Source organism: Cellulosimicrobium sp. TH-20 (assembly GCF_002105775.1).
Taxonomy (GTDB): Bacteria; Actinomycetota; Actinomycetes; order Actinomycetales; family Cellulomonadaceae; genus Cellulosimicrobium; species Cellulosimicrobium funkei.
This window is the reverse complement of sequence record NZ_CP020857.1, coordinates 3,262,030-3,377,372: the sequence shown is the minus strand read 5'-3', so window position 1 is coordinate 3,377,372 and position 115,343 is coordinate 3,262,030. Positions and strand designations below refer to the sequence as shown.

Annotated in this window: 102 protein-coding genes and 1 pseudogene (2 of these 103 only partly in view); 69 read left to right on the top strand and 34 right to left on the bottom strand. The window is 75.2% G+C overall.

What is annotated here, in order from left to right:
* Positions 1-685 carry the 3' portion of a tyrosine recombinase XerC gene (locus B8281_RS15015; protein WP_085388801.1) on the top strand. The gene continues 212 nt to the left of window position 1, outside the view, so 685 of the gene's 897 nt are visible here — the last part of the coding sequence; its start codon lies beyond the left edge, outside the window; the stop codon is at positions 683-685.
* A 61-nt stretch (positions 686-746) separates the two neighbouring features.
* On the opposite strand, the gene B8281_RS15010 is transcribed toward B8281_RS15015, so the two are convergent.
* A complete protein-coding gene (locus tag B8281_RS15010; RefSeq protein WP_232322584.1) occupies positions 747-1,436 on the bottom strand; it encodes a murein hydrolase activator EnvC in 690 nt (229 codons plus the stop codon).
* Positions 1,437-1,867: 431 nt separating this feature from the next.
* Here B8281_RS15010 and rpsB point away from each other — a divergent pair, with 431 nt between their 5' ends.
* From rpsB to B8281_RS14950, 12 genes are all read left to right on the top strand, one after another.
* Positions 1,868-2,851 (top strand): 30S ribosomal protein S2, encoded by a 984-nt coding sequence (gene rpsB, locus B8281_RS15005; protein ID WP_034652460.1) that lies wholly within the window; start codon positions 1,868-1,870, stop codon positions 2,849-2,851.
* 133 nt (positions 2,852-2,984) lie between these two features.
* Complete coding sequence (gene tsf / locus B8281_RS15000) at positions 2,985-3,824, top strand: translation elongation factor Ts (protein ID WP_034652463.1); 840 nt, start codon at positions 2,985-2,987, stop codon at positions 3,822-3,824.
* Positions 3,825-3,987: 163 nt separating this feature from the next.
* Entirely contained in the window at positions 3,988-4,743 is a 756-nt protein-coding gene (pyrH, locus tag B8281_RS14995) for a UMP kinase (RefSeq protein WP_031315725.1), read from the top strand.
* A 75-nt stretch (positions 4,744-4,818) separates the two neighbouring features.
* Positions 4,819-5,376, top strand: a complete 558-nt coding sequence (frr, locus tag B8281_RS14990) for a ribosome recycling factor (protein WP_021482015.1) — start codon at positions 4,819-4,821, stop codon at positions 5,374-5,376.
* A gap of 32 nt (positions 5,377-5,408) precedes the next feature.
* Positions 5,409-6,266 carry a phosphatidate cytidylyltransferase gene (locus B8281_RS14985; protein ID WP_085388122.1) on the top strand — a complete coding sequence of 286 codons (858 nt, stop codon included), beginning with the start codon at positions 5,409-5,411 and terminating at the stop codon, positions 6,264-6,266.
* Between the two features lie 113 nt (positions 6,267-6,379).
* Positions 6,380-7,471 (top strand): 23S rRNA (adenine(2503)-C(2))-methyltransferase RlmN, encoded by a 1,092-nt coding sequence (gene rlmN, locus B8281_RS14980; protein WP_218004301.1) that lies wholly within the window; start codon positions 6,380-6,382, stop codon positions 7,469-7,471.
* Positions 7,468-8,019: a DivIVA domain-containing protein gene (locus B8281_RS14975; RefSeq protein ID WP_021482018.1), complete on the top strand. Its 552-nt coding sequence runs from the start codon at positions 7,468-7,470 to the stop codon at positions 8,017-8,019. The genes rlmN and B8281_RS14975 overlap by 4 nt, the downstream gene beginning before the upstream one ends.
* 14 nt (positions 8,020-8,033) lie before the next feature.
* A complete protein-coding gene (locus B8281_RS14970; protein WP_198163075.1) occupies positions 8,034-8,801 on the top strand; it encodes a bifunctional 2-polyprenyl-6-hydroxyphenol methylase/3-demethylubiquinol 3-O-methyltransferase UbiG in 768 nt (255 codons plus the stop codon).
* A 58-nt stretch (positions 8,802-8,859) separates the two neighbouring features.
* Positions 8,860-10,059 carry a 1-deoxy-D-xylulose-5-phosphate reductoisomerase gene (dxr, locus tag B8281_RS14965; protein WP_085388121.1) on the top strand — a complete coding sequence of 400 codons (1,200 nt, stop codon included), beginning with the start codon at positions 8,860-8,862 and terminating at the stop codon, positions 10,057-10,059.
* Positions 10,060-10,117: 58 nt separating this feature from the next.
* Positions 10,118-11,428 (top strand): RIP metalloprotease, encoded by a 1,311-nt coding sequence (locus tag B8281_RS14960; RefSeq protein WP_085388120.1) that lies wholly within the window; start codon positions 10,118-10,120, stop codon positions 11,426-11,428.
* A 165-nt stretch (positions 11,429-11,593) separates the two neighbouring features.
* Positions 11,594-12,733, top strand: coding sequence for a flavodoxin-dependent (E)-4-hydroxy-3-methylbut-2-enyl-diphosphate synthase (ispG, locus tag B8281_RS14955; RefSeq protein ID WP_021482273.1), 1,140 nt, complete (start codon positions 11,594-11,596; stop codon positions 12,731-12,733).
* A gap of 7 nt (positions 12,734-12,740) precedes the next feature.
* Positions 12,741-13,706 (top strand): DUF4081 domain-containing GNAT family N-acetyltransferase, encoded by a 966-nt coding sequence (locus B8281_RS14950; protein WP_085388119.1) that lies wholly within the window; start codon positions 12,741-12,743, stop codon positions 13,704-13,706.
* 39 nt (positions 13,707-13,745) lie between these two features.
* Here B8281_RS14950 and B8281_RS14945 read toward each other — a convergent pair whose 3' ends face one another.
* Positions 13,746-14,669, bottom strand: a complete 924-nt coding sequence (locus tag B8281_RS14945; RefSeq protein WP_085388118.1) for an Fpg/Nei family DNA glycosylase — start codon at positions 14,667-14,669, stop codon at positions 13,746-13,748.
* Positions 14,670-14,702: 33 nt separating this feature from the next.
* Between B8281_RS14945 and B8281_RS14940 the strand changes: the two genes are divergently transcribed.
* Complete coding sequence (locus B8281_RS14940) at positions 14,703-16,586, top strand: proline--tRNA ligase (RefSeq protein ID WP_051876593.1); 1,884 nt, start codon at positions 14,703-14,705, stop codon at positions 16,584-16,586.
* A gap of 168 nt (positions 16,587-16,754) precedes the next feature.
* On the opposite strand, the gene B8281_RS14935 is transcribed toward B8281_RS14940, so the two are convergent.
* Positions 16,755-17,903: a DUF4439 domain-containing protein gene (locus B8281_RS14935; protein WP_085388117.1), complete on the bottom strand. Its 1,149-nt coding sequence runs from the start codon at positions 17,901-17,903 to the stop codon at positions 16,755-16,757.
* 147 nt (positions 17,904-18,050) lie between these two features.
* On the opposite strand from B8281_RS14935, the gene rimP reads away from it, so the two are divergent.
* The 9 genes from rimP to B8281_RS14890 all read left to right on the top strand — a co-directional run bounded on the left by rimP (position 18,051) and on the right by B8281_RS14890 (position 28,180).
* On the top strand, positions 18,051-18,656 hold the full coding sequence (gene rimP, locus B8281_RS14930; RefSeq protein WP_085388116.1) for a ribosome maturation factor RimP: 606 nt from the start codon (positions 18,051-18,053) through the stop codon (positions 18,654-18,656).
* A gap of 2 nt (positions 18,657-18,658) precedes the next feature.
* Positions 18,659-19,720 carry a transcription termination factor NusA gene (nusA, locus tag B8281_RS14925; protein WP_021482697.1) on the top strand — a complete coding sequence of 354 codons (1,062 nt, stop codon included), beginning with the start codon at positions 18,659-18,661 and terminating at the stop codon, positions 19,718-19,720.
* Positions 19,721-19,744: 24 nt separating this feature from the next.
* Positions 19,745-20,125 carry a YlxR family protein gene (locus tag B8281_RS14920; RefSeq protein ID WP_085388115.1) on the top strand — a complete coding sequence of 127 codons (381 nt, stop codon included), beginning with the start codon at positions 19,745-19,747 and terminating at the stop codon, positions 20,123-20,125.
* A 157-nt stretch (positions 20,126-20,282) separates the two neighbouring features.
* Positions 20,283-23,141, top strand: coding sequence for a translation initiation factor IF-2 (gene infB, locus B8281_RS14915; RefSeq protein ID WP_085388114.1), 2,859 nt, complete (start codon positions 20,283-20,285; stop codon positions 23,139-23,141).
* 187 nt (positions 23,142-23,328) lie between these two features.
* Positions 23,329-23,781, top strand: coding sequence for a 30S ribosome-binding factor RbfA (gene rbfA, locus B8281_RS14910; protein WP_043659091.1), 453 nt, complete (start codon positions 23,329-23,331; stop codon positions 23,779-23,781).
* Positions 23,782-23,785: 4 nt separating this feature from the next.
* Positions 23,786-24,766, top strand: a complete 981-nt coding sequence (gene truB / locus B8281_RS14905; RefSeq protein ID WP_085388113.1) for a tRNA pseudouridine(55) synthase TruB — start codon at positions 23,786-23,788, stop codon at positions 24,764-24,766.
* Positions 24,767-24,915: 149 nt separating this feature from the next.
* The gene (locus B8281_RS14900; protein WP_085388112.1) at positions 24,916-25,950 is read left to right on the top strand and encodes a bifunctional riboflavin kinase/FAD synthetase; all 1,035 of its coding nucleotides are present in this window, start codon (positions 24,916-24,918) and stop codon (positions 25,948-25,950) included.
* Between the two features lie 2 nt (positions 25,951-25,952).
* Positions 25,953-26,645, top strand: a complete 693-nt coding sequence (locus B8281_RS14895; RefSeq protein WP_085388111.1) for an ABC transporter ATP-binding protein — start codon at positions 25,953-25,955, stop codon at positions 26,643-26,645.
* A gap of 2 nt (positions 26,646-26,647) precedes the next feature.
* The gene (locus B8281_RS14890; protein WP_085388110.1) at positions 26,648-28,180 is read left to right on the top strand and encodes a DUF6297 family protein; all 1,533 of its coding nucleotides are present in this window, start codon (positions 26,648-26,650) and stop codon (positions 28,178-28,180) included.
* A 24-nt stretch (positions 28,181-28,204) separates the two neighbouring features.
* On the opposite strand, the gene B8281_RS14885 is transcribed toward B8281_RS14890, so the two are convergent.
* A complete protein-coding gene (locus tag B8281_RS14885; protein WP_085388109.1) occupies positions 28,205-28,957 on the bottom strand; it encodes an ABC transporter ATP-binding protein in 753 nt (250 codons plus the stop codon).
* A 40-nt stretch (positions 28,958-28,997) separates the two neighbouring features.
* Positions 28,998-30,149 carry an ABC transporter permease gene (locus B8281_RS14880; RefSeq protein WP_085388108.1) on the bottom strand — a complete coding sequence of 384 codons (1,152 nt, stop codon included), beginning with the start codon at positions 30,147-30,149 and terminating at the stop codon, positions 28,998-29,000.
* Positions 30,150-30,383: 234 nt separating this feature from the next.
* On the opposite strand from B8281_RS14880, the gene B8281_RS14875 reads away from it, so the two are divergent.
* From B8281_RS14875 to B8281_RS14840, 8 genes are all read left to right on the top strand, one after another.
* Positions 30,384-31,871, top strand: coding sequence for a sensor histidine kinase (locus B8281_RS14875; RefSeq protein ID WP_232322582.1), 1,488 nt, complete (start codon positions 30,384-30,386; stop codon positions 31,869-31,871).
* Complete coding sequence (locus tag B8281_RS14870) at positions 31,868-32,506, top strand: response regulator (RefSeq protein ID WP_085388107.1); 639 nt, start codon at positions 31,868-31,870, stop codon at positions 32,504-32,506. The genes B8281_RS14875 and B8281_RS14870 overlap by 4 nt, the downstream gene beginning before the upstream one ends.
* A gap of 307 nt (positions 32,507-32,813) precedes the next feature.
* Complete coding sequence (locus B8281_RS14865; RefSeq protein WP_085388106.1) at positions 32,814-34,760, top strand: heme peroxidase family protein; 1,947 nt, start codon at positions 32,814-32,816, stop codon at positions 34,758-34,760.
* A 151-nt stretch (positions 34,761-34,911) separates the two neighbouring features.
* The gene (rpsO, locus tag B8281_RS14860) at positions 34,912-35,181 is read left to right on the top strand and encodes a 30S ribosomal protein S15 (RefSeq protein WP_021479897.1); all 270 of its coding nucleotides are present in this window, start codon (positions 34,912-34,914) and stop codon (positions 35,179-35,181) included.
* Positions 35,182-35,492: 311 nt separating this feature from the next.
* Positions 35,493-37,718, top strand: a complete 2,226-nt coding sequence (locus B8281_RS14855; RefSeq protein ID WP_021479898.1) for a polyribonucleotide nucleotidyltransferase — start codon at positions 35,493-35,495, stop codon at positions 37,716-37,718.
* A 1-nt stretch (position 37,719) separates the two neighbouring features.
* Positions 37,720-39,051 (top strand): pitrilysin family protein, encoded by a 1,332-nt coding sequence (locus B8281_RS14850; RefSeq protein WP_043658077.1) that lies wholly within the window; start codon positions 37,720-37,722, stop codon positions 39,049-39,051.
* A 237-nt stretch (positions 39,052-39,288) separates the two neighbouring features.
* Positions 39,289-40,011, top strand: a complete 723-nt coding sequence (dapB, locus tag B8281_RS14845) for a 4-hydroxy-tetrahydrodipicolinate reductase (protein WP_051028440.1) — start codon at positions 39,289-39,291, stop codon at positions 40,009-40,011.
* 92 nt (positions 40,012-40,103) lie between these two features.
* Positions 40,104-40,544, top strand: coding sequence for a hypothetical protein (locus B8281_RS14840; RefSeq protein ID WP_085388797.1), 441 nt, complete (start codon positions 40,104-40,106; stop codon positions 40,542-40,544).
* Positions 40,545-40,563: 19 nt separating this feature from the next.
* On the opposite strand, the gene B8281_RS14835 is transcribed toward B8281_RS14840, so the two are convergent.
* From B8281_RS14835 to B8281_RS14810, 6 genes are all read right to left on the bottom strand, one after another.
* A complete protein-coding gene (locus B8281_RS14835) occupies positions 40,564-41,022 on the bottom strand; it encodes a hypothetical protein (protein ID WP_085388105.1) in 459 nt (152 codons plus the stop codon).
* A gap of 79 nt (positions 41,023-41,101) precedes the next feature.
* A complete protein-coding gene (locus B8281_RS14830; protein ID WP_043658083.1) occupies positions 41,102-41,611 on the bottom strand; it encodes a GNAT family N-acetyltransferase in 510 nt (169 codons plus the stop codon).
* A 40-nt stretch (positions 41,612-41,651) separates the two neighbouring features.
* Positions 41,652-41,972 carry an AzlD domain-containing protein gene (locus B8281_RS14825; protein WP_043658086.1) on the bottom strand — a complete coding sequence of 107 codons (321 nt, stop codon included), beginning with the start codon at positions 41,970-41,972 and terminating at the stop codon, positions 41,652-41,654.
* Positions 41,969-42,838: an AzlC family ABC transporter permease gene (locus tag B8281_RS14820; protein WP_085388104.1), complete on the bottom strand. Its 870-nt coding sequence runs from the start codon at positions 42,836-42,838 to the stop codon at positions 41,969-41,971. The genes B8281_RS14825 and B8281_RS14820 overlap by 4 nt, the downstream gene beginning before the upstream one ends.
* The gene (locus B8281_RS14815; protein WP_051028262.1) at positions 42,835-43,458 is read right to left on the bottom strand and encodes a TIGR00645 family protein; all 624 of its coding nucleotides are present in this window, start codon (positions 43,456-43,458) and stop codon (positions 42,835-42,837) included. The genes B8281_RS14820 and B8281_RS14815 overlap by 4 nt, the downstream gene beginning before the upstream one ends.
* Before the next feature lie 263 nt (positions 43,459-43,721).
* Entirely contained in the window at positions 43,722-45,206 is a 1,485-nt protein-coding gene (locus tag B8281_RS14810; RefSeq protein WP_085388103.1) for an NAD-dependent succinate-semialdehyde dehydrogenase, read from the bottom strand.
* Between the two features lie 137 nt (positions 45,207-45,343).
* On the opposite strand from B8281_RS14810, the gene dapA reads away from it, so the two are divergent.
* The 3 genes from dapA to B8281_RS14795 all read left to right on the top strand — a co-directional run bounded on the left by dapA (position 45,344) and on the right by B8281_RS14795 (position 48,977).
* A complete protein-coding gene (gene dapA, locus B8281_RS14805) occupies positions 45,344-46,288 on the top strand; it encodes a 4-hydroxy-tetrahydrodipicolinate synthase (RefSeq protein ID WP_021482387.1) in 945 nt (314 codons plus the stop codon).
* A gap of 50 nt (positions 46,289-46,338) precedes the next feature.
* On the top strand, positions 46,339-48,024 hold the full coding sequence (locus tag B8281_RS14800; RefSeq protein ID WP_034655491.1) for a ribonuclease J: 1,686 nt from the start codon (positions 46,339-46,341) through the stop codon (positions 48,022-48,024).
* Between the two features lie 83 nt (positions 48,025-48,107).
* The gene (locus B8281_RS14795) at positions 48,108-48,977 is read left to right on the top strand and encodes a DUF4328 domain-containing protein (protein WP_051876936.1); all 870 of its coding nucleotides are present in this window, start codon (positions 48,108-48,110) and stop codon (positions 48,975-48,977) included.
* A gap of 49 nt (positions 48,978-49,026) precedes the next feature.
* Here B8281_RS14795 and B8281_RS14790 read toward each other — a convergent pair whose 3' ends face one another.
* On the bottom strand, positions 49,027-49,617 hold the full coding sequence (locus tag B8281_RS14790) for a TetR/AcrR family transcriptional regulator (RefSeq protein WP_085388102.1): 591 nt from the start codon (positions 49,615-49,617) through the stop codon (positions 49,027-49,029).
* 65 nt (positions 49,618-49,682) lie between these two features.
* On the opposite strand from B8281_RS14790, the gene B8281_RS14785 reads away from it, so the two are divergent.
* Both B8281_RS14785 and B8281_RS14780 read left to right on the top strand, forming a co-directional pair.
* Positions 49,683-50,129, top strand: a complete 447-nt coding sequence (locus B8281_RS14785) for a hypothetical protein (protein WP_332306522.1) — start codon at positions 49,683-49,685, stop codon at positions 50,127-50,129.
* A 46-nt stretch (positions 50,130-50,175) separates the two neighbouring features.
* Positions 50,176-50,541, top strand: coding sequence for an Imm51 family immunity protein (locus B8281_RS14780; RefSeq protein ID WP_061267556.1), 366 nt, complete (start codon positions 50,176-50,178; stop codon positions 50,539-50,541).
* A gap of 80 nt (positions 50,542-50,621) precedes the next feature.
* Here the strand turns inward: B8281_RS14780 and B8281_RS14775 are convergent, their stop codons facing one another.
* On the bottom strand, positions 50,622-51,527 hold the full coding sequence (locus tag B8281_RS14775) for an MBL fold metallo-hydrolase (RefSeq protein ID WP_085388101.1): 906 nt from the start codon (positions 51,525-51,527) through the stop codon (positions 50,622-50,624).
* 121 nt (positions 51,528-51,648) lie between these two features.
* Here B8281_RS14775 and B8281_RS14770 point away from each other — a divergent pair, with 121 nt between their 5' ends.
* The 4 genes from B8281_RS14770 (at position 51,649) to B8281_RS14755 (ending at position 56,441) form a co-directional block, all read left to right on the top strand.
* Positions 51,649-54,483: a DNA translocase FtsK gene (locus B8281_RS14770; protein ID WP_232322581.1), complete on the top strand. Its 2,835-nt coding sequence runs from the start codon at positions 51,649-51,651 to the stop codon at positions 54,481-54,483.
* Between the two features lie 63 nt (positions 54,484-54,546).
* The gene (pgsA, locus tag B8281_RS14765) at positions 54,547-55,176 is read left to right on the top strand and encodes a CDP-diacylglycerol--glycerol-3-phosphate 3-phosphatidyltransferase (RefSeq protein WP_021483781.1); all 630 of its coding nucleotides are present in this window, start codon (positions 54,547-54,549) and stop codon (positions 55,174-55,176) included.
* Positions 55,173-55,709 carry a CinA family protein gene (locus B8281_RS14760; RefSeq protein ID WP_369824900.1) on the top strand — a complete coding sequence of 179 codons (537 nt, stop codon included), beginning with the start codon at positions 55,173-55,175 and terminating at the stop codon, positions 55,707-55,709. Before pgsA ends, B8281_RS14760 begins: the two co-directional genes overlap by 4 nt.
* A 390-nt stretch (positions 55,710-56,099) precedes the next feature.
* Complete coding sequence (locus tag B8281_RS14755) at positions 56,100-56,441, top strand: helix-turn-helix domain-containing protein (RefSeq protein ID WP_021483863.1); 342 nt, start codon at positions 56,100-56,102, stop codon at positions 56,439-56,441.
* Between the two features lie 51 nt (positions 56,442-56,492).
* On the opposite strand, the gene B8281_RS14750 is transcribed toward B8281_RS14755, so the two are convergent.
* Both B8281_RS14750 and B8281_RS14745 read right to left on the bottom strand, forming a co-directional pair.
* Entirely contained in the window at positions 56,493-57,332 is an 840-nt protein-coding gene (locus B8281_RS14750; RefSeq protein WP_061267560.1) for a DNA-formamidopyrimidine glycosylase family protein, read from the bottom strand.
* Between the two features lie 44 nt (positions 57,333-57,376).
* Complete coding sequence (locus B8281_RS14745) at positions 57,377-62,350, bottom strand: DEAD/DEAH box helicase (RefSeq protein ID WP_085388099.1); 4,974 nt, start codon at positions 62,348-62,350, stop codon at positions 57,377-57,379.
* Between the two features lie 192 nt (positions 62,351-62,542).
* Between B8281_RS14745 and B8281_RS14740 the strand changes: the two genes are divergently transcribed.
* From B8281_RS14740 to B8281_RS14720, 5 genes are all read left to right on the top strand, one after another.
* On the top strand, positions 62,543-62,776 hold the full coding sequence (locus tag B8281_RS14740) for a DUF3046 domain-containing protein (protein WP_085388098.1): 234 nt from the start codon (positions 62,543-62,545) through the stop codon (positions 62,774-62,776).
* A gap of 117 nt (positions 62,777-62,893) precedes the next feature.
* Positions 62,894-65,080, top strand: a complete 2,187-nt coding sequence (locus B8281_RS14735) for an alkaline phosphatase family protein (protein ID WP_085388097.1) — start codon at positions 62,894-62,896, stop codon at positions 65,078-65,080.
* Positions 65,077-65,877 (top strand): MBL fold metallo-hydrolase, encoded by an 801-nt coding sequence (locus tag B8281_RS14730; protein WP_085388096.1) that lies wholly within the window; start codon positions 65,077-65,079, stop codon positions 65,875-65,877. The genes B8281_RS14735 and B8281_RS14730 overlap by 4 nt, the downstream gene beginning before the upstream one ends.
* A gap of 209 nt (positions 65,878-66,086) precedes the next feature.
* Entirely contained in the window at positions 66,087-67,199 is a 1,113-nt protein-coding gene (gene recA, locus B8281_RS14725) for a recombinase RecA (protein WP_034655657.1), read from the top strand.
* Positions 67,200-67,315: 116 nt separating this feature from the next.
* A complete protein-coding gene (locus tag B8281_RS14720) occupies positions 67,316-67,807 on the top strand; it encodes a regulatory protein RecX (RefSeq protein WP_228485303.1) in 492 nt (163 codons plus the stop codon).
* Positions 67,808-67,895: 88 nt separating this feature from the next.
* Here B8281_RS14720 and B8281_RS14715 read toward each other — a convergent pair whose 3' ends face one another.
* The 4 genes from B8281_RS14715 to B8281_RS14700 form a co-directional block, all read right to left on the bottom strand.
* Positions 67,896-68,801: an amino acid ABC transporter permease gene (locus B8281_RS14715; protein WP_021482421.1), complete on the bottom strand. Its 906-nt coding sequence runs from the start codon at positions 68,799-68,801 to the stop codon at positions 67,896-67,898.
* A complete protein-coding gene (locus B8281_RS14710) occupies positions 68,798-69,487 on the bottom strand; it encodes an amino acid ABC transporter permease (protein ID WP_021482422.1) in 690 nt (229 codons plus the stop codon). The genes B8281_RS14715 and B8281_RS14710 overlap by 4 nt, the downstream gene beginning before the upstream one ends.
* A gap of 96 nt (positions 69,488-69,583) precedes the next feature.
* Complete coding sequence (locus B8281_RS14705; RefSeq protein WP_021482423.1) at positions 69,584-70,459, bottom strand: glutamate ABC transporter substrate-binding protein; 876 nt, start codon at positions 70,457-70,459, stop codon at positions 69,584-69,586.
* Between the two features lie 119 nt (positions 70,460-70,578).
* Positions 70,579-71,397 carry an amino acid ABC transporter ATP-binding protein gene (locus tag B8281_RS14700; protein ID WP_034655661.1) on the bottom strand — a complete coding sequence of 273 codons (819 nt, stop codon included), beginning with the start codon at positions 71,395-71,397 and terminating at the stop codon, positions 70,579-70,581.
* A 102-nt stretch (positions 71,398-71,499) separates the two neighbouring features.
* Between B8281_RS14700 and miaB the strand changes: the two genes are divergently transcribed.
* The gene (gene miaB, locus B8281_RS14695) at positions 71,500-73,179 is read left to right on the top strand and encodes a tRNA (N6-isopentenyl adenosine(37)-C2)-methylthiotransferase MiaB (RefSeq protein ID WP_085388094.1); all 1,680 of its coding nucleotides are present in this window, start codon (positions 71,500-71,502) and stop codon (positions 73,177-73,179) included.
* A gap of 51 nt (positions 73,180-73,230) precedes the next feature.
* On the opposite strand, the gene B8281_RS14690 is transcribed toward miaB, so the two are convergent.
* Positions 73,231-73,743: a YbjN domain-containing protein gene (locus tag B8281_RS14690; RefSeq protein ID WP_021483660.1), complete on the bottom strand. Its 513-nt coding sequence runs from the start codon at positions 73,741-73,743 to the stop codon at positions 73,231-73,233.
* Positions 73,740-74,339 (bottom strand): YbjN domain-containing protein, encoded by a 600-nt coding sequence (locus B8281_RS14685; protein ID WP_081599986.1) that lies wholly within the window; start codon positions 74,337-74,339, stop codon positions 73,740-73,742. Before B8281_RS14685 ends, B8281_RS14690 begins: the two co-directional genes overlap by 4 nt.
* 98 nt (positions 74,340-74,437) lie before the next feature.
* Here B8281_RS14685 and B8281_RS14680 point away from each other — a divergent pair, with 98 nt between their 5' ends.
* A complete protein-coding gene (locus B8281_RS14680) occupies positions 74,438-75,157 on the top strand; it encodes a hypothetical protein (protein WP_085388093.1) in 720 nt (239 codons plus the stop codon).
* Here the strand turns inward: B8281_RS14680 and B8281_RS14675 are convergent.
* Genes B8281_RS14675 through B8281_RS14665 form a run of 3 tightly spaced genes read right to left on the bottom strand, consistent with a single transcriptional unit; the run spans position 75,147 to position 79,620 of the window.
* Positions 75,147-77,144: a hypothetical protein gene (locus tag B8281_RS14675; protein ID WP_043654548.1), complete on the bottom strand. Its 1,998-nt coding sequence runs from the start codon at positions 77,142-77,144 to the stop codon at positions 75,147-75,149. The two genes, B8281_RS14680 and B8281_RS14675, sit on opposite strands and share 11 nt — an antisense overlap.
* Positions 77,141-79,126, bottom strand: a complete 1,986-nt coding sequence (locus B8281_RS14670) for an HSP90 family protein (protein ID WP_085388092.1) — start codon at positions 79,124-79,126, stop codon at positions 77,141-77,143. Before B8281_RS14670 ends, B8281_RS14675 begins: the two co-directional genes overlap by 4 nt.
* Positions 79,123-79,620 carry a YbjN domain-containing protein gene (locus tag B8281_RS14665; RefSeq protein ID WP_021483506.1) on the bottom strand — a complete coding sequence of 166 codons (498 nt, stop codon included), beginning with the start codon at positions 79,618-79,620 and terminating at the stop codon, positions 79,123-79,125. The genes B8281_RS14670 and B8281_RS14665 overlap by 4 nt, the downstream gene beginning before the upstream one ends.
* Before the next feature lie 154 nt (positions 79,621-79,774).
* Between B8281_RS14665 and miaA the strand changes: the two genes are divergently transcribed.
* On the top strand, positions 79,775-80,830 hold the full coding sequence (gene miaA, locus B8281_RS14660; protein ID WP_085388091.1) for a tRNA (adenosine(37)-N6)-dimethylallyltransferase MiaA: 1,056 nt from the start codon (positions 79,775-79,777) through the stop codon (positions 80,828-80,830).
* A pseudogene (dapF, locus tag B8281_RS14655) lies at positions 80,827-81,728 on the top strand (diaminopimelate epimerase); the annotation flags it as partial. The gene miaA and the pseudogene dapF, both read left to right, overlap by 4 nt.
* Positions 81,729-81,862: 134 nt before the next feature.
* Here the strand turns inward: dapF and B8281_RS14650 are convergent.
* Positions 81,863-82,552, bottom strand: a complete 690-nt coding sequence (locus B8281_RS14650; RefSeq protein WP_076406521.1) for a class I SAM-dependent methyltransferase — start codon at positions 82,550-82,552, stop codon at positions 81,863-81,865.
* 160 nt (positions 82,553-82,712) lie between these two features.
* Between B8281_RS14650 and hflX the strand changes: the two genes are divergently transcribed.
* The 3 genes from hflX (at position 82,713) to B8281_RS14635 (ending at position 87,589) form a co-directional block, all read left to right on the top strand.
* On the top strand, positions 82,713-84,269 hold the full coding sequence (hflX, locus tag B8281_RS14645; protein WP_085388090.1) for a GTPase HflX: 1,557 nt from the start codon (positions 82,713-82,715) through the stop codon (positions 84,267-84,269).
* Between the two features lie 189 nt (positions 84,270-84,458).
* Positions 84,459-86,552, top strand: a complete 2,094-nt coding sequence (locus B8281_RS14640) for an ATP-dependent DNA helicase (protein ID WP_369824975.1) — start codon at positions 84,459-84,461, stop codon at positions 86,550-86,552.
* Between the two features lie 29 nt (positions 86,553-86,581).
* The gene (locus tag B8281_RS14635) at positions 86,582-87,589 is read left to right on the top strand and encodes an L-lactate dehydrogenase (RefSeq protein ID WP_043654543.1); all 1,008 of its coding nucleotides are present in this window, start codon (positions 86,582-86,584) and stop codon (positions 87,587-87,589) included.
* A 113-nt stretch (positions 87,590-87,702) separates the two neighbouring features.
* On the opposite strand, the gene lexA is transcribed toward B8281_RS14635, so the two are convergent.
* A complete protein-coding gene (gene lexA / locus B8281_RS14630; protein WP_031315073.1) occupies positions 87,703-88,437 on the bottom strand; it encodes a transcriptional repressor LexA in 735 nt (244 codons plus the stop codon).
* A gap of 336 nt (positions 88,438-88,773) precedes the next feature.
* On the opposite strand from lexA, the gene B8281_RS14625 reads away from it, so the two are divergent.
* Complete coding sequence (locus B8281_RS14625) at positions 88,774-89,148, top strand: LysM peptidoglycan-binding domain-containing protein (RefSeq protein ID WP_051028136.1); 375 nt, start codon at positions 88,774-88,776, stop codon at positions 89,146-89,148.
* 369 nt (positions 89,149-89,517) lie between these two features.
* Positions 89,518-90,048, top strand: a complete 531-nt coding sequence (gene nrdR / locus B8281_RS14620; protein WP_043654539.1) for a transcriptional regulator NrdR — start codon at positions 89,518-89,520, stop codon at positions 90,046-90,048.
* 82 nt (positions 90,049-90,130) lie between these two features.
* On the opposite strand, the gene B8281_RS14615 is transcribed toward nrdR, so the two are convergent.
* Positions 90,131-91,228 (bottom strand): aldo/keto reductase, encoded by a 1,098-nt coding sequence (locus tag B8281_RS14615; RefSeq protein ID WP_085388089.1) that lies wholly within the window; start codon positions 91,226-91,228, stop codon positions 90,131-90,133.
* 210 nt (positions 91,229-91,438) lie between these two features.
* Here B8281_RS14615 and B8281_RS14610 point away from each other — a divergent pair, with 210 nt between their 5' ends.
* On the top strand, positions 91,439-91,633 hold the full coding sequence (locus tag B8281_RS14610; protein ID WP_031316400.1) for a DUF5302 domain-containing protein: 195 nt from the start codon (positions 91,439-91,441) through the stop codon (positions 91,631-91,633).
* A 61-nt stretch (positions 91,634-91,694) separates the two neighbouring features.
* Here the strand turns inward: B8281_RS14610 and B8281_RS14605 are convergent, their stop codons facing one another.
* From B8281_RS14605 to B8281_RS14595, 3 genes are all read right to left on the bottom strand, one after another.
* Positions 91,695-92,114, bottom strand: coding sequence for a pyridoxamine 5'-phosphate oxidase family protein (locus B8281_RS14605; protein WP_034655066.1), 420 nt, complete (start codon positions 92,112-92,114; stop codon positions 91,695-91,697).
* Positions 92,115-92,233: 119 nt separating this feature from the next.
* On the bottom strand, positions 92,234-93,433 hold the full coding sequence (serA, locus tag B8281_RS14600) for a phosphoglycerate dehydrogenase (RefSeq protein ID WP_043654536.1): 1,200 nt from the start codon (positions 93,431-93,433) through the stop codon (positions 92,234-92,236).
* An 88-nt stretch (positions 93,434-93,521) separates the two neighbouring features.
* Positions 93,522-95,762: an AAA family ATPase gene (locus B8281_RS14595; protein ID WP_085388088.1), complete on the bottom strand. Its 2,241-nt coding sequence runs from the start codon at positions 95,760-95,762 to the stop codon at positions 93,522-93,524.
* 167 nt (positions 95,763-95,929) lie between these two features.
* On the opposite strand from B8281_RS14595, the gene B8281_RS14590 reads away from it, so the two are divergent.
* The 5 genes from B8281_RS14590 (at position 95,930) to B8281_RS14570 (ending at position 100,907) form a co-directional block, all read left to right on the top strand.
* Complete coding sequence (locus tag B8281_RS14590; protein ID WP_369824899.1) at positions 95,930-97,258, top strand: PP2C family protein-serine/threonine phosphatase; 1,329 nt, start codon at positions 95,930-95,932, stop codon at positions 97,256-97,258.
* The gene (locus tag B8281_RS14585; protein ID WP_085388793.1) at positions 97,255-98,925 is read left to right on the top strand and encodes an ATP-binding protein; all 1,671 of its coding nucleotides are present in this window, start codon (positions 97,255-97,257) and stop codon (positions 98,923-98,925) included. The genes B8281_RS14590 and B8281_RS14585 overlap by 4 nt, the downstream gene beginning before the upstream one ends.
* Positions 98,922-99,362 carry a response regulator gene (locus B8281_RS14580; protein ID WP_021482350.1) on the top strand — a complete coding sequence of 147 codons (441 nt, stop codon included), beginning with the start codon at positions 98,922-98,924 and terminating at the stop codon, positions 99,360-99,362. The genes B8281_RS14585 and B8281_RS14580 overlap by 4 nt, the downstream gene beginning before the upstream one ends.
* Before the next feature lie 111 nt (positions 99,363-99,473).
* Entirely contained in the window at positions 99,474-100,400 is a 927-nt protein-coding gene (locus tag B8281_RS14575; protein WP_034655073.1) for a proteasome assembly chaperone family protein, read from the top strand.
* 303 nt (positions 100,401-100,703) lie between these two features.
* Positions 100,704-100,907 carry a cold-shock protein gene (locus tag B8281_RS14570; RefSeq protein WP_034655075.1) on the top strand — a complete coding sequence of 68 codons (204 nt, stop codon included), beginning with the start codon at positions 100,704-100,706 and terminating at the stop codon, positions 100,905-100,907.
* An 87-nt stretch (positions 100,908-100,994) separates the two neighbouring features.
* Here B8281_RS14570 and B8281_RS14565 read toward each other — a convergent pair whose 3' ends face one another.
* Positions 100,995-102,035 carry a spermidine synthase gene (locus B8281_RS14565; protein WP_157446643.1) on the bottom strand — a complete coding sequence of 347 codons (1,041 nt, stop codon included), beginning with the start codon at positions 102,033-102,035 and terminating at the stop codon, positions 100,995-100,997.
* An 81-nt stretch (positions 102,036-102,116) separates the two neighbouring features.
* Between B8281_RS14565 and B8281_RS14560 the strand changes: the two genes are divergently transcribed.
* The 3 genes from B8281_RS14560 to B8281_RS14550 are packed head-to-tail and all read left to right on the top strand — an operon-like array spanning position 102,117 to position 104,289.
* Positions 102,117-102,560, top strand: a complete 444-nt coding sequence (locus B8281_RS14560) for an SAV_6107 family HEPN domain-containing protein (RefSeq protein WP_034655077.1) — start codon at positions 102,117-102,119, stop codon at positions 102,558-102,560.
* Positions 102,561-102,599: 39 nt separating this feature from the next.
* Positions 102,600-103,856, top strand: coding sequence for a DNA polymerase IV (locus B8281_RS14555; protein ID WP_021482845.1), 1,257 nt, complete (start codon positions 102,600-102,602; stop codon positions 103,854-103,856).
* Positions 103,857-103,893: 37 nt separating this feature from the next.
* Positions 103,894-104,289, top strand: coding sequence for a DUF3040 domain-containing protein (locus B8281_RS14550; RefSeq protein ID WP_031316425.1), 396 nt, complete (start codon positions 103,894-103,896; stop codon positions 104,287-104,289).
* Here the strand turns inward: B8281_RS14550 and B8281_RS14545 are convergent.
* Genes B8281_RS14545 through B8281_RS14535 form a run of 3 tightly spaced genes read right to left on the bottom strand, consistent with a single transcriptional unit; the run spans position 104,237 to position 108,883 of the window.
* Positions 104,237-106,537: a DUF3488 and transglutaminase-like domain-containing protein gene (locus tag B8281_RS14545; protein ID WP_085388087.1), complete on the bottom strand. Its 2,301-nt coding sequence runs from the start codon at positions 106,535-106,537 to the stop codon at positions 104,237-104,239. The two genes, B8281_RS14550 and B8281_RS14545, sit on opposite strands and share 53 nt — an antisense overlap.
* On the bottom strand, positions 106,534-107,874 hold the full coding sequence (locus tag B8281_RS14540; protein ID WP_085388086.1) for a DUF58 domain-containing protein: 1,341 nt from the start codon (positions 107,872-107,874) through the stop codon (positions 106,534-106,536). Before B8281_RS14540 ends, B8281_RS14545 begins: the two co-directional genes overlap by 4 nt.
* A gap of 1 nt (position 107,875) precedes the next feature.
* Positions 107,876-108,883: a MoxR family ATPase gene (locus B8281_RS14535; protein WP_034655085.1), complete on the bottom strand. Its 1,008-nt coding sequence runs from the start codon at positions 108,881-108,883 to the stop codon at positions 107,876-107,878.
* 446 nt (positions 108,884-109,329) lie between these two features.
* On the opposite strand from B8281_RS14535, the gene mraZ reads away from it, so the two are divergent.
* The 6 genes from mraZ to murF form a co-directional block, all read left to right on the top strand.
* Entirely contained in the window at positions 109,330-109,764 is a 435-nt protein-coding gene (gene mraZ, locus B8281_RS14530) for a division/cell wall cluster transcriptional repressor MraZ (protein ID WP_031316739.1), read from the top strand.
* Between the two features lie 168 nt (positions 109,765-109,932).
* Positions 109,933-110,994: a 16S rRNA (cytosine(1402)-N(4))-methyltransferase RsmH gene (rsmH, locus tag B8281_RS14525; RefSeq protein WP_076406540.1), complete on the top strand. Its 1,062-nt coding sequence runs from the start codon at positions 109,933-109,935 to the stop codon at positions 110,992-110,994.
* Complete coding sequence (locus tag B8281_RS14520) at positions 110,991-111,440, top strand: hypothetical protein (protein ID WP_061267582.1); 450 nt, start codon at positions 110,991-110,993, stop codon at positions 111,438-111,440. Before rsmH ends, B8281_RS14520 begins: the two co-directional genes overlap by 4 nt.
* Positions 111,441-111,589: 149 nt before the next feature.
* A complete protein-coding gene (locus B8281_RS14515; protein ID WP_157446642.1) occupies positions 111,590-113,533 on the top strand; it encodes a penicillin-binding protein 2 in 1,944 nt (647 codons plus the stop codon).
* Positions 113,534-113,648: 115 nt separating this feature from the next.
* Complete coding sequence (locus B8281_RS14510; protein WP_051028430.1) at positions 113,649-115,304, top strand: UDP-N-acetylmuramoyl-L-alanyl-D-glutamate--2,6-diaminopimelate ligase; 1,656 nt, start codon at positions 113,649-113,651, stop codon at positions 115,302-115,304.
* Positions 115,301-115,343, top strand: partial view of a UDP-N-acetylmuramoyl-tripeptide--D-alanyl-D-alanine ligase gene (murF, locus tag B8281_RS14505; RefSeq protein ID WP_085388084.1) — the 5' end (the start) only. 1,406 nt of this gene lie beyond the right edge of the window; only the first 43 of its 1,449 coding nucleotides appear in the window; it begins with the start codon at positions 115,301-115,303; its stop codon lies off the right edge, out of view. The genes B8281_RS14510 and murF overlap by 4 nt, the downstream gene beginning before the upstream one ends.

Below are 115,343 nucleotides of genomic sequence, written 5' to 3'. Positions count from 1 at the left end.
CCGACGCGGCGCGGCGGCGCGCGCGTTCTTCGACTGGGCGCGGCGCACGGGGCGCGTCGACTCCGACCCGGCGGCGCGGCTCGCGAGCCCGCGCGTGCCCCGCACCCTGCCGACCGTCCTCGCGGTCGACGCGGCGGCGCGCCTGCTCGACGACGCGCGCGAGGCCGCCGTCGAGGGTGAGCCGGCCCGGTTGCGCGAGTGGGCCGCCGTCGAGCTCCTCTACGGGGCAGGGATCCGAGTCGGCGAGCTCGCGGGGGTCGACGTCGACGACGTGGACCTCGCGCAGCGCGTGGTGCGCGTGCTCGGGAAGGGCGACAAGGAGCGCGTCGTGCCGTTCGGCGTGCCGGCGGCGCGGGCGGTGACCCGCTGGCTCGACGTGGGCCGGCCCGCCCTCGTCACCGCGCGCTCGGGCCCCGCGCTCCTGCTGGGCGACCGCGGGGGACGCTGGGGGCAGCGGCAGGTCCGCGAGGCGGTGCACCGCCTCGCCGCGGCGGCGGGCGTCGACGACGTCGCCCCTCACAACCTGCGGCACAGCGCCGCGACGCACCTCCTCGCCGGGGGCTCGGACCTGCGCAGCGTGCAGGAGATCCTCGGGCACTCCTCGCTCGCGACGACGCAGCGCTACACGCACGTGACCGCGGAGCGGCTGCGCACCTCGTTCGAGCAGGCGTTCCCGCGCGCCTGACGCTGGCCGTGGTCCGCCGTGGTCCGCCGTGGTCCGCCGTGACCCGCCGCGGCCCGCGCGGTCAGCCCTCCCCGAGGGGAAGCAGCACGATCGGCGGCCGGTCGCCGAGGAGAGCCAGCGGGTCGAGGTAGCGCTCGCCGCGTCGCACGCCCCAGTGCACGCACGTGGCGGCGCAGTGGCTTCCCGCGGCGCTCTCCGCGGCCTGCACCGTGCCGAGCACGGACCCGGACGTCACGCGCTCGCCGCGCCCGACCGACGCCGTCACGGGCTCGAGGGAGGTGCGCAGCCCGTCGTCGTGCAGGACGACGACCACGTCGCGCCCCGCGACGGGCCCGGTGAACGACACCACGCCGGGGGCGGGGGAGCGGACGGTCTCCGCAGGGGCGGCCGCGAGGTCGACGCCGCGGTGCCCCGGGAGCCAGTCGTGCTCGGGCGGGTCGAACGGCGCGAGCACGCCCAGGTCGGCGACGTCCCGGTCGAGCGGGGGAACCCACCCGCTCGATGCGGCTCCCTGCCCGGGCCCGGGAGCCGACGCCGCTCCTGCCACGGGTGCGGCGAGGACCACGAGCGCGCCGAGCACGAGGGCGGCGCCGCGGACCCGGGCACGACGCGTGGTCGTGCCGCCGGACGGCCCGACGGCCGGATGCTCGGGCAGGTGGTCGGTCGTGCGGCCGGACGGCCCGTCGGCGAGACGGACCGCACGGCGGGCGGGCGGGTGAGCGGACGGGAGACGAGCGCGGTCGAGGGTCACGGGGTCAGGGTGCCGGAGTCACGTCGACGGGCGCGGACGCGGCGGGCTCGGCTGTGGACGAGCGGCCCGCACGACGGCGCGCGACGGCGGCTGTGGTCGGCCCTGCCGTCGGGTAGACTTGCCGCTGCGACCGGCGCGTTCGCCGTGCCCGGCCCGAGGGACCACCTCGGCCGAGGACGGAGCCGGTCGACTTCGCGCGTCACGTCCTCGCCCTCGTCTCCCGGTCCGTCCGGGTCGGGGTGGGGCCGCGTCCGGCGTCGGTCCTGCTCGCACCGTCCACGGTGCGTCGCAGGCGTCGGCACGGGTGGCGCCAGGGGTGCGACCACCAGGGTCGTCACCGACAACCGCACCGCGGCCCGTCCCACGGGAGGGGCCGCCAGAAGCGTGCGCGCACCGGGTGGATCCCGGGCCGCACGGCGAAAGGACGTGTCATGGCCGTCGTGACCATGCGCCAGCTCCTCGAGAGCGGTGTCCACTTCGGGCACCAGACCCGCCGTTGGAACCCGAAGATGAAGCGCTTCATCTTCACCGAGCGCAACGGCATCTACATCGTCGACCTCCAGCAGTCGCTGTCGTACATCGACCGCGCGTACGAGTTCGTCAAGGAGACCGTCGCGCACGGCGGCTCCATCCTCTTCGTCGGCACCAAGAAGCAGGCCCAGGAGCCCGTGGCCGAGCAGGCCGCGCGCGTCGGGATGCCCTACGTGAACCACCGCTGGCTCGGCGGCATGCTCACCAACTTCACCACGGTGCACAAGCGTCTCCAGCGACTCAAGGAGCTCGAGGAGATCGACTTCGACGACGTCGCCGGCTCGGCGCTCACGAAGAAGGAGCTCCTCGTCCTGCGTCGCGAGAAGGACAAGCTCGCCCGCACGCTCGGCGGCATCCGCGACATGGCGAAGGTCCCCTCCGCCGTGTGGATCGTCGACACGAACAAGGAGCACCTCGCGGTCGACGAGGCGCGCAAGCTCCACATCCCGATCGTCGCGATCCTCGACACGAACTGCGACCCCGACGTCGTGGACTACAAGATCCCGGGCAACGACGACGCGATCCGCTCCGTGACGCTGCTCACGCGGGTCATCGCGGACGCCGTCGCCGAGGGTCTGCTCCAGCGTCACTCGGGCCGTTCGGGCGCCGAGGCCGAGGCGGGCGCCTCCGCCGAGCCGCTGGCCGAGTGGGAGCGCGAGCTCCTCGCCGGCGCCGAGCAGCAGCTCGAGGCGGACGAGAAGGCCGCCGAGGCGAACGTCGAGGCCGCCGCGGCCGAGGGCGTGGCCGAGGCTGCCGCCGAGGTCGCCGCCGAGGAGCCGGGTGACGCCACCGCCGAGGTCGTCGAGGAGGCCGCCGCCGAGGCTGCCGTCGTCGCGGACGCCGAGGCCGTGGTCGCCGACGCCGAGGCCGACGAGACCAAGTGACGTCCCGGGGTGCGCGACGGGCGACCGTCGCGCACCCCGTGCCGTACCACCGGCGTACCGGGCACCCACGCGGTGCCGCCAGCACGTCGCTTGTGACGAAGTACCCGTGACGAACCACGAGTGAGGAACCACCATGGCGAACTACACCGCCGCTGACATCAAGGCCCTGCGCGAGCGCACCGGCGCCGGCATGCTCGACGTCAAGAAGGCTCTCGACGAGGCGGGCGGCGACGCGGACAAGGCGCTCGAGATCATCCGTGTGAAGGGTCTGAAGGGCGTCGCCAAGCGCGAGGGCCGCTCGACCTCCGAGGGCCTCGTCGCCGTCGACATCCGCGACACCGAGGGTGGCCAGGTCGCGACGCTCATCGAGCTCAACTCCGAGACGGACTTCGTCGCGAAGAACGACACGTTCATCTCCCTCGCGGACCGCGTGCTCAAGGCCGCGGCCGAGGCCGGCGCGCGCGACGCGGACGCGGCGCTCGCCGCGGACGCGGACGGCGAGACCGTCCAGCAGGTCATCGACAACCAGGCCGCGACGCTCGGCGAGAAGATCGTCCTGCGCCGCGTGACCCGCGTCGCGGGCGAGCGCGTCACCGCGTACCTGCACCGCACCGCGCGCGACCTGCCGCCGTCGATCGGCGTCGTCGTCGCCACGGACGCCGCGGGCGAGGCCGTCGCGAAGGACGTCGCGCAGCACGTCGCCGCGATGTCCCCGACGTACCTCTCGCGCGACGAGGTCCCGGCCGAGACGGTCGAGAACGAGCGCCGCATCGCCGAGGAGACCTCGCGCAACGAGGGCAAGCCCGAGGCCGCGCTGCCGAAGATCGTCGAGGGTCGCCTCAACGGCTTCTTCAAGGACGTCGTCCTCGTCGACCAGCCGCTCGCGAAGGACCCGAAGAAGACGGTCGGCCAGGTCGTCTCCGAGGCCGGCGGCACCATCACGGAGTTCGTGCGCTACCGCGTCGGCGCCTGACGCCCCCGTCGGCCCGGCCCCGTCGTCTCGTGGACGGCGGGTCCGGGCCGACCGCGCACCCGGGCCCGGCCCGGGCGCGCGACGACCGCCGACGTGCCGCACCATCAGGTGGACGACGGCGGAGCAGGACCACCCCGCCCCACCGGGCCAGGACGAAGGACAGGTGTCGACAGTGACGGCAGGCGAGCAGACCGAGCCCCGGACGGGGACCGAGCACCGGCGGGTGCTCCTCAAGCTGTCGGGCGAGACGTTCGGCGGCGGGCAGATCGGCCTCGCGCCCGACGTCGTCCAGCGCGTCGCCCAGGAGATCGCGGCCGCGGTCGAGCAGGGCGTCCAGGTCGCCATCGTGGTCGGTGGCGGCAACTTCTTCCGCGGGGCGGAGCTCTCCCAGCGCGGGCTCGACCGCGCGCGTGCCGACTACATGGGCATGCTGGGCACGGTCATGAACTGCCTCGCGCTCCAGGACTTCCTCGAGCAGGCGGGGGTGAAGACGCGCGTGCAGACCGCCATCGCGATGGGCCAGGTCGCCGAGCCGTACATCCCGCTGCGCGCGATCCGGCACCTCGAGAAGGGCCGCGTCGTCATCTTCGGCGCCGGCGCCGGGATGCCGTACTTCTCGACCGACACGGTCTCCGTGCAGCGCGCCCTCGAGACGCATTGCCAGGAGGTCCTCATGGGCAAGAACGGCGTGGACGGCGTCTACACGGCGGACCCGCGCACGGACCCCTCGGCCACCAAGCTCGACCACCTGACGTACACCGACGCGCTCGTCAACGACCTCGGGGTCATGGACGCGACGGCGCTGAGCCTGTGCCGGGACAACGACGTGCGCATGCGGGTGTTCGGCATGAGCGAGCCGGGGAACGTCACGCGCGCCCTGGTCGGCGAGAATATTGGCACACTGGTCACGACCGACTGACACCGGTGCGACCAGGCCGGTGACCCCGGCCACGACCGCACGGACCGACCCACGACGAACGACGAAGGAGCACTGGTGATCGACGAGACCCTCCTCGAGGCCGAGGAGAAGATGGACAAGGCCGTCGAGGTGGCCAAGGAGGACTTCGCCGCGATCCGCACGGGCCGTGCGAACGCCGCGATGTTCAACAAGATCACGGTCGACTACTACGGCGCCCCGACCCCGCTGCAGCAGCTCGCGTCGTTCACGGTGACCGAGGCGCGCACGATCCTCGTCTCGCCGTTCGACAAGAGCTCGATGACCGCGGTCGAGAAGGCGCTGCGCGACTCCGACCTCGGGGTGAACCCCTCGAACGACGGCAACGTCGTCCGGGTCGTGCTGCCCGCCCTCACGGAGGAGCGCCGTCGTGACTTCGTGAAGCTCGCGAAGTCGAAGGCGGAGGACTCGCGCGTCGCGATCCGCAACGTCCGCCGTCGGGCGAAGGAGGAGCTGGACCGCATCGCGCGCGACGGCGAGGCGGGCGAGGACGAGGTCGCGCGCGCCGAGAAGGAGCTCGAGGTCCTCACGAAGGCGCACGTCGACCAGGTCGACGCGCTGCTCGCGGGCAAGGAGAGCGAGCTGCTCGAGGTCTGAGCACCTCGTCCGGCGAGCTCCTCCACGCACCGATGACCGACACCTCCTCGACGTCCGCAGGCGAAGGCACGACCACGGCGCGCGCACCCAAGGCGGGCCGCAACCTCCCCGTGGCGATCGCGGTGGGCCTCGGCCTGCTCGCGCTCGTCGCGGTCAGCCTCGCCTTCCGGCCCGAGCTCTTCGTGCTGCTCGCGACCGTTGCGGTGGGCGCGGCCCTGTGGGAGCTCGCCCAGGCGTTCCGGCGCCGCGACCTGCACCTCCCGCTGCTCCCGCTCCTCGTGGGCACGGTCGGCATCCTCGTCTCCTCGTACTACTCGGGGCCCGAGGCGCTGCTGGTCTCCTTCATGCTCACCGTGGCGGGGGCGGTGGTCTGGCGCGTGATCGACGGGTCGGGCACGGCCGCCGTGCGCGACGCCGCCGCAGCGACCTTCGCGGCGGCGTACCTGCCGTTCATGGCGGGCTTCGTCATGCTCATGCTCGCCGCACCGGACGGGCGCGTGCGGGTCCTGCTCTTCATCCTGCTGGCGGTGGCGAACGACGTCGGCGGGTACGTCGCGGGCGTCCTGTTCGGACGGCACCCGCTCGCCCCGTCCGTCAGCCCCAAGAAGTCGTGGGAGGGGCTCGCCGGGTCGTTCGTGCTGGCGACCGCCGTCGGGGTCGTCGGCGCGGTGGTGGGGCTCGGCGCGAGCCCGCTGCTCGGCGTCGCGCTGGGCGTCCTGGCGCCGCTCACGGCGACGATCGGCGACCTCGCCGAGTCCATGATCAAGCGGGACCTAGAATTGAAGGACATGGGGTCGCTCCTGCCCGGCCACGGAGGCATCCTCGACCGGCTCGACTCCATGCTCCTCACCGCCCCGTTCGTGTACGTGCTGCTCGCCCTGGCCGCCTGACGGCCCGGCTCACGGCGCGGCGCACCCGTCCGCACCGCCCCCCACGCTTGGACCTCCTCATGACCGTCCGTTCCGTCCGCCCGTCCGCGGAGTCGAAGCCGCTGCCGCTCGTCATGTCGGCCCCGCGCCGCGGCAAGCCGCCGCGCCACTTCGCCGACCTCGCGCCCGAGGAGGTGCGGGACGTCGTCGTCGAGCTCGGCGAGAAGCCGTTCCGCGCCAAGCAGCTCGCGACGCACTACTACGCGCACCTCACGCGCGACCCCGAGGCGATGACGGACCTGCCGAAGGCGACCCGGGACGTGCTCGCCGAGGCGCTCTTCCCGCCGCTGCTCACGGCGGCGCGGCGCATGGAGGCCGACGGCGGCACGACCGTGAAGACGCTGTGGCACCTCTTCGACGGCGCGAAGGTCGAGTCGGTCCTCATGCGCTACCCGCAGCGCTCGACCCTGTGCGTGTCGAGCCAGGCGGGCTGCGGCATGGCGTGCCCGTTCTGCGCGACGGGGCAGCTCGGCCTGACGCGCAACCTCTCGGTCGCGGAGATCGTCGAGCAGGTGCGCTCCGCGGCCCGGTCGCTCGCGGACGGCGAGATCCCGGGCGGCCCGGCGCGCCTCAACAACCTCGTGTTCATGGGCATGGGCGAGCCGCTCGCGAACTACAAGGCCGTCATGGGCACGGTGCGCCGTCTGGTCGCCCCCGCGCCCGACGGGCTCGGGATGTCCGCCCGCAACATCACGGTGTCGACGGTCGGGCTCGTGCCCGCGATGCGCAAGCTCGCCGACGAGGGGATCCCGGTGACCCTCGCGCTGTCGCTGCACGCCCCGGACGACGACCTGCGCAGCGAGCTCGTGCCGATCAACACCCGGTGGAGCGTCGACGAGACGCTCGACGCGGCCCGGCACTACTTCGAGGTCACGGGCCGCCGCGTGAGCATCGAGTACGCGCTCATCAAGGACATGAACGACCACGCGTGGCGTGCCGATCTCCTGGGCGAGAAGCTCAACGCGCGCGGCCGCGGCTGGGTCCACGTCAACCCGATCCCGCTCAACCCGACGCCCGGATCGATCTGGACGGCCAGCGACCCTGCCGTCGAGGCGGAGTTCGTGGCACGATTGCGCGGTCACGGGATCCCGACGACGATCCGTGACACCCGCGGCAGCGACATCGACGGCGCCTGCGGGCAGCTCGCTGCAGAGGAGGACGAGTGAGTTCGCTGTTCACCACGGTGTCGAAGACCCGGAACGGGTACGACCCCGAGGAGGTCGACGACTTCTTCGAGCACGCTCGTGACGTCTACGAGGGCCGGGTGTCGGAGCGGCTCACGAGCACCGAGATCCAGGCGTCGGTCTTCGACCTGGTCCGTGGCGGCTACGACACGCACGAGGTCGACGCCGCCCTCGACCGGCTCGAGGGCGCGTTCATCGCGCGCCAGCGGGCCGAGTACGTCGCGGCGCACGGGCAGCAGGCGTGGATGAACGCGCTCGCCGAGCGCGCGCGGACGCTCTACGGGCGCCTCGGTCGCCCCGACGGCGAGAAGTTCGCGCTCGCGGAGCGCGGCAAGCCGGCCTACGACATCGACGACGTCGACGACCTGTGCGACCGGCTCGTCGCCTACTTCGACCGCCAGGTCCCGATCACGGCGGCCGAGATCCGGTCCGCGACGTTCGGCCGGGCGCGCGGGCGCGACGGCTACGCGGAGGGTCCGGTCGACGCGTTCTTCGCGCGCGCCATCGAGGTGCTGCTCGGCGTCGAGTGACGACGCCCCACCGCGTGAGCCTCGATCCCCGGGCGACGTCGATCCGTCCGCTGCGCCGCGCGGTCGCGTCGCTCGCGGCGTTCAACGCCCGCCACCCCTGGAACCACAACGAGCACTTCCACGGCTGGGTCGTGCGGCGCGTGCCGCACGACGCCCGCGTCGTGCTGGACGTCGGCTGCGGCGCCGGCGTGCTCCTGGGCCGGCTGCGGGCCCGGGTCGCCGAGGTGCACGGGATCGACGCCGACGCGGGCATGGTCGCCCAGGCCCGGGCACGGCACGCTGCGGACCCCGCCGTGACGGTGTGCCGGCTCCGGTTCGACGACGTCCGCTCGCCCGACGACGTCCGCTCGCCCGACGACGTCCGCTCGCCGGGCGGGACGCCCGGGCCGGGGGCCGGTTCCCTGTGGCACCGCGGGTACGACGCGGTGACGATGGTCGCGGTGCTGCACCACCTCGAGCTCGACGAGGCGCTCCGGCACGCGCGGGGCCTCCTCGCACCGGGCGGCCGTCTGCTGGTCGTGGGGCTCGCCCGGGTCGCCACGCCCCGGGACCTCGCCGTCGACGTCGCGTCCGCGCTGCTCAACCCGCTCGTGGGCCTCGTGAAGCACCCCCGCCGCGCCCGGCCCGAGGACTCTGGCCCCGACGCCCCGGGCATGCCCGTCCGGGACCCGCGGCACACCGTGGACGAGGTCGCCCGCGCGGCCCGGGCGCTGCTGCCGGGAGCGCGCGTGCGCCGTCGGCTGTTCTTCCGGTACACGCTCGAGTGGACGGCACCGCGCTGACCGGACGACGACCCGGTGCGGTGCCACGCACCGCCCGCGGCCTGGAAGGATGGGAACCATGCCCGACGGACCTGCACCCACCCCGCGCACCGTGACGATCCTCGGCTCGACCGGGTCGATCGGCACGCAGGCGATCGACGTCGTCCGGTCCCACCCCGACCGGTTCCGGGTCGAGGCGCTCTCGGCGGGCGGGGGTGACGTGGACCTGCTGGCGCGCCAGGCCGCCGACCTGGGCGTGCGCGCGGTCGGCGTGGCGGACGCGACCCGTGCGGCGGCCCTGGCCGAGGCGCTGTCGGCGGCCTGCGCCGGTCGCGAGGAGGTCCCCGAGGTGCTCGCCGGACCCGATGCCGCGGCCGAGCTCGCGGCGCGGGGGAGCGACGCCGTCCTCAACGGGGTCACGGGGTCGGTGGGCCTCGGCCCGACGCTCGCCGCGCTGCGCGCCGGGTCGACGCTCGCCCTCGCGAACAAGGAGTCGCTCGTCGCCGGGGGAGCGCTCGTCCGCGCGGCCCAGCAGCGCCCGGACCAGATCGTCCCGGTGGACTCCGAGCACTCGGCCATCGCCCAGTGCCTGCGGTCGGGGACGCGACCGGAGGTGCGCCGGCTGATCCTCACCGCCTCGGGCGGCCCGTTCCGCGGCTGGGAGGCCGACGCGGTCAAGGCCGCGACCGTCGACCAGGCGCTCGCGCACCCCACCTGGGCCATGGGTCCGGTCGTCACCGTGAACTCCGCGAGCCTCATGAACAAGGGCCTCGAGCTCATCGAGGCGCACCTGCTCTTCGACGTCCCGGCCGACGACATCACGGTCGTCGTGCACCCGCAGTCCGTCGTGCACTCCATGGTCGAGTTCGTCGACGGCTCGACGATCGCGCAGGCGTCGCCGCCGGACATGCGCCTGCCCATCGCGCTCGGGCTGTCGTGGCCCGACCGGCTCGACCCCGTGACGCCGCCGTGCGACTGGTCCGCCGCGACGTCGTGGACGTTCGAGCCGCTCGACGACGCGGCGTTCCCCGCGGTGAACCTCGCGCGTGCGGCCGTGGCGGCGAGCGCCACGCACCCGGCGGTGTACAACGCGGCGAACGAGGAGGCCGTCGCGGCGTTCCTCAGCGGACGCGCAGGTTTCGGTGACATCGTGGCGACGGTCGAGCGCGTGCTCGCGGCGCACGACGGAACCCCCGCGGACGCGCTGACGTTGGAGCACGTGGCGGAGGCGGAGACCTGGGCGCGCGCGCGAGCCCACGAGCTGCTGGACCGCCGGTGACGAGCAACCGTCGGGGCGGGACGACCGCCCTGGACGTCGAGAGGGAGTAGAGGGAACGATGGCCACGCTGATCGGCATCCTGGTGATCGTGGTCGGGATCGTCGTCTCGATCGCGCTGCACGAGGTCGGGCACATGGTGCCCGCGAAGAAGTTCGGCGTCCGCGTGAGCCAGTACATGGTCGGCTTCGGCCCGACCCTGTGGTCGCGCACGAAAGGCGAGACCGAGTACGGCCTCAAGGCGATCCCGCTCGGCGGCTACGTGCGCCTCGTGGGCATGTACCCGCCCGCACCCGCGGGCGCCCGCCCCCGCGGCAGCGGGTTCTTCGCCCAGGTCGTGGCCGACGCGCGGGACGCCAGCACGGAGGAGATCCGGCCGGGCGAGGAGCACCGCGCGTTCTACAACCTCTCCGCGCCCAAGAAGGTCGTCGTCATGCTCGGCGGCCCCTTCATGAACCTCCTCATCGCGTTCGTCCTCATGGCGATCGTGTGCGTCGGCATCGGCCTGCCCGCGGTCACCACCACGGTCGGCTCGGTGAACGCGTGCGTCCCGTCCGCCGTGACGGACGAGGAGCAGGAGTGCGCCTCCGACGCCGACCCCTCGCCGGCCGCCGCCGCGGGGCTCCGGCCGGGCGACACGATCGTGGCGTTCGACGGCGAGGACGTCACCTCGTGGGACCAGCTCTCCGGCATGATCCGCGGCGCCGCCGGCCAGGCCACGCCGGTCGTCGTCGAGCGCGACGGCGAGCAGGTCGACCTCACCATCACGCCGGTCGAGGTCGAGCGCCAGGTCGTGGCCGAGGACGGGACGCCCGTCGTCGACGACGACGGCGAGCCCGTCACGAAGCCCGCCGGGTTCGTCGGGTTCGCGCCGACCGTCGAGCGCACGCCCGCCGGGATCGGCGTGGCCGCGGAGGCGACGTGGCAGCAGGTGAGCGGCACGGCGGGCATCATCGTCACCCTGCCGGTCAAGGTCTACGAGGCCGCCCAGGCCGCGTTCACCGACGCGCCCCGCGGGCAGGACTCCGTGATGAGCGTCGTCGGGGTCGGCCGGGTCGCGGTGGACGTCGCGGGCGCGGAGAGCCCGGTGCTCGACCGCGTGGTGACCATGCTCCTGCTGCTCGCCGCGCTGAACGTCGCGCTGTTCGTCTTCAACCTCATCCCGCTCCTGCCGCTCGACGGCGGGCACGTGGTCAACGCGCTCTACGAGGGAGCCAAGCGCACCGTCGCGCGCGTCCGCGGTCGCCCGCGCCCGGGACCGGCCGACCTGGCGCGCATGATGCCGGTCGCGTACGTGATGTTCGTGGTCCTCGTCGGCGTCGGCGTCCTGCTGATCCTCGCCGACATCATCGACCCCGTCCGCCTCACGTAGCCCGGCGCGTCGCCCGAGGCCTCTGCTCCACCGGGAGGCGTGCGTGGAGGTGCCGCGAAGATGTGCGGGACCGCGCGGAAAGGTGACGTCCCGGACACCCGGCGGTGCCCCGTTCGACGCTCGCCGGGGGATACTAGGGGCGTGAGCGTACCCATCAGTCTCGGAATGCCTGCCGCGCCGCCGCCGGTCCTCGCGCCGCGCCGCAAGAGCCGCAAGATCAAGGTCGGCAAGGTGGACGTCGGCGGCGACGCGCCGATCAGCGTCCAGTCCATGACGACGACGCCGACGACGGACATCAACGCCACCCTCCAGCAGATCGCGGAGCTCACGGCGTCGGGCTGCGACATCGTGCGCGTCGCGGTGCCGAGCGCGGACGACGCGCTCGCGCTGCCGGCGATCGCGAAGAAGTCGCAGATCCCGGTGATCGCGGACATCCACTTCCAGCCCAAGTACGTGTTCGCCGCGATCGACGCGGGGTGCGCCGCGGTGCGCGTGAACCCGGGCAACATCCGCAAGTTCGACGACCAGGTCAAGGAGATCGCGAAGGCGGCGTCCGACGCGGGCGTGTCCCTGCGCATCGGCGTGAACGCCGGCTCCCTCGACCCCCGCCTGCTCGCGAAGTACGGCAAGGCGACGCCCGAGGCGCTGGTCGAGTCGGCCGTGTGGGAGGCGTCGCTGTTCGAGGAGCACGGCTTTCACGACTTCAAGATCTCCGTGAAGCACAACGACCCGGTCGTCATGGTGCGCGCGTACGAGCTGCTCGCCGAGGCGGGCGACTGGCCGCTGCACCTCGGCGTGACCGAGGCCGGCCCCGCGTTCCAGGGCACGATCAAGTCGGCGACCGCGTTCGGCGCGCTGCTGAGCAAGGGCATCGGCGACACGATCCGCGTCTCGCTGTCCGCGCCCCCGGTCGAGGAGGTCAAGGTCGGCAACCAGATCCTCCAGGCGCTCAACCTGCGCCCCCGCAAGCTCGAGATCGTCTCCTGCCCGTCGTGCGGCCGCGCCCAGGTGGACGTGTACACGCTCGCGGAGAAGGTCACGGCCGGGCTCGAGGGCATGGAGGTGCCCCTGCGCGTCGCCGTCATGGGCTGCGTCGTCAACGGCCCGGGCGAGGCGCGCGAGGCGGACCTCGGCGTCGCGTCGGGCAACGGCAAGGGGCAGATCTTCGTCAAGGGCGAGGTCGTCAAGACGGTCCCCGAGTCGCTCATCGTCGAGACCCTCATCGAGGAGGCGCTGCGCATCGCGGAGACCATGACGCCGGAGAACGACGCGCAGGCCGGCCCGCCGGTCGTCACGGTCGGCTGACGCCCTCGTGAGCCGCTGGCGCCCGTCCGTCCCGGCACTGCGGCCACGGGCGCGCGCCGGGTCGGGCGACGACGCGGCCGAGCGGGCCCGCGTGCTCTCCGACGCGGACGTCCCCGAGGCGCTCGCGGTGTGCGCGGGCGACCCGGTCGCGTCGACGCTCGCGGCGGCGCGGCTCGCCGTCGCGCAGCACGCCGGCCTGCACGCCGCGGGCGGCCAGGCGTGGGGCTTCCCCGCCGTCGGTCCGCTCGAGGCGGTGTGCTGGGCCGGGGCGAACCTCGTGCCGGTCGTCCCGGCGTCGCTCGACCCCGACCGCGCCCGCACGGCGGTCGCCGCGTTCGCCGCGCTCGCGCGGCACGCGGGGCGGCGGTCGTCGTCGGTCGTGGGCGAGCGCGACGCCGTCCTGGCGCTGTGGGACCTGCTCGCCCCGCACTGGCCGGCGCCGCGCGAGATCCGGGCGAACCAGCCGTCGCTCGCGATCGACCGCGACCCGGACGTCGAGCCCGACCCGCACGTGCGCCGCTCCGTCCCGGCGGAGGTCCCCGTGGTGCTGCCCGCGTGCGTGCGCATGTTCACCGAGGAGGTCGGCTACTCGCCGGTCGAGGGCGGGGGCCGCGCGTACGAGGAGCGCGTCCGCTCGCTCGTGCTCGCGGGCCGGTCCTTCGTCCGCATGGCCGCGGAGCCCGGCCGCTCGCCGCACGTGGTCTTCAAGGCGGAGCTCGGCGCGGTGACGCCGCGCGTCGCGCAGGTGCAGGGCGTGTGGGTCGACCCGCGGTACCGCGGGCAGGGGATCGCCGCTCCGGGGATGGCCGCCGTCGTGCGTCTCGCGCGCGAGCCCGGGCCCGCGGACGCGGCGCGCGGTGCGGCGCCTCCCGTGGTCTCGCTGTACGTCAACGACTACAACGCGGCCGCGCTCGCGACGTACCGCCGGGTCGGGTTCGAGCAGGTCGGGACCTACGCGACCGTGCTGTTCTGACAGCGCCGCCCCGCAGGGCGCGCCCCGCCCGGCGGGTCCTCACTTGAGCAGGCGCGACATCCGCCGGTCGGCGAGGACCTGGCCCCCGGTCTGGCACGTCGGGCAGTACTGGAGGCTGCGGTCGGCGAAGCTGACCTCGCGCACGGTGTCGCCGCACACGGGACAGGGCAGACCCGTGCGCCCGTGCACGCGCATCCCCGCGCGCTTCGCGTCCTTGAGCTCGGCGGCCGGCTTGCCCGACGCCGCCGCCACGGCCTCGGCGAGCACCTCGCCCACGGCGGCGTGCACGCGCGCGACCTCGTCGGGCGTGAACGAGCGCGTGAGCTTGAACGGGCTCGTGCGCGCCGCGTGCAGGATGTCGTCGGAGTAGGCGTTCCCGATCCCGGCGATCGACGACTGGTCGCGCAGCAGCCCCTTCACCTGCTGGTTGCGCGCCGCCATGAGCGCCCCGAGCGCCTCGGGCGTGAAGGCCGGGTCGAGCGGCTCCACGCCCAGCGTCTCGATCGCCCGGACCTCCTCCGGGTGCCGCACGACGTGCACCGCGAGCCGCTTGCGCGTCCCGGCCTCCGTGAGGTCGAACCCGGAGCCGTCGTCGAACCGCACGCGCAGCGCGAGCACCGCGGCCTTCCCGCCACCGCTGCCGCCGAGGCGCGGGCGGACGGGCGTCGTCGGCGCCTTCTCGGACCAGCGCAGCCACCCGCCCCGGGCGAGGTGGAACACGAGGTGGACCTCGGCGTCGGGCCCGGGCGCACCGGTCCCGTCGCCGGTCTCGGCGAGCACGAGGTCGAGCCACTTGCCGTGCCGTCGGGCGCCCGTGACGACCCGTCCCACCAGGGCCGAGACGGGCGGGTCGAACGTCTTGAGCGCGGCGATCTGCGCGACGTCCGCGGCCACGACGGTGCGACCGGTCGCGCGGTCGTCGAGGAACCGGGCGAGGGCCTCGACCTCGGGCAGCTCGGGCATGGGGACATCCTCCCCGCCGGTAGGGTGGGGCGCATGTCTTCCGTCACGTCCGGCGCGCCCGCCGCGGCCTCCACCCGCGTCCGGGGCGCCGACCTCCTGCGCCTGTCCACCCTGTTCGTCCGGACGCTGCGCGAGGACCCGGCCGACGCCGAGGTCGCGAGCCACCGGCTCCTCGTGCGGGCGGGCTACATCCGTCGCGCCGCCCCCGGCATCTACACCTGGCTCCCGCTCGGCCTGCGCGTGCTGCGCAAGGTCGAGGACGTGGTCCGCGAGGAGATGGCGGCCGCGGGCGCGCAGGAGGTGCACTTCCCGGCGCTGCTGCCCAAGGAGCCGTACGAGGCGACGGGCCGCTGGACGGAGTACGGGCCGAACATCTTCCGTCTCAAGGACCGCAAGGACGGGGACTACCTCCTCGCGCCCACCCACGAGGAGATGTTCACGCTCCTCGTCAAGGACCTGTACTCGTCGTACAAGGACCTGCCGCTGACGATCTACCAGATCCAGACGAAGTACCGCGACGAGGCGCGTCCGCGCGCGGGCCTCATCCGCGGGCGCGAGTTCGTCATGAAAGACGCGTACTCGTTCGACACGACGGACGAGGGCCTCGAGCGCTCGTACGAGGCGCAGCGCGCGGCCTACCGGCGCATCTTCGACCGGCTCGGGCTCGAGTACGTCATCGTCGCCGCCACGTCCGGCGCCATGGGCGGGTCGCGCTCCGAGGAGTTCCTCACCCCGACGGCGATCGGCGAGGACACGTTCGTGCGCTCGCCCGGGGGCTACGCCGCGAACGTCGAGGCTGTCGTCACGCCGGTGCCCGAGGCGGTCGACTACGCCGACGCCCCGGCCGCGCACGTCGAGGACACGCCCGACACCCCCACCATCGCCTCGCTGGTCGAGCTCGCGAACGCGCGCTACCCCCGCGAGGACCGCGCGTGGACGGCGGCCGACACGCTGAAGAACGTCGTGCTCGCCCTGACGCACCCGGACGGCCGCCGCGAGGTCGTCGTCGTCGGGCTGCCGGGCGACCGCGAGGTCGACCTCAAGCGCGTGGGCGCGGCGTTCGAGCCCGCCGAGGTCGAGCCGGCCACGGACGCCGACTTCGCCGCCCACCCCGAGCTCGTCAAGGGCTACATCGGCCCGCAGGTGCTCGGCCCGAACGCGCGCCGCGAGGCACCCGCGGACGGCGACGCGTCCGACGCGTCGGCGGGGGAGACCCCCGAGCGGCACTCGGTGCGCTACTTGCTCGACCCGCGCGTCGTCGCCGGCACGCGCTGGATCACCGGCGCGAACGCGCCCGGCCGCCACGTGTTCGACCTCGTCGCCGAGCGCGACTTCGCCGCCGACGGCACGGTCGAGGCCGCGGAGGTGCGCGCGGGCGACCTCGCGCCCGACGGCTCGGGCCCGCTCGAGCTCGCGCGCGGCATCGAGATCGGCCACATCTTCGCGCTCGGCCGCAAGTACGCCCAGGCCCTCGGCCTCACGGTGCTCGACGAGAACGGCAAGCAGGTCGTCGTGACGATGGGCTCCTACGGGATCGGCGTCACGCGCGTCCTCGCGGCGCTCGCGGAGGCGAACCACGACGACGCCGGGCTCGCGTGGCCCGCGCACGTCGCGCCCGCGCAGGTGCACGTCGTCGCCACGGGCAAGGACGCGAGCGTGTTCGAGGAGGCCGAGCGCCTCGCGACCGAGCTCGCCGGCCGGGGCGTCGAGGTGATCTACGACGACCGGCCCAAGGTCTCGCCCGGCGTGAAGTTCAAGGACGCCGAGCTCCTCGGCGTGCCGCTCCTGCTCGTCGTGGGCCGCGGCCTGGCCGACGGCGTCGTCGAGGTCCGCCCGCGCGCGGGCGAGGCGGCGCAGGTCGCCGTCGAGGACGCCGTCGAGCACGTCGCGGGCCGGGTCGCCGAGCTCCTCGGCTGACCGTCCGCGCAGCCTCGGGGCGCCCCGGTCCGGACCTCCGGGCCGGGGCGCTCTGCTGCGCTCACGGCCGTGCGGTGTGGCGCTCCGGTGCGCGCTGCGCGGGGTCGTCGGTGCACCAGGGCGCCCGCGGGAGCCGGCGTCGCGCCCGTGCGTGCGAGCCGGGCGCGCTCAGCCTGCCGTCTGCTCCGGCAGGCCCGGGAACGCGACGGGCGCCTCGCCCCACGCGACGGCGCTCGCCCACGCGTCCGCGAGGAGCGCGACGGCCTCGGTCCGGGACGTCGGGGCCGCCGCGGCGACGAGGCTCGCGTACGTCTGCGCGAGCCCCGACTCGACCTGGCGCGCGAGCGCGGCCGTGTCCGTGCCGTCGGGCAGCGCGTAGGCGACGCGACGCGGGTCCTGCGGCGTCCCGTCGGTGCCCGCGGCGAGGGCCCAGCCTTGCGCGCGGGCGCGGTGCTGTGCGGCGCGCGCGACCGCGGCGGTGCGCACGTCGCCCTCCGACTGCGCGGCGCGCACCTCGTAGCCGTACCCGGCCGCGTCCTCCGCCTCGACGAGCGTCGCGAGGTCCGCGGCGCCGACCCCGCCGGGCGCCTCGTCGACGGGCGGCGGATCGGCGAGGCCTGCCGCGGCCGTCGAGCCCGTGGCCGCGGCGAGCCGCTGAGCCGAGACGTGCTCCGAGGCGGCGACCGACGCGAGGAGCCGCGCGAGCCGGGCGTCCGGCGAGGCGTCGGCCGCCGCGCCCGTGCGCCCGGCCGCGCCCACGAGCGCGGTGACGACGTCGTCCGTCGTCGCGGTGCCGGGGGCGGGCGTGCCCGCCGCGTCGGTGCTCGCCTCCGTGCTCGTCCCCGTGGTCCCGGGGTCCGACGTCGTCCCGTCCGTGCCGGGGGCGGCGGTGCCGGTCCCGGGGGCGTCGGTCCCCGCGGTGCCGGTCCCGGCGTCGTCCGCGACGTCGCCCTCGGGCTCCGTGGGGTCCTCGAGGCCCGAGTCGTAGACCCCGCCGAGCGCGTCGACGTGCTGCTCGGCGAACGCGGCGGCCTCGCCGAGCACCGCGAGCGCGGCCGGGTCGGTCACGCGCGGCGTGACGTCCGCCACCAGCGCGGCGACCGCGAGCGCGTCGTCGACGGCCCCGGAGCGGAGCACCTCGACCGTGTCGGGGGAGGGCTCCGTGGGCGGCGGCGTGTCCAGCCGGACGCCGCACCCGGCCGCCAGGACGCCCGTCGCGAGCACCGTGACGACCGCGAGCAGACGGCCGGCACGGGCCGCGGGACGGGTCCGCCGGGCTCGGGGGGCGGCGTCGGCCGCGGTCGCGTGGGGAGTCATCGGGGGCGATGATGTCACGTCCGGGGCCCGCGAGTCGTTAGGCTGGTCCCCGTTCCGACGTCCCGTGAGCGGGGGTCGGGGCACCCGAGACAACAACACACCGGTCGTCTGGCGTACCCGGCGTGGGACACGGACAGGAGCTGAGTCATGGCAGGGCAGGCGGGCGGTCAGTCCGGCAGAGGGTCCGGAGGCGACGCGGCGGCGCACGCGCTCCGGGAGAGCGTCCGCGAGGCGGTCGAGCCCGCGGTCCGCGACGCCGGGCTCCACCTCGAGGACGTCACGGTGTCGCGCGCGGGTGCCCGTTCGGTGGTGCGCGTCGTGCTGGACCTCCCCGACGACGTCGAGGGCAGCCTCGACCTGGACGCGGTGGCCGAGGCCACGCGCCCGATCTCCGCGGCGCTGGACACGGTGGACCCGCTCCACGGCGCGTACACGCTCGAGGTCTCCACGCCGGGCACGGACCGTCCGCTCACCGAGCCGCGCCACTTCCGGCGCGCCCGCGGCCGTCTCGTGCGGCTCGTCCTGACCGACGGCGGCACGCTCGAGGGCCGGCTGCGCTCCGGTTCCGAGGTCGAGACCGGGCTGGTCCTCGACGTCCCCGGCGCGCGCGGCGCGGTGACCGAGCGCGTGGTGCCGCTCGCCGACGTCGTGCGCGGCGAGGTGCAGGTCGAGCTCAAGCGCGCCCTCGAGGCGGACCTGCCCGAGCTCGACGGCTCCGCCGACGAGACGACCGACCACGACGAGGAGGCCTGACGATGGACGTGGACATGAGCGCGCTGCGCCTGCTGGAGCGCGAGCGGGACATCAGCCTCGACGTGCTCGTCGCGGCGATCGAGCAGGCCCTGCTCTCGGCGTACCACCGCACCCCCGACGCGTACACCCGTGCGCGCGTCGAGCTCGACCGCAAGACGGGCCACGTGACGGTGTGGGCGCGCGAGGAGCTGCCGGCTCCCGAGACCGACGACGAGGACGCCCCGCGCGGCCCCGTCGAGTACGGTCCCGAGTTCGACCACACGCCCGCCGACTTCGGGCGCATCGCGACCTCGACCGCACGCCAGGTCATCGTCCAGCGCCTGCGCGACGCGGAGGACGACCAGATCCTCGGCACGTTCCGCGGGAAGGAGGGCGAGGTCCTCGCGGGCGTCATCCAGCAGGGCCGCGACCCGCGCGTCGTGCTCGTGGACGTGGGCGGCACGGAGGCCGTGCTCCCGCCGCACGAGCAGGTCCCCACGGAGGAGTACGTGCACGGCGAGCGCCTGCGCGCCTACGTGCTCGAGGTCGCCCGGGGAATGAAGGGCGCGCAGATCACGTTGAGCCGCACGCACCCGAACCTCGTCCGCAAGCTCTTCGAGCTCGAGGTCCCCGAGGTCGCCGACGGCTCGGTGGAGATCACCGCCATCGCGCGCGAGGCGGGGCACCGCACCAAGGTCGCCGTCCGCTCGCGCGTCCCGGGGCTCGGAGCCAAGGGCGCGTGCATCGGGCCCATGGGCTCGCGCGTGCGCGCGGTCATGGCGGAGCTCCACGGCGAGAAGATCGACATCGTCGACCACAGCGACGACCCGGCCCAGTTCGTGGCCAACGCGCTGTCCCCGGCGCGTGTGTCGTCGGTCACGGTGGTCGACGAGGTGGCGCGCGCCGCGCGCGTCGTCGTCCCGGACTTCCAGCTCTCCCTCGCGATCGGCAAGGAGGGGCAGAACGCCCGCCTGGCCGCGAAGCTCACGGGGTGGCGCATCGACATCCGCTCGGACGAGGGCGGCGCCCCGGCCGAGGGGTCGGACGGTGCCGCTCCCGCAGGTCCTCGCGCTGCCGACCGGTAGCCGCGGAGCGTGGGACGGTCACGGATGACGGACCGGCGCGGTAGACTGTCATCGACCGGGCCGCGAGCCCGCACCTCGACCATGCCCCCGGACTCCACGACCCTTCCCGTTCCGACGGGATCGGGTCCGGTCCGCACGTGCGTCGGGTGCAGGCAGCGCGACCTGCGGTCAGCTCTTCTCCGTCTGGTCCTCGACCGGTCCGGCGCGGGCACCGACGAGCCACGGCTCGTGGTGGACGCCGGGCGGTCGCTGCCGGGTCGCGGTGCGTGGCTCCACGCGTCGACCCGGTGCCTCGAGACGGCGGAACGCCGGCGGGCCGTCCCGCGGGCCCTGCGTGTCGCCGGGCCCCTCGACCTCGCCGCGGTCCGCGCCGTGATCGAGGCCCGTCCGGGAGAGCACCTCTGAGCCATGCGTCACGGCCCCGTCCGTACGGGGCCGCCAGCACGACACGTCGACAAGGAAGCGGGTTAGAAGCCGATGGGCACCCGATGAGTACCCAGCGATGAGCACCCAGCACTAACGACGGTCCTCCCTGTCCGGGGCGGGCCGAGACAGGAGAGTTGTGGCAAAGGTCCGCGTCTACGAGCTCGCGAAGGAGCTCGGGGTGGAAAGCAAGACCATCATGACCAAGCTGACGGAGCTCGGTGAGTTCGTCCGCTCGGCATCCTCGACCATCGAGCCACCGGTGGTCCGCAAGCTGCGCGACGCCTTCCCCGCCGGGGGTGGCGGCGCGAGCAAGCCCGCGGCACCCGCCGCGCGTCCGGCCGCGCCGAAGCCGGCCCCGAAGCCGGAGGTCAAGGCCGAGCCGGCCGCGCCGGCTCCGCAGGCCCCGCAGGCCGCGGCCCCCGCCGAGCCGGCCGCGCCGGCCCCGAAGGCTCCGGCACCCGCCGCGCCCGCGGCGCCGGCCCCGAAGGCTCCGGCACCTCAGGCTCCCGCGGCGCAGCGTCCGACGCCCGCGCCCGCGCAGAAGCCCACCGCCTCGCCCAAGCCGGGCGGCGGCACGAACGCGCCCGCCCCGCGCCCCGGTGGCTCGGGCGGACGTCCCGGCGCACCGCGTCCGGGGAACAACCCGTTCGCGACCAGCCAGGGCATGCCCCGGCAGGGTGGCCCGCGTCCGGGCGCCCCGCGCCCGGGCAACAACCCGTTCGCCCCGAGCCAGGGCATGCCCCGGCCCGGGTCGCGCCCCGAGCGCACCGAGGGTGCGGCGGCGGCATCCGGCGAGCGCTCGGGCGGTCCTCGCCCGGGCGGCCCGCGTCCGGCGCCGCGTCCCGGCGGCCCGCGCCCCAACCCGGGCATGATGCCCGGCCGCACCTCGATCGGCCGTCCCGGTGAGCGTCCTGCTCCCGGTGGTCGTCCCGGTGGCGGTGGCGGCGGTCGTGGCGGCGGCTTCGGCGGTCGTCCCGGTGGTGGCGGCGCTCCCGGCGGTGGCGGCGGCTTCGCCGGCCGTCCCGGTGGCGGTGGCCGCGGTGGCGCCGGTCGTGGCTCGACGCAGGGCGCCTTCGGGCGCGCCGGCGGTCGTCCGGTCCGTGGGCGGAAGTCGAAGCGCGCGAAGCGCCAGGAGTTCGAGCAGATGCAGGCGCCGTCGCTCGGCGGCGTGCAGGTTCCCCGCGGGAACGGCTCGACCGTCGTGCGGCTGCGTCACGGCTCGTCGCTCAACGACTTCGCCGACAAGATCGACGCGAACCCCGCGAGCCTCGTGACCGTGCTGTTCCACCTCGGTGAGATGGCCACGGCGACGCAGTCGCTCGACGAGGACACGTTCGGTGCCCTCGCGTCCGAGCTCGGCTACGTCATCGAGATGGTCTCGGCCGAGGAGGAGGACCGCGAGCTGCTCGGGTCGTTCGACATCGACCTGGACGCGGAGCTCGAGGCCGAGGGCGACGACGAGCTCGCCGCCCGCCCGCCGGTCGTCACCGTCATGGGTCACGTCGACCACGGAAAGACCAAGCTCCTCGACGCCATCCGCCAGACGGACGTCGTCGCGGGCGAGGCCGGCGGCATCACCCAGCACATCGGTGCGTACCAGGTGCGCCACGAGCACGAGGGCGTCGACCGCGCCATCACCTTCATCGACACCCCGGGTCACGAGGCGTTCACCGCCATGCGTGCCCGTGGTGCCCAGGTGACGGACATCGCGATCCTCGTCGTGGCCGCGGACGACGGCGTGATGCCGCAGACCATCGAGGCGCTCAACCACGCCCAGGCGGCGAACGTGCCGATCGTGGTCGCGGTGAACAAGGTGGACAAGGAGTCGGCGAACCCGGCCAAGATCCGCCAGCAGCTCACCGAGTACAACCTGGTGGCCGAGGAGTACGGCGGCGACACGATGTTCGTCGACGTGTCCGCGAAGCAGAACATGGGCATCGACGACCTCCTCGAGGCCGTCCTGCTCACGGCCGACGCCTCGCTCGACCTGCGTGCGAACCCCGACAAGGACGCGCGCGGCGTCGCCATCGAGGCGAACCTGGACAAGGGCCGCGGCGCCGTCGCGACCGTCCTCGTCCAGTCCGGCACGCTGCACGTCGGTGACGCGATCGTCGCCGGCACGGCCCACGGCCGTGTCCGGGCGATGTTCGACGAGCACGGCAACGCCGTGACCGAGGCGGGCCCCGCCCGTCCGGTCCTCGTGCTGGGTCTCGCGTCCGTGCCGAGCGCGGGCGACACGTTCCTCGTGGCGCCCGACGAGCGCACGGCCCGCCAGATCGCCGAGAAGCGCGAGGCTGCCGAGCGCGCCGCCCTCCTGGCCAAGCGCCGCAAGCGCATCAGCCTCGAGGACTTCACGCAGGCTCTCCAGCAGGGCAAGGTCGAGACCCTCAACCTCGTCCTCAAGGGCGACGTGTCCGGTGCCGTCGAGGCCCTCGAGGACGCGCTGCTCAAGATCGACGTGGGCGACGAGGTCGAGCTGCGCGTCATCCACCGCGGTGTCGGTGCGATCACGCAGAACGACGTCAACCTCGCGACGGTCGACAACGCGATCATCATCGGCTTCAACGTGAAGTACGGCGAGCGCGTCGAGGACCTGGCCGAGCGCGAGGGCGTCGACGTCCGCTTCTACTCGATCATCTACCAGGCGATCGAGGACGTGGAGGCCGCGCTCAAGGGCATGCTCAAGCCGGAGTACGAGGAGGCCCAGCTGGGCACGGCGGAGATCCGCGAGATCTTCCGCTCCTCCAAGTTCGGCAACATCGCCGGCTCGATCGTCCGGTCGGGCGAGATCCGCCGCAACGCCAAGGCGCGCGTCCTGCGCGACGGCAAGGTCGTGGGGGACAACCTCACGGTCGAGTCGCTCAAGCGGTTCAAGGACGACGCCACCGAGGTCCGCGAGGGCTTCGAGTGCGGTATCGGTCTGGGCTCGTTCAACGACCTCCAGGTCGGCGACACCATCGAGACGTTCGAGATGCGCGAGAAGCCGCGCTCCTGACGCTCGTCACGCCCGGGGGCGGTCACGGTCATCGTGGCCGCCCCCGGGCGTTCGTCACCCCGCGGTCGTCATCACCCGCAGTCGTCAGTCAGCACCCCACCGCGGTCACCCACCCGGCCGGTGGGCGCCGTTCGACGTACGGTCGTCGGGACCGTCGCCGGAAGGCTCGGCACGAAAGGAAGAAGACATGGTCGACCACCCCCGGGCGAGGAAGCTCGCCGACCGCATCAAGGAGATCGTCGCGCAGATGCTCGACACGCGGATCAAGGACCCGCGCCTCGGGTTCGTCACGGTCACGGACGTCCGTGTCACCGGTGACCTGCAGAACGCCTCGGTGTTCTACACCGTCTACGGGACGGACGAGGAGCGGGCCGGGACGGCCGCCGCGCTGGAGAGCGCGAAGGGCCTCATCCGGTCGGAGGTCGGCAAGCAGACCGGCATCCGCCTCACTCCGGCGATCGAGTTCCACCTCGACGCGGTGCCCGAGACGGCGGCGCACCTCGACGCCGCGCTCGTGGAGGCCCGCCGGCGCGACGCCGAGCTCGCCGCCCTGCGCGAGGGCAAGCCGTTCGCCGGGGACGCCGACCCGTACCGCACGTCGGAGGACGCGGACGCCGTCGCCGACGACGACCGGGCCTGACCGCGTGGGCGCACGCCCGTCCGCGACCGACCGTCGGGAGCGACGCCCCGTCGCTCCCGACGGTCTCGTCGTCGTCGACAAGCCCGCCGGCTGGACGAGCCACGACGTCGTCGGCCGTGGCCGACGCCTCGCCGGCACGCGCAAGGTCGGCCACGCGGGCACGCTCGACCCCATGGCCACGGGCGTGCTCGTGCTCGGCGTCGGGCGCGCGACGAAGCTGCTGACGTACGTCGTCGGCGCCGACAAGGACTACGACGCGACGATCCGCCTCGGTGCGGCGACCACGACCGACGACGCGGAGGGCGAGGTGCTCTCGCGGGCGGACGCGTCCGCCGTCGTGCGGGCCGACCTCGAGGCGGGGATCGCCGGCCTCACCGGCGAGATCCTCCAGGTGCCGAGCACGGTGAGCGCGATCAAGGTCGACGGGCAGCGCGCGTACGCGCGGGCCCGCGCGGGCGAGGAGGTCGCGCTGGCGGCGCGGCCCGTCGTCGTCTCGCGCTTCGACGTGCTCGCGGTGCGGCCCGTGGCGCCGGGGGAGCAGGGCGTCCCCGACGACGCGCCGCCCGCGCTCGACGTCGACGTCACCGTGACCGTGTCGTCGGGGACGTACGTGCGCGCGCTCGCGCGCGACCTCGGGTCGGCGCTCGGCGTCGGCGGCCACCTCACGGCGCTGCGGCGCACGCGGGTGGGCGGGTACGGGCTCGACGTCGCCTCGACGCTCGAGGAGCTCGAGGCCCAGGCGGACCGCGACGGCGTGCTCGCGACCCTGCCGCTCGCGCAGGCGGCCCGTGCGACGTTCCCCGTGCGCGAGCTGACCCCGGAGCAGGCGACCGCGCTGTCGTACGGGCAGTGGGTCGACGCGACCGGGACGCCCGGCACGACGGCGGCGATGTCCCCGACGGGCGAGCTCGTGGCGCTCGTGGAGGACACCCGCCGCGGCGGCAAGGACCTCGCCCGGCCGGTCCTCGTGCTCGCTCCCGCCTGACGCGTCCGGTTCGGCGTCGTGCCCGGGGCGTGGCAGTCTTGTCCAGCGCGGTCCCGGTGCCTCCCCGTCCGGTCCGCCGCCCCCCGTCGGCACGGGCGGCCGCCCCGGGCGGCACCCGCGGCCTTCCTGCTCACCTGAGGAGTTCTCGCGTGCACCTGTGGACGGACCTGAGCCAGGTTCCCCCGGGTTTCGGCCCGTCGGTCGTGACGATCGGCAACTTCGACGGCGTCCACCGCGGGCACGCCCAGGTGCTCGGGCGCATCGTCGACCTGGCGCGCGAGCGCGACGCGCGCGCCGTGGCCGTGACGTTCCACCCGCACCCGTCGGCCGTGCACCGCCCCCAGAGCGCGCCCGAGCTCATCACGGGCATCGCGGACCGGGTCGAGCTGCTCGCCGCGACGGGCCTGGACGCGGTCCTGCTCGTGGAGTACACGCTCGAGTTCGCGCGGCAGACGCCGGAGGAGTTCGTGCGCACCTACCTCGTCGACGGCCTGCACGCGGGCGCGGTCGTCGTCGGGCACGACGTCCGCTTCGGCCGCGACAACGCAGGCACCATGGAGACGATGGTCGCGCTCGGCGCGCGGTACGGCTTCGACGTGGTGGCGATCGACGACGTCGGCCAGCACCAGGGCGTGCCGGTCACCGACGAGGAGACGCCGGGCGACTCGCAGGTGCGCTGGTCCTCGACGGGCGTGCGCGCGCTGCTCGCGGCGGGCGACGTGCGCGAGGCGGCCCGCATCCTCGGCCGGTCCCACCGCGTGCGCGGCACCGTCGTGCACGGCGACGCGCGGGGGCGTGAGCTCGGCTTCCCGACGGCCAACCTCGGCTCGATCAGCGGCATGGTCCCGGCCGACGGCGTCTACGCGGGCTGGCTCGAGCGACCGCAGCTCGCGGGCGCCGATCCCCGCCACGCGGACGTGCGCCTGCCGGCGGCGATCTCGATCGGCACCAACCCGACGTTCGACGGCGTCGAGCGCCGGGTCGAGGCGTACGTCCTGGACCGCGCGGACCTCGACCTGTACGACGAGGACGTGGTCCTCGAGCTCGTCGAGCGGCTGCGCCCGACGCTGCGCTTCGACGGCATCGAGCCGCTCGTGGCGCAGATGCACGACGACGTCGCGCGCGCCCGGGAGATCCTCGCCGCCCCGGGCGGGGAGCCGGCCGCGACGACGCCGGGCGCCTGACCGTGGCCGCCCCGGCACCCGTGCTCGAGGCGCGCGCGCTGCGCGTCGGCTACGCGGACGTCGCGGTGTGCGCGCCCGTCGACCTCGCCGTGGTGCCGGGCGAGCTGGTCGTGGTGATCGGCGCCAACGGGAGCGGCAAGTCGACGCTCCTGCGCACGCTGCTCGGTCTCCAGGCGCCGCTCGGCGGTGCGGTGCGCGCGTTCGGGCGCGACGTGGACGAGCGCGAGCGCGACTTCCGGGCGCGCGTCGCGGGCGTGCTCGACGACGACGCGTTCTTCCCGGCGCTCACGGTCCGCGAGCACCTCGTCCTCGTCGCGCGAGGGCACGGCGTGCCGGGGGCCGGGGCCGTCGTGGACGAGCTGCTCGACCGGTTCGGGATCGCGGAGCAGGGTCGGTCGCTCCCGTCGGCGCTCTCCTCCGGCCAGCGGCGACGCTTCCTGCTCGCCTCGGGCTTCGTGCGGCCCCGTGAGCTGCTCGTCCTCGACGAGCCCGAGCAGCGGCTCGACCCGGGGATGCGGGAGCGCCTCGCGGCGCTGCTCGTCGAGGACGCGCGCAGCGGCGTGGCCGTGGTCCTCGCCACGCACGACCCCGAGCTCGTCGAACGCACGGGCGCGCGCGGCCTGCTGGTCGACGACGACCGGTGCGCCCCGCTCGCCCCGGCCGACGTCCACGCGGCGCTCCTGGCGGTGCGCTGACCGTGCCGCACGGAGCGAGCGCGCTGCGCTCCGACCCGGACGAGCTGCTGACCGGTCGCGAGCTGCGCCGTCTCACCGCCCGTGCCGCGGCCGCGCGGGCCGACGCCGGGCCGGGCGAGATCGTCGTCGACGTCGCCTACGCCGTGGTGTCCGTCGCGCTCGCGACGGGCTGGGTCGTCGGGCTCGCGTCGATGCTGCGCTCGACGCTCGCGACCGCCGCACCGGCGGGCGGGCCGCCCGTGCTGGGGCCGGGGGCCGTCCAGGCGCTCGGCACGACGGCGCTGCTCGCGTTCCTCACGGGCACCGCCGTGCGCCTGGGCCCGGTCGGCGCCGGCGGGGGCGGGGTGCGGTGGTGGGTGCCGACGCCCGCCGACCGGCGGGGTCTCGTGTCGCCGTCCTTCGCGCGCGCCGTCGTGCTGGGTGCCGGGCTCGGCGCGCTGGGGAGCGCCGTCGTCGCGGTCGCGGCCGGTCTGGACGCGGTGCCCGCGCTGCGGGCCGGCGGCGCCCTCGGCCTGCTCCTCGTCGCGGTCGCGGGACTCGCCCAGCCGTCGGCCCGCGCCGCCGGGCTGCTCGCGCGGGCGAGCGACGTCGCGGTCGCGGCCGTACCGGTCGCGGGTCTCGCGCTCGTCGTCGCCGGGCGCCCCGGTCTCCCGCCGCTCGGTGCGCCGCTCGTCGTCGTGCTCGGTCTGCTCGCCGTCGCGGCGCTGCTCGTGCTGCGGTGGTGGCGCGGGCTGGAGTCCCTCGGCGCGACGGTGCTGCGCGCGCAGAGCGCGGTCGCGGACCAGGTGGGTGGCGCCGTGCTGTCCTTCGACACGCGGGACCTGGGCCGGGCCCTGCGCCGGGCCGGCGCCGCCCGGGTCCGGGTCCGCCGGCCCCACCGGTTCGCCGCGGTGCACGGTCCCGTCGGCGCGGTGGTCGCGGCCGACCTCGTGCTGCTGGGTCGCAGTCCGTCGGCGCTCGCCCAGCTCGTCGGTCTCGCCGCCCTCACGGTCGTCGCGCAGCAGGTGCCCGGCCTGGGCTCCGGCTTCGGTCTCTTCGCCCTGCTCGTCGCGGCGGGCCTCGGGGCGGCGGTGCTCGGCGCGGAGGGGGCGCGCACGGCAGAGATGGCCCCGGTCGTCGACGCGCTCGTGCCCCTCCGCGCGCGCTGGACGCGGCTCGCGCGCGGCGTCGTCCCGACGCTCACGGCGACGGCCTGCCTCGTCGCGGGCACGGCCCCGCTCGCGCTCGGGACGGGGGACGCGCGCTGGCTCGGGGTCGCGGTGCTCGCTGCGGTCGTCCAGGGCGCCGCCGCCGTGCGCAGCGCGTACCGCGAGCCGCCGGACTGGGGCGGGCCGCTGCTCGCGACGCCCTCGGGCGGTCTGCCGACGGGCGCCGCGGCCGTGCTGCGCAAGGGGCCCGACGTCGCGGTGCTCGGCGCGGTCCCGCTCGGGGTCGCCCTGCTCGTCGGTACGCCCGGGTGGGGCGTCGTGGTGGCCCAGGCGCTGGCCGCCGTCGTGGCGGTCGCGGTCGCGACCCACGTGCGCGCGGCCCGCTGACCCGACGGCGGCCCGAGCGCGTCCTCAGGCCGCCGCGGGCGCCGGGACGAGGCGGCCGTCCGCGAGGTGGACCCGCGCGTCGACCGGGTCGAGCGTCGCCTCGTCGTGCGAGACGAGCAGCGTCGCGGCGTCGAGCTCGCGCGCGAGCCGCACGACCAGCTCCACCACCTGCACGCCGCGCTCGTGGTCGAGCGCCGACGTCGGCTCGTCCACGAGCAGCACCTCGGGGTCGTTCATGAGCGCGCGGGCGATCGCGACGCGCTGGCGCTGCCCGCCCGAGAGGTGCTCGGGCCGGCGGCCCGCGCGGTCGGCGACCCCGACGGCGTCGAGCAGCGCGAGGGCGTGCGCGCGGCGCGACGCGGGGGAACGGCCCCGGAGGTGGCTCATGAGCTCGAGCTGCTCGAGCACGGTGAGCGACGCGACGAGCTGCGGCTGCTGGAACACGAGCCCGATGCGCTCCCGGCGCAGCGCCGCCGCCCGGTCGGCCGCACGCCGCGCGCGCCGCCGGGCGCGCCGTCCGGCCGCGTCCCCGGGCTCGGTGCCGGGGTCGGCGTCGAGTGGTGCGCTGACGACGTCGGGACCCACCCGCACGACGCCCGCCGTCGGCGGCGTGAGCGTCGCCGCGACGGCGAGCAGGCTGGACTTGCCGGCGCCGGACGGGCCGAGCAGCGCCGTCGTGGTGCCCGAGGGCACGGTGAGGGAGACGTCGTCGACGGCGACGAGGACGCCGTCGCCGTCGGGGTAGGTGAGTCGGACACGGTCGAGGACGAGGTCCACGGGGAGCTCCTGAGGGTCGGTACGGACGAGTGGGGCGGGGTCAGCGGGCCGCGAGCGCCGCGTGCGGGTCGACGCGCGCGACGCGCGTCACGGCGAGGACCGCGCCGAGGCCGCCGAGCACGACGAGCACGACGGCGGGCACGAGGGTCGTCGAGAGGTCGACGACGACCGGCATGACCTGGGACGCGAGCAGCCCCGCGCCGGCCGCGAGCGCCGTGCCGACCCCGACGCCCACGCCCAGCACGACGCCGGCCTGGCCGATCGCGTCGCGCAGCAGGTAGCGCGTCGAGGCGCCGAGCGCGCGCAGGACCGCGACGTCGCCCGCGCGCTGGATGGTCCAGACGGTGAAGAACGCACCGACGACGAGCGCCGAGATCGCGAGCAGGAAGACCTGCATGAGGGTCAGGGAGAGGTTCTCGGCGGTGAACGACGAGATGGCCGAGCGCGCCTCGCGCGGCGTCGCGGTCACGGTGCCGACGCGGGCGTCCGTGGCGGTGAGCGCGTCCGCGGTCGGCGGGTCGTCGCCGAACCGCAGGGTGACGACGGTGGCCACCTGCCCGCCCGCCGCGTCGTCGGTCGAGGTGCCGTCGGTCGAGGTGTCCGCGGGCGAGGCGCCGCCCCGGGCGCCGACGGCCTGCCAGTCGTCGAGGGACACCCAGACGACCGGCGTGTGCGCGTAGTCCGCCTCGACGTCCGCGACGGCGGAGACCGTCAGGTCGAGCGGCCCGGCGTCCACCGGGTCGCCCACGCCGGCACCGAGCGCGTCGGCCGCGCCGCGGGACAGCACGACGGCGCCGGGGGAGACGTCGGCGCCGCCGTCGTCGGTGCCGGGCACGAGACCCGCACCGGGCCGCACCCCGAACGCGGTGACGGCGGCCGTCGCGTCGCCGGACGCGCGCACGGTCGCGACGCCGAGCGGCTCCGCGGCGTCGACACCGGGGACGGCGGCCCAGGCGTCCGTCTGCGCGGCGGTCACCTCGGACTCCGTGAAGGTGGGGGACGCGCCCTCGGCCGGGGGCGCGAAGGCGACGCGGTCGACCGGCAGATCGGTGACCGCCGAGGTGCTCGCGCGGCCGAGGCCCGCGGTGAGCGCCGCGAGGAAGGCGACGAGGAACGTGATGAGCGCGACGACGACCGTCATGAGCGCGAAGCGACCGCGCGCGTGGCGCAGGTCGCGCAGGGCGAGGAACACGGGGAGACCTCCGGGGTCCGAGGGGCAGTGAGAGACAGGGAGCGGGGCGGGGACACCGTCGGGCGAGCGCGAGTGTCGTGCGCCGCAGGACCCGTCCCGACGTCCCGTCCACCGTCCCGCGTCGGGGCGCGCCGCGGATCACCGGTCCGGCCGGTCCTGGGGCGCCGCAGGGACGAGCCCGGGATCGACCGTTCGGACGATGCCGGGCCGCGGCGCCGTGGCTAGGGTGACGGCGTGACCCCGCCCGGACCCGAGCCCGCCGAACCTGCCGCGCTCGCGGGCCGTGCTGCGCCGACGGGCCGTGCGTCGTCGGGCCGTGCATCGGTCGACCGTGCGACGTCGGCGGCCGGTCGCGTCGCGCCGGTCGTGCCGGCCGCGACGCGGTGGCTGCGGCGCGGCCTGGACGTGCTGCTCGTCGGGCTGGTCGCGCTCGCGGTCGCGGGCGCGCTCGCCACGGCGACGGCGCGGGGCGTGGGCGCCGTGCTGCTCGGCGCGGCCCTGCTCGCGCTGTACGTGGTGGGCCGTCGTCGCGTCCCCGTGCCCGTCGACGTGCGCGCGCCGCGCGGTGCGTGGTGGCCCGCGGGCGCGTGGGTGACCGGTCTCGTGGCCCTCTGGGTCGGGCTGTCGCTCGTCACGACGACCGCCGTCTGGGTCGCGTTCCCCCTGATGTTCGTGGCGATGCACGTCCTCGGCCCGCGCCGGGGCCCGGTCGCGGTCGCGGTGGTCGTCGTGCTCGTTGTCGGCGTCATGGCCACGTGGACCGCGCGCGTCGCGCTGCCGTTCGTGCTCGGGCCGGCCATCGGCGGGGCCGTCGCGGTCGTCGTCGTCCTCGCGCTGGAAGCGGTCGTGCGGGAGTCCCAGGAGCGCCAGCGCACGCTCGACGAGCTCGTGCGCACCCGCGACGAGCTCGCGGCGTCGGAGCGGGAGCGGGCGGTGGCGGCCGAGCGCGAGCGCCTGGCGCGCGAGATCCACGACACGCTCGCCCAGGGGTTCTCGTCCGCCGAGCTGCTCCTGCGCGCGGCCCGGACCGCGCTCGACGCCGGCGACGCGGAGACCGCGCGCGGGTACGTCGAGCAGACGCGCGAGGTCGCCCGGCACAACCTCGCCGAGGCGCGCCGCGTCGTGCGCGCGCTGGCGCCGGCCGACCTCGCGTCGTCGAACCTCGTCGGGGCCCTGCGCCGCGTCGCGGACCGGGCGTCCGGACGCGCCGCCGAGGGCGGGCCGCGCGTCGTCGTGCGGGTGAGCGGCGAGCCCGTCCCGCTGCCGACCGAGGTCGAGGCCGCCCTGCTGCGCGTGGCGCAGTCCGCGCTCGCCAACGTCGAACGGCACGCCGGTGCGACGCGGGCCGCCGTCACCGTGAGCTTCCTCGCGGGCACCGGGCCGGGGGACGACGCGGTCGCGCTCGACGTTGTCGACGACGGGCGCGGCTTCGACCCGGACGCCCTCCCCGCGCCGGCGGCGGACCGGCCCGGCGGCTTCGGCCTCGGCGCCATGCGCGCGCGGGTCGCGGACCTCGGGGGCACGCTGTCCGTGGAGTCCGCGCCGGGGGCGGGCACGGCGGTGGCCGCCTGGGTGCCGCTCGTGGCGACGACCGGGACCCGGTCGGGCGCGGCTGCCGACCACCGGGCCGACGACCCGGCCGACGACCCGGCCGACCGCCCCGCCGACCGCCCGGCCGACACCCGGACCGAGACCGACGCCTGCACCGAGGAGGAGCGATGACCGGGCCCGCCGTGGACGTCGTCCTCGCGGACGACCACCCCGTCGTGCGGACCGGCCTGCGCGCCGTCCTGGAGGCCGAGCCGGACGTGCGGGTCGTCGCCGAGGTCGGCTCCGCCGAGGAGCTGCTCGCCCGGCTGCGCGGCGGGCTGCGGGCCGACGTCGTGCTGCTCGACCTGCAGTTCGGCCCCGGCCGCCTCGGGGGCGTGGACGCGGTCCGCGAGATCGTCGCGACGGACGGTCCGCCCGTGCTCGTCGTCACGACCTACGACGCGGACGCCGACATCCTCGCCGCGGTCGAGGCGGGCGCTCGCGGCTACCTGCTCAAGGACGCGCCGACCCACGAGCTCGTCGCCGCCGTGCGCGCGGCCGCGGCGGGCGAGGTCGCCCTCGGCCCGGCGGTGCAGCGGCGGCTGCTCGGCCGGCTGCGCAGCCCGGGCACGGCGCTCACGGCGCGCGAGCTCGAGGTGCTCGCGCTCGTCGCCGAGGGGCGCACGAACGACGAGATCGCGCACGAGCTGTTCCTCTCGCGCGCGACCGTGAAGACGCACCTCGTGCACGTCTACGACAAGCTCGGCGCGCCGTCGCGCACGGCCGCCGTCGCCGAGGCCCGGCGCCGCGGCCTCCTGCGGGGCTGAGCCCGGCCGGGCCGTCGCGGCGTGTCCGCGGGGTCCTCGCCCGAGACGTCGTGCGGGCGTCGCCAGGACGGCCCTCGACTCCGTCACCGCACCGTCCTGCGGGCGCTGCCCGGCCGTGTCACGACACCGGCGCAGGTCCCTCCCTCCGGGTGAGCGGCGCCGTCGTGCACGGCGCCCAGGCGGCCGCGCGGTCCTCGGGCTGCGGCCCGGGGGCGGTCGCACCCGTCCCCGCGCGCGCACGCCCGCGGGGGCGCCGGCGGCCCGCCGCGCGGGCCGCACGAAGACCTCCGACAGAGAGGGCAGAGCCATGGAGGCTCAGCAGCAACCGGCGGCTCCCGTCGCCGAGACCGTCGTCGACGACGTCGCACCCGACGCCGTCGACCAGGCGTCCACCCCGGTCGGCCGGACCGTCCGCAGCGTCGGGCACGGGTCGGCCGTCGTCCCCGACGAGGTCGCGACCGACGCGGACGTGGACCCGGCGGAGTCGGACGCACCGCTCCTGCCCGCGGCCGAGGCCGCGGTGGCGCGGGACCTCGAGCACCACCGGTACGACTCCACGACCGCGTTCGACTACCTGTTCCCGCAGCTCGCGGAGCGCTTCCCGCGGTTCCACCTCCCGGTCGGGAACGGCGCGACGACCGCGACCGTCGCCGCGCTGAAGACGCTCGGGGCGGCGATGGTCGCCCGGCCCGTCACCCCGCCCGGGCAGCCGCCGCGCAGCCTCGACTCGCACGTTCCGGCCGTGTACACGTACTGGGGCCAGTTCATCGACCACGACATCACGCTCAACACCAACGGCCCCGACACGACGACGGGCCGCGACGGGGACCAGGCGCTCGGCGACGTCGACGCGGTGCCCTTCCGGGTCTTCGCGCCGTGGGTCGTGGTGCGCTCGCTCCACAACGGGCGCCACCCGGCGCTCAACCTGGACTCCCTGTACGGCAGCGGGCCGCGGTTCGAGGGCGAGCGTGGGTACCGCACGACGCGCAGCGAGGCGTCGTACGTGCCGGGCTCGGCGAAGCTGCGGCTCGGCCGCATCTCGACCGAGCCGCTCGTCATCCCGGGCGGTCCGTCGTTCTCGCTCGTGGCGCCCGGCGACGACGCGCAGCGCGACCTGCCGCGCGACGACGGCGGCGCGCCGCTGATCCCGGACGGGCGCAACGACGAGAACCTCGTGGTCGCCCAGCTCCACCTCGCGATGATCCGGTTCCACAACGCCGTCGTGGACTGGGTGGACGACGTCGAGCCCTGGACCCGGCTCACGGGCGGGGAGCGCGGCGTGTTCGAGCGCGCGAGCCAGCTCGTGCGGTGGCACTACCAGTGGCTCGTGGTCAACGACTACCTGCGCACCCTCACCAAGCCGGGCGTGCTCGACGCGACGCTCCTGCGCGACACGTCGTTCTTCCGGCCCCGGTACCCGATCTCCATGCCGCTCGAGTTCGCGGTCGCGGCGTTCCGGTTCGGGCACTCGATGATCCGCGACTCCTACGACTTCAACGTCAACTTCACGGGCCCGCCGCCCGCGAACGCGAGCCTGACGCAGCTCTTCCAGTTCACGGGGAACGGCGGCAGCCTGCGTCCGGGACCGCAGGGCACCCCGGTCCTGCCGTCCAACTGGCCGATCGAGTGGGCGCGGTTCGTCGACAAGGGCGACCCGCGGACGTTCCGCGCGGCGGAGAAGATCGACACGTTCCTCGCGCCGAGCCTGGGCACGATGGTCAAGGAGGGGAACCTGCCGCCCGAGCCGCCCGCGCACACGCCGGCCCAGCTCGTCGCCAGCGCGCTCCAGAAGCAGCTCGCGCAGCGCAACCTGCTGCGCGGCTACATGCTCGCGCTGCCCACGGGCGAGGCCGTCGCGGCGGCCTTCGGGGTCGTCCCGCTCACCCCGGCCCAGCTCGAGGACCGGGCGAGCGACGACGTGAAGCAGGCGCTCGCGGCCCTGCGGGACGGCGATCACGGCGGCACCCCGCTGTGGTACTACGTCCTCAAGGAGGCCGAGCTCCAGGGCGACGGCAGCTTCCTCGGCGAGGTCGGCAGCCGCGTGCTCGCGGAGACGTTCGTGTACCTGCTGCGGCAGGACGACACGTCGTACGTGCGCACGAGCAACCACTGGACGCCCGCGCAGGGCGTGCACTTCGAGGACGGGTCGCTCGTCCTCACACTGCCGGACCTGCTCCGGTTCGCCGGGGTGCTGCCCGACGCCGCGGGCCGGTTCCGCGGTGACGGCACGGCCGGGCACGACGGCGCCCCCTGAGGCACGACGCGCGGTCCGGCCGGACGACGGGGCCGCGGCGGGCGACGGCGCGTCCACCTGGTAAGATGGATGCGCCGTCTGACCGGCCGCGGACAGAGAGAGCCCGGGAGATCCGTCCCGGCGCACCGCGCAACGAACCCGAAGGAGAACCGTGCCGCTCGACACTGCCACGAAGCAGCGCATCATGACCGAGTACGCGACGAGCGAGGGCGACACCGGTTCGCCCGAGGTCCAGGTCGCGCTCCTCACGCAGCGCATCAAGGACCTCACCGAGCACCTCAAGGAGCACAAGCACGACCACCACAGCCGTCGTGGTCTGCTCCTCCTCGTCGGCCAGCGCCGTCGCCTGCTCGGCTACCTGCAGAAGGTCGACATCAACCGCTACCGGAGCCTCATCGAGCGCCTCGGTCTGCGTCGCTGACACGACACCGCCAGCCCGGTCCCTGCGGGGACCGGGCTGGTCTGGTGTGATGTACCCGTCACACCCCGGCTGAGCACCACCCAGCCGCACACCACCCACCGCGCCGCCGGCCTCTCGTTCGGTCCTCGGTAGTGGCTCACGGACCCCCACGGCACCGTCCTCGGACGGACCGGTGCGGGAACCGCCGTGGACCTCGATCGAAGACCGCCGAGCGTCGAGTGCGACCGGAGCCCCTGCGCCACGCGCCGGGGCGCGGACCGGAACCCTCGACAGGGCTACCCGGGCGGCGCTTCGAGAAAGGGAGGGCACCCGTGGAGGGTCCCGAGATCCAGTTCGCCGAGGCCACGATCGACAACGGTCGCTTCGGCACCCGCACCGTCCGGTTCGAGACCGGGCGCCTCGCCCGTCAGGCCGCCGGCTCCGTCGCCGCGTACCTCGACGACGAGACGATGCTCCTGTCGGCCACGACGGCCGGCAAGCACCCCAAGGAGCAGTTCGACTTCTTCCCGCTGACGGTGGACGTCGAGGAGCGCATGTACGCCGCGGGCCGCATCCCCGGCTCGTTCTTCCGCCGCGAGGGTCGTCCCTCGACGGACGCGATCCTCGCGTGCCGCCTCATCGACCGCCCGCTGCGCCCGCTCTTCGTCAAGGGCCTGCGCAACGAGGTCCAGGTCGTCATCACGGTCCTCGCGCTCCACCCGGACGACGCGTACGACACGCTCGCGATCAACGCCGCCTCGGCGTCGACCCAGATCTCCGGCCTGCCGTTCTCCGGCCCGGTCGGCGCGGTCCGCATCGCGCTGGTCGACGGCCAGTGGGTCGCGTTCCCCAAGTACTCCGACAAGGAGCGCGCGGTCTTCGACATGGTCGTGGCCGGCCGCGTCGTCGGCGACGACGTCGCGATCGCGATGATCGAGGCCGAGGCGACCGACGGCGCCTGGGGCCTCGTCAAGGACGAGGGCGTGGCGGCGCCGACCGAGGAGGTCGTCGCCGAGGGCATCGAGGCGGCCAAGCCGTTCATCAAGGCGCTGTGCGACGCGCAGTCTGCGCTCGCCGCGCAGGCCGCGAAGCCCGTCAAGGAGTACCCGGTCTTCCTGGACTACCAGGACGACGCGTTCGCCGCGGTCGAGGCCGAGGTCGCGACGGACCTGCGCGAGGCGCTCGCCATCGCGGACAAGCAGGACCGCGAGAACCGTCTCGACGAGATCAAGAACGAGATGGTGGGCAAGCTCCAGGCCGGGTTCGACGGCCGCGAGAAGGAGCTCTCCGCCGCGTACCGCGCGCTCCAGAAGAAGCTCGTGCGCCAGCGCGTGCTCACCGACGGCGTGCGCATCGACGGCCGTGGGCTCGCGGACATCCGCACCCTCTCGGCCGAGGTCGAGGTGCTGCCGCGCGTGCACGGCTCCGCGCTCTTCGAGCGTGGCGAGACCCAGATCATGGGCGTCACCACGCTGAACATGCTCCGCATGGAGCAGCAGATCGACTCGCTCGGTCCGGAGACGCGCAAGCGCTACATGCACAACTACAACTTCCCGCCCTACTCGACCGGTGAGACCGGCCGCGTGGGCAGCCCGAAGCGCCGCGAGATCGGCCACGGCGCGCTCGCCGAGCGTGCGCTCGTGCCGGTGCTGCCGAGCCGCGAGGAGTTCCCCTACGCGATCCGCCAGGTGTCCGAGGCCCTCGGCTCCAACGGCTCGACGTCCATGGGCTCCGTGTGCGCCTCGACGCTCTCGCTCCTCAACGCGGGCGTGCCGCTGCGCGCCCCCGTCGCGGGCATCGCGATGGGCCTCATCTCCGACACGGTGGACGGGGAGACCCGCTACGCGGCGCTCACCGACATCCTCGGTGCCGAGGACGCGTTCGGCGACATGGACTTCAAGGTCGCCGGCACGCGCGAGTTCGTCACGGCCATCCAGCTCGACACCAAGCTCGACGGCATCCCTGCCTCGGTGCTCGCCGGTGCGCTGACGCAGGCGCGCGACGCGCGCCTGACGATCCTCGACGTGCTCGCCGAGGCCATCGACGTGCCCGACGAGATGTCCCCGAACGCTCCGCGCGTCATCTCCGTGAAGGTGCCGGTCGACAAGATCGGCGAGGTCATCGGCCCCAAGGGCAAGATGATCAACCAGATCCAGGAGGAGACGGGCGCGGACATCTCCATCGAGGACGACGGCACCGTGTACATCGGCGCCGTCGACGGCCCGTCGGCCGAGGCCGCCCGCGCGGCGATCAACGCGATCGCCAACCCGCACGTCCCGGAGATCGGCGAGCGCTTCGTCGGCACGGTCGTCAAGACGACGTCGTTCGGCGCGTTCATCTCGCTCTCCCCGGGCAAGGACGGTCTGCTGCACATCAGCCAGATCCGCAAGCTCGTGGGCGGCAAGCGCGTCGAGAACGTCGAGGACGTGCTGTCCATCGGCCAGAAGGTCCAGGTCGAGATCGGCGAGATCGACCCGCGCGGCAAGCTCTCGCTGCACGCCGTGGTCGAGGACGAGGCTCCGGCCGACGCTCCCGCGACCGAGGACGCGGACGCCTGACGTGCCGTGGGACCTTCCGCTCGTCCCGGCGGGTGACGCCGGGGCCGAGCTGACCGCCGGGCAGGACGGCGCGACGATCCGTCGCTCCGTCCTGCCCGGCGGGGTCCGCGTGCTCACCGAGTCGATGCCGGGCCTGCGCTCGGCGACGGTGGGCGCGTGGGTCGGCGTCGGCTCGCGCGACGAGACCGACGGCCACTTCGGGTCGACGCACTTCCTCGAGCACCTGCTGTTCAAGGGCACGGCCCGCCGCTCCGCGATGGACATCGCCGAGGCGTTCGACGCCGTCGGCGGCGAGGCCAACGCGGCGACGGGCAAGGAGCACACGTGCTACTACGCGCGCGTGCTCGACGCCGACCTCCCCATGGCGGTCGACGTCATCACCGACATGGTGACCTCCGCGCGCCTGGACCCCGACGAGCTCGAGACCGAGCGCGGCGTGATCCTCGAAGAGCTCGCGATGAACGACGACGACCCCTCGGACGTCGTGCACGAGGAGTTCGCCGCGGCGGTCCTCGCCGGCCACCCGCTCGGGCGGCCCATCGGTGGGACCCCGGACACGATCAACGCCGTGCCCCGGGACGCCGTGTGGGAGCACTACCGCTGGCACTACCGCCCCGAGACGCTCGTCGTCGCGGCGGCGGGCGGCGTCGACCACGACACGCTGGTCGACCAGGTCGGCACGGCGCTGCGCGACGGCGGCTGGACGCTCGACGCGTCGGGCGCACCCCGGGCGCGGCGCGACCCTGCGGACCCCGCCCTGGCGGGCGTCGGGGCCGCGAGCGTCGAGCTGTCGGTCCACCGGGCGGTCGAGCAGGCGAACGTCGTCATCGGCGGCACCGGTCTGGCCGCGACGGACGACCGCCGCTTCACGCTCTCCGTGCTCAGCGCCGTCCTCGGCGGCGGCATGAGCTCGCGGCTCTTCCAGGAGATCCGCGAGCGGCGCGGCCTCGCGTACTCGACCTACTCGTTCGCGTCCGGCCACGGCGGCATCGGCACGTTCGGCCTCTACGCCGGGTGCGCGCCGTCGAAGGTCGACGAGGTGACCGCGCTGCTGCACAGCGAGCTCGACCGCCTCGCGGCCGACGGCATCACCGGCGCGGAGCTCGACCGCAGCATCGGCCAGCTCTCGGGCGGCATGGTCCTCGGTCTCGAGGACTCCGGCTCGCGCATGAGCCGGCTCGGCAAGGCCGAGCTCGTCTACGGCGAGCTCCTGAGCGTCGAGGAGTCGCTCGACGCGATCCGATCCGTCACGGCCGACGACGTGCAGAAGCTCGCCGACGACCTCGCGTCGCGCCCGCGCTCCGTGGTGCGCGTCGGGCCGTTCGGCGACTGACCCCGCCTCCACGGCGTCTCGCGGCGGCCGTCCTCCTCGCGGAGGGCGGCCGCCGTCGTGCTGTGGGCAGACCCACTGCCCGGTGCGGCGGACGCGGCACCGGTCGACGCGCGCTGCGGCGATAGGGTGACGGGCGTGAGCGAGCAGAGCACCCCCGCGCCAGATCCCGCACCGACCGCCCCCGGCAGGGAGCCCGGTCGCCCGCTGCGGGTCGCCGTCCTGGGCGCCGCCGGACGCATGGGCGCGACCGTCTGCGCCGCCGTCGAGGGCGCGGCGGACCTCGAGCTCGTCGCGCGCCTCGACGCGGGCGACGAGGTCGCCGCCGCGACGCTCGGCGGCGCGGACGTCGCCGTCGACTTCACGGTCCCGGCCGCGACCGAGGCGAACGTCCACGCGCTGATCGACGCGGGCGTGCACGCCGTCGTCGGGACCACGGGCTGGACGGAGGAGAGCCGCGGTCGCGTCGTCGCGCACCTCGGTCGTGCTGCCGCGGCGGGCGCGCCGGGGCTCGGCGTGCTCATCGCGCCCAACTTCGGGCTGTCCGCAGTCCTCGCGATGACGTTCGCCGCCAAGGCCGCGCGGTACTTCGAGTCGGCCGAGGTGATCGAGCTCCACCACCCGGACAAGGTCGACGCGCCGTCCGGCACCGCGCGGCACACCGCCGCGGCGATCGCCGCCGCACGGGCCGACGCCGGTCTCGGGACGGGCCCGGACGCGACCGAGACGGGCTGGGAGGCGCGCGGCGCCGACGTCGACGGCGTGCGCGTGCACGCCGTCCGTCTGCGCGGCCTCGTCGCGCACGAGGAGATCCTGTTCGGCAACACGGGCGAGCAGCTGGTCATCCGGCAGGACTCGTTCGACCGGGTCTCGTTCATGCCGGGCGTCCTGCTCGCGGTGCGCGAGGTCGTGGGCCGGCCCGGGCTCACCGTCGGCCTCGAGAACGTGCTGGACCTCGCGTGAGCCTGCCCGGCGGGTCGACCGGCCCGGACGGCCCCGGGCCCGGGGACGGCGGCTCGCGCGGCCGGTCGCGCGCCGGGCGCCCATGGAAGGCGATCGTCGGGGCGGTCCTCGTCACGGTCCTGCTCGCGCTCTACGTGTGGCAGGTCGCGGGACGGTCCGCGGCCCTCATCGGCACGGGCGAGCCCGTGGCCATGGCGATCGGGGCTGGCGTGCTCGTGCTGCCGCTGCTAGTCGTCGGCCTCGTCGGGCGCGAGTTCCTGCTCGCCGGGACCGTGCAGCGCATGGCCGACGACCTCGCGGACCACGGCCGCCTGCCCGTCGACGACCTGCCGCGCTCGCCGGGCGGCCGGATCGACCGGGACGCCGCCGACGCGGCCTTCGGCCCGTACCGGGACGCGGTCGACGCCGACCCGACGAGCTGGGAGGCGTGGTACCACCTCGCGTTCGCCTACGACGCGGCGCGCGACCGCCGCCGCGCGCGGGAGGCGCTGCGCAAGGCCGCGGCGCTCTACCGCGCGCGTCGTCGGGCCTGACGGCCCCCGGGCACGCGCGTCACAGGCTCGTCCAGCAGTAGAGCCGGTGCCCCGCGTCGTCGGCGCGGACGCACAGCGCCGCGAGCCGGTGCAGCGCGTCGGCGAGGTCCGCGGGGTCCGACCCCTCGAGCTCCTCCGTCGCCGCCCACCGCACGGCGACCTCGTCGAGCGCGGCGGGCGTCGCGGAGGCGAGCGCCCCCACGAGCACGTCCGTCACGGAGACCACCCACGGCCCCTCGTCACCCCCGGTCGCGACGAGCGAACCGTGGCGGGCGTCCGCCGTGACCTCGGCGTACGGGCGGTCGGTGAGCAGGCTCGCCAGGGTGCCGAGGACGACGAACGGGTCGATGCCCTTGAGCTCCACGGTCGCGAAGCCCGGCTGCGTGGTCAGCGGGTCGGGGGAGGCCGGTCCCGCCTTGGCGGCGAGCGCGGCCCGTGCGTCGTCCGGCGCGGCGAAGTAGTCGGTGAGGATGCCCATGGCGGACGATCCTCGCAGGTCACGGGGACGAGCGGGTCACGGGCGTGTCACGGCTGCGTGACGCGGGGTCCCGCGGTCGTCAGATCTCGGCCGTCCAGCGCCGCTCGACGACGTCCCGGAGCCCGGTCGCGAGCGTCCGGGTGCGCCCGTCGGGACCGAGCCCGGACCCGGCGAGGAACGCCTCGCGCGCGGCGTCGCCGTCGAGGACCCACGTGACGACCTCGTCCGCGCCGTCGCGCCGGAGCCGGTCGACGGCCGCCGCCAGCAGGCGCGACCCGTGCCCGCCGCGCTGGTGGCGCGGTTCGACCTCGAGCGCGAGGACCTGACCGGGCGCGACCGCGGCGAACCCCACGACGTCCGCCCCCGCGCACGCGACGAGCACCGCGAAGCCGGGACCGGGCGGCGAGGAGATCGCGGCGGCCCACTGCTCGCGCATCCGCACGGTGTCGAGCGCGTCGAGGACGTCGTCACCGAGCACGTCGGCGTGCGAGGAGCGCCACGCCCCGACCTGGATCGCGGTCATCGCGACGTCGTCGCCGGGCACGGCAGGGCGGACGGAGACGTCGGCGGTCTCGCGGAAGAGGCTCACGGGTTCACCCTACGAGACCCGGCCGGGCGCCGGAACGGCCTCAGCCCCAGCCGAGCGCGCGCAGGCCCGCGGCCGTGACCGCGGCGAGGACCACGACGACGATGAACGGCGCGCGCAGCGCGAGCGCGACGGCCGCGACGCCCAGCGCGGGCAGGCGCGCGTCGACGACGAGGGCCTGCCCGTCGCCGACGGTCTGCACCGTGACGAGCGCTGCGAGGAGCGCGGCGGTGACGAGCGCGGCGGTGCGCGCGACGCGCTCGTCGGCGAGCCAGTGCTCGGGCACGAGGTGGCCGGCGAGCTTGAGCGCGAAGCACACCGCGGACGCGGTGAGCACGACGACCCAGACGGTCGCTGAGGTCACGAGGGCTCCTCTCCGCGGGGACCGGCCGCGGTCCCCGCACGGTCGGCGGCCCGTCGGCGCCGCGCGTCGACCTGACCGATGACGACGGCGACCGCGGCCGCCGCGAGCACCGGCACGCCGCCCGGTGCGACCGGGACGAGCGCCGCGGCGACGACCACCGCCGCGGCCGCGGTGAGCTGCATCGCGCGCGTCGCGAGCCGCGGCCACAGCAGGCCGAGGAACGCGGCCGCCGCGGCGGCGTCGAGCCCCCACGCGCGCGGGTCGCCCAGCGCGTCGCCCGCGAGCGCCCCGACGAGCGTCATCGCGTTCCAGAGGACGAAGATGCCGACGCCCGTCCACCAGAAACCGGCCCGGACGGCGCGCCGCGACCGTTGCGCGGTCGCGACGGCGGTCGACTCGTCGATCGTGAACTGGGCCGCGACGACCTTGTGCCACGAGCGCAGCGCGAGCAGCGGGCCGAGCTGCGCGCCGTAGAGCGCGTTGCGGACGCCGAGGAAGCCCGCCGTGGTGATCGCGGCGACCGGCGCGCCCCCGGCGCCCACCACGCCGATGAGCGCGAACTGCGAGCCGCCCGAGAACATGAGCAGGCTCAGCGCCATGGTCTGCACGACGTCGAGGCCCGCGACGACCGACAGCGCGCCGAACGAGATGCCGTACAGGCCCGTCGCGACGGAGACGGACACGGCCTGGCGGACCGCGGCGCGGACCTCGTCCTCGACGGCCCGCTCGGCCACGTGCTCGACGACGTCCGGAACCTCTTCGGCGTCCGGCACGCCGACGACGTCCGGCACGTCCGCGGCGGCCGCCCGCGCCACGTCGGGCGCGGGGTCGGCGCGGGGGCGGGGGACGTCGTCGGGCCGGCTCATGCGTGCGGGTCGGCCGGGCCCTCGCCCGCGGCGGCGGCGTTCGCCGCGCGCTGGTGCGCGGTGAGGGACATGCGGTCGATGAGCGCGAGGGCGAGCGCCGAGAGGACGAACGCGAGGTGGATGAGCGTCTGCCACATGAGCTGCGTCGGCGTGTAGCGGCTGCTGTCGATGAACGTGCGCAGCAGGTGGATCGACGAGATGCCGACGATGGACATCGCGAGCTTCGTCTTGAGCACGTTCGCGTTGACGTGGCTCAGCCACTCGGGCTGGTCGGGGTGGCCCTCGAGCCGGATGCGCGAGACGAACGTCTCGTAGCCGCCCACGATGACCATGATGAGCAGGTTGGAGATCATGACGACGTCCACGAGACCGAGCACCGCGAGCATGATCTCCTCGGCGCCGAAACTGACCACCTCGTGCGTCGCGTGATCCGTCGCGCGGCCCGTGAAGCCGCCCACGACGAGCAGCCACAGCTCCTTGAGGAACTGCCACACGTAGACCACCTGGGCCACGATGAGGCCGAAGTACAGCGGCGCCTGGAGCCAGCGCGACGCGAAGATCATGTACCCGACGGTGGTGACGCGGGCGCTGGGCGAGGGGACGTTCGGGCTGGTGGTCAACGCGGGCGTCGAGGGCACGGGCGTGGGCTCTCCGGGAGTCGGTGACGGCGGACGGCGACGACCGTCCGGCGCGGGGCACCTGTCACCGGTCGTCACCGGGGCGTCAGGGTACCAACGCCGCGTGAGGGCTCAGCAGGCCCGCCCGCCCTGCCGGTGACGAGAGTGGCTTAGCCGCCCGTCGAGCACGGGGACGGCGACCGGGATCGTCGGATCCCGGTCCGTGACCCCGTGCTCGGCGGCGGCGGCGGAGAGAGGTGGCGACGTCAGAGGGCGACGTAGACCGTCTCCAGGTACTCCTCGAGGCCGGCCTCGCCGCCCTCGCGACCGAGGCCGGACTGCTTGAGCCCGCCGAACGGGGCGCTCGCGTCGGACACGAGGCCGCGGTTGACGCCGATCATGCCGGCCTCGACCTCCTCGGAGACGCGCACGGCCCGGTCGAGCGACGTCGTGTACGCATAGGCGGCGAGCCCGTACTCGGTCGCGTTCGCGAGCGCGATGCCCTCGTCGTCGTCGCCGAACGCGACGACGGGCGCCACCGGGCCGAAGATCTCCTCGGTGACGACGCGTGCGTCCGGGTCGACACCCGACAGGACGGTGGGGGAGTAGAAGTACCCGGGGGAGCGGGGCCGCTCCGCGCCGGTGAGCACCTGGGCCCCGCCGTCGACGGCCGCGTCGACGAGCTCGGCGACCTTGTCGACGGCCTTCGCCTCGATGAGCGGCCCGACCTGCGTCCCGTCCTGGGCGCCCGGCCCGACCCGCAGGTCCGCGAACGCGGCGGCGAGGCGCTGGGCGAACTCCCGCGCGACGGCGTCGTGCACGAGGAAGCGGTTCGCCGCCACGCACGACTGCCCGGCGTTGCGGAGCTTCGCGACGACGGCGCCCTCGACCGCCGCGTCGAGGTCGGCGTCCGCGAAGACGAGGAACGGGGCGTTGCCGCCGAGCTCCATCGAGGTGCGCAGCACCTGGGCGGACGCCTTCTCGAGCAGCGTGCGCCCGACGGGCGTCGAGCCGGTGAACGACAGCTTGCGCAGGCGCTCGTCCGCGAGGAGCGGCTCGGTGACGTCGGCGGCGCGCGACGACGGGACGACGTTGACGACGCCCGTCGGCAGGCCGCGGTCGGCGAGCTCGGAGCGGATCACCTCGGCCACGAGCGCCGTCGTCAGAGGGGTGAGCCGCGCCGGCTTGACGACGACCGTGCACCCGGCGGCCAGCGCCGGGCCGATCTTGCGCGTCGCCATGGCGATCGGGAAGTTCCACGGCGTGACGAGCAGCGCGGGCCCCACGGGCCGGCGGAAGACGAGCTGGCGGTTGCCGCCCGCGGGCGCGGTCCGCGCGAGCCCGTCGGCGCGGACCGCCTGCTCCGCGTACCAGCGCAGGAAGTCGGCGCCGTAGAGCACCTCGGCGCGCGCCTCGGCGAGCGGCTTGCCGCACTCGGCCGTGATGAGCGCGGCCACGTCGTCGGCCCGCGCGACGACCCGGTCGTAGACGGCGCGCAGCACCTCGCCCCGCTCGCGCGGGGGCGTCGCGCGCCACGCGGGCGCCGCACGGTGCGCGGCGTCGAGCGCGCGCAGCGCGTCCGCCGGGCTCGCGTCCGCGACGTCGAACAGCGACTCCTCGGTCGCCGGGTCCTCGACCTCGAAGGTCCGCCCGCCCTCGGCAGGACCCCAGTGGCCGTCCACGAGCAGCCCGGTGGGCACGTGGGCGACGAGCGCGGGGGAGAGGTTCGACGTCGAGGCGGGGCGGGACATGCTCCGAGTATCGCCCTGGGGGTCGCGGGGACGCACCCGGGCGAGCGGTGCGGGGCGTCGGGCCCGCGCCCCGGGCGCCGCCCGGTCCCTGCCGGACGGGCGCGGTGCGACGACCCGCCGCACGGTAGTTTGTGCACATGGTCCTTCCCGCCACCCCCGCGCGCCCGTTCGGTGCCGTCCTCACGGCCATGGTCACCCCGATGACGCCCGACGGCGCCGTCGACCTCGAGGCGGCGGCCCGGCTCGCGAAGCGCCTGGTGGACGACGGGAACGACGGCCTCGTGCTGAGCGGCACGACGGGCGAGTCGCCCACGACCCACGCTCCCGAGAAGCAGGACCTCGTGCGCGCCGTCGTCGAGGCGGTCGGCGACCGCGCGGCGGTCCTCGCGGGCGCCGGGTCCAACGACACCGACCACGCGCTGCGCATGGCCGAGCAGGCGGCCGAGGCGGGGGCGGACGGGCTCCTCGTCGTCACCCCGTACTACTCGCGCCCCGGCCAGGAGGGCGTCTACCGCCACGTCGTCGCGATCGCCGAGGCGGCCGACCTCCCCGTCATGCTGTACGACGTCCCCGGCCGCACTGGGGTGCGCATCGCCCCCGACACGTACGCGCGCCTCGCGGCGCACGAGCGGGTCGTGGCGACCAAGGACGCGACGGGCGACGTCTACGCCGCCGCGAAGCTCGCCGCCTCGACGGGCCTCGCCTTCTACAGCGGCGACGACGGGCTGCTGCTCCCGTTCCTCGCGCACGGCGCCGCGGGTATCGTCTCCGTGTCGGCGCACGCCGTCGCGCCGCAGTTCGCGGAGGTCGTGCGCCGCTTCGACGCCGGCGACCCGGCGGGCGCGCTCGAGGTCTTCCTCACCACGACGCCCGTCATCGACGCGCTCAACGGTGCCGGCTTCCAGGCCGTCATGGCCAAGGCCGCCGTCGAGCTGCTCGGCGTCACCGACAACCGTTTCCTGCGCCTGCCGAACGTCGCGGCGACCGAGGACGACGTCGCGCTCGTGCGCGACGCCCTCGCCGCCGCGGGCGTGCTCGCGGGCGCGACCACCGCGGCAGACGCTGCCGCACCCACGAACTAGCGAGGGCAGGAGCCCTCGAAACCCCCGGCTCAGCCACGACAGGAGGCCCCGTGAGCCATCCCCACCCCGAACTCTCCCTGCCTCCCGAGCTCCCCGCCGGAGGGCTGCGCATCGTCGCCCTCGGCGGTCTCGGTGAGGTCGGCCGCAACATGGCCGTCCTCGAGTACGACGGGCGCCTGCTCGTCATCGACTGCGGCGTCCTCTTCCCCGAGGACAACCAGCCCGGCGTCGACCTCATCCTCCCGGACTTCGACTACATCGCGGACCGGCTGGACGACATCGAGGCGATCGTCCTCACGCACGGCCACGAGGACCACATCGGCGCCGTGCCGTACCTCTTGCGCCTGCGCCGCGACATCCCGCTCGTCGGGTCGCAGCTCACGCTCGCGTTCGTCGAGGCGAAGCTCAAGGAGCACCGCATCTCGCCCGTGACCCTCGCGGTCAAGGAGGGGCAGGTCGAGCAGCTCGGCGTGTTCCGCTGCGAGTTCGTCGCCGTGAACCACTCGATCCCCGACGCGCTCGCGGTCGCGGTGACGACCGGCGCCGGGACCGTGCTGCACACGGGCGACTTCAAGATGGACCAGCTCCCGCTCGACGGGCGCATCACCGACCTGCGCGCGTTCGCGCGCCTGGGCGAGCAGGGCGTCGACCTGTTCATGGTCGACTCGACCAACGCCGAGGTGCCCGGGTTCGTCACGCCCGAGGTCGAGATCGGCCCGGTGCTCGACAACGTCTTCGCCGCCTCCGAGAAGCGCATCATCGTCGCGTCGTTCTCGTCGCACGTGCACCGCGTGCAGCAGGTCCTCAACGCCGCGCACCACCACGGCCGCCGCGTCGCGCTCGTCGGGCGCTCGATGGTCCGCAACATGACGATCGCGTCCGAGCTCGGGTACCTCCACGTGCCCGAGGGCGTGCTCATCGACCTCAAGAAGGTCGACTCGCTGCGCGACGACGAGATCGTGCTCATGTGCACGGGTTCGCAGGGCGAGCCGATGGCCGCCCTGTCGCGCATGGCGAACGGCGACCACAAGGTCCAGGTCGGCCACGGCGACACCGTCATCCTCGCGTCGTCGCTCATCCCGGGCAACGAGAACGCCGTCTTCCGCATCATCAACGGCCTCACGCGCCTCGGCGCGCGCGTCGTGCACGGCGGCAACGCCAAGGTGCACGTGTCCGGCCACGCGAGCGCGGGCGAGCTCCTCTACTGCTACAACGTGCTCAAGCCCAAGAACGTCATGCCGGTGCACGGCGAGGTCCGCCACCTCGTCGCCAACGGGGCGCTCGCGGTCCGCACGGGCGTGCCGGCCGACCGCGTCGTGCTCGCCGAGGACGGCGTCGTCGTCGACCTCGTCGACGGGCGCGCGTCCGTCGTGGGCGCCGTGCCGTGCGGGTACGTGTACGTCGACGGGTCGAGCGTCGGCGAGATCACGGACGCCGAGCTCAAGGACCGCCGCATCCTCGGCGAGGAGGGCTTCGTCTCCGTGTTCGCCGTCGTCGACTCCGCGACGGGCAAGGTCCTCGCGGGGCCGCAGATCCTCGCGCGCGGGTTCGCCGAGGACGACAAGGTGTTCCAGGACATCCAGCCCGAGGTCGTCAAGGCGCTCGAGGACGCGATCGCCGGCGGCGCGACGGACACGCACCAGCTCCAGCAGGTCATGCGCCGCGTCATCGGCCGGTGGGTCTCCAACCGCCTGCGCCGTCGTCCGATGATCGTCCCGGTCGTCGTCGAGGCGTAGCCTCCGCGACCGGCGTCGGACCGGTCTCCGCCCAGGTCGGGGCGCCAGTATGCTGGCGCCCCGACCAGCGCAGGAGGCACCCTTTGACGCACCACGACCCCTCCGGGGTCCCGCCCTACGGACAGCCCGGCGGCCCCGTCCCCGGACAGCCTTCGGCGCCCGGCCGGCCGGTACCGCAGTACGGCGCGTACGGCGCCGCGCCCGTGCCCGCGTACGGGCAGGCTGCGCCCCCGCCCTTCGGCTCCACCGGACCGACGCCGCTCTCCGCGCCCGCGTACGGGCAGCCGACGGCCCCGGTGTACGGCGCGTACGGCGGCGGGTACGGCTACGTCCCGCGACCGCCCGTCCCCGGCGGCCTCGCGACGGGGACGATCGCGCTCGCGGTCGCGGTCACCGCCGTGCAGGTGCTGGCCTGGGTCACGTCGTTCGGCGCGGCCGAGGAGTTCGAGCGCGCCGCCCGCGCCGGCACCCCGAGCGCCGAGGTCCTCACCGGGTACGACGCCGTGGGCCTGCTGCTCCTTCCCGTCCAGCTCGCCGCGGCGGTCGTGACGTGCCTGTGGCTGTGGCAGAGCCGCGTGCTCGCCGAGGCCGTGTCGCCCGCGCGCGGGCACGCGCGCAGCCGGGTGTGGGTCTGGCTCGGGTGGATCGTGCCGGTCGTCGCGTTCTGGTTCCCGTACCAGGTGGTGCGCGACGTGCGCGCCGCGACCGTCGTCGCCCCGCGCCGCGGCCTCGGGTGGTGGTGGGCCGGGTGGCTCCTGTGGAGCGTCGCGACGAACGTCGCCACGCAGCTGACGACGCTCTCCTCGGCCGGTGCGGCCGGGACCTTCGCGCTGCTGCCCGTCGCGGAGACGGTGGGCACCGCGGGCCTCGTCCTCGCGCTGGTCCTGTGGGTGCGCACCGTCCGCGAGATCACCGCGGGCCAGCGTGCCGCGGTGGGTGCCGACGCCCGGTGACCATGTGGGCGCTCGCCGGGGACGGACGCGCGGTCCGGCTTTCCCGGGGCTACGTCGCCGCGCCGCGCCGCACGAGCCCCGGACCGACGGCGGCGAGCGTCGCGGCGTAGCGCGCTGCCCGGGCGTCGTCCCCGCCGGGCACGAGGCCCGCGAGCTCGAGCGAGACGAGGCCGTGCACGAGCCCCCACAGACCGAGCGCGACGTCGGCGGCACCCGCGTCCTCGGGGACGAGGCGCGCGACGGCGTCGCGGAGCACGCGGAACGTGGGCTCCTCGACCGCCTCGGGCCGGTCCGGCCCCGGCCGGACGCCGCGCGCGAACATCACGGCGTAGAAGTGCGGGTCGGCCAGCGCGAAGTCGCGGTACGCGCGACCGAGGGCCGCCAGGTCGGCACCGGGGTCGTCGGTGCGGGGGACCGTGGCGAGGTGTGCGGCGAAGCGCCGGAAGCCCTCCGCGGAGACGGCGGCGACGAGCTCGTCGCGGCTGCCGAAGAGCGCGTAGACGGCCGACGCGCTCGTCCCGGCCTCGGTCGCGACCGACCGGACCGTCACCGCGGCCTCCCCGTGCGTGGAGACGACGCGCGACGCCACGTCGAGGAGGCGGTCGCGCAGGGCGTCGTCGTGCAGTCGGGGTCGTGCCACGCGCCGAGTCTAGGGGCCTTGACGAGCGTTCGCGAACGATGTTCTATAACAGTGTTCGCAAACCGGTGCGCGAGCTCTCGCGCCGCCCCCTGGAGGTCCCCGTGCTCGAGCTCACCGACGCCGCCCGCCTCACCGCCGGCATCGTCCTCCTCACCGTCGTCGGCATCGAGTCCGGCGGGGCGTTCCTCGTGCGCGTGGTGACGCGGCGGGTCCCGGCCACCGGGTTCCAGACGTCGTTCTTCCGTGCCGGGCACGCGCACGCGGGGGTGCTCGTGATCCTCGGCCTCGTCTGCCTGCTGCTCACGGAGGCCACCGGCCTCGCCGGCCCCTGGCGCTGGCTCGCGGCGACCGGCGTGCTCGTCGCGGCGATCCTGCTCCCGGCCGGCTTCTTCCTGTCGGCCGTCGGCCCCGGTCGCGAGACGCCGAACCGGGCCGTCGCGCTGCTGCCCGCGGGGGCCGTCGTCCTCGCGGCGGGCGTCGTGACGCTCGCCGTCGGACTGTTCCTCGGCTGACCGACCCCGGGAGCCCGACGTGGGTGGCTCTCGCTACGGTTCCGGCATGACCACCGCCGAGGACTTCGTCCCGCTCGACCCCGTCCGTCTCGTCACGCTGGCGCAGGGGTGGAGCATCATCTACTCGCCCGGCGGGCCGGAGTGGCACCACCACCAGGGTGCGCTCGAGCGGCACGGCGTCGAGGGCTCGGGCTACGACTTCTCCGGCGCGCTCCAGGCCACGCTGACCGACCACGAGCCGGACGTGCTGGGGGCCGTCGGGTTCGACCCCGAGGGCGGCATGGTGAGCGTCTACGGCTCCGACCTCGACGCCCTGCACGTCGCGGCGCGGCACCTGCACCGCCTCGTCACCGACGAGCGGGCCCTCGACGCGGCGCTCGCCCGGTCGGTCGAGCTCGGGCTCGACGACTGAGCGCGGAGCGCGGCGGGTCCAGGAGGCCTCGTGTCGTCGGACCGCGGCTCCGCGATCCGGGCACGACCGCTCGGGCGGCCTCAGCGCGCGCGCAGCGCGGCGAGCTGCTCGTCGTGCCACGTCGCGACGTAGCCGGTGAGCCGGTCGTCGGCCACCACGGCGTCCGTGTGCACGACCGCGTGCTCCAGCGCGTCGAGGTAGGCGCGGTCGGCCGCGAAGCGCGCGGCGACGGCGGCACGGCCGACGGCCGGGCTCCCGTGGCCCGGGACGAGCGCGTCGACGTCGCGCGCCGCGAGCTCGAGCGCGTCGAGCGCCCCGCGGTACGTGCGCACCGGGTCGCGCGACCCGGTGTCGACGAGCGGCACCTCCACGTCCGAGAGCATGTCGCCCGCGAGCAGCACGCCCCGCACGACGAGCGCCGCGTGGCCCGGCGCGTGGGCGTCGTGCTCGACCACGACGACGTCGGTCTTCCCGTCGGCCTGCGCGCCGGGCCGCTCCTCGGCCTGACCGGGGGTCGGTGCGGTCGGCCACGGCAGGCGTCGTGCGCCGCGGGGGAGCGGCGTGAGCGCGCCGACGAGCGTCGGGTCGTGGCCGGGCGCTGCGGCGTCGGTCGCGGCGACCAGGTCCGCCCCCCGCGACCGGACGGCGTCGGCGCCGCGGGCCGTGGCGTAGCGCGGGGCGTCGCCCAAGGAGCGGGACCACAGCACGTGGTCCCAGTGCGGGTGGGTCGCGAACCCGGCCGTCACGCGCCAGCCGCGACCGTGGACGGCGGCGGCCAGCGCCTCGACCTCCTCGACCGTGACCGCGGGGTCGACGACGAGCGCCTCGCCGTCGGGCGCGACCACGACCGTCGACGTCGTCGCCCAGATCGTCGCGGTCGCCACCCAGACCCCCGGGCGGACCTCCACGAGGTCGCGCGCGTGCGCCTGCTCGCCGTCCGTGGTCGCGTCGGCGGTGCTGCGCCGCACGCCCGCGTGATCGTCCATCGGTCCTCCGCTCGTCCTCGCGGGACCGGGTCGCGGGCACGTGCCCGAACCCCGGTCCGCGGGGGACACGCGCCCCGGGGTCCCGGGCGCCGTCGTCCCTCGCAGGTAGGTTAGGACCACTATGGCGACCCGCACGTCCCCGCAGGCACGTCGGACCGCGAGCAACCGCACACCAGCGCCCCGCACCGCGGCGCGCGGCGGTTCGTCCACGGCCCGCGGCACGTCGCGCGCCGGAACCGGTCGCGGACGGTCCTCCTCGTCCAGCGCGCGCCGCCCGGCGCGTCGCCCGGCGGCAGGGCCGCCGTGGCCCGTCCGGGCGGTGCGGGGGGTCTGGCTCGGCGCCGCGCACGGCGTGGGATCGCTCGTGCGCACCATCGGAAGAGGAGCAAGAGAGCTGGACCCGGCACACCGGCGCGACGGCGTCGCGTTCACCCTCATCGCCCTCGCGGTCGTCGTCGCGGCCCGCGAGTGGTGGGGCATCCAGGGCACGTTCGGCAAGGTCGTCCACGGCGTCGTCGCGGGGACGTTCGGTCTCGCCGGCGTCGCGGTCCCGGTCCTGCTGCTCTGGCTCGCGGTGCGCATCATGCGGCACCCCGAGCGCGCCCAGGCGAACTCGCGCGTCGCGATCGGGCTCACGCTCATCGTCGTGTCCGTGTGCTCCCTCGTGCACATCTCGGAGGACCTGCCCGCGCCGCGCGACGGCTTCGCGGCGGTGCAGGACGCGGGGGGCATCGTCGGCTATCTGGCGGCCACGCCCGTGACCGCCGGGCTGACGCCGTGGTTCGCCGTCCCCATCTTCCTGCTCCTCGGGTTCTTCGGGCTGCTCGTCGTCACCGCGACGCCCGTGCACCGCATCCCGAGCCGGCTGCGTGGCCTCTACGACGTGCTCACCGGCAACCACCGCACCGAGGACGACGCGCTCGACGCCGACGGGCTCCCGCTCGCGGAGGGCGTCTCGCGCCACGACGGCAGCGAGCCGCCGACGGGTCGCCGACCGCGCAAGCCGCGGCGCACCAAGGCGCAGCGCGCGGCGGAGGCGGCCGAGATCGAGAAGCCCGAGGGCGGCTTCTCGGGCGACGAGGCCTTCGAGACGGCCGCGTTCCTCGACTACGAGGACGACGCGCCGCGCGGCCGGGGGAAGAAGCGTCGCGCGGAGGAGCCGGCCGCCGGCACGGCCGCCACGGAGGTGGTCCCCGCCGTCGGGCAGGGGGCCGCGCAGGACACGGCGGCGGCCGCGATGGGCGCGGTCGCGCCCTCCCCGGAGGACGGCGTCGGCAGCGTGCCGCCGCCCCCGCCCGGCCCGATGCCCCGGGGCGTGCAGCCCATGCTCGAGGGCGACACGGTCTACCTGCTCCCGGACGAGGACGCGCTCGTCAAGGGCGCGCCGCACAAGGTGCGCTCAGCCGCGAACGACCGCGTGGTCGAGGCGCTCACGCAGACGTTCGAGCAGTTCGAGGTCGACGCGAAGGTCACCGGGTTCACGCGCGGCCCGACGGTCACGCGCTACGAGGTCGAGGTCGGGCCCAAGGTCAAGGTCGAGCGCATCACGTCGCTGTCCAACAACATCGCGTACGCGGTGGCCAGCGCCGACGTGCGCATCCTCGCGCCGATCCCCGGCAAGTCGGCCATCGGCATCGAGATCCCCAACACGGACCGCGAGACGGTCGTGCTCGGCGACGTCCTGCGGTCGTCGGCCGCGCGGCGCACCGAGCACCCCATGGTCATGGGCGTGGGCAAGGACGTCGAGGGCGGCTACGTCGTCGCGAACCTCGCGAAGATGCCGCACATCCTCGTCGCGGGCGCGACGGGCGCGGGCAAGTCGAGCTTCATCAACTCCATGATCACGTCGATCCTCATGCGCTCGACGCCCGAGCAGGTGCGGCTCGTACTCGTGGACCCCAAGCGCGTCGAGCTGACGATCTACGAGGGCATCCCGCACCTCATCACGCCCATCATCACGAACCCGAAGAAGGCCGCGGAGGCCCTCGACTGGGTCGTCCGCGAGATGGACGCCCGCTACGACGACCTCGCCGCGTTCGGGTTCAAGCACATCGACGACTTCAACGCCGCCGTCCGCGCCGGCAAGGTCAAGCCGCTGCCCGGCTCCGAGCGCAAGATCGCGACGTACCCGTACCTGCTGGTCGTCGTCGACGAGCTCGCCGACCTCATGATGGTCGCCCCGCGCGACGTCGAGGCCTCGATCCAGCGCATCACGCAGCTCGCGCGCGCGGCGGGCATCCACCTGGTGCTCGCGACGCAACGCCCGTCGGTCGACGTCGTGACGGGCCTCATCAAGGCGAACGTGCCGTCGCGGCTCGCGTTCGCGACGTCGTCCCTCGCGGACTCGCGCGTCGTACTCGACCAGCCCGGCGCGGAGAAGCTCATCGGCCAGGGCGACGCCCTGTTCCTGCCCATGGGTGCGGCCAAGCCCATGCGCGTGCAGGGCGCGTGGGTCTCGGAGTCCGAGGTGCACGCCGTCGTCGAGCACGTGAAGAGCCAGCTCAAGCCCGTCTATCGCGAGGACGTCACGCAGGCGGCCACGAAGAAGCAGATCGACGAGGACATCGGTGACGACCTCGACCTGCTGCTCCAGGCGGCCGAGCTCGTCGTGACGTCGCAGTTCGGCTCGACGTCGATGCTCCAGCGCAAGCTGCGCGTCGGGTTCGCCAAGGCGGGTCGCCTCATGGACCTCCTGGAGTCGCGCGAGATCGTCGGGCCGTCCGAGGGGTCCAAGGCCCGCGAGGTGCTCGTGACGCCCGAGGAGCTGCCGTCGGCGCTCGCCCTCATCCGGGGCGAGCCCGCGCAGGACGTCTTCGACGGCCAGGCGCCCGCCGCGGCCCTCGCGCCCCAGGGCGCAGGGGGCGGCCACGACTACGGCGAGGGCACCGACGGGCACATGCCCCCGGTCGCGACGGAGTACCACGACGACGCCGACGTGGAGTCGGGCTGGCGGTGACCCGAGCGGCCGGTGGTGCTGCCGACGGTCGGCGCACCCCGGACGACCCCCTAGGCTGGTGACGTGGTCAACGCCGTCCCCTCGCCGTGGAACTCCGCGAACCTCGTCACCATGGCGAGGATCCTGCTCGTCCCGTTCTTCGCGTGGGCGCTCCTCGTCGACGGCGGGGAGTCCGTCACGTGGCGCCTCGTCGCGACGGGCATCTTCGTCCTCGCCGCCACGTCGGACCGCCTCGACGGCTACCTCGCGCGGCGCTACGACCTCGTCACGGACCTGGGCAAGCTCCTCGACCCCATCGCGGACAAGCTGCTCGTGGGCACCGCCCTCGTGCTGCTCGCGTGGCCGCTCGGCGAGCTGCCCTGGTGGGTCCCCGTCGTCGTGCTCGCGCGCGAGCTGGGCGTCACGCTCCTGCGGTTCGCCGTCCTCAAGTACGCGGTCATGCCTGCGTCCCGCGGCGGGAAGCTCAAGACCGTGCTGCAGACCGTCGCGATCACGCTCTTCGTGCTGCCGCTCGCGCACCTGCCGGCGTTCGTCGGCGTCGTCGCCTGGATCGTGCTCGCCGCGGCCATCCTCGTCACCGTCGTGACCGGCCTGGAGTACGCGTATCAGGGCTGGCGCCTGCGCCGCGACGCGGTGCGCGCAGCCCGGGTCGTCGAGCGGGGTCCGAGCACGGACGGCGCGCCCGTCTCGTGACCGACGCTCCGGTCCCGCCGGGGAGCTCGTCGGTCACCGGCCCGGACGTGCGGCCCGACGTCGTCGAGCTGCTCGGCGCTCTGGAGGCCCGCGGGTGGACCCTCGCGACGGCCGAGTCGCTCACGGGCGGCCTGCTCAGCGCGACGATCGTCGACGTGCCCGGCGCCTCGCGCGTGCTCCGGGGCGCCGTCGTCGCGTACGCGACCGACGTCAAAAAGTCGGTCCTCGGCGTCGACTGCGGCCTGCTCGCCGCGCACGGGGCCGTGCACCCGGAGGTCGCACGCCAGATGGCCGAGCGCGTGCGCGACGTGCTGAGGGCAGACGTCGGGGTCGCGACCACGGGCGTCGCGGGCCCCGACCCGCAGGACGGCCGGGCCCCGGGGACCGTCTTCGTCGCCGCGAGCGGACCGGGGGGCACGGAGGTGCGAGAGCTGCACCTGGCGGGCGACCGTACGGCCGTCCGCGCCGCCACCGTGGCCGCCGCGGTGGCGCTCGCGCGCGCGACGGTCGGGCCCCGGCCACCGACGGCGTGACGATGCCCCGTGCTGGGTGAAATCGTCGGCGGGAGCGTCGGCCGCCCGGCCGGGCGTGGACCGGGCCGGAGGCGTCGTGGAGACGTCGTGAACGTGCCGCGGGGGAGCGGCCGGGAGGCCCGGCGCGGGAACAACACCCCACGTCGCGACGTTGCACAGCACGTGATCGCCAACAGGACCGTCAACCGACCGGTGGGACGCACGGACAACGCGCCCGCGCCCCGTCCCGCACGGGGCACCGGCGACGTGAGCGGACCGCGGGCGGGGTACGGTAGGACGACCCCGTCACGCGGGGCAGTGAACAGGAAGACCGGCACGAGCAGTTCGCGCACCCAGGTGGGGGCCTCTCCGGCTCCCGGGGGCGCACGGGACACGGAAGGGGGTCGCCAGATGATTGTTCTTCGACGAGAGATCGGGGACGTGCTGCGAGACGCTCGCCAGCGACAGGGGCGCACCCTGCGAGAGGTGTCCTCCGCCGCACGGGTCTCGCTGGGCTACCTCAGCGAGGTCGAGCGCGGTCAGAAGGAAGCGTCGTCGGAGCTCCTCGGCTCGATCTGCGAGGCGCTCGACATCCCGATGTCGTTGGTGCTGCGCGAGGTCAGCGACCGGGTCGCCGTCGCCGAGGGTCTGCTGATCCCCGACACCATCCCGGCCGACTTCGCGACGGCCGTGCTGGGTCGCCAGCATCCCGAGGGCACGGCACGCCGCGAGGACCTGCAGCCCGTCGGCTGACGGTCGGGCCGGCACCGGCCGCACCGGGAGCGGGGGCAGCGACGCCGGCCGTCATCCTGCTGCGGGCGGTGCCTGGCAGGTCGGACACCAGAAGATCGGACGGTCGTACGGGGGCTCGTTCGCCGTACCTTCCGCGACAGGCGTGCCGCACACGTGGCACGCCTTTCGTGTGCGCCCGTGCACGTGCCGCACGACGCCGGCGCGCGGGTCGAACCCGTGCCGCACCGTGCGCTGCATGAGCGTGCGTGCCGTGAGCAGGAGGCCCTCGAGGTCCTCGACGTCGCGGACGGGCGTCCACGGGTAGACGTGCTCGGCGAAGAGCGACTCGGCCGTGTAGATCGTGCCGATGCCGGCGACGAGGTGCTGGTCGAGCAGGGCCTCCGCGACGGGCACACCCGTTGCGGCCCGCTCCGGCCGGTACCGGGGGCCGCTCCCGCCCGCCGCGTCGTCGGCCCGCATCCGCGCGGCCGCCTCGGGCAGCCCGGTCTCCGGGAAGTCGTCGCCGAGCACGTCGGGACCGAGCGGACCGACGATCACGCGCTCGTCCGCGGTGCGCAGCACGTGCAGCATCCCGATCCGGTTCCCGACCGCCGTCCACCACTCGTTCGCGAGGACGACGCGCACGTTCGGCTCCGCCCCTCGAGCGTCGTGCGTGCCCGTCCGGGCGAGCCGCCACGACCCCTCCATGCGCAGGTGCGTGTGCAGGGACCGGCCGTCGTCGAACCGCGTGAACAGGTGCTTCCCGTAGGCCTGGTTCCCGACGACCGTCCGCCCGACCAGGTCGATCTCCGCGGCGCTCGGCCACCGCAGGTCCGAGCGGACCAGCACCCGGTCCTTGAGCGCCTCGTCGAGGCGGGCCGACACGAGACGCAGGATGTCACCCTCGGGCACGCGACCGCCCCCCGTGGCCGGGGGCGCGCGACGACCGCCGCACGTCAGGCCGCCCGCAGGCCGCGCGGCGTCGCGCGGAAGCCGGCGTCGAGCAGCGCGCGCACCGCGTCGTCCGCCGGGGTCCGTGCCGTGCCGGCACCCGCCAGGGCCTCGACGCCGTCGACGCGCTGCACCACGATCTTCCCGAGCGTGCCCGCCCGCACCGCGCGGACCAGCGCCGCGCTCGCCTCGGCGAGCCGCGGGCCGTCCACGAAGGACAGCACGGACCGCCCGCCGCGCTCGACGTAGAGCGCGAGGTCGCCGTCGCTCAGCACGACGACGGCGCCCGCCTTGCGGCCCGGGCGGTGACCGCGCGAGCCCTCCCCGGTCGTGCCGTCCGTGCCGGGCGCGCCGGGCGCGCCGGGTCCGGTCGTCGGGCGGGTGGGCCACGGCAGCGCCGCGCCGTAGGGGTTCGCCGGGTCCGTCGCGGCGAGCAGCACGGCGCCGGGACGCGGACCGCCGCGCGACGTCCGCGCGTCGGGGAGCGGGGCGAACGGGTCGGTCGCGGCCGCCGCGGCGTCGGCCTCGAGCGCGCGCTCACGGTCCTGCGCGTCGGTCCGGAGCTGGTCGACCGCGCCGGGGAGCGCGAACTGCGAGCCGCCGAGGTGCTCGACGAAGTACCCGCGCCGCGCGGCGCCCGTGGCCTCCAGCTCGCTCAGCACGCGGTACACCGCGCGGAACGACCCCGCGACGCCCTCGGCGGGCGCGACGGCGCGCGTGAGCACGCCGTGGCGGTCGAGCAGGACGCGGGCGAGCGCGTGCGCCCGGCGGGTGGGGTCGGGCTCGCGCGGGGGCAGCGCCGACCACCGACCGGCGCCGCCGCGCAGGGCCGTCTCGGGCGACGTCGGCGGCCGCAGGCCCGCGAACCGGCCGCGCGCGAGCGGCCGGGCCCGCGCCGGGGCGCGCGGCGCGCGGTGGGTCCCCCCGGCGGCACCGAGCCGTGCGCGCAGCGACCCGAGGCCGTCGTTCGTCACGTGGCCCGACCACACGAGGTCCCACAGCGCCTCGAGCGTCGGGACGGTCTCCGCGCCGGCGCGCTGGGCCAGCCGCGGGAGGAAGTACCCGCCCGAGCCCTCCAGCAGGTCGAGCAGCGTGGCATGGAGGCCGGTCTCGGGCGCCGGGCCCGGGTCGGGCAGCGTGAGCGGCGCCCACTCCGCGAGGTGGAGGCTGACGAGACCGTCGCCGCCGCCGGAACCGGGCAGCGGGGCGTGCCCGCACCACACGACCTCGCCGGTCGTCGTCAGCTCGTCGAGCATCGTCGGGGTGTAGTCGCTGACGCGCGCCGGGAGCACGAGGGTCTCGAGCGCCGAGGCGGGGACGGCCGCGCCGGAGAGCTGCTCGACGACGCGCAGCAGCCCGTCGACGCCGCGCAGCGCGCCGAGCCCCTGCCAGCGCGGGAGGAAGACGCCCAGCGTCTCGGCGGGGACGGGCTCCACCTCGGCGCGCAGCGCGGCGAGCGAGCGCCGGCGCAGGACGCGCAGCACCTCGGCGTCGCACCAGTCGTCGCCCGTGCCGCCGATCGCCTCCGGCCGCAGCCGCCCGCGCACGACGAGCCGGGCCGCCTCGAGCCGCTCGAGCGTCTGCACGACGACGGCGACGCCAAGCCCGAGGCGTGCGGCGAGGTCGGCGGCGGTGAACGGGCCGTGCGTGCGGGCGTGGCGGCGCACGAGGTCGCCGAGCGGGTCGGGGACGGGCTCGGTGAACACCTCGGGGATGCCGACGGGCAGCGCGACGCCGAGCGCGTCGCGCAGGCGGCCGGCGTCCTCCACGACCGCCCACTGCTGCGCGCGCTCGGGCGCGACCCCCGCGAGCCGCACGGGCATGATGCGGCGCGCGGCCTCGAGCTCGCGCAGCCAGGCCGCGACGTCGGCGCGCACGTCCTCGCGGGTCCGCGCCGCGACCTCGGCCTCGGTGAGCGGGCCCAGCCGGCGCAGGACGTCCCACACGTCCTCGGCGTGGCGCGCCTGCCGCTCGGGCGCGAGCGCGCCGAGCTCGGCCTCGGTCCGCTCGATCTGGGCGGGGTCGAGCAGGTCGGCGAGCTGGGCCGCGACGCCGTCGCCGCCCAGCAGCTCGGCGAGGAGGGTGGGGTCCAGCGACAGCGCGGCGGCGCGGCGCTCCGCGAGCGGGGCGTCGCCGTCGTAGAGGAACTGCGCCGTGTACCCGAAGAGGAGGGACTGCGCGAAGGGCGACGGCGTCGGGGTCGTCACCTCGACGAGGCGCACGCGCCCGGCGGCGAGGTCGCGCATGAGGTCGGTGAGCGCCGCGACGTCGAAGTCGTCCTGCAGGCACTCGCGCGCCGCCTCGAGGACGATCGGGAACTCCGGGTACTCCGACGCCACCGACAGGAGCTGCGCCGAGCGCTGCCGCTGCTGCCACAGCGGCTGGCGCCGGTCCGGACGACGCCGGGGCAGCAGGAGCGCGCGGGCGGCGGCCTCGCGGAACCGCGACGCGAACATCACCGACCCGCCGAGCTCGTCGCGCACCGCGTCGAGCACGTCGTCCGGGTCGAGGAGCAGGTCCTCGACGCCGACGACGGGCGCGTCCCCGCCGAGGCCGCCCGAGCCGTCGGTCGCTCCCTCGAGCCACGAGTCCCCGGTGTCCGGGAGCCGCAGGACGATGCCGTCGTCGGCGTGCATCGCGGCGGCGTCGACCCCGTAGCGCTCGCGCAGGCGCGCGGCGAGCACGAGCGCCCACGGCGCGTGCACCTTCGCGCCGTACGGCGAGTGCACGACGACGCGCCAGTCGCCGAGCTCGTCGCGGAAGCGCTCGACGACGACCGTGCGGTCGTCGGGGACGCGTCCGGTCGCGTCGCGCTGCTCGCGCAGGTAGGCCAGCAGGTTGTCGCTCGCCCACGCGTCGAGGCCTGCCGTGCGGAGCCGGTCGGCCGCCGCGTCGGGGTCGGTGGCGGCGAGCGCGTCCGTCTCGCGCACCCACGCGCCGAGCGCACGGCCGAGCTCGGCGGGTCGGCCGGGGGAGTCACCCTTCCAGAACGGCAGCCGCCCGGGGATGCCCGGCGCGGGCGTGACGAGCACGCGGTCGGGCGTGATGTCCTCGATGCGCCACGTGCTCGAACCGAGCGTGAACGTGTCGCCGACGCGCGACTCGTAGACCATCTCCTCGTCGAGCTCGCCGACGCGCTTGCCGCCGCGCGGGGCGCGGCCGCCCGCGGTGTCCGGGTCGCCCGCGACGGTCCCGGTGCCGGCGTCCGTCGCGAGGAACACGCCGTACATCCCGCGGTCGGGGATCGTGCCGCCGCTCGTCGCGGCGAGCCGCAGCGCGCCCGGCCGCCCGGTCAGCCGGCCCGACGCGCGGTCCCACACGATCCGCGCGCGCAGCTCGCCGAAGTCCTCGCTCGGGTAGCGGCCTGCGAGCATGTCGAGGACGGCGTGCAGCGACGCGTCGCCGAGGTGCGCGTAGGGCTCGCTGCGCCGCACGAGCGTCGCGAGCTCCGCGACCGTCCACTCGTCGACCGCGACCATCGCGACGACCTGCTGGGCGAGGACGTCGAGCGGGTTGGCGAGCACGTGGAGCTCCTCGATACCTCCGGAGCGCATGCGCTCGGCGACGACCGCCGACGGCACGAGGTCGCCCCGGTGCGTGGGGAACACCACGCCGTGCGACACGGCCTCCACCTGGTGGCCCGCGCGCCCGATCCGCTGCAGGCCCGACGCGACCGAGGGCGGCGCCCCGACCTGGACCACGAGGTCCACCGCGCCCATGTCGATGCCGAGCTCGAGGCTCGACGTCGCGACCACCGCGGGCAGCCGGCCGTCCTTGAGTTCGGTCTCCGTGCGCGTGCGCTCGGCCCGGCTCATCGACCCGTGGTGCGCGCGGGCGATGACGGGCTCGACGCCCGAGCTCGCGCCCGACTGCGCCTGCACCTGCGCCGCGGTGACCGTGCCCGGGTCGAGCACGTCCTCGCCCTGGCGCTCGGCCCACAGCTCGTTCATGCGCGCCGTGAGGCGCTCCGCCCCGCGGCGCGAGTTCGTGAAGACCAGCGTGGAGCGGTGGTCGGTGACGAGGTCGACGACCCGCTCCTCGACGTGCGGCCAGACCGACGGGCGCGGTGGCCGGACGTCGGGCGCGCCCGTCGGGCGCGACGTCGCAGGGCCCGTGAGGTCGCGCTCGCCGGGGGGCAGAGGTGGCAGGCCGCCGTCCGACCGCGACCCGGCGTCCGGCACGAGTGCCGCCGTCCCGAGGTCCGAGAGGTCCGGGACGGGCACGACGACGTCGACCTCGATGCGCTTGCTCGACGGCGGCTGCACGACGACGACCTCGCGCCCGCCCTCGGCCTCGGGCCGGTGCCCGCCGAGGAAGGTCGCGACCGCCTCGACGGGGCGGACCGTGGCCGAGAGCCCGACGCGCTGCGCCGGGGGCCGCTCGTGCGCCTCGAGCAGCGCGTCCAGGCGCTCGAGCGACACGGCCAGGTGAGCGCCCCGCTTGGTGCCCGCCACCGCGTGGATCTCGTCGACGATCACCGTCTCGACGCCCACGAGCCCCGCGCGCGCCTGCGACGTCAGCACGAGGAACAGCGACTCGGGCGTCGTGATGAGGATGTCGGGCGGGTGGGTCGCGAGCCGGCGGCGCTCGCTCGTGGGGGTGTCCCCGGTGCGGGTGCCGACGACGACGTCCGGCACGTCGAGCCCGAGCCGCACCGCGGCCTGGCGGATGCCCGCGAGCGGCGAGCGCAGGTTCCGCTCGACGTCCGCGGCGAGCGCCTTGAGCGGGGAGACGTAGAGGACGCGACAGCGCGCCTCGCGAGCCGGGGCCTCGTCCGGGGGCGCGGCGAGGATCCGGTCGAGCGACCAGAGGAACGCGGCGAGCGTCTTGCCCGAGCCCGTCGGGGCGACCACGAGGGCGTGCCGGTCGCTCGACACGGCCTCCCACGCACCGGCCTGGGCGGCGGTCGGCGCGTCGAACGCGCCCGAGAACCACGCGCGCGTGGGCGCGGCGAAGCGGGCGAGCGGGTCCGAGGTCACGCGCCCATTCTGGGGCTGCCCACCCACACGCGCCCGCCGCAGCGTGCCGGCGCCCCGGCGGCCTGCCCGTGCGCCCTCGGCGCGACCTGGTGCGACCCCGGGCGACTTCGGTGCGACCTTGGGCGACGCGGTGCGGCCCCGCGCGTCCCGGCGCGCGACCGGGCGGCCGCGGATCCGTGCAAGGCTTGGTCCGTGCGCTACCGCGAGTTCTCCGAGCTGGTCGACGAGGTGTTCGGTGCGGCCCTGGGCCGCGCCTACGTGCGCGAGCAGGTGCTGTCCGTGCTCGACGACCGGACCGCCGCCCAGGCGCTCGAGGACGGGGTCGAGCCGCGCGTCGTCTGGCACGCGCTGTGCGACGCGCTCGACGTGCCCGACGCGCGGCGCTGGGGGAACGACGACCACCGCCAGGCGCCGCCGCGCCGCTGACCGGCCCCGACCTGCCCGGCCCCCACCTGCCCGGCCCCGACCTGACCGGCCCCGACCTGCCCGCAACCCGGGGACGCCCGAGGGGCGCACCCCGCCGTGCCCCGCGATGATGGCGGCATGAGCGTTCCCGCCCGCGGCCGCCTCGCCACGCTGCGCCTCACCGCCGCCGACGTGCGCGGCGCGGCCTGGTCGCTCGTCTCGACGGCGGCCGGGCTGGGGCTCGCGATCTGGGTCGTCCCCGGGGTCGAGGTGACCAACCCCTGGTCGCTCGTCCTCGCGGCGCTCGCGGTGGCGGTGGGCGACGCGCTGCTGCGCCCGGTGCTGCGCGGGGTCGCGCGCCGGTCCGGCGTCGTCGGCGCGCTCGTGTCGGGCGTGGTCGCCCAGGTCGCGGTCGCGTGGGCGGCGCTCACCTACCTCCCGGGGTTCCGCAGCGGGACGTGGACCGCCGTCCTCGCCGTCCTCGTCATCGCGGCCGTGCTCATGGCGCTCGGGCGCTGGGTCGTCGGGGCGAGCGACAACGAGTACGTGATCGGGGACCTGCTCCGGCGCGCGCGACGCCAGGCGGGCGTGCCCCGGGGAGCCGCCGCGGGCGCCGCCGCGGAGCGCCCGGCGGGCCTGCTCGTCGTCCTGCTCGACGGCGTCGCGCGCCCCACGCTCGACTACGCCCTCCAGGCCGGCCTGGCCCCGACGCTCGCGCGGTGGCTCGGCGACGGCAGCCACCACCTCACGACGTGGTGGGCCCGCGTGCCCGCGACGACGCCGGCCTCGACCGTCGGGCTCCTGCACGGGTCGACCGAGCACGTCCCCGCCTTTCGGTGGTGGTCGCGCGCGCTGGGGAGGCTCGTCGTGACGAACCGGCCCGCGGACGCGGCGGCGGTCGAGGCGCGCACGAGCGACGGCGCGGGTCTGCTAGCGGGGGGCGGCGTGGCCGTCTCGACGATGTTCTCCGGGGACGCGGCGACGAGCCTGCTCGTCATGAGCCGGGCGCGCGAGGGCCTGGGGCCCGGGCAGATGTTCGTGCACTTCTTCGCGAGCCCGTTCGTCCTCGTGCGCGCCGTGGTCGTCGCGCTCGGCGAGCTGCTCAAGGAGCTCTACCAGGGCTGGCAGCAGGCCGTGCGCGGCGTCGAGCCGCGCGTCTCGCGCCTCGGCTGGTACCCGGTGCTGCGCGCCGTGACGAACGTCGTGCTCCGCGACCTCAACACGACGCTCGTCGCGGAGCAGCTCGTGCGCGGGGCGCCCGTCGTGTGCGTCGACCTCGTGGACTACGACGAGATCGCGCACCACGCCGGGCCGCTGCGGCCGGAGTCGCTGCGCGCGCTCGAGGGCCTGGACCGCGTCGTCGGGCTCTGGGAGCAGGTCGCAGCCGTCGCGCCTCGGCGCTACGACGTCGTCGTGCTCTCGGACCACGGGCAGTCGCTCGGCCCGACGTTCGAGCAGGTCGCCGGGCGGTCCTTCCTCGACGAGGTGCGACGCCTCATGGCGCTCGACCCGCCCGGTGACGGGGCTCGTGCGGACGACGACGGCCGCGCCCGGGACGGCACCGGGTCCGCCCGGGGCGAGGGGCGGCGTCGGGCGACGGCCCCGGACAGCGAGGCGTGGGGCCCTGCCAACACGGCCCTCAACGCGCTGCGTCCCGGGCAGCCGGACGCGCAGGCGGGCCGCATGCTCGTGGGCCCGGACCGCTCCGAGCGCCGCGCCGACGCCGCACCCGCCCTGCCCGAGCTGCCCGAGGTCGCGGTCGTCGGGTCGGGCAACCTCGGGATGGTGTGGTTCCCGCGCGAGCCGCGGCGCCTCACGGGTGACGAGGTCCGCGCCCGGTGGCCCGCGCTGCTCCCGGGTCTCGTCGCGAACCCCGCGGTCGGCGTCGTCGTCGAGCGCGGTCCGCACGGGGAGGTTCGGGCGCACGGCCGGGGCGGCTCGCGCGACCTGCTGACGGGCGAGGTCGTGGGCGCCGACCCGCTCGCGTCGTTCGGGTCGCGCGCGGCGGCGGACCTCGTGCGCGTCGCCGGGCTGGAGGACGCCGGGGACCTCGTGCTCGTGTCCAGCGTCGACGAGGTCGGGATGGTGCACGCGTTCGAGGGCCTGGTCGGGTCGCACGGCGGCCTCGGCGGGGCGCAGAACCAGGCGGTGCTGGTGCACCCCGCGCACCTCGCGGTGCCCGACGACGAGCTCGAGGACGTCGACGGCACGCCGATGCTCGTCGGGGCGGAGGCGGTGCACCGCCGGCTCGTCGCGTGGCTCACCGACCTGGGGGTACGGCCGCCGGTGGCCGAGGACGCGCCGGGCCGGGGGAGCGGCGCGTGAGCGTCACCGTGACGTGGCTCGGCCACTCGAGCGCGGTCCTCGACCTCGCCGCGACCCCCGGCGGGCCGACGGCGCGGCTCGTGACCGACCCGCTCCTGCACCGGCACGCGGGGATGCTCCGCCGGCGCGGAGAGCAGCCGGCCCCGGTGTGGCGGGGCGGCGACGCCGTCCTGCTGTCCCACCTCCACCACGACCACGCCGAGCTGCGGTCGCTGCGGCTCCTCGGCGACGTGCCGGTCCTCACGGCACCCGCCAACGCGCGGTGGCTGCGCGGCAAGGGGCTGCGCGGCGTCGGGCTGGGCGACGAGTGGCACGCGGTGGGCCCGCCGGGGGCCGGGGTCGAGACGCGGCTCGTCACCGCGGTGCACGGGCACCGGCCGATGCCGCACCGGCCCAACGCCGCGAACGGTCACCTCGTGCGGACCACCGGTCCCGACGATCTGCGCGTGTGGGTGGCGGGCGACACCGAGCACCACCCCGGCATGGCGCACCTCCCGGCGCTCGCGGGCGGCCCGGTGGACGTGGCCCTCGTGCCGGTCGGCGGGTGGGGGCCGCGGCTCTCGGGCGGGCACCTGGGCCCGGTGCAGGCCGCGCGGGTGTGCGCCGAGGTCGGGGTGCGGGTCGCGGTGCCGGTGCACTGGGGGACGCTGCACGCGCCGGGCGGCCAGCACCTGCCGCGCGGCTGGATGGACCACGCGGGCGCGGCGTTCGAGGCGGCCGCGCAGCGCGAGGCGCCCGGGACGCGGGTCGTCGTGCTGCGGCCCGGGGAGTCGTGGTCCGCGGACGACGACGGGTGAGCCCGCGAGTCGCGGACACGCCGGGGCGGGTTCCGTGATCGAACACGTGTTCGGCTAGAGTTGTGCACAGGGCGCGCTCCGGCGGGCCCGGGACGCCGGTCCGGCACGACGGTCCCCAGGTCTGGGGCTCGTCGGCACCGCGTGTCGGTGGCTGCCCGTAACGTCGGGCCACAACGAACAGATGGACGTCGAACCGAAGGTGGACTGACATGCCCGCACCCGCAGACCGCGAGAAGGCGCTCGAGGCAGCCCTCGCCCAGATCGACCGGAGTTTCGGCAAGGGCTCCGTCATGCGCCTCGGCGAGGAGGGCCGTGCCCCCGTCGAGGTCATCCCCACGGGCTCCATCGCGCTGGACATCGCGCTCGGCATCGGCGGTCTGCCCCGCGGGCGCGTCATCGAGGTGTACGGCCCGGAGTCCTCCGGAAAGACGACCGTGGCGCTGCACGCCGTGGCCAGCGCCCAGCGCGCCGGCGGCATCGCGGCGTTCATCGACGCCGAGCACGCCCTCGACCCGGAGTACGCCAAGAAGCTCGGCGTCGACACCGACGCCCTGCTCGTCTCCCAGCCGGACACGGGGGAGCAGGCGCTCGAGATCACGGACATGCTGATCCGCTCGGGCGCGCTCGACATCATCGTCATCGACTCCGTCGCGGCCCTCGTGCCGAAGGCGGAGATCGAGGGCGAGATGGGCGACAGCCACGTCGGTCTCCAGGCCCGCCTCATGTCGCAGGCGCTGCGCAAGATCACCGGTGCGCTCAGCGCGTCCGGCACGACCGCGATCTTCATCAACCAGCTCCGCGAGAAGATCGGCGTGTTCTTCGGCTCTCCCGAGACGACGACCGGTGGCAAGGCGCTGAAGTTCTACGCCTCGGTCCGTCTCGACATCCGCCGCATCGAGACCCTCAAGGAGGGCACCGACGCGGTCGGCAACCGGACCCGCGTGAAGGTCGTCAAGAACAAGATGGCGCCGCCGTTCAAGCAGGCCGAGTTCGACATCCTCTACGGGGTCGGCATCTCTCGCGAGGGTGGTCTCATCGACATGGGCGTGGAGCACGGGTTCGTGCGCAAGTCCGGGTCGTGGTTCACCTACGGCGGCGACCAGCTCGGGCAGGGCAAGGAGAACGCGCGCTCGTTCCTGCGCGACAACCCCGACCTCGCGAACGAGCTCGAGAAGAAGATCAAGGAGAAGCTCGGCGTCGGGGCCAAGGTCGACGCACCGGCCGACCCGGCCGCCGGCGTGACCGTCGCGGCCGACGCCGCCGTGGCCGCTCCGGCTAAGGCGACCGCCGCGGCCGGCAAGGGGAAGAAGTCGCCGTTCTGATCGGCGAGCAGGACGGGGTCGAGGGCGCTGAGCCCGTCGACCCGTCCGCGGAGGATGACGGGCGCCGCACCGGCCGCAAGGCCGGGCGGCGCCCGCGCCCGTCGCTGCACGAGCTCGTGGAGCGCGGCGAGATCAGCGACGCCGACCTCGCCGAGCGCGCCCGCGAGACCGTCCTGCGCATCCTCACCGCGGCACCGAAGAGCCGCGCGGAGCTCACGCAGTCGCTCGCGCGCAAGGGATACCCCGAGCACGTCGTGCTGCCCATCCTCGACCGCTTCGAGGAGGTCGGGCTCGTCGACGACGCGCAGTACGCGGAGATGATCGTCCGCACGCGGCACGCCGAGCGCGGGCTGTCCCGCCGCGCGATCTCGACCGAGCTGCGCCGGCGGGGGATCGACGGCGAGGTCGGTGCGGCCGCGCTCGAGCAGGTGGACGACGACTCCGAGGCGGACGCCGCCCTGGCCCTCGCGCGAGCACGTCTCGCCAGGACCCGCGGTCTCGACCGCGACGTGCGCGTGCGTCGGACGGTCGGCGCGCTCGCCCGCAAGGGGTACAGCCCCGGGCTGGCCTTCGAGATCGTGCAGCGCGAGCTCGACGCGGAGGAGTGACGCTCGACCGGCCAGGACGAGCACGGGCGGCCCACCCCACGGCAGAGCGGCCCGTCGCCCGCCCGAGCACGGGCGGGCGACGGGTGCGTCAGCGCACGGTGGAGGTGGCCGGGGCGTCCTCCGTGGGGCCGCCCGCGACCGCCGTCGGGTTGCCGATGCCCGGTCCCGCAGCCGTGGCGCCCGCGGTGCGCCCGCTGAGGAAGCGTGAGAGCCACTGGGCCAGGGCGGTCAGGGCGTAGTTGATGACGATGAAGATGACCGCGGCGACCGTGAGGGTCTGCAGGGTGTTGCCGAAGGCCGTGCCGAGGATCTGCGCGGCCCGCAGCAGCTCGGGGTACGTGATGATCTGCCCGAGCGCGGTGTCCTTGAGCACGACGACGAGCTGCGACACGAGCGCGGGCAGCATCGCGATGAGCGCCTGCGGGAGCTGGATCGACCGCAGGGTCTGCCCGCGCGTCAGGCCGATCGCCACGCCGGCCTCTCCCTGGCCCTTCGGCAGGTTGCCGACGCCGGACCGGACGAGCTCGGCGATCACCGAGCCGTTGTAGAGCACGAGGGAGATCACGACCGCGAGGAACGGGGCGTCCGGGACCTTCTGCAGCCCCAGCAGGAGCCAGAAGAAGATCATCATGAGGAGCACCGGCACGGCGCGGAAGAACTCGACGACGACACCGCACGCCCAGCGCAGCGCGCGCACGTGCGAGAGCCGGCCGGAGCCGAAGACCAGCCCGAAGATCACGGCACCGACGATCGCGAACCCGGCGGCGCGCAGCGTGTTCTGGAGGCCCGGCAGGAAGAAGTTCTCCCACGCGTTGGCGGTGAAGACGGGACCCCACTGCTCCCACGAGAGCTGGCCCTTGCGTCCGAGCTCCAGCAGCACGAGCACGGCGATCCCGATCACGATCACGGCGCCGATCACGTTGCCGACGGCGATCGCGCGCCGAGCCCGGGGCCCGGGGGCGTCGAAGAGGACGGACTGACGCGGGGCGCTCATCGGCGGACCGCCAATCGGGTCGAGAGCGAGGTGGTGAGCAGGCCGATCGGGATGACGAGGATCACGTAGCCGATCGCGAAGGTGAGGAAGATCGCGTAGATGTAGTTCGAGTTGAACTCGATCATCGTGCGCATGAGGCTCGACGTCTCCGTCGTGACGCTCGCGGCGGCCGCGACGGTGGAGTTCTTCAGCAGCGCGATGAGGGTGTTGCCGAGGGGGGCGATCGCGCCGCGGAACGCCTGCGGGAGGATGACGAGGCGCGCGGCGGGAGCGAAGGAGAGGCCGATCGCCCGCGCCGCCTCGGCCTGGCCGATCGGCACGGTGTTGACGCCCGAGCGGATCGCCTCGCACACGAAGGCGGCGTGGTAGACGGTCAGGCCGATGACCGCGAACCGGAAGAAGTTCGTCGGGAAGTCGGGGGAGAGGCTGATCTGCAGCTGGGTCCACACCGCGAGGACCATGAACGTCATGATGATCGTCAGCGGCGTGTTGCGCAGGAGGTTCACGTAGGTCGAGCCGGCCCACCGCAGGCTCGAGACGGGGGAGATCCGCATGAGCGCGAGCGCCGTGCCGAGGATCAGGGAGAAGATCGCAGCCCAGAACGTCAGCTGGATGTTCACCCAGAACGCGCCGAGCACGTCGTAGGTGCTGAGGAGCTCGGTGAACTGGGAGAGGTAGTCACCCACGGTTGGTCATCCTCCGGGAGGGCGTGGTCGTGGACCGACCGGACGAGGCCGGGGAGCGGAGCGCGGCACGCCGCGCTCCGCTCCCCGGCAGAGAGGTCAGGCGCAGGGGTCGACCGTCGGCGGGTTCTCGCTCGCGTTCGGCGTGTACCCGGTGCCCTCGGTGTTCTTGCTGACGAACTCCTCCCAGGAGCCGTCCTCGATCATCTTCTCGATCGCGGCGTTGACGTCCTCGCAGACGTCGTTGTCCTGGGGCAGGCCGACGCCGTAGCGCTCGGTCGAGAACGGCGCCCCGACCACCTTCACCTTGCCCTGGTTCTGCGGCTGCGCCGCGAGGCCCGCGAGGATGATGTCGTCGGTCGTGACGGCGTCGACCTGGCCGGCCGTGAGCGCGGTCACGCACTCGGCGTACCCGGGGCGCTCGAGGAGCTGCACGCCCGCGGCGTACTCGTCCTTGATGCGCTGCGCCGACGTCGAGCCCGTGACGGAGCAGAGGTTCTTGCCCTCGAGCGACTCCGGGCCGGTGATGTCGGTGTTGTCCTCGGCGACGAGCAGGTCCTGCCCGGCGACGAAGTACGGCCCGGCGAACGCGACGGTCTCCTTGCGCGTGTCCGTGATGGAGTACGTCGCGAAGATCATGTCGACCTGCCCGGTCTGCAGCATCGTCTCGCGCTGCGCGGACGGCGCCTCGACCCACTCGATCTGGTCCTCGGAGAAGCCGAGCTCGCCCGCCACGTAGGTGGCGACGTCGACGTCGAACCCCGTGTACGACGACCCGTCCTGGAACCCCAGACCGGGCTGGTCGAACTTGATGCCGATCTTGACCGTCTCGCCGCCGCCGTCGCCGCTGCCTCCGGCGGACTGCTCGGGGTCCGTGGTCGTGCTGTCGTCGCCGACGTCGCCGCTGCTGCACGCTGCGAGCGTGAGCGCGGTGAGAGCGGCCAGCACGGCAGCACCTGCGTGTCGTGTGCGCATCGTTCCTACCCTTCGTGAGTGGTGGTCGTCCGACGACGGTGTGCCTCGTCGGTCGGCCGGGTGTGGGGGGCCTGGCGGCCCGGTCCGTGGTGGTCGGTGCGTGGTGAGGGCGGGGGACCTCAGTGCGTGAGGATCTTGGAGAGGAAGTCCTTGGCCCGCTCGCTCTTCGGCGCGGTGAAGAACTCCTCGGGGTGCGCCTCCTCGACGATCTGGCCGTCCGCCATGAAGACCACGCGGTTCGCGGCCTTCCGGGCGAAGCCCATCTCGTGGGTGACGACGATCATGGTCATGCCCTCCTTGGCGAGCGAGACCATGACGTCCAGGACCTCGTTGATCATCTCGGGGTCGAGCGCCGACGTGGGCTCGTCGAACAGCATGACCTTGGGCTTCATCGCGAGGGCCCGGGCGATGGCGACGCGCTGCTGCTGGCCGCCCGAGAGCTGGGCCGGCATCTTCTGCGCCTGGTTCTTCACGCCGACCCGGTCGAGGAGGGCGAGGGCGCGCTCCTTCGCGTCCTTGCTCCGCTCGCGCCGCACCTTGACGGGCCCGAGCGTCACGTTGTCGAGGATCGTCTTGTGCGCGAAGAGGTTGAAGGACTGGAAGACCATGCCGACGTCGGAGCGCAGCCGCGCGAGCGCCTTGCCCTCCTGGGGGAGCGGTTCGCCGTCGACGAGGATCTCGCCCGAGTCGATCGTCTCGAGCCGGTTGATCGCCCGGCACAGGGTCGACTTGCCCGAGCCGGAGGGCCCGATGACGACGAGCACCTCGCCGCGCCGGACCGTGAGGTTGATGTCGCGCAGCACGTGGAGCTCGCCGAAGTGCTTGTTCACGTCGCGCAGCTCGACGAGCGGCTCACCGAGGACCTGCTCGGCGGGGAGGGGCTGAGCGTCCTGAGCGCTGCGCTGCGCGTCGGACGGCGAAGGGGTTTCGTCGGCCATTCCTGGACACTATGTCCCTTCTGTTGCACGGTGCCACCTCACCCGGCAACAACCGGGCAACAGTTCAGTAACACGGCACCCGGAGCCGTACCCTGGACGGTGATGTCCACGATCGCCCCTGCCCCTGCCCCTGCCCCCGTCCCGGCCGCACCCGCACCGCACGCCACCGCCGCTGCGCCGGCCGACGACGCGCACCCCCGCACCTACGTCGTGCGCACCCTCGGGTGCCAGATGAACGTCCACGACTCCGAGCACATGGCGGGGATGCTCGAGCAGGCGGGCTACACGCGTGCGAGCGCGCAGGACGAGGCCGCGAACCGCGCGGACGTCGTCGTCATCAACACGTGCGCCGTGCGCGAGAACGCCGCGACGCGCCTGTACGGCAACCTCGGCCAGCTCGCCTCGGTGAAGGCCGCGCGACCCGGCATGCAGATTGCCGTCGGCGGCTGCCTCGCCCAGAAGGACCGCGGCACCATCGTCGAGAAGGCCCCCTGGGTCGACGTCGTGTTCGGCACCCACAACCTCGACGCCCTGCCCGTCCTGCTCGAGCGCGCGCGGCACAACGAGGCGGCGCAGGTCGAGATCGCCGAGTCGCTGCAGGTGTTCCCGTCCACGCTGCCGACGAAGCGCGAGTCCGTCTACGCGGGGTGGGTGTCCATCAGCGTCGGCTGCAACAACACGTGCACGTTCTGCATCGTGCCGCACCTGCGCGGCAAGGAGCGCGACCGCCGTCCGGGTGAGGTCCTCGCCGAGGTGGGCGCGCTCGTCGAGGCCGGTGCCATCGAGGTGACGCTGCTCGGCCAGAACGTCAACAGCTACGGCGTCGAGTTCGGCGACCGCGGCGCCTTCGCCAAGCTCCTGCGCGCGTGCGGGACGATCGACGGGCTCGAGCGCGTGCGGTTCACGTCCCCGCACCCGGCGGCGTTCACCGACGACGTCATCGCGGCCATGGCCGAGACGCCGAACGTCATGCCCCAGCTCCACATGCCGCTCCAGTCGGGCTCCGACCGGGTGCTGCGCGCGATGCGCCGCTCCTACCGCTCCGAGCGGTTCCTCGGCATCCTCGACCGCGTCCGGGCCGTCATGCCCGACGCCGCGATCACCACCGACATCATCGTGGGCTTCCCCGGCGAGACCGAGGAGGACTTCGCGGAGACGATGCGGGTCGTCGAGGCGTCGCGCTTCTCCTCCGCGTTCATCTTCCAGTACTCCCCGCGCCCCGGGACGCCCGCCGCGACGATGGACGGCCAGCTCCCCAAGGAGGTCGTCCAGGAGCGCTTCGAGCGGCTCCAGGCGCTCCAGGAGCGGATCGCCGGCGAGGAGTCCGCACGCCAGGTGGGCCGGACGATCGACGTCCTCGTCGGCGAGGGCGCAGGGCGCAAGGACGGCGCGACGCACCGCGTGACCGGCCGCGCCCCCGACAACCGCCTCGTGCACCTCGCGCTCCCCGCGGCCGTCGTGGCCGGGGCGCCCGACGACGCCCCGTCCGACGGGACCGGCACGCCCGGGTCCGTCGACCCGCGCCTCGCGGACGACCTCGACGTCCGCCTGCCGCGTCCCGGCGACGTCGTCACCGTCGAGGTCACCCGCTCCGCGCCGCACCACCTCATCGCGGACTCGGCGCTCGCGGGCGGCACTTTCGCCGTGCGCCGCACCCGCTCCGGCGACGCGTGGGCGAAGCGTGAGCGCGCCCGCCTGGGCGGGGGCGACGACGACCACGGCCACGGCGGCGGCGCGCCGTCCGGCCCGGTCGCCCTGGGGCTCCCGACGCTCCGCGCCTGAACGGCGGGGTCCAGGACCCCGACGGCGGGCGCGCACGACGGCGCCAGGACGTCAGTCGTCCAGGGTCCCCGGCGGGAGCTGGGCGCCGATGGCGTGGAAGAGCTGCACGGCCGTGCCGAGCCCGCACGAGACGGTCTGGGCGAGCTGGTCGTCGGTCGCGCCGTGCTCGAGGTCGACGGAGACCTCGGCGTAGAGCGCGAGCCGGCCGCCCTCCTCGCGCACGTAGACCTTGGGCCAGATGCGCTCGCGGTTCCAGTCGTTGACGGTCTGAAGCGTGACGAGGCGCGACTCGACGGGGAGCGTCGTCGACCAGCGGCCGCGGACCTGGAGGATCTCCGACCGGTCGCCGAGCAGCAGGAACCAGAAGCGGTGCCCGTCCCACGTACCTGTGATGTCGCCGTCGTCGTCGACGCGGAAGTGGTACCCGCGGCGCGTCAGGTGGTCGCCGATGCGCGCCATCGACAGCGCGCGCGGCAGCTCCTCCTCGCGGGGCAGCGAGTCCGGCGCCTTGGGCCGGCGGTTGCCGAACAGGCGCGTGAACCAGTTGGTGCGGGCCTGCGTCATGGCGCCTGCCTCGCGGGGTCCGGGTAGAACTCGTCGAGCGCGTCGAAGAACATCGACCCCGTGCTCAGACCGCACTGGAGGAGCTGGTCGAGCTGGTCGTCCGTCACGCCGTGCTCGAGGTCGACCGTGACCTCGGTGAAGACCTGGATCATCCCGTTGTCGCGGACGCGCGTGTAGGTCTTGGGCCAGATCCGGTCGGCGTTCCACTCGTTGCAGAACTCGAGGATCTCCTCGAGGCGCTCGAGCGCGAGGTCGCGGTTCCACTGGCCGCGCACCTGGAGGATCTCGTCGTCGTTGCCGAAGAGCAGGAAGTAGAACAGGCGGCCGTGCCACAGCCCGCCGACGTCGCCGTCGGAGTCGACGAAGTAGCTGTACCCGCTGTCGGTGATCCACTCGACGACCCGCGAGAGCGTGAGCGGTGTGGGAGGCCGCAGGACGTCGGTCGCGACCTGACCCAGCTCGCGTGCCAGCAGGTCCTCGACCTGCGACTGCAGGTCGTCCGCCGGCCGGGCCGCGCCGGACCGGCCCCCGTCCTGCGCTCCGCCGGGATTCCCGTCCCGCCGGTCGTCGTCGTCCCGCGCCCCGAAGAACCTCACCTCCCTACCGTACTCGCGCGCGCCCGCGGACGCCGCATCGCGGGCCGTCCGGGGAGGCGCGGCGAGGGTGGTGGAGCGGGCACCACTACGGTGGGACGGTGACCGTCCGCGCCGTCGTGCTCCCCGGAACCGCCCTGCTCGTCCCGGGGGCGGCCGGTGCCGCCTCGGTCCTCGGGCCGGTGCGCGACGCCGCGCTCGCGGCGCTCGCCGACCTCGTGGCGGGCCCGCCCGGTGAGGCGGGTGCGTCGGCCGTGGTCGTGGTCGCCCCGGGAGCCGCGCGCGCCCGCGGCGCCGCCCGGGCCTCGCTCGCCGCGGCGGGTGTCGCGGACCGGTGGATCGACCCCGCGTGGGCCGCCGCCACGCGACCGCTCGACCGACCCGTCGCCGGGACGGCCGCCTCCGTGGCGCTCCTCGCGCTCGCCGGTGCGGGCTGGACCGGTCCCGTCGACGTCGTGGAGCTCGGTGGCGCGGCGACGCGGACGGCGGCAGGTGCGATCACGGAAACGAGCTTGGAGACGAGTACGGAGACGAGCTCGGGGACGAGCACGGAGGCGGGTGCGGCGACGGAGACCGTCCTGGACGCCGCCCGAGAACTCGGTGCGGAGCTCGCCCGGGAGGGGGCGCGGCTCGTCGTCGTGCACGACCCGCGTGCGCCCCTGCCGCAGGCCCTGCTCGACGGGTTTGTCGCCGCGGCGGGCGCCCAGGCCGCGCCGGTCGCGACGGCTGACGAGCCGGACCCCGCCGTGGCGGTCCGGCGGTACGAGGTCCGCGCCCCCGCAGCCGCCGCCCGACCGGCGGGGCCCGTCGTCAGCCGCTGAGGCCCGTCCCGACGGCAGCCGCCTCGTCGTCGCGCCCGAGCCGGCGCAGCGCCGCGACCATCTCGTTGCCGACCATCGCGCGCGACTCCGCGTCGTGGACGATCGCGAAGCCCTCCATGGCCGACTCGAGCAGCTCCACCGCGTCCGTGTCCTTCCCCGCCGCGCAGCGCGAGCGCCCGGCGAGCCAGAAGGCGTGCGCCGCGTCGCGGACGTCCCCCGCACGGGCGAACTCCTCGGCGACGGACTCCGCGAGCGTCGCCGCCGCGTCGAGGTCGCCCGCGGTCGCGAGGAGGCGGGCGCGCGTGTCGTCGAGGTCGCGGCGCTCGCGAGCGTCGGCCGCCGCGTCGCGCTCGACGAGCTCGACGGCCCGCGGCGCCGGCGCGACGTCGGTGCCCTCGCCCGCTGCGGCCAGGTCGTCGAGCGTGCGCTCGACCTGGGCCAGGGCGGCGGTCACGTCGCCCCGCCCGGCCTCGAGCCGCGCGTAGGCGCGCACGACCTGCCCGACGAACCGGGGAGCGACACCGCCGGCCCGCAGGAGCGCGAGCGCGTGCAGGAACGCGGGCGCGGCGCCCTCGTCGTCGCCCTCGAGCGCGGCGAGCTGCGCCGCCTCGGCGAGCGCGAAGCCGGCGCGGTCGAGGTGGCCGGAGCTCTCCAGGTGCGACGACGCGCGACGCAGGAGGCGTGCCGCCCGGACCGGGTCGTCACCCGCGACGTCGTCGGCGAGCGCGAGCAGGCCGTCGGCGTCGGTGGGCTCGTCGGTGCCCTCCGCCGGGGCTCCGCCGGTGACCGCGGACTCCTCCGGCGCGAGCCCGGCGGGGAGGTCCGACGGACCGCTCGTCGCGACCTCGGCCCCGGCGACGGGCCGCGGCGACGCAGGCGGGACGTCCAGGGAGAGCACCGCCAGGTCGACGGGGAGCGTGCGCGCGCCGCGCTCCCACGCGGCGCGCAGCCGTTCGGACGCCGCCGTCGTGCCGTTGCGCGCGTCGAAGGACTGCGCGAGGGCGGCCGCCTCGCCGCGCACCCACGCGTCGAGCTCGCCGAGCGTCGTGGCGGGAACGTCCCGCAGGGCGAGCGCGGTGTCGCCGTGGTCGGCCCGCAGGACGCCCGTCGCGACGCTCACGCTCGTGAGGAAGCCGAGCCGGTCGCCCGGCGAGTCCGCCTCCGTGAGGAACGCCTGGCGCTCCACGAGCAGGCGCAGCGCGCGCGACGCGTTGCCCGTCCGGGCGAGGAACTCCACGTGACGACCCTTCGGGCCCGTCATCGTCACCCCGGTGTCGAGGTGGCGCAGCCCGCGGCGGTGCGTGCGGGCCGCCGCCTCGGCGTCGCCGACCTCCACGTACGCGAGCTGGAGGTGGGACAGCATGTCGCCGGGCTCGGTGGCGCACGACGGCGATCCCTGGAGCACGCCCTCGAGCAGCCGGATGCCCTCGTCGTGCCGGCCCGTCTCGAAGAGGTACGCCGCGCGGTCGCCCGGCTCGCACGCCTCGCACTGCGAGTAGTCGTCGCGCGGGGTCGCGACCCACGCGCGGTACGCGTCCTCGACGTCCGCGCCGCCACGCTCGCGCGCCCACTCGAAGCGCTCCAGGGCGACCGCGTTCGTGCCGTTGCCCGCGAGCGCGTACCGGCGCGCCATGTCGTCGAGCGTGCGCTCGATCTGCGCGGCGGGGACGTCGGGGAACTCCATGAGGTGCCCGACCATCCACTTGAACGACCAGAACAGCGAGTGCGTGTCCTCGGCGTCGAAGTGCTCGGGGTGCTCGTCCCACCAGCGCAGCATCTTGGTGAACGGCAGGTACGCCTTGGTCACCTCGCCGCCCCACACGTACGACTCGACGAGGACGAACTGCGCGTAGGCGCGCGCCGCGTCGGGGCCCTCGGCCTCGACGCGCTCGAGCTCGGCCGCGGCGGCCGTGGAGCGCGCGAGGCCGTAGGGCATGCGGCGGACGTCGTACAGGGCGGCGTTCACCTGGTCCACGGACCGGGTCATCGGTTCTCCTCGTCGGCAGGGGGATCGGGTTCCGTGGCGGGGTCCTGCCCGGCCGCGAGGGCGCGGGCGAGCAGGAGCGACAGGGAGTCGTTCATGAGGGTCGCCTCGACGGGCTGGAGCGCCTTGCCGGACGCGAGCACCGCCGTGACGTAGAGGGAGCGGGCACCCGCGGCGCGCACCTGCGCGTCGGGGCTCGTGAGCAGGTCGCGCACCGTGGCGTTGGCGTCGTTGAGGACCAGGCGGCGGGGGCGGGCCGGGGCGCTGAGGCCCGCGAGGATCTCGCCCCACAGGTCGTCCGTCTCCGCGACGCGGGCAGCCTCGCGCGCGTGGTCGCTCTCGCGGTCGTGCAGGAGCATGGCCGGGAGGGCGTCGGGCTCGTACCGGCGCAGCACGACGTCGCAGTCCTGCTCGGCGAGCGCGGCGTCGAGCGACGCGAGCGCGTCGGCGACCTCGAGCTCGCGCAGCGGCTCGACCTCCGTGAGGACGTGCGCGACGTCCGCGGCCGACACGGGCGACAGCCGCCACTGCGGGAACCGCGCCGCGACGCGCTCGAGCAGGTCGGCGTCGTAGACGTAGCCGCCGTTGACGACCGCGAGCCCCTGCGCCGCCGCGACGGGCGCGATGCGCCGGAACTCCTCGACGCTCGCCGTGTACAGCAGGCGCCCGTCGAGGTGGTCCGTCGCGAGGTCGGCCAGGGTCGTGGACCCGGCCGTCGTCTCGAAGGGCAGCACACGCGCGGCGACGTCGAGCATCTCGTCGTCGGTGAGCGCGAGCGCGCGCACGGCGAGGTGGTGGGTCTCGAGGAAGCGCCGAGCGAGGACCGAGCCCGTCGCGAGCGTCTCCAGCAGCCACCGGCGCACCTGCGCCCCGAGCGCGTCGCGGGTCGCGAGCAGGACCTCGTCCTCGTACAGCCCCTCGCGCGACGCCGTCGGGCGCAGCACGGACGCGTCGAGGACGCACCGCACGAAGAACGCCCACGGGGGCAGCAGGTCGTCGACCGCGCTGCCCAGGAGCATCCGCTTGAGGTAGACCCGGTGCCGCGACGTCGTGGTCGGCGCGACCGCGGCCGGGAGCACGTACGCGACGCCCGTCAGGCCGGCGAGCGGCAGGTCGAGGTCGATCCGTGCGAGCGGGGTGAAGCCGAGCGTGCGCTCGGCGTAGCCGGCGAGCGCGGCGTCGCGGGCCGCGGGCGTCAGGTGCGCAGCGCGCCACGGCAGGTCCTCCCCGCTGAGCCGGCGCACCGCGACCGGGGCGTCGGCGCCCGCGCCGCCGTCACGGTCCTCGCCGGGGCCGCCGTCGAGACGCGTCTCGACGAGCAGCTCGACCGGCAGGAGCGAGCCGAAGTCCTGGGCGAGCGCGACCACCGACTCCGGGGCGAGCCAGTGCTCGGTGTCCCGCCGCGGGTGCAGCCGGACGACGCTCCCGGGCTCGGCGGGTGCCGCCGGGTCGTCCGGCGCGAGCTCGACGAGCTCGTACCGGCCGTCGGCGCGGCCGCGCCAGCGCACAGGGACGGGCGCGTCGCCCGCCGCCGTGGGGCGCGCGGAGCGCGAGACGAGCTCGATCTCGTCGGCGACCATGAACGCGGACAGGAGCCCGATGCCGAACTGACCGAGGAACTCCTCGCGACCCGTCCCGAGCTCGACGTCGCGCTTGGAGCTGCGCCCGATGGTCGCGAGCAGCTCCTGCGCCTCGTCCCGCGTGAGGCCGACGCCCGAGTCGTGCACCTCCAGGCCGCCGTCGGGCAGCGGACGGAGCAGGATCCGCGCCGGCGCCTGCGGTCCCTCGAGCCCGGCGCGCGCGGTGATCGCGTCGACGCCGTTCTGCAGCAGCTCGCGCAGGTAGACGCGCGGGCTCGAGTACAGGTGCCGGGCCAGGAGGTCGACGACGCCCCGCAGGTCGACCTGGAAGGCCGTCGTCGCCTCCTCGCCCGGGGCGCCGTCCGGAGCGCTGCGGCCCGCGGTGGTCTCGTGCGTGCCGGTCACCGCGCGTCGACGTCGGCGCCGCCCTCGGCCACGGTCTGCGCGGCCGTGTCGGGGAAGCGGGCGTCGAGCGCGTCGAAGAACTGCAGTCCCGTGAACAGGCCGCACTCGATGAGCTGGCCGAGCTGGTCGTCCGCGACGCCGAACTCCAGGTCCGTCGCGACCTCGGTGTAGACCGCGAGCTGGTCGTCCTCGACGCGCGCGTAGACCTTCGGCCAGATCTTGTCGCGGTTGAACTCGTTGGCGACGAGCGCGACCTGCGCCTCGGCCGACGCCGGGAGCGTCCGGTTCCACCGGCCGCGGACCTGCAGGATCTCCTGCTTCTCACCCATGAGGAAGAAGAAGAACACCTTGCCGTCCCAGTTGCCGCCCAGGTCCCCGTCCGAGTCGACGAAGTACCGCCACTCGCGGCTCGTGAGGAACGCCTCGACGCGCTCGCGCGTCAGCGGCGCGTTCTGGCTCGTCGGTGCGGCGTCCGGCTTGGTGAAGAAACCCATGTTCTCGAGTCCTTGTCGTCTGAGAGGTCGTGCGAGGTCGTCGTGCTGAGGTCGTACGCGTCGGTGCGCGCTGGCGGACCGACCACCGGACACCCTACGCATCCTCGCCCACACGCCTCGGGCCGCCGGCCGCCCGGACGGTACCGTTGCGCGGGTGAAGACCGAGCACGACCCCGCAGGCCCAGGCGTCGTCGTCGCCGTCGTCGGCCCGACGGCCACGGGGAAGTCCGACCTCGCCCTCGACCTCGCCGAGCGCCTGTCCGTCCCCGGGGCGCCCGCGGAGATCGTCAACGCCGACGCCTACCAGCTCTACCGCGGCATGGACGTCGGGACCGCGAAGGTCCCCGTCGCCGAGCGCCGCGGTGTGCGCCACCATCTCCTCGACGTGCTCGACCCCGCCGAGGACGCGTCCGTGGCCCGGTACCAGACCGAGGCCCGCCGCGTGCTCGACGAGATCGCCGCCCGGGGGGCGCGCGCCGTCGTCGTGGGCGGCAGCGGGCTGTACGTCCGCGCCCTCCTCGACGACATGCGGTTCCCGGGCACGGACCCCGCCGTGCGGGCGGCGCTCGAGGCGCGCGCCGAGGAGCAGGGCCCGCGCGCGCTGCACGACGAGCTCCTCCGGCGCGACCCCGCGGCCGCCGCGAGCATCGGCCCGGCCAACACCCGCCGGCTCGTCCGGGCGCTCGAGGTCATGGAGCTCACCGGCGAGCCGTTCACGGCGAACCTCCCGCGCCAGGTCTACGTCCGCCCGACCGTGCAGATCGGCCTCGACTGCGACCGGGCCGTGCTCGACGCGCGGGTCGCCGGCCGCGTCGAGCGGATGTGGGAGCAGGGCCTCGTGGCCGAGGTGCGCCGCGTCGAGGCGCACGGCATGGGCCGCACGGCCCAGCGCGCCGTCGGCTATGCGGAGGTGCTCGCCGCGCTCCACGGCGAGACCACGCAGGACGCCGCGCGCGAGGCCGTCACCGCGAACACGCGCCGCCTCGCGCGCAAGCAGATGGGCTGGTTCGGCCGGGACCCGCGCGTCGGGTGGCTCGACGCGCAGTCGCCGACACGCGTCGAGGACGCTCTCGCGCTCGTCGCCGCGGCGGACGAGCGCACTGCCGCGCAGGGCACGGACGGGCACGACCCCGCGACCGTGCCGGGCACCGCCGTCGGGCCGGACGAGGCAGACAGCAGCGCGCCCGTGCGCCGTAGTCTGGGCTCATGACGCGCACCCGCTTCACCAAGGGCCACGGGACCCGCAACGACTTCGTGCTCCTCGCCGACACGAAGGGCGAGCTCGACCTCACGCCCGAGCTCGTGCGCGCCCTCGCCGACCGCCGCGGCGGCGTCGGGGGGACGGCGTCATCCGCCTCGTGCCGACCGCGCTCGTCCCGGAGTCGCGCGACGTGCTCGCGGAGGACCCGCACGCCATCTGGTTCATGGACTACCGCAACGCCGACGGCTCGGTCGCCGAGATGTGCGGCAACGGGGTCCGCGTCTTCGCGGCCTTCGCCGAGCGCCTCGGGCTCGTGAGCTTCGCGGGCGGCACCGAGGTCCCGGTCGGCACCCGCGCGGGCGTCAAGCGCGTGCGCAAGGAGGACGACGGCTGGTTCGCCGTCGACATGGGCCCGTGGTTCCTCCCCGGCGGCCGCCCCGCGCTCCAGGACGGCTACGACGCGACCGTCGTCGTGCGGGGCTGGGAGGTGCCGCGCCCGGCGCTCAGCGTCGACCTCGGCAACCCCCACACCGTCCTCGCCGTCGCGCGCGAGGACGTGCTCGAGCGCGCCGACCTCACCGAGGCGCCCGTCGTCGAGCCGCACCCGTCCCACGGGACGAACGTCGAGCTCGTGGTGCCCCTCGGCGAGACGACCGCGGACGACGGCACCGTCGTCGGGCACGTCCGCATGCGCGTGCACGAGCGCGGCGTCGGGGAGACGCCGTCGTGCGGCACGGGCGCGTGCGCGGCGGCGCTCGCGGTCCGCGTGTGGGGCGGCCCCGACGCGCCGGACACCTACCTCGTCGACGTCCCGGGCGGCACGGTGCGCGTGCGGGCGCTCCCGGGCGGCCGCGTCGAACTCGCCGGTCCCGCGGTGCTCGTCCACGCGGGGGAGATCGACCTCGCCGCGCTCGTCCCGGGGACGCCGGTCCCGCCGGAGGAGGACGCGCACGAGGGCGCGGACGGCCACGTGACCGCCCCGCCCGCCGAGCCGGTCGCGGCGGCGTCCGAGGGCGACCGCGCGCCGGTCTGACCGCCGGCTCAGCGGGGCGCGACGACCTCGAGGACGCGGAACCCCTTCGCGCTCGCGGCGCGCTCGACGACCGCGCCCGGCAGGAGCGGGGGCAGCGCCTCGGCGAGCCAGCGCTGGAGCGAGTCCGAGCCCAGGTTGCGCTGCACCACGAGGTGCGCGCTCGCGCCCGGCGCGAGCCGGGGCAGCCAGTGCAGGAGCATCCCGTGCAGGACGTCCTTGCCGACCCTGATCGGCGGGTTCGACCACAGCGCGGCGAGCGCGACGTCGTCGGGCACGTCGTCCGGGAGGACCGCACGGACGTTGTCCAGCCCGAGCCGCTGCGCGTTGCGGCGCACGAGGTCGAGCGCGCGCTCGTTGACGTCGACGGCCCACACGGTCGCCTCCGGCGCCTCCAGGGCCATCGTCAGGGCGACCGGGCCCCAGCCGCAGCCGAGGTCGAGGACATGGGCGGGGCCGTCGTCGGGCCGGGCCGCGAGGACGTCGTCGAGCGGCGGGGTGGTGCGCAGGAGCACCTGCGTGCCGAGGTCCAGGCGGCCGGGGGAGAAGACGCCCGAGGCGACCTCGACCTCGACGTCGCGGCCCGCGAGCCGCACGGAGATCGTGCGGCGCTCGGCGGCGGACGCGGGCCGGGCGGTGAAGTAGTGGTCCGCCGCGCCGTCGGGCGCGGCGTCGACGGCGGGGTCCTGGTCCTCGGTCACGTCGGCCGATCCTACGCGGGCGCGCCCACGTCAGGAGGCGGCGCGGCGCGTCCGGGCCGCCCGTCGTGGGCTTAACCACTGGCCTCGGGACGATTTCGCGTGCCACGCTTGTTGTCACACCCGGGACGCACGAGCGCCCACCACCGACGGAAGGCGGCACATGAGCCCAACCCCTGCGAACACTCCGAACCCCACCTCGGCTCAGGACGAGCCGACCGGCGCGACGCGGGACATCGCGAGCGACGTCGTGGCGCGGGTGCTCGCTCGGGCCGGGACGGCACGCGCCGAGGGCGGCACGGTCCACACGGAGCACGACGGCGAGCAGCTCGAGCTCGAGGAGCGCAGCGCGCTGCGCCGCGTCGTCGGCCTGTCGACCGAGCTCGAGGACGTCACCGAGGTCGAGTACCGGCAGCTGCGCCTCGAGAAGGTCGTGCTCGTCGGGCTCTGGAGCCCCGGCTCCGACCCGCGCGAGGACGGCGCGCCCACGTCCGCCGAGGAGGCCGAGATCTCGCTGCGCGAGCTCGCCGCCCTCGCGGAGACCGCGGGCTCGCAGGTGCTCGACGGCGTGATCCAGCGCCGCGCGAAGCCCGACCCGGGCACGTACCTGGGCTCCGGCAAGGCCGCGCAGCTCGCCGACGTCGTCGCCGCCAGCGGCGCGGACACGGTCGTGATCGACGGCGAGCTCGCGCCCTCCCAGCGGCGCGCGCTCGAGGACATCGTCAAGGTCAAGGTCATCGACCGGACCGCCCTGATCCTCGACATCTTCGCCCAGCACGCCAAGTCGCGGGAGGGCAAGGCCCAGGTCGAGCTCGCCCAGCTCGAGTACCTCCTCCCGCGCCTGCGCGGCTGGGGCGAGTCGATGTCCCGCCAGGCCGGTGGCCAGGTCGGCGGCGCCGGCGCGGGCATGGGGTCGCGCGGTCCCGGTGAGACGAAGATCGAGCTGGACCGCCGGCGCATCCGCAACCGCATGGCCAAGCTGCGCCGCGAGATCCAGGCGATGGCCCCGGGGCGCGAGACGAAGCGCGCGTCGCGCAAGCGGCACGCCGTGCCGTCCGTCGCGATCGCGGGCTACACGAACGCGGGCAAGTCGAGCCTGCTCAACGCCATCACCGGCGCGGGCGTGCTCGTCGAGAACGCGCTGTTCGCGACGCTCGACCCCACGGTGCGCCGCACGCGCACCGAGGACGGCCGGGTCTACACGCTCGCCGACACCGTCGGGTTCGTGCGCGCGCTGCCGCACCAGCTCGTCGAGGCGTTCCGCTCGACGCTCGAGGAGGTCGGCGACGCCGACCTGCTGCTGCACGTGGTGGACGCGTCGCACCCCGACCCGGAGGGCCAGATCGCGGCGGTGCGCCACGTCCTCGCCGACATCCCGGGCGTGGAGGACGTGCCCGAGGTGATCGTGCTCAACAAGGCGGACCTCGCCGACCCGGAGACGATCGCGCGCATCCGGCTGCGCGAGCGCCGCACGGTCGTCGTGTCGGCGCACACGGGCGAGGGGATCGAGCACCTGCGCGAGCTCATCGCGCACGAGCTCCCGCGCCCGGACGTCGAGATCGACGTCGTCGTGCCGTACCACCGGGGCGACCTCGTGCACCGCGTGCACACCGAGGGCGAGATCGACCACGAGGAGCACACGCCCGAGGGCACGCTCCTGCGCGGCCGTGTCGCCCAGGCCCTCGCGACGGAGCTCGTGGGCGCCTCCGCCGGGAGCTGAGCCGCCCCCCCGGGCCTCCCGGCGGCGCGGCGGGCCCGCCCGCTGGACCCGGCGTCGGCCCCACGCACGACCCCGCGCGGCCACGGCTGCGCGGGGTCGCGTGCGTCCCGGGCCGGTCCACAGGGCCCCCGCCGCGTGGGTGCCCGACCGTAGAATCGGCAGGTGCCCCCCTCCACCCGTACCGCTCCCGTGCCCGACCGTCCGGACACGGAGGCGCCCGGGCAGGCGGCCGGTGACGTGCCCGCCGTCGAGGAGCTCCTCGACCTCGCGGTCACGCGCCTGGGCGGCGCGCGGCGCGACGGCCAGCGGACCATGGCGCGTGCCGTCACGGACGCCATCGAGGGCTCCGAGCACCTCGTGGTCCAGGCCGGGACCGGGACGGGGAAGTCGCTCGGGTACCTCGTGCCGGCCGTGCGCCACGCGGTCGCGACCGACGAGCGCGTCGTCGTCTCGACGGCGACCCTCGCCCTCCAGCGCCAGGTCATCACGCGGGACCTCCCGCTCGTGGCCGACGCCGTCGCGGACCGCCTCCCGCGGCCCGCGTCGATCGCGCTCCTCAAGGGCTGGCACAACTACCTGTGCGTGCACAAGATCGCGGGCGGCTACCCTGCGGACGAGCCCACGCTCTTCGACCTCCCCGGCGAGGCGGCGGGCGCCGCCGACCACCCCGCCGCGCGTGGCGGGACGAGCATGGCGGCCCTCGGGGAGCAGGTCGTGCGCCTGCGGGAGTGGGCCGACGAGACGCCCACGGGCGACCGGGACGACCTCGTCCCCGGCGTGAGCGACAAGGCGTGGCGGCAGGTCTCCGTCACGGCGCTCGAGTGCCTGGGCCAGCGCTGCCCGCTGCTCGCCGAGTGCTTCCCCGAGCGGGCGCGCGCCGCGGCGCGCGAGGCCGACGTCGTCGTGACGAACCACGCGATGCTCGGCATCGCGGCCATGGGGTCGCCCGGGGTGCTGCCCGAGCACGACGTCCTGGTCGTCGACGAGGCGCACGAGCTCGCGGACCGCGTCACGGCCGCCGCGACGGTGGACCTGTCGGTCCCGGCGATCGAGAGCGCGGCGCGCCTCGCGCGCCGCCACGGCGGGGTCACGACGGACGCGCTCGACGCCGCGTCCGCGTCGTTCGGCACGGTCGTCGGGTCGCTGCCCGCCGAGCGCTTCCCGGACGGCCTGCCCGACGCCGCGCGCTCCGCCGTCGCGGCGGTGCGGGACGCCGCGCGCGAGGTGCTCTCCACGCTCAAGCCCGAGACCGGCGTGACCAAGCCGGCCCAGCCGGACACGGGCCTGAAGATGGCGCAGTCGACGATGCTGCAGCTCTTCGAGGTCGCCGAGCGCATGGCGGCCGACCCCACGGGCCACGACGTGCTGTGGTGCTCGCGGCCCGGGGAGGGCGGCTGGTCCGGCGACCGCTTCGGCGACGGCGCGAGCCGCCTGCACGCCGCCCCGCTCGGTGTGGCGGGCCTCATCCGCACCCACCTGCTGGCGGAGCGCACCGGCGTCTTCACGTCTGCGACGCTCGCGCTCGGCGGGAGCTTTGACGCCGTCGCGCGCACCTTCGGGCTCGGCCCCGCGGCGACGGGCGGAGCCGCGGACGCGGGCGACGGCGACGCGCCGCGCTGGCGCGGGCTCGACGTCGGGAGCCCGTTCGACTACCCACGCCAGGGCATCCTCTACGTCGCGAAGCGCCTGCCGACGCCCGGCCGCGAGGCGTCGACCGAGCACCAGCTCGACGAGATCGCGGCGCTCGTCGAGGCCGCCGGTGGTCGGACCCTCGGCCTGTTCTCCTCGCGGCGCGCCGCGGTGGCCGCTGCGGAGGCGATGCGCGAGCGGCTGGACGTGCCGGTCCTGTGCCAGGGCGACGACCAGCTGCCGACGCTCGTGCGGGAGTTCGCCGAGGACCCGGCGACGTGCCTGTTCGGCACGCTGTCGCTGTGGCAGGGCGTGGACGTGCCCGGGCCGTCGTGCCAGCTCGTGCTCATCGACCGCATCCCGTTCCCGCGCCCGGACGACCCGGTGAGGTCGGCGCGGGCTCGCGCCGTCGAGGCCGCGGGCGGCAACGGGTTCATGCAGGTCTCCGCAACGCACGCGGCCCTCCTGCTCGCCCAGGGTGCCGGGCGGCTCGTGCGGTCCACGGCCGACCGCGGGGTCGTCGCGGTCCTGGACCCGCGGCTCGTGACGGCGCGCTACGGGTCGTTCCTCACGCGGTCCATGCCGGGGTTCTGGCAGACGACCGACCGCGACGTGGCCACCGCTGCGCTCCGCCGCCTCGCGGCCCTAGGCTGAGCCCTTTCCAGCGACTTCACGGAGGCGACATGACGAGCACGTCACCGCAGGGCACCGGCGACGCGACCGCGGGCGGTCCGGGAGGGGGAGCGCGGACGACGAAGCTCGCGATCGTCGGCGCCGGTGCCGTCGGCTCGACGCTCGCCTACGCCGCGCTCATGCGGGGCGCGGCGCGCACGGTGGCGCTCCTCGACGTCAACCGCGCGAAGGTCGAGGCCGAGGTCCTCGACCTCCAGCACGGCATCCAGTTCATGCCCATGGCGCGCGTCGAGGGGTCCGACGACGTCGCGGTGTGCGCGGGGGCCGACGTCGTCGTGGTCACGGCCGGCGCCAAGCAGAAGCCGGGTCAGACGCGCCTCGACCTCGCCGAGGGCACGATCGGGCTCATGCGGACTATCCTGCCGGGCCTCGTGGAGGTGGCCCCGGACGCCGTCTACGTCATGGTGACCAACCCCGTCGACATCGTCACGTACGCGGCGCTCAAGTTCTCGGGGCTGCCCCCGACGCAGCTCTTCGGCAGCGGCACCGTGCTCGACTCCTCGCGGCTGCGGTTCCTCGTGGCGCAGCACTGCGGCGTCGCGGTGCAGAACGTGCACGCGTACATCGCGGGGGAGCACGGCGACAGCGAGATCCCGCTCTGGAGCTCCGCGACGATCGGCGGCGCGCCGCTGCTCGAGTGGCAGGGCATCGGCGGTCGGGGACCGCTCACGGGCGACGTGCGCGACGAGATCGCGCGCGAGGTCGTGCAGTCGGCCTACCGGATCATCGAGGGCAAGGGTGCGACCAACTACGCGGTCGGGCTCGCGGGCACCCGGATCATCGAGGCGGTGCTCGCCGACGAGCACCGGGTGCTGCCCGTGTCGACGCTCCTCGACGGCATCTACGGGCTCGAGGACGTCTGCCTGTCGCTCCCGACGCTCGTCGACCGCCGGGGCGCGACGGAGCGCGTCGAGGTCCCGCTGGCGGACGACGAGCTCGCAGGCCTGCGCTCGTCCGCGGAGTCGCTGCGCGCGGTCGCGCGACGCTTCGGGCTCTGAGCCACGGGCCCGTCGGGCCCGGCACGACGAGAGCCGGACGGTCGAGGGACCGCCCGGCTCTCGTCGTGTCCCGAGCCTGCCCGGAGGGGCGCCCGGAGCCGCTCGGGGACCGTTCAGAGGCTGCGCAGGACGGAGACGACGCGCCCCAGCACCTGGGCGTCGTCGCCGGGGATCGGGTCGTACGCGGCGTTGTGCGGCATGAGCCACACGTGGCCGTCGGCGCGCCGCAGGCTCTTCACGGTGGCCTCGCCGTCGATCATGGCGGCCACGATCTCGCCGTTCTCCGCGACCGGCTGGCGCCGCACGACGACCCAGTCGCCGTCGCAGATCGCGGCGTCGATCATTGAGTCGCCCTGGACGCGCAGGAGGAAGAGCTCTCCCTCGCCCACGAGCTGGCGCGGCAGCGGGAAGACGTCCTCCACGACCTGCTCCGCGAGGATGGGGCCACCGGCGGCGATGCGGCCGACGACGGGGACGTACGACGGCGCGGGGTGGGCCTCGTCGTACGCGGGCTCGGGGGCCGTCCCGGCCGGCGCGAGCGGGGTGGCGCGGCGGGCGTCGTCGGGCTGGACCACCTCGATGGCGCGCGGACGGTTCGGGTCGCGCCGCAGGAACCCCTTGCGCTCGAGCGTGGTGAGCTGGTGCTTGACGGAGGACGGGCTCGTGAGCCCGACGGCCTCGCCGATCTCGCGCATGCTCGGCGGGTAGCCGCGCTGCTCGACGCACGCGCGGATGGTCTCGAGCACGAGCCGCTGGCGCGGGGTGAGCCCGTCACCCCCTGCCGACCCGTCCGGCAGCTCGCGCACCTCGGCGAGCCCCCGTGCCCTGTCCGTGCCTCGTCCCGCCATGGTCGCTCCGCCCTCGTCCGTCGCGTGCCGCCGGCGCCAGCCGGGCCTGCGGCCTCCCCTCCCCGGGGCGTGTGCCCCGGGACCTCGGTCGCCCCTCCGGGTCCGAGCGGACATGTCCGGCGAACCGACCTGACCCCAGGCTAGGGGAGGATGCGACACGAATCAAACACCTGTTCGAGCATGTCTCGACTCTGTCGGCCGTTCGTGATAGACCTTCGTACAGATGTTCTACGTACAGGTGTTCGACCGCAACGGGTCGGCGTGGAGATGAGACGGGCGCGCGGGTCCGATCGACCGGGGAAGGCGATCGGGCTCGCGGGCCGGGACGGAGGGGACATGGACACGGTGGCGATGGCGACGGCAGCGCCGTCCGCGCTCGGGCGGGGCGGCGCAGCGGAGCGAGGCGCCCGCCCGGAGGCTCCGCTGCGGCTCACGCGACGCGGCCGTGCGGTCCTCGTGCTCCTCGTGGCCGTCGTGCTCGTCCTCGCGGCGCGGGTCGGGCTGGCCGTCGCGAGCGGGCCCGGGGAGCCGGTCGAGGTCCGCGTCCACGTCGTGAGCGCGGGGGAGACGCTGTGGGAGCTCGCCCAGGGCGTCGCGACCCCGGGGGAAGACCTCCGTGAGGTGGTCAGCGGGCTCGTGGAGCTGAACGGCCTGTCCTCGTCCGGCGTGCAGGCCGGCCAGACCATCCTGCTCCCGGTCGCCGAGCGGTGACGCGACGCGCGGGCGGCGGTCCAGGTCCTGTGACGCAGCACACGGCGCCGACGCGCGACAGGTTGCGGCCGAGGGTTGCGCCGGCGCCTTAGGTCCGCCTAAGTTAGTGTCACCTCACACGCCGGCTGGGGGGCTGGGCGGACGAGGCGAGGAGTGTGCGGACCACCGTGACTCCTGTGCACGTCGCCGCGCGCGAGGCGAGTCGCGCGCGAGATGGGGACGGGGGCGTCCCGACGGGGGCGGTCGACTTCGACCGCCCCCGTTCTGCTGTCCGCGGCTGGGCGCGTCGTCGGCATGTTGCACCGCGCGCCCGCGACGACATACGTTCGTCGCGCCGACCTGTCGGCGCGACCCGCGGAGGAGCCCGCCATGCACTGCCCGTTCTGCCGTCACGCGGACTCCCGCGTCGTCGACTCGCGCACGTCCGACGACGGTGCCTCCATCCGCCGGCGACGCCAGTGCCCGGAGTGCAACCGCCGCTTCACCACGATCGAGACCGCCAGCCTGTCCGTGGTCAAGCGGTCCGGCGTGACCGAGCCCTTCTCGCGCGAGAAGATCGTCAACGGCGTCCGCAAGGCCTGCCAGGGGCGCCCGGTGAACGAGGACGACCTCGCCGTCCTCGCGCAGCGCGTCGAGGAGACCATCCGCGCGAGCGGGAGCGCCGAGCTCGACGCCTACGAGATCGGTCTCGCGATCCTCGGGCCGCTGCGTGAGCTCGACGAGGTCGCCTACCTGCGCTTCGCGAGCGTCTACCAGGCGTTCGACTCGCTCGAGGACTTCGAGAGCGCCATCACGTCGCTGCGCGTCGACCGGGAGGAGCGCGAGGCGGCGGCGGGCCGTGCGGCGGCCGAGGCCACCGACGACGTCGCGACCGACCGCGAGGCTGCACCCCAGCCCTGACAGTCACGCGACGGTCCCGCGCCTCGCGCTCGGTCCGAGGTTCGGTCCGCACAGCCGGACACGGCTGCGCGCGGCCGCGGCGCTACAGGTCGCTGGACCGCGACGCCCAGATGTTGATGCCCGTGTCCACGGGGAGGGCGTCGACGGCCGCGATCTCCTCCGGGGAGAGGTCGGGGGCGTCGAGGGCCGCGAGGTTGTCGTCGAGCTGGCGCGTCGAGCTCGCGCCGAGCAGGACCGACGTGACGCGCTGGTCGCGCAGCGCCCAGCGGATCGCCGTGGACGCGAGCGTCCGTCCGTGGGCGCGTGCGAGCTCGTCCAGGTGGCGCACGCGGTCGATGTTCTCCTCCGAGAGGAACGCCGGGCGCAGGGGCCCGCCGCGCGCTGCGCGCGACCCGTCCGGGACCCCGTGGAGGTAGCGGTCCGTGAGCATGCCCTGGGCGAGCGGGGAGAACGCGACGACGCCGAGCCCTTCGTCGCCCGCGACGTCGAGCACGGTGGCCCCCGCCTCGTCGTGCGGGTCGGGCGCCTCGATCCACCGGTTGAGCATGGAGTAGGAGACCTGGGTGACGACGAGCTCGACCCCGGCGTCGGCCGCGACCCGCAGGGCCTCGCGCGTCCGCCGCGCCGAGTACGACGAGATGCCGGCGTAGCGGGCGCGCCCCGACCGGACCGCCGTCGCCAGCGCACCGATGGTCTCCTCGAGCGGGGTGGAGGGGTCGTAGCGGTGCGAGTAGAAGATGTCGACGTGGTCGAGCCCGAGCCGGCGCAGCGACGCGTCGAGGGACGAGAGCAGGTACTTCCGGGACCCGCCCTCGCCGTAGGGGCCGGGGCCCATGCGGTAGCCCGCCTTGGTGGTCACGACGAGCTCGTCGCGCACGGGCCGGAGCTCGCGCGCGAGCAGCCGGCCCAGCGACTCCTCCGCGGCGCCGCCGGGCGGCCCGTAGTTGTTCGCGAGGTCGAGGTGCGTCACGCCACGGTCGACGGCGCGCAGCACGATCTCGCGCTGCGTCGAGAAGGGGTCGGCGACGCCGAAGTTCTGCCAGAGCCCGAGCGCGACCTCCGGCAGGCGCAGGCCGCTCCGGCCGAGCGCACGGTGCGGGAGCGCGGCACGCGCCGGCGCGGGACCGCCTGTGGTGTGGGGAGGAGCGGGGGAGGCCTGCGGCGTGGGGTCGGGCGACACGTCCCGACGCTACCCGACGGCGTTCGCCGCGCGGTCGTCGGCGCTCGCGGCGCGGTCCCCAGCGCCGGCGCCCGCAAGGCCGGGACGGCCGGTCCGAGCGGACAAATGAGGTGGCGTCGGGCCGCCCGGTGAGGGAGGCTGGCGGGGTGCCCGCAGCGTCGGGCCGACCGCAGTGCCCCCACCGAGTTCCCCGTCGACGAGGAGACCGCCATGGCGTCCGACCAGCAGCGACCCGCTGCAGAGACCGCACCGACCGAGGAGGCCAAGGCGAAGTTCCGGGAGGCGCTCGACCGGAAGAACGCCGCGCGCCACCGCACGGCGGACGGCGAGTCGAACACGGGCTCCGTGCACGGCTCGGAGACCGTCGGACCGGTCCAGCGCACCTTCCGCCGCAAGTCCGGCTGAGCAGCACCCCCGACGTCCGGTCGTCCCCTGCGGGGCGGCCGGACGTCGTGCGCCCGCTGGACTAGGGCTCCGCGCGCGCGAAGCGTCGTCCGGTGAGCTCGTGGGCCTCGACCACGACCCACTCCTCGGTCGGGACGTCGACGGTGGGGACGAGCGGGTCCGCACCCTCCCGGACGGGATCCACCTCGTGCTCGGTGCGCAGACGGTGGGCGGTGCCGCGCGCGACGACGCTCCACGCCCCGTCGTCGTCGACGTGGTCCCACTCCAGGGCGACCCGCTCGTTGATGGCGAGCGTCGCGAGCTTCGTGCCGGGGACCGTGCGGAACGCGAGCGTGCGCTCGTGCGCCCGCACGGTCACGGGGTAGATGTCCGGCTCGCCCCGCACGCTCACGGCGAGGCGTGCGACGTGGGTCCCCTCCACGAGGTCCCACGACGCGTCGGCGTCGAGGATCTGCGGCGCGTCGTGCGTGTATCCGGTCATGCCTCATCGTGGCACCGGCGCGCGAGAGGCGCTCAGCGGCGAAGGTCACGGCCGCCGAGGACCTTCGCCGCGTGCGGACGGGCCGCGCGCGGCGAAGGGTCCCGGGGTGCTGGGCCGCGTCAGTCGAGGACGCGCAGGGCGATCGTCTGCTCCATCGCGGCCAGCGCCTCGATGACGGCGGGCTCCACGCGCGAGCCGACGTCGGTGACGACGTAGCCGATCTCGCCGCGGGTGGCGAGGAGCTGGCCCTCGATGTTCGTCCCGTGCTCGGCCAGGGTCGCGTTGACGGCGGCGAGGACACCGGGGGTGTTGCGGTGCAGGTGCGTGATGCGCGTGATGCCCGTCGTCTGCTCGAGCGCGAGGTTCGGCACGTTGACGCTGAGCGTCGTGGAGCCGGTGGTGAGGTAGTCGCGCAGCTTGGCGGACACGAACTGCCCGATCGCCTCCTGGGCCTCCTCCGTCGAGCCGCCGATGTGCGGCGTGAGGATGACGTTCGGCAGGCCGCGCAGCTCGGAGTCGAACGCGTCGCCCTTGCGCTTGGGCTCGTGCGGGAAGACGTCGACCGCGGCGCCGGCCACGCGGCCCTCGACGATCGCCTCGCGCAGCGCGCCGTAGTCCACCACGAAGCCGCGCGACAGGTTGAGGAAGATCGAGCCCGGGCGCATGCGGGCGAACTGCTTGGCGCCGAAGAGCCCGGCGTTGCCCTGGCGCCCGTCGACGTGGAGCGTGACGACGTCGGCCTGCTCGAGCAGCTCGTCGAGCGTGTCCATGCGGCGCGCGTTGCCGAGCGCGAGCTTCTCCGCCGTGTCGTAGAAGACGACCGACATGCCGAGGTTCTCGGCGACGACCGAGAGCTGCGTGCCGATGTTGCCGTAGCCGACGATGCCGAGCGTGCGGCCACGGACCTCGTGCGCGCCCTCCGCCGACTTGTCCCAGCGGCCCTCGTGCAGCGCGCGGTCGCGCTCGGTGAGGCGGCGCGTGAGCGCGATGATCTCGGCGAGCGCGAGCTCGACGACGGAGCGCGTGTTCTGGAACGGCGCGTTGAACACGGCGACGCCCTGCGTCGCGGCCGAGCGCAGGTCGATCTGGTTCGTGCCGATGCAGAACGCGCCGAGCGCCACCAGGTCGGGGGCGTTCTCGAGCACGTTCGCCGTGACGTTCGTCTTGGACCGGATGCCGAGCAGGTGGACGCCGTCGAGCGCCTCGATCAGCTCGGACTCGTCGAGGGCCCCGGTGCGGACGGTGACGTCGATGCCCGCGGCCTCGAGGTTCGAGGCGGCGAGGGGGTGCAGGTTTTCGAGGAGGAGGGCGCGTAGCACGCCCCCATGGTGCGCCCGTCCCGCGGTCCGGACCAAACGGGTCTTGACCCTCGGGACGAGGTGACCCCGCGCCCGGACGCGACCGCTGTCAGGCTCCGGCGCCCCGTGCGTCGTCCGACGGCGCGGGGGCGACGCCGGCGGGCAGCGGGCGCGCGTGCACGACGACGAGGCGCTGGGTCGGCCGCGTCATGGCGACGTACAGGTCGGACGGGCCCGAGGGCCCGGTCGCGACGTCGGCGGGCTCGACCAGCACGACGGCGTCGAACTCCAGCCCCTTGACCTGAACCGGGTCGAGCACGACGACCGGGTCCTCGCCGCCCGCGTCGGCGAGCCCGAGCGCGGCCCGTAGCGCGGGGACCGCGGGCGCGGCCGCGACGACGGCGACGCGGCCGGACTCCGCGGCGACGAACTCGGCGCGCGCGGCCTCGGCCTCGGCCCGGACGCGTGCCTCCAGCGCGCCCGGTGCTACCTCGACCACGCGCAGGGCGTCCTCGACGTCGCGCGCGGACGTGAGCGGCGAGACCGGGAGGCCGGCCGCGACGGCCGCGCGTCGGGCCGCGTCCGCGACGGAGGCCGGCGTGCGGTAGTTGACCGTGAGCTCGGCGAGCCGCCACGCGTCGCGGAAGACCGGGTCGAGCATGCCCTTCCACGACCGGGCGCCCGCGAGCGAGGACGTCTGGGCGACGTCGCCCACCACCGTGAACGACCGCGTCGGGCACCGGCGCACGAGCATGCGCCACGCCATGGCGGACAGCTCCTGCGCCTCGTCGACCACGACGTGGCCGTAGGTCCACGTGCGGTCCTGCGCGGCGCGCTCGGCGGTGGTCAGGCGCGGGCCGCTCGCGGCGAACCGCTCGGCGAGGACGTCGGCCCCGACGATCCCGCCGCCCGCACCGGACGACTCGAGCACCTGCCGCGCGTACTCGAGGTCCTGCGCGCGCTGCGCCGCGCGCGCGGCGGCCTCGGCCCGCTCCGCCTGGTCGTCCTCGCCGAGCAGCTCCGCCGCCTCGTCGAGGAGCGGCACGTCCGCGGGGGTCCACGGCGCACCCTTGGGCCGCTCGAGCAGCCGCCGGTCCTCGGGCGAGAGCTCGGGCGCGGCCTCGGCGAGCCGGTGCGGCTTGGTCCACAGGTCCTCGACGAGGCGCTCGGGCGTGAGCGGCAGCCAGGCCAGGTTGAGCGCGACGCGCACGTCGCGGTGGGAGCGCAGGTCCTCCAGCGCGAGCGCGCGGTCCTCGCCGACGAGCGGCTCGCCGAGCTGGCGCCCGTACTGCTCGACGAGGCGCGAGAGCATCTCGCGGACGAACGTGACCCGCGCGAGGTTGTGCGGCTTGTGGGTGCGCCGCGCCTTCGCGATGGCGTCGCGCACGTCGCGGCGGCGGATGACGAGGTCGTGGCCGTCGAGCCGGACCGGCACGTCGGCCGCGGGCACGCGCTCGCGTGCGCGCACGGCCCGGCGCACCGCACGGGCCATGACCGCCCGACCCTTGACGCGCGCGACGCGCGGGTCCTCCTCGCCGTCGGCGACGACGCCGGGCAGGAGGTCGGCGATGGTCGTGCTCACGACGCCGGTCTCGCCGAGCGACGGCAGCACCTGGTCGATGTAGCGCAGGAACGAGAGGCTGGGGCCGACGAGCAGCACGCCCGAGCGCTCCAGCAGCCGCCGGTGCGCGTACAGCAGGTAGGCCGCGCGGTGCAGCGCGACCGCCGTCTTCCCCGTGCCGGGCCCGCCCTGGACGACGAGCGCCCCCGCGAGCTCGGAGCGGATGATCGCGTCCTGCTCCGACTGGATCGTGGCGACGATGTCGCCCATGCGTCCTGTGCGGCCCGCGGCCATCGCGGCGAGCAGCGCGCCCTCGCCCGAGAGCGTCGTGCCGGTCACGGCCTCCGGGGCGTCGAGGTCGAGGAGCTCGTCCTCGAGCCCCGTCACGGCACGACCGCGCGTCACGAGGTGCCGACGGCGCACGACGCCGTCCGGGTGGGCCGCTGTCGCGCGGTAGAACGCCTGGGCGGCGGGCGCGCGCCAGTCCGTGAGGAGGCTCGAGTGCTCTTCGTCGGTGAGGCCGATGCGCCCGACGTAGCGCAGGGTGCCGTCGTCGAGGTCGAGGCGGCCGAACGCGAGGCGGTCCTCGACCGCGTCGAGCTGCGCGACACGGTCCTCGTACAGCGTCGCGAACGCGTCGCGCTCGCTGCGGTTCTGCGGCGAGCCCGACGGGCCGGACCGTCGGACCTCGTCGAGGCGTGCCCGGGCGGCCGCCCGCAGCTCGTCGAGGCGCGCGTAGAGGGTGTCCACGACCTCCTGCTCGAGCCGGAGCTCGTCGTTGCGTCCCACGCTGTCCCTTCCTCGACCGGCGCCGCGCCGCCCGCGCGGCCGTCCATTATGGCGTACGACGGCCGTCCCGGGGACCGACGACCGGCGCGTCCTGGCGCCGTGACCGGGCCGGACGCGCGCCTGCGGCTAGGATCGTGGCCCATGGCGACCAGAGGGGAGCGGGCGTCGTGACCGGGAGCGAGCGTCGAGCCCCGGGCCGACCCTCCGCGCGCGGCGACGACGCCGCCGGACCGGACCAGGCGCACCCGGGGCGTGCCGTGCTGGCCCCGACGGACGAGCTCCGGATCCTGCTCGTGGAGGACGACGACGCGGACGCGATCCTCGTCGAGGAGCTGCTGGCCGACGGCAACCTCAAGGTCGAGCTGCACCGTGCGACGACCCTGGACGGTGCCCTCGAGATGGTCGTCTCCCACGACGTCGACTGCGTGCTGCTGGACCTGGGCCTGCCCGACTCCGTGGGCCTGTCCGCCGTCGAGCGCGTGCGCGCGGGGTCGCGGCCGCCGGCGCTCGTCGTCCTGACCGGCCACTCGGGCATCGACCTCGGCGTGCAGGCGGTCGCCGCGGGCGCCGACGACTACCTCGTCAAGGGGGAGGTCGACGGCGACCTGCTCGGGCGGTCCGTGCGCTACGCGGTCCAGCGCCGCATGTCCGTCGAGCAGCAGCGCGCGCTGTACCGCAGCGAGGTCCGCGCGGCAGAGACGGCGCGCCTCGAGCGTGCGCTCCTGCCGACCCCGCTCGTGCAGGACGACCGCCTCGACGTCATGGTCGGCTACGTGCCGGGCGGCAACGGCCTGCTCGGCGGCGACTTCTTCGACGCGGTCGAGCGCCCGGACGGGACGGTCCTGTGCGTCATCGGGGACGTCGCGGGGCACGGCCCGGACGAGGCCGCGCTCGGCGCGACGCTGCGCACGGCCTGGCGCACCATCGTCCTCAGCGAGACCCAGCCGGAGGCGATCCTGCCGCTGCTCGAGCGTGTGCTCGTGCCCGAGCGCGCGCGCCCGGAGGTCTTCGTCACGCTGTGCCAGGTCGTCGTCTCCGCGGACCGACGCAGCGCCGAGGTCTACCTCGCGGGCCACCTCGCGCCGCTGCTGCTGCGCGACACGGCGTCGGAGATCACGCCGACGTCGCGCGGCCGCGCCCTGGGCATCCCGGTCGCGGGCGGCTGGACGTCGCAGCCGGTCGAGCTCGGCGAGCGCTGGGCCCTCATGCTCTACACCGACGGCCTCGTCGAGGCGACCGTCGCGGGAGCCGGGGCGGGCGACGCGCGGACCCGCCCCGAGCGCGTCGGGGTCGACGGCCTGCGCCGCGCCGTCGACAGCGCCCTGGAGCAGGGCGTCGAGGGCGTCGTCGAGCGCGTCTTCCGTCGCGTGCGCGACCTCCACGGCGGCCCCCTCGCGGACGACGCGGCCCTCCTCGTGCTCGGGTGGGACGGCAAGGGCACCTCCCCGGGCGAGCGGTCGGCCACCCTCGCCGACTCGGACGAGTGGGCCCGGTGAGCGCCGCCGGCGACCGCAGGCGCGCGGGCGAGCGTCGTGCCCCGACGCTGCGTCGGCGGCTCGGCTGGGCGCTCGTCGTCGCCGGGGTGATCCTCCTCGGCGTGCTCGCGACGTCCGCGATCGCGCTGTCGCGCGTCCTCACCCTCCAGACCGACGTGACCGGGCCGTTCTTCGACGCGGTGAGCGAGGCGGACGGCGCGTACGTCGGCCTGCTCGACGCCGAGGTCGCGGTGCGCGCCTACGTCGCCACGGGCGACGCGACGGCGCTCGAGGCCTACACGCGCGCGGTGGGCGTCGACGCCGAGGGCGTCGTCCCCGACGCCGCGCTCGTCGACCGCCTCGGCCTCGACGACGAGCTCGCCGGGACGCTCACCCAGGCCGAGTCCTCGGTGCGCGCCTGGGTCTCCGACGCGGCCGAGCCCGCCATCGCGACCACCGAGGCCCAGGGCCCCGGGCGCGTGCGCGCCGTCGACCAGGCGCGCGGCGCCGAGCTCTTCGCGGCGGCGCGCGCCGACACCGCGCAGTACGTCGACCAGCTGCGCGACGAGCGCGTCGAACGCCTCGACGCGCTCGACCGGTGGAGCCGCGCCCTGTTCGGGAGCGTCCTCGTCCTCGTCGGCTCGGCGCTCGCGGTCGGCATCATCCTGTGGGTCTGCCTCAAGCGCTGGGTCACCGAACCCATGGCCGAGCTCGCGCACCGCGTGCGGCGCGTGAGCTCCGGGAGCCTCGACGAGCCGGTCGTCACGTCCGGGCCCGCCGAGATCGCGGACCTCGCGCAGGACGTCGAGCACATGCGCGTCGAGCTCGTCAGCCAGGTCGCGGAGATCAAGGCGTCGCACGAGGACGCGGCGCGCTCGCACGAGCTGCTCGCCGAGCAGGCGCGCGAGCTGGAACGCTCGAACCGCGACCTGGAGCAGTTCGCGTACGTCGCCTCGCACGACCTCCAGGAGCCGCTGCGCAAGGTCGCGAGCTTCACGCAGCTCCTCAAGAAGCGCTACGGGGGCGAGCTCGACGACCGCGCCGACCAGTACATCGACTTCGCGGTCGACGGCGCGAAGCGCATGCAGCGCCTCATCCAGGACCTGCTCGGGTTCTCCCGCGTCGGCCGGACGGGCACCGAGCGCGTCGACGTCGACCTCGAGGACGAGCTCCGGGGCGTGCTCGAGGACTTCTCCGACAAGATCGCGGAGTCCGGGGCGCGCGTCACGCACGACCCGCTCCCCGTCGTCGTGGGGGAGCAGGCGCTCCTGCGCCAGCTCCTCGCGAACCTCGTCGGCAACGCGCTGAAGTTCCGCCACCCGGACCGGGCGCCCGCCGTGCACGTGGGCGTGCTCGCGCGCGACACCCACTGGGAGCTGTCGGTCGAGGACAACGGGATCGGCATCGACCCGCAGTACGCCGACCGCGTGTTCGTGATCTTCCAGCGCCTGCACGCCAAGGACGTGTACGAGGGCACGGGCATCGGCCTCGCGCTGTGCAAGCGCATCGTCGAGTACCACGGCGGGCGCATCTGGATCGAGCCGCGCGAGGGCGGGACGACCATCCGCTTCACGCTCGCCCACGCCTACGTCCAGGCGCAGGTCGGCTACGCTCGCTCCGACCCCGGCGGCGCCGGTCCGGACGCTCCGGCCCCCGCGCGCCCCGACGACGAGGAGAGCCCCGCATGAGCCACGGCAGCAAGCCGATCGACGTCCTCCTGGTGGAGGACGACCCGGGCGACGTGCTCATGACCCGCGAGGCGTTCGAGGACCACAAGGTCACCAACCGCCTCTCGGTGGTGTCCGACGGCGTGAGCGCGCTGCAGTTCCTGCGCAAGGAGGGCGAGCACGCGGGCGCCCCGACGCCCGACCTCATCCTCCTCGACCTCAACCTGCCCCGGATGGACGGGCGCGAGGTCCTGGCCGAGCTCAAGGCCGACGACGCGCTGCGCAAGATCCCCGTCGTCGTGCTCACGACGTCGGAGGCCGAGGAGGACGTGGTGCGCAGCTACTCGCTGCACGCCAACGCCTACGTCACCAAGCCGGTCGACTTCGACCGCTTCATCGACGTCGTGCGGCAGATCGACGACTTCTTCGTCTCCGTGGTGCGCCTCCCCGGTCGCTGACCGCCGACGCAGCCCGGCCGGGAATGATCCCCGGCCCGGGTCGCGTTACCTCGTCAGGCCCGCAGCGCGCCACCGGCGGCGCACGGGCGAAGGACGTGACGAGGAGGATGCATGCTGGACCCTCGCGGGATCTACGAGCTCGACGAGCAGGCCGTGGCGCGCCTGTGGCCCACGCCGCCCGAGGCGGGCTCCGGGCCGGTGCTGCTGCACGCGGTCGCGGGGTTCGTCGACGCGGGCAGCGCGGGAGAGGTGGCCGTCGACCACCTGCTGGAGATCGGCGAGGTCACCCGCCTGGTGACGTTCGACGCCGACCAGCTCATCGACTACCGCTCGAAGCGGGCCACGATGACCTTCAGCACGGACCGCTGGTCCGACTACGACGAGCCGTACCTCGTCGTCGACCACGTGCGCGACGCCGAGGGCACCGGCTTCCTGCTGCTGCACGGCGCCGAGCCGGACGTCCAGTGGGAGCGCGTGGTCGCCGCGGTGCGCGACGTCGTCGAGCGTCTGGGCGTCTCGCTCGTCGTGGGCTTCCACGGCATCCCGATGGGCATCCCGCACACGCGGCCGCTCTCGGTGACGGCGCACGCCACGCGCCCCGAGCTGCTCGGCGAGCACACGTCGTGGTTCGGGACGGTCAAGGTCCCGGCCAGCCTCGCCGCGCTGCTCGAGCTGCGGCTCGGGCGCGCCGGCCACGACGCCGTCGGCTACACCGTGCACGTGCCGCACTACCTCGCCCAGTCGTCGTACCCGCCCGCGGCGGTCGTCGCGCTCGAGCACGTCCAGCGCGTGACGGGTCTCGACCTCGCCACGGGCGGCCTCGCGGAGGCGGTCCAGGACGCGAAGACCGAGGTCGAGCGACAGGTGCGCGACTCCGAGGAGGTCGCGGCGGTGGTCCGGGCGCTCGAGGAGCAGTACGACGCCTTCGCCCGCTCGGTCGGGCGCACGAGCCTGCTCGCCGAGTCGGCCCCGATCCCCACGGCCGACGAGCTCGGCGCGGAGTTCGAGCGCTTCCTCGCGCAGCAGTCGGGGGAGTGACGGCGCGCTCGGCCCCGCCGGGGAGTATGTGCCGAAAAATCAGCACGAGAGGGCTCGTTCTCCATGGCGGACCTGACGTGGTCCATGCCACACTGTGACCCGTTGCAGTGACGTACTTGCGCACGACCCGGTGCAGGGCCGGTACGTGGGTCCGCCCGGCGGGGCGGTCCTGCGTCGGGCCTGCCGGCCGCACACGGCCGGGACGCCGGCGAAGGACGTGGGACATGGCATTGCGGCGCACGGGGGTGGACGAAGGGTCCGCCTGCTGATGTCCCCGGATGGACAGAAGGTCAGAGGAACAGCATGGCGCAGGGTTCTGTGAAGTGGTTCAACGCCGAGAAGGGCTACGGCTTCATCGCGCAGGACGGCGGCGGTGCCGACGTCTTCGTGCACTACTCGGCGATCGAGTCGAACGGGTACCGCACGCTCGACGAGGCGCAGCGGGTCGAGTTCGAGATCACCCAGGGGCCGAAGGGCCCGCAGGCGGAGAAGGTCCGCCCGCTCTGACGTCCACGACGTCCTGCGGTCGGGTCGCCCGGTCGTAGCAGCAGCGCAGGAGCCGCGTCCCCTCCCGGGGGCGCGGCTCCTGGCGTGTCAGCCCTCGCGCGTCGCCCGAGCGTGCTCGTCGGGCGCCGGACGCGCGGTCGTGGCGTCCCCGGGAGCGGGCCCCTCGAACGTGGGGTCGGCGGACCCGGGGTCCGCGGGCGTGGGGTCCGGGAGGGGCGCCGCCGGGCCGACGAAGGTCCGCAGCTCGCTCCCCACGAGGACGCGCGCCGGCACGGCAAGCGAGCGCACGGTGCGCGCGAGGCCCGGGCCGGTCAGGGCAGGCTCGGCACCGCCCGGCGCGACCGCGGCGAGCACCACGTTCCCGTACCGGCGGCCCTTGAGCTGTGCCGGCTCGGCGATCGCTGCGACACGCCCCTCCTCCACGGCGCCGTCGCCCGTGCCGCCCCCGAACGCGGCGGCGAGCGTCGCGAGCTCGCGCCGCACCGACGCGAGCGGCGGCCGGTCCGCGCAGTTGACCAGGTAGACGCCCCCCGGTCGCAGGACGCGCCGCACCTCCTCGGCCATGCCGAGGGTCACGAGGTGGTCGGGCGTGCGGTCGCCGTGGAAGACGTCCCGGACCACGACGTCGAACGACGCGTCGGCGAGCCCTTCCACCGCGTGCCGGGCGTCGTCGGGCCGCAGCCGCAGGCGCGGGGAGCGCGGCAGGTCGAACCAGGTGCGGACGAGCTCCAGGAGGCGCGCGTCGAGGTCGACCCCGAGCTGCGTCGAGCCGGGGCGGGTGTCCTCCACCCAGCGCGGCAGGCTGCACCCGGCGGCCCCGAGGTGCAGCGCACGCACGGGCCCGGGGTGCAGCTCGTCGACCACCGCGGCCATCTGCTGCATGTACTCGAACGCGAGCATCCCGGGGTCGTCCAGGTCGAGGTACGAGCTCGGCACCCCGTTGACGTAGAGGGTGACCGCGGACGGGCGGTCGGGGTCGCGCTCGACGCGGGCCGTGCCCGTCGTGGTCGCGACGGGCTCGTCCGGGAGGTCGGACGCCGCGGGCCCGCCGCGCGCGGGGCCCCGACGCCGGGGCGGTGTGGGTGGTGCGGGGGACCCTGGAGGGCGTCGGGAGGTGCGGCGAGCCATGTGCCCCACGGTACGGGCTGTCGGCGTCCGGCACGTTGACAGGATCGAACAGGTGTTCGATAGTGGAGCAGGAGGTGCGCGATGTCGAACGAAGCAGGCGCGAGGGCGCAGGTCGTGGTTCCCGCCGAGGTCCGGCGGCTGCTCGCCCGCGCGGACGCGGAGCTCGTCGCTGCGGCGCTCGCGCAGGACGCGGGGGAGCGGTTCGTCCACGCCCACCTCGGCGCGCTGCGGGCAGCCGCCGCGGTCGTCGCGCTCCGTGCGCGCCCCGTGCGGCGCGGGCGCGCCCGCTCGGTGTGGGAGCAGCTCGCGGACGCCGAGCCCGCGCTCGCCGCGTGGTCGGTGTACTTCGCGAGCGGCGCGCGCGTCCGTGCCGCCGTGGACGCCGGGCGGTTCGACGAGGTCGACCCGCGTCGCGCCGACGAGCTCGTCGCGTGCGCCGAGGACTTCCGCGACGAGGTCGCGATGCTCGTCGACCCGGACGCCGGCTTCGTCCGGCTGCCCGGGCTGCGGACGGTGGCGTCGTGACGACCCGGCCGGTCGGCCCGCGGGCACGGTGAGCACCCGATGAGCCGGGGTCCTCGTGCCGTCGTCCGCCGGGACTGGGGGGACGACGAGAGCGGCTGCTCGATCCTGCACGTCGACATGGACGCGTTCTTCGCCTCGGTCGAGCTCGCGCGGCGTCCCCAGCTCGTCGGGCGACCGGTCATCGTCGGCGGTGCCGAGCGGGGCGTCGTCCTGGCGGCCACGTACGAGGCCCGCGCGTTCGGCGTCCACTCGGCGATGCCCATGACGACCGCGCGCCGGCTGTGCCCGCAGGCGGTCGTCGTGCCGCCGGACCACGCGCGGTACCACGAGGTCTCGCGCTCGGTCATGGCCGCGCTCGGGGAGATCACCGCGCTCGTGGAGCAGGTGAGCGTCGACGAGGCGTTCCTCGACGTGAGCGGCGCGCGGCGCCGTCTCGGGCCGCCCACACGGATCGCGGCCGCGCTGCGGCGTCGGGTCCAGGCGGACCACGGGATCACGTGCTCGGTCGGGATCGCGACCACGAAGTTCGTCGCGAAGCTCGCGTCCACGCACGCCAAGCCCGACGGCATGCTGCTCGTGCCCGCCGCGGCGACGGTGCCGTTCCTGCGCACCCTGCCGGTGGGGGCGCTGTGGGGCGTGGGCGAGCGCACGGAGGCCGTCCTCGCGCAGTGGGGCATCCGGACGGTCGCCGAGCTCGCCGACACCGACGTGGCGTCCCTGCAGACGGCGGTCGGCAAGGTGTCCGGGGCGCACCTGCACGACCTCGCGTGGGGTCGTGACCCACGCCCCGTCCAGCCGGAGCGCTCGGAGCGGAGCATCGGCGCGGAGACGACGTTCGAGCACGACCTGCGCGACCTCGCCGCAGTGCAGGCGCGCGTGCTCGAGCTCGCCGACCGGTGCGCCGGGCGGCTCCGGCACCAGGGCCTCGTCGCCCGCACGGTGAGCGTGAAGGTCCGCACGAGCGACTTCCGGACCGTCACGCGCGCCCGCACGCTCGGCGCCCCGACGGACGTCGCGCGCGAGATCTACCTCGTCGCACGTGAGCTCGTCGCGGGGGTGGACCTGCGAGGGCTCGCGGTCCGGCTCGTGGGGGTGCGTGCGGAAGGTCTCGAGCCGCGCGCGGAGGCCGTCGTCCAGCCCACGCTCGAGGAGGCCGTGGTGGAGACGAACGCCGTCCGACGGCGCGCGGAGGAGGCCGTCGACGCCGTCCGCGGCCGTTTCGGGGTGAGATCCATCGCGATGGGGCCTGCCCGGGCCCGCTCGACTACCACCCCCGCGGATGTCGATCTATCCTGAGGGTGTCACACGACCACCGTGGAGAATCGGGGTGCTCATGCCTCTGTCTGAGTACGAGCAGCGGGTCTTGGAGCAGATGGAGCGCGCGCTCACCTCGGACGATCCGCGGTTGGCGAACACGCTCCAGGCCCCTCGACGTCGCTCTGCGCTGCGCTACGTCCTGGCCGGTGTCGGCGTCGTGGGAGGGCTGCTCCTGCTGGTGCTGGGCGCCGCGCTCTCGCAGACCTGGCTCGGCGTCATCGGCTTCGTCCTCATGTTCGCCGGCGTCGTGCTGGTCTTCCAGGCACCGCGCGCCTCCCGCAAGGGACCGGTCGGCACCGTCGAGGCCGACGGCACCGTCCGGCCGGCCGCAGCGAGCAGGACGTCGCGGAAGCCGTTCCTCAGCCGGCTCGAAGAGCGCTGGGACCGTCGGCGCGAGCAGGACGGTCGCTGAGCGACCTCTCGATCCCCTCGACGGCAGCGTCGACGAGCGCCTGGAGGCGCTCCGGGCTGACCGTCTCGCGCGGACGCGGGGCGTAGCGCTCCGCCTCGAGCGCCGACGCGAGGGCCGTGAGCGTCTCGGCCAGGTCCTCGTCCCCGGCATCCGCCCCGCGTCGCGCCTGCAGGGTCGCGACGACGACGGCGGGCACGCGGCGCGGCGTCGTGGACGACGGCCACCGCACCTCCAGCGCACCGAGCCGTGCCACGAGCTCGGCCCACGCGTCCTCGGCGTCCCGCAGGCTCTCCGCCTCGGTGCGTCGGCGCAGCACGAACCACAGCCCTGCGGCGAGCGCCGCCGCGACGAGCAGCGCCACGCCCACGACGAGCGGCCACGAGGTGGAGTCCTCCTGCGTGCCGCCCGTCGTGCCGCCGGCCCCCGGGGCGGTGGGTGCCGGCGTCACCGGCGCCGACGGCGCGGCCGTGGTGGCGTCCGGCGTCGGGACGTTCCCCGGGTCCGCCGGGCCGCCGGGCGTGACGGCGACCGGGGTCGCCCACCGCGGCGTCGGGCCGGTCTGCTGCGCGGGCGTCGGCTCGAACCGGACCCAGCCCTGCCCCGGGAAGTACAGCTCGGGCCACGCGTGGGAGTCGCGGCCCGTGACCTTGTAGCTGGAGTCGTCGACGCGCTCGCCCGGGAGGAACCCGACGCCCAGCCGTGCGGGGATGCCGAGCGTGCGGGCCATCATCGTCATCGACGTCGCGAACTGGACGCAGTAGCCCGTCCGGTCCTGGAGGAAGTCCCAGACGGCGTCGCCCGAGGCGCCCGGCGGCACCTCGGTGGAGTACGTGAACTGCGAGATGTCGCGGAAGTAGGTCTGCAGCGCGAGCGCCTGGTCGTAGCGCGTCGTCGCGCCGTCGACGACGGACGTCGCGAGGTCGCGGATGTCCTGCTCGTGCTCCGTCGCGGGCACGTCGAGGTAGTTGGGGTCGTCGGGGTCCGCGCCGCTGGCGCCGCGCAACGCGTCGGCGTCGAGCGGCCGCGGGAAGACCGTGACCTCGTAGGACGTGCCCGCGCCCGTCGGCTGCTCGCCGAGCACCTCGTCGCGCACGTCGTCGTACGCCCAGTCGCCGTCGATGCCGACGGCGCGCGGCTCGGTCGGGAGCGGCAGCTTGGTGTCGCGCAGCGACTCGAGCGTGACGCGCAGCGACGTCGGGTCCCCGGTGGCGCCCGGGTCGTCGGGCCACAGGACCTGCTCGCCGCCGTCGATGGGGGTGCCGTCGCGGTCGGCGCCGCGGCGCCAGTTGGTGCCGTCGAACCCCGTGAGCGTGAAGACGCGCAGGGGACCGACGTTCTCGCCGTCGGTCCGGTAGCGCAGGACGACCTCGGCGGACCGCTCGGCGAGGTCGCGCCGCATGTCCAGGTCGTCGGAGAGCCGGACCGTCTGGCCGGTCGAGGAGAACAGGCGCGACCACGACGCCGACGCCACCTCGGGGAGCGAGGCGCTCGCCGACCCGAGCCCGAGTGCGGTGACCGCGACGGCGACGGCCACGACGAGCGCGCCCGCGGCACGCAGGCCTCCGGCGGCGCGGTCCTCCGGGCGTCGCGCGGACGCCCCGCGGCGGACGGCGCGGTGCGGGTTGTCCACGGCGAGGAGCAGCACGAGCGCGGTGACGGTCACGACGAACGCGAGCGGCGGGACCTCGCCGACGATGACGAGCCCGGGCACCCACAGGGCGAGGAGGGGCAGCGCGACCCCCGCGCCGAGCCGCAGCCCGCCGGCCATGAGGTCGGCGACGACGAACACCACGACCGCGCCGCCGACCGCCAGGAGCGCGATGGGCAGGCTGGGGTCGATCGGGGCGACCTCCGCGAGCGTCAGGTCGCGCGCGGTGCCCAGGCGGGACAGGACGCGGTCGACGTTGGACAGGCCGATGAGGAGCGAGAACCGGTCCGTCGGCCCGCCGTACAGCCCGAGCAGGGCCCACAGCCCGACGACGAGCCCGGCGAGCGACGGCAGGAGCGCCGCCGGCGGGGCGAGCACCTCGCCGCGCGCCGCGTGGCTCCGCTCGAGCGCCCAGCGGCTGAGGCCGGTGACGAGCGCGAGGACGACGACGACGCGCACGACCGTGCCCGTCCAGCCGCCCGGCCCGACGACGCTCCCCAGCGCGTACGCCGACGCGACGACCGCGGTGGCGACGAGCGCGCTCGTCGCGAGCACGCGCAGGCCCGCGGAGCCTGAGGTTCCCGGTCGGGGTGCGGTCATCGTGAGCCTTCCGCGAGCAGGGTCCAGGCGTGCTCGAGCGACGCGGACGGGTCGACGAGCGCGGCGTGCCACCCCGTCGAGCGGAGCGCGGCGACGGTCTCGACGGCGTCGGCGTGCTCGGGCGCCCAGGGCCGGGTGCTCACCACGAGCGCGCGGTGGACGCCGTCCCCGGCCATCGCGGCGACGGTGTGCCGGGCCACGGAGCCGAGCGGTCCGAGCACGGCGACGGTGATCTCGCCTGGGCGGCGGTCGCGGCGCAGCGCCTCGGAGGTCGTGACGACGGAGCGGTCGGCGTCCGCCACGACCTGGTGCCCGTGCAGGTCGACCGTGGCGTCGAGCAGGTCGGCCGGGCCCTCGCCGGACCGGTTGACCCGGAAGCCGGTGCCGGGGACCACCGCGGCGAGCGAGGTGGGGACGAGGCGGACGGGGTGCCCCGCCTGGAGCAGGGACACCCCGATCGACGCCGCGCACTCGACGGCCCACTCGCCGTCGGCCAGCGCGCGCGGGCTCGACGCGGCGAGCTCCGGGTGGGGCAGGAGGCCGCGGTCGAGGAGCACCGTCACGGGCGGCAGGCCCGCGCTCTCGTCGGAGCGCACCATGAGCTGGCCGCGGCGCGCGGCGCTGACCCAGTGCACGCGGCGGGGGTCGTCACCGGCGACGTAGTCGCGCAGGACCGAGTCGTCGCTCGACGCGAGCCGGGCGCCGGAGGCCGAGCGCTCGTGCTCGCCGAACGCGCGGCTCCCGCGCACGGGCAGCTCGACGGTGCGCGGCCAGACGGCCACGGCCGTCGAGTCGCCGAGCTCCTGCGTCGCGCTGACGAGGCCGAACAGGTCGGTCCGCGTCGTGAGGAGCGGGCCGAGCGGCCACCGGCCGCGGCGCAGCGGCCGCAGGCGGTACCGCACGGCGATGTGGTTGCCGACCGTCGCGACCTGCGCGCGCAACGAGCCCTGGTCGGACAGCTCGTGCGCGGCCTGCTCGCTGATGCGCAGGCGCGCGAGCGTGGAGGCCGTCGACGACGTCGTGCGCGCCGCCGCGACGGTCAGGCGCGCGGTCGTGAGCTGGCCGCGCACGGCGGGGTTGGGCTGCACCCGGCGCGTCACGTGCAGCGCGCCGCGCCCCCGGTCGATGCGCCGGGCCGCCATCCAGCACCACGCGGCCCCCACGGCGAGAAGCCCCGCCGCGCCGAGCCCGACGAGGTCCGGCAGGCCGAGCGTGACGCCGAGCACCACGAGCGCGGCGCCCGCACCGAGGACCACGGTGCCGCGGCGGGTCGGGCGCGCGCTGGCGAGGCTCCTGGTCCTGCGTCGGAGCCGCGCGAGGAACGACGGGCCGCGCACGTCAGCGTCGCTCGGTCGCGTCCAGCGCGGGGATCGGCGTCTGCGCCACGAGGGACGCGACGACGGCCTCGGCGTCCTGGCCCGAGAGCCGTGCCTCGGTGGTGACGACGAGCCGGTGCGCGAGCACGGGCACCGCGAGGTACTGCACGTCGTCGGGGAGTACGTGGTCGCGCCCCGCCATCGCGGCCAGGGCCTTCGCCGCGCGCAGGAGCTGGAGCGTCGTGCGGGGGGAGGCGCCGAGGCGCAGGCCCGGGTGCTCGCGCGTCCCGGTGACGAGCGCGAGGACGTAGCGCTTGACGGCCGTGGACGCGTGGACCGAGCGCGCGACCTCGGCGAACCGCAGCACGTCCGCCCCGGTGGTCACCGGCCGCAGGTGCGCGAGCGGGTTGTCCGACTCCTGGCGGTCGAGCATCCGCAGCTCGGCGTCGACGTCGGGGTACCCCACGGTCAGCCGTGCCATGAAGCGGTCGCGCTGGGCCTCGGGGAGCGGGTAGGTGCCCTCCATCTCGACCGGGTTCTGGGTCGCGACGACGAGGAACGGGCTCGGGAGCATGTGGGTCGTGCCGTCGACCGTCGTCTGGCCCTCCTCCATGCACTCCAGGAGCGCCGACTGCGTCTTGGGGGAGGCGCGGTTGATCTCGTCGCCGATGACGATGTTGGAGAAGACGGGGCCGGGCCGGAACTCGAACTCGTGGTTCGCGGCGCGGTAGATGTTGACGCCGGTGAGGTCGCTCGGCAGGAGGTCGGGCGTGAACTGGATGCGGCCGACCTTGCAGTCGATCGTGCGCGCCAGCGCCTTGGCGAGCGTCGTCTTGCCGACGCCGGGGACGTCCTCGACGAGAAGGTGCCCCTGCGCCAGGAGGACGGCGACGGTGACGGTCACGAGGTCCGGTCGCCCGGTGACTACCGACTCGATGCCGGAGCGGATCCGTCCGGTGGTCTCGACCAGCTCGTCGAGACCGGCGAGGCGTCCTGACCCGGGCTCGTCGGAGGGCGCGACAGGGGCGATGTCGGGGAGCACGGGGACCTCCGTCGTCGGTGGCGCAGGGCCGCGGACCGGCGAGACCGCGGGTGGGAAGAGCCTAGTAGACGGTGGGAGGTCCGCCGACCCCGGCCAGGGGGCGCGCGGTCCGGGGTCGGCGGACCCGTGCCCCTCCCTCTCCCTCCACGGGCGCCGGGCGCCGCCGCCCAGGACCCGTCGGACGGCTCCTGGAAGCGGTCGCCCCCCGACGACGGTCCCGCCGGACGCGGCCGCGACGCGCCCTGGGGAGTCCTCCCCTCCACCGCGCTCCAGCCCGTCTGACCTGCGGAGATCCTGCGAAGACGGGTGAAACCTGGGACTTTCGCCGAGAGCGGTGGAGGGAAGTGGAGTACCGTGGAGCAGAAGGGAGCAGGAGGGGAGGTGCCAGGTGCATGTCCGGCTTCGTGGACGACGTGCTCGGCGGTTCCTCCGGCCTGCTCCTGGGCACCTTCACGCCGCGTCTGGACGACAAGGGGAGGCTCATCCTCCCCGCGAAGTTCCGGTCGCGGCTCGCACCGGGTCTCGTCATGACGCGGGGGCAGGAGCGCTGTCTGTTCCTGCTGCCGATGGACGAGTTCCGGCGCATGTACGACCAGATCCGGCAGGCGCCGGTGACGAGCAAGCAGGCCCGGGACTACCTGCGCGTCTTCCTCTCGGGGGCGAGCGACGAGATCCCGGACAAGCAGGGACGTGTCTCGATCCCCGCGCCCCTGCGGGCGTACGCGGGGCTCGACCGCGACGTCGCCGTGATCGGCGCCGGCACGCGCGTCGAGATCTGGGACGCGCAGGCGTGGGAGACGTACCTCGCGGAGCAGGAGTCGGCGTACTCCGACACCGCGGAGGAGGTGTTCCCGGACCTGCGCTTCTAGGGCCGAGCACCACCGGCTCCGCACGGTGAGGCCTCCTCCCGCCCGGTCTGGCGCACTTCCCCGGCGCCAGAAAGGACGCGGAGGGAGACCTGACCGTACGGGGCCCGCAGCACAGCACGACCAGCAGCAGCACCGCAGCACGACGACCAGCACGGAGAGGAGGAGGACGTGACGAGCACCCCCGACGACGCCGCCGAGCGGCACGTCCCGGTCCTCCTCCAGCGCTGCGTCGACCTGCTCGCGCCCGCGCTCGGCGAGCCGGGCTCCGTGCTCGTCGACTGCACGCTCGGCATGGGCGGCCACACGGAGGCCGTCCTGGAGCAGGTGCCGACGGCGCGCGTGGTCGGCATCGACCGCGACCCCGAGGCGATCGACCGCGCGTCGCGCCGGCTCGCCCGGTTCGGCGACCGCTTCCGCGCCGTGCACGCCGTGTACGACGAGATCGAGGACGTCGTCGCGGACGTGGTCGGCGCACCGGTCCAGGGCGTGCTCATGGACCTCGGCGTCTCCTCGCTCCAGATCGACGAGACGGAGCGCGGGTTCTCCTACGCGCACGACGCACCGCTCGACATGCGCATGGACCCGACCGTGGGCCTCACGGCCGCGGACGTGCTCAACACGTACGACGAGCGCGCGCTCACCCGGATCCTGCGCGACTACGGCGAGGAGCGGTTCGCGCAGCGGATCGCGCGGGCCGTGGTGCGCCGGCGCGAGCAGCAGCCGTGGGAGCGCAGCGCGGACCTCGTCGACCTCGTCCGCGCGTCGATCCCGGCGGCCACCCGCACGACGGGCGGCAACCCCGCCAAGCGCACGTTCCAGGCGCTGCGCATCGAGGTGAACGGCGAGCTCGAGGTCCTCGAGCGCGCGGTCCCCGCCGCGGTGGACGTGCTCGCCGTGGGCGGGCGCATCGTCGTCGAGTCGTACCACTCGCTCGAGGACCGCATCGTCAAGCGCGTGCTCGCCGCCGGCGCGACGATCAGCGCGCCCGCCGGCCTGCCGGTCGTGCCCGAGCAGGACGAGCCGTACCTGCGCCTGCTGACCCGGGGGGCCGAGGAGGCGCCGGCCGGGGAGCGCGAGACGAACCCGCGGTCCGCGTCCGTGCGCCTGCGAGCCGCCGAGCGCACCCGCCCGACACCGCCGCACCGCCGCCCGTCCGCCGTTCGCCGCTCGCCGGCGCCCGGCCACCGACCGACCGACCGACCGCACGACCCGGGGGAGACGACACGATGAGCGCACAGAGGTCGACCGCCGCCCGCCCGCTCCCGCGCCCGGCCCGGCCGGCGCCCGCACCGCGCCCGTCGCTGACCGCCCTGCCGGGCGGCGCGTCCGAGCGGGCGCTGCGCTCGCGTCTCGAGCTCGTCCGGGCGCCGCTGCAGGCGCGGTCCAAGGTCCCGTTCCTCGTCGTCTGCATGTCGATCCTCGGCGCCGCGCTCCTGTGTGCTCTCCTGGTGAACACGACGATGGCGCGCAACTCCTACGAGATGTCGGAGCTGCGCCGGGAGGTGAGCCGCGTGGCCCAGGACACGCAGAGCCTGCAGCTGCAGGTCGCCGAGCAGAGGACGGCGCTGCCGGAGACCGCGCGCGGGCTCGGCATGGTCGAGGCGCAGGACCCGGCGATGGTCCGCCTGTCCGACGGCACGGTGCTCGGCGTGGCGCAGGAGGGGGCGGGGGAGTGACGCAGGGCACGGGCGCCGGGCGCACCGGCCGGTCACGACCGGCGGCGGGCACCCCGCGCCCCCGTCCCGCCACCGCGGCCTCCCGGGCCTCCTCGGGGGGCCGTCCTGCGTCCGCCGGTCGGGCCGCGGGTGCTCGCTCCGGAGGTCCCGTGCCCGCGCGCACCGCCTCGACGGGCACCGCCTCGGCGCGCGCCGCGTCCGGTCGCGCCTCGACGGCGCGCACCACGTCCGGTCGCGCGTCGACCACGCGCAGCACGTCGGGGCGCGCCCCGGTGTCGCGCGCGCCGCGCGGCGCCGGCCGCCCGCCGTCCCGTCCGGCCCGGGGGACCCGCGAGCCGGGCCGGCCCGAGCGTCGGCAGCGCTGGCTCATCGTCGTGGCGGGCGTGATCACCGCGGTGTTCATCGCGCAGCTCGTCAACGTCCAGGTGCTCCGCGGGCCCGCGCTCGCGGCCGAGGCCCAGAACGACCGCACGCGCAGCTCGACGACGATCGCGCACCGCGGCGACATCACGGACGCCGACGGCGTGGTGCTCGCGACCTCGGTGGACCGGTACACCGTCGCGGCCGACCTCCAGGCGATCGCGAGCTTCGAGCCCCGTTCCGGGGACCTCGTCAACGGCGAGCCGCTCGAGGAGGGCGGCGCGGTCGGCGTCGCGAAGCTGCTCGCCCCGATCCTCGACCGGTCCGCGGTCGAGCTGGCGGCCGACCTCGTCGGCACGTCGCGGTACCTCGTCCTGGAGAAGGACGTCACGCCCGAGGTGCAGCGCCAGATCGCCGACCTGCGCCTGTCCGCGTTCGTCAGCACGACGATGACGAGCGAGCGCACGTACCCGGCGGGCACGGTCGCCGGCAACCTCGTGGGCTTCGTCAACGACGAGCAGACGGGCGGGGGCGGCATCGAGGCGTCGTACGACGACGTCCTGGCCGGGACGCCGGGCTCGCGCCGGTGCGAGGCAGGGCTCGGCGGACAGCTCATCCCGACGGGACGGTGCGACGTCGTCGAGGCGGTGCCCGGCCTGAACGTGCGCCTCACGACCGTGCGCGACGTGCAGTGGAAGGCGCAGGACGCGATCGACCGGGCGGTGAGCGAGACCGGCGCGGAGTACGCGATCGCCGTCGTGCAGGACGTCCGCACGGGCGAGGTGCTCGCGCTCGCGGACTCGGGCACGGTGAACCCGAACGACCGCTCGACGGACGCCGTCGCCCGCCCGAGCCGTGCTGTGGCGAACGTGTTCGACCCCGGGTCGACGGGCAAGGTCATCACGATGGCGGCGGCCATCGAGGGCGGCCACGCGGACGCCGGGTCGCGGTTCGAGGTGCCCGACCGCTACACGACCCCGAACGGTCAGACGTTCAAGGACTCGCACGACCACCCCGTCGAGCGCCTGACGCTCGCGGGCATCCTCGCGGAGTCGTCGAACACGGGCACGGTCCAGGTCGGCGAGAAGATCCCCAAGCAGGTCCGCTACGACTACCTGCGGAAGTTCGGCTTCGGTCAGAAGTCCGGCCTCGGGCTGCCCGGCGAGTCGGCGGGCATCCTGCACCCGGCGGACTCGTGGGACGGCCGCACCGAGTACGCGGTGCTCTTCGGCCAGAGCGTGGCGGTCAACGCCATCCAGGCGACGAGCGTCTTCTCGACGATCGCGAACGGCGGGGTCCGCACGACGCCGAGCATCGTCGCCGGGACGACGGACGAGCGCGGCGAGCTCGTGCCCGCGGAGCGCCCGGCGCCGGAGCGCGTCGTGTCCCAGGAGACGGCGGACACGGTGCTGCACATGATGGAGTCCGTCGTGGAGGAGGGCACCGGCTCGAGCGCCTCGGTGCCCGGCTACCGCGTCGCGGGCAAGACCGGCACCGCGGAGGCGGCGGGCGAGGACGGGCGGCTGTCCGGGATCATGGCGTCGTTCATCGGCGTCGCGCCCGCGGACGACCCCCGGTACACCGTGTCGGTCTTCCTCAAGAACCCGCACTCGTCGATCTTCGGCGGCGTCGTCGCGGCGCCGGTGTTCAGCGAGATCATGGGCTTCACCCTCGAGCACGAGGGCGTCCAGCCGAGCACCGAGCCCTACGTGCCGCTCCCGACGACGTGGTGAACCTCACCGCCCCTCTCCCGGTCGCCGGTGAAGGTCCCGTGAAGCGCGCCCCGGCCCGGGTGCAGCGGCCCGCGGGCTTGCGGGGCGGCCCGTCCCGGCACGGTAGGTTCTACACGTGACATCCCCGATCGACCGTCTTCGCCCTGCCACGACCACCCGTCGGTCGGTGGCGGACCTGGCAGCACGGTTCGGGCTCGACGTCCGCGCGGGTGGCGCGGACGCCGCACCGGGCTCCGCCGAGGTGTGGTCGGTGGCGTCGGACGACCGCACCGCCGACGCGGGCGACCTCTTCGTGGCGCTGCCCGGCGCCCGGGCGCACGGGGCGCGGTTCGCGCCCGCCGCCGTGGGCCGCGGCGCCCGTGCCGTCCTCACGGACGCCGAGGGCGCCGACCTGCTCGCGGACGCCGGCCTCGACGTGCCGGTGCTCGTCGCCCCCGACCCCCGCGCGCTCCTCGGCCCCGTCGCGGCCTGGGTGTACGGCGCCCCCGCGCAGGACCTCACGACGTTCGGCGTGACGGGCACGAACGGCAAGACCACGACGACGTACCTCGTCGACCACGCGCTGCGCGCGCTCGGCTGGACGGGCGGCCTCATCGGCACCGTGGAGATGCGCTCCGGCGACCGGGTGCTGCCGAGCCGCCTCACGACCCCGGAGGCGGCCGACCTCCAGGCCCTGCTCGCGGCGATGCGCGAGGACGGCGTGCGCACGCTCGCGATGGAGGTCTCGTCGCACGCGCTCGCGCTCCACCGCGTCGACGGGCTCGTCTACGACGTCGTGGGCTTCACGAACCTCAGCCAGGACCACCTCGACTTCCACGGCGACCTCCAGGAGTACTTCGAGGCCAAGGCGCTGCTGTTCACGCCCGAGCACGCGCGCCGCGGCGTCGTCGTGGTCGACGACGCGTGGGGCGAGCGCATGGTCTCGGCCGCGCGCGTCCCGGTCGCCACGCTGCGCGTGAGCCCGACCACGGCAGGCGACGAGCAGCCCGCGGCGGACTGGACCGTGCACGACGTCGAGCCGTCGGAGGCGGGCGGCTCGGCGTTCACGCTGCGGCACCGCGACGGCCGCAGCGTGCGCACGACGACGTCGCTGCCCGGGCACTTCAACGTCGCCAACGCCGCCCTCGCCCTGGCCCTCGTGCTCGAGGCGGGCACGGACGCGCGCGACCTCGAGACGGCCCTCGCGGCGGCCGGCGGGCTCGACCCGGCGGTCCCGGGCCGTATGGAGGTCGTCTCGGAGCCGCCCCACCGCCCGCGCGTCGTCGTCGACTTCGCCCACAACCCGGACGCTCTCGCCCTCGCGCTCGACGCGCTGCGGCCCACCACGCCGGGTCGGCTCGTCGTCGTGTTCGGCGCGACCGGCGACCGGGACCGCGGCAAGCGGCCCACGATGGGCGGCGTCGCGGTCGAGGGCGCCGACGTCGTGGTCGTGACCGACGACGACCCGCACGGCGAGGACCCGGCCGCGATCCGCGCGGAGGTGCTGCCCGGCGCCCACGCGGCGCGCGAGGCCGCGGCCGCCGCACCCGAGCCGCGCGACGTCGTCGTGCTCGAGGTCGCGCCCCGCGCCCGGGCGATCCGCGAGGCGATCCTCGCCGCGGGCCCGGACGACACGGTGCTCGTCGCGGGCCGCGGCCACGAGGTGTGGCAGGAGATCGCCGGCGTCGACCACCCCCTGGACGACCGCGTCGAGGCGCGGGCCGCGCTCGAGGAGCGCCCCGCGACGACGCCGCCCCACGACACCCCCGACCTGAAGGAGCACCACGCATGATCGAGCTCACTGCGGCGCAGGTGGCCGCAGCGACCGGCG

What these genes read in the sequence shown, in the direction of transcription:
- rpsB (WP_034652460.1), top strand. Translation starts at nt 1,868, where the DNA reads ATGGCCGTCGTGACCATGCGCCAGCTCCTCGAGAGCGGTGTCCACTTC.
- tsf (WP_034652463.1), top strand. Translation starts at nt 2,985, where the DNA reads ATGGCGAACTACACCGCCGCTGACATCAAGGCCCTGCGCGAGCGCACC.
- B8281_RS14985 (WP_085388122.1), top strand. Translation starts at nt 5,409, where the DNA reads ATGACCGACACCTCCTCGACGTCCGCAGGCGAAGGCACGACCACGGCG.
- rlmN (WP_218004301.1), top strand. Translation starts at nt 6,380, where the DNA reads ATGTCGGCCCCGCGCCGCGGCAAGCCGCCGCGCCACTTCGCCGACCTC.
- dxr (WP_085388121.1), top strand. Translation starts at nt 8,860, where the DNA reads ATGCCCGACGGACCTGCACCCACCCCGCGCACCGTGACGATCCTCGGC.
- B8281_RS14960 (WP_085388120.1), top strand. Translation starts at nt 10,118, where the DNA reads ATGGCCACGCTGATCGGCATCCTGGTGATCGTGGTCGGGATCGTCGTC.
- ispG (WP_021482273.1), top strand. Translation starts at nt 11,594, where the DNA reads ATGCCTGCCGCGCCGCCGCCGGTCCTCGCGCCGCGCCGCAAGAGCCGC.
- B8281_RS14945 (WP_085388118.1), bottom strand. Translation starts at nt 14,669, where the DNA reads ATGCCCGAGCTGCCCGAGGTCGAGGCCCTCGCCCGGTTCCTCGACGAC.
- B8281_RS14940 (WP_051876593.1), top strand. Translation starts at nt 14,703, where the DNA reads ATGTCTTCCGTCACGTCCGGCGCGCCCGCCGCGGCCTCCACCCGCGTC.
- B8281_RS14935 (WP_085388117.1), bottom strand. Translation starts at nt 17,903, where the DNA reads ATGACTCCCCACGCGACCGCGGCCGACGCCGCCCCCCGAGCCCGGCGG.
- rimP (WP_085388116.1), top strand. Translation starts at nt 18,051, where the DNA reads ATGGCAGGGCAGGCGGGCGGTCAGTCCGGCAGAGGGTCCGGAGGCGAC.
- nusA (WP_021482697.1), top strand. Translation starts at nt 18,659, where the DNA reads ATGGACGTGGACATGAGCGCGCTGCGCCTGCTGGAGCGCGAGCGGGAC.
- B8281_RS14920 (WP_085388115.1), top strand. Translation starts at nt 19,745, where the DNA reads ATGACGGACCGGCGCGGTAGACTGTCATCGACCGGGCCGCGAGCCCGC.
- rbfA (WP_043659091.1), top strand. Translation starts at nt 23,329, where the DNA reads ATGGTCGACCACCCCCGGGCGAGGAAGCTCGCCGACCGCATCAAGGAG.
- B8281_RS14870 (WP_085388107.1), top strand. Translation starts at nt 31,868, where the DNA reads ATGACCGGGCCCGCCGTGGACGTCGTCCTCGCGGACGACCACCCCGTC.
- B8281_RS14865 (WP_085388106.1), top strand. Translation starts at nt 32,814, where the DNA reads ATGGAGGCTCAGCAGCAACCGGCGGCTCCCGTCGCCGAGACCGTCGTC.
- dapB (WP_051028440.1), top strand. Translation starts at nt 39,289, where the DNA reads ATGGGCGCGACCGTCTGCGCCGCCGTCGAGGGCGCGGCGGACCTCGAG.
- B8281_RS14835 (WP_085388105.1), bottom strand. Translation starts at nt 41,022, where the DNA reads ATGGGCATCCTCACCGACTACTTCGCCGCGCCGGACGACGCACGGGCC.
- B8281_RS14820 (WP_085388104.1), bottom strand. Translation starts at nt 42,838, where the DNA reads ATGAGCCGGCCCGACGACGTCCCCCGCCCCCGCGCCGACCCCGCGCCC.
- B8281_RS14810 (WP_085388103.1), bottom strand. Translation starts at nt 45,206, where the DNA reads ATGTCCCGCCCCGCCTCGACGTCGAACCTCTCCCCCGCGCTCGTCGCC.
- dapA (WP_021482387.1), top strand. Translation starts at nt 45,344, where the DNA reads ATGGTCCTTCCCGCCACCCCCGCGCGCCCGTTCGGTGCCGTCCTCACG.
- B8281_RS14780 (WP_061267556.1), top strand. Translation starts at nt 50,176, where the DNA reads ATGACCACCGCCGAGGACTTCGTCCCGCTCGACCCCGTCCGTCTCGTC.
- B8281_RS14775 (WP_085388101.1), bottom strand. Translation starts at nt 51,527, where the DNA reads ATGGACGATCACGCGGGCGTGCGGCGCAGCACCGCCGACGCGACCACG.
- B8281_RS14770 (WP_232322581.1), top strand. Translation starts at nt 51,649, where the DNA reads ATGGCGACCCGCACGTCCCCGCAGGCACGTCGGACCGCGAGCAACCGC.
- B8281_RS14755 (WP_021483863.1), top strand. Translation starts at nt 56,100, where the DNA reads ATGATTGTTCTTCGACGAGAGATCGGGGACGTGCTGCGAGACGCTCGC.
- B8281_RS14735 (WP_085388097.1), top strand. Translation starts at nt 62,894, where the DNA reads ATGAGCGTTCCCGCCCGCGGCCGCCTCGCCACGCTGCGCCTCACCGCC.
- recA (WP_034655657.1), top strand. Translation starts at nt 66,087, where the DNA reads ATGCCCGCACCCGCAGACCGCGAGAAGGCGCTCGAGGCAGCCCTCGCC.
- B8281_RS14715 (WP_021482421.1), bottom strand. Translation starts at nt 68,801, where the DNA reads ATGAGCGCCCCGCGTCAGTCCGTCCTCTTCGACGCCCCCGGGCCCCGG.
- B8281_RS14705 (WP_021482423.1), bottom strand. Translation starts at nt 70,459, where the DNA reads ATGCGCACACGACACGCAGGTGCTGCCGTGCTGGCCGCTCTCACCGCG.
- B8281_RS14700 (WP_034655661.1), bottom strand. Translation starts at nt 71,397, where the DNA reads ATGGCCGACGAAACCCCTTCGCCGTCCGACGCGCAGCGCAGCGCTCAG.
- miaB (WP_085388094.1), top strand. Translation starts at nt 71,500, where the DNA reads ATGTCCACGATCGCCCCTGCCCCTGCCCCTGCCCCCGTCCCGGCCGCA.
- B8281_RS14690 (WP_021483660.1), bottom strand. Translation starts at nt 73,743, where the DNA reads ATGACGCAGGCCCGCACCAACTGGTTCACGCGCCTGTTCGGCAACCGC.
- B8281_RS14675 (WP_043654548.1), bottom strand. Translation starts at nt 77,144, where the DNA reads ATGACCCGGTCCGTGGACCAGGTGAACGCCGCCCTGTACGACGTCCGC.
- B8281_RS14665 (WP_021483506.1), bottom strand. Translation starts at nt 79,620, where the DNA reads ATGGGTTTCTTCACCAAGCCGGACGCCGCACCGACGAGCCAGAACGCG.
- hflX (WP_085388090.1), top strand. Translation starts at nt 82,713, where the DNA reads ATGAGCCCAACCCCTGCGAACACTCCGAACCCCACCTCGGCTCAGGAC.
- B8281_RS14635 (WP_043654543.1), top strand. Translation starts at nt 86,582, where the DNA reads ATGACGAGCACGTCACCGCAGGGCACCGGCGACGCGACCGCGGGCGGT.
- lexA (WP_031315073.1), bottom strand. Translation starts at nt 88,437, where the DNA reads ATGGCGGGACGAGGCACGGACAGGGCACGGGGGCTCGCCGAGGTGCGC.
- B8281_RS14625 (WP_051028136.1), top strand. Translation starts at nt 88,774, where the DNA reads ATGGACACGGTGGCGATGGCGACGGCAGCGCCGTCCGCGCTCGGGCGG.
- nrdR (WP_043654539.1), top strand. Translation starts at nt 89,518, where the DNA reads ATGCACTGCCCGTTCTGCCGTCACGCGGACTCCCGCGTCGTCGACTCG.
- B8281_RS14610 (WP_031316400.1), top strand. Translation starts at nt 91,439, where the DNA reads ATGGCGTCCGACCAGCAGCGACCCGCTGCAGAGACCGCACCGACCGAG.
- B8281_RS14605 (WP_034655066.1), bottom strand. Translation starts at nt 92,114, where the DNA reads ATGACCGGATACACGCACGACGCGCCGCAGATCCTCGACGCCGACGCG.
- B8281_RS14580 (WP_021482350.1), top strand. Translation starts at nt 98,922, where the DNA reads ATGAGCCACGGCAGCAAGCCGATCGACGTCCTCCTGGTGGAGGACGAC.
- B8281_RS14575 (WP_034655073.1), top strand. Translation starts at nt 99,474, where the DNA reads ATGCTGGACCCTCGCGGGATCTACGAGCTCGACGAGCAGGCCGTGGCG.
- B8281_RS14570 (WP_034655075.1), top strand. Translation starts at nt 100,704, where the DNA reads ATGGCGCAGGGTTCTGTGAAGTGGTTCAACGCCGAGAAGGGCTACGGC.
- B8281_RS14565 (WP_157446643.1), bottom strand. Translation starts at nt 102,035, where the DNA reads ATGGCTCGCCGCACCTCCCGACGCCCTCCAGGGTCCCCCGCACCACCC.
- B8281_RS14560 (WP_034655077.1), top strand. Translation starts at nt 102,117, where the DNA reads ATGTCGAACGAAGCAGGCGCGAGGGCGCAGGTCGTGGTTCCCGCCGAG.
- B8281_RS14555 (WP_021482845.1), top strand. Translation starts at nt 102,600, where the DNA reads ATGAGCCGGGGTCCTCGTGCCGTCGTCCGCCGGGACTGGGGGGACGAC.
- B8281_RS14550 (WP_031316425.1), top strand. Translation starts at nt 103,894, where the DNA reads ATGCCTCTGTCTGAGTACGAGCAGCGGGTCTTGGAGCAGATGGAGCGC.
- B8281_RS14545 (WP_085388087.1), bottom strand. Translation starts at nt 106,537, where the DNA reads ATGACCGCACCCCGACCGGGAACCTCAGGCTCCGCGGGCCTGCGCGTG.
- B8281_RS14520 (WP_061267582.1), top strand. Translation starts at nt 110,991, where the DNA reads ATGAGCGCACAGAGGTCGACCGCCGCCCGCCCGCTCCCGCGCCCGGCC.